Raw genomic sequence first — 114,317 nt, 5'->3', positions numbered from 1 at the left:
TTGATCATGACGAAGTCCTCCTCCGAGAACACGCCGTCGTCCATGGGGAAGAACTCCTTCCAGCGGACGCTCGTCGAGAAGAGGTCGAGGACGTTGAATCCGCGCCAGCGCGGGATGGGGGTGGGCATGGTGCTCCTTCGCATCGTGGTGGTGAGGTTCGGGGAGTGGTCGGTCGGGGTCAGTGGTCGAGGCCGTAGCGCAGCAGCGCCTGGCTGTAGCCGCCGTCGACGAGCAGCCGGGTGCCGGTCACGTAGCGGGAGGCCTCGGAGGCGAGGAAGAGGAGGGCGCCCACGAGGTCCTCGACCTCGCCGACGCGGCCGAGCGGGATCCAGGACTCGAAGCGCTCGCGCCCCATCTCCTCGATCACCTCGCGGTTGATGTCGGTCTCGATGGCGCCGGGCGCGATCGAGTTCACGCGGATGCCCTCGGGTGCGAGCTCGAGCGCCATCGTGCGGGTCGCGGCCTCGAGCCCCGCCTTCGAGGCGACGTAGGCGACGTTGCCCGCGTAGGGGACGTCGTCGTGGATGCTCGTGATCGAGACGACGGAGCGCCCGCGCCCGGCGCGCAGCAGCGGGAGCAGCGCGCGCGTGAGGAGCAGGGGCGCCGCGAGGTTCACCTCGAGCGTCCGCGAGAGCGCCGCGGCGTCGAGCTCGGCGAGCCGGGCGGGCAGCTCGACGCCCGCGTTGTTGACGAGCAGGTCGAGCCGGTCCGTCCGCCCCGCGACCGCCCGCGCGAGCTCCTCGACGCCCTCCGGCGTCGCGAGGTCGGCGACGAGCAGCCCCTCGGCCGCGGCGTGGGCGGGCGAGCCGTGCCGGAGCACGGTGACGCCCGCCGCCTCGAGCGCGTCGGCGAGGCCCGCGCCGATGCCGCGACTGCTGCCGGTGACGAGCGCGGTCGTCCCGGCGAGGTCGGGGAAGACGGGGGCGCTCACAGCACCCCGTAGGTGCGGAGCGCCTCGGTCGAGCTCATGCCCGCCTCGATGGCCTGGCGCACGGTGTTCTCGGTGCTCGCCTTCGCCAGCGCCCGCTCGATCACCTCGTCCTCGACTGCCGCTGGGATCACGATGACTCCGTCCAGGTCGCCGAAGATGAGGTCCCCCGGCTCGATCTCGACGTCGCCGATCCGGATGCGGCAGCGGTAGTCGAGCACCGATGCCCGCACCGCGGCGTCCTGGGCGTAGCCTCCCCGGCTGAACACCGGGAAGTCCTGCTCGAGCACACGCGGGGTATCCCGATGGTAGCCGTCGACGACGGCGCCGACCGCCCCCCGCTGGCGTGCCGTCGCGGTGAGGATCTCGCCCCACGCCGAGCACGGGACGGTCGCGTTCTGGGCGATGTAGACCTCCCCCGGCTCGAGCTGGTCGAGGGCCTCGGTGAGGCGCCCGAAGGGCACCCGCTGGGGGCCGACGACGTCGGCGACGAGCACGGGCATGGCCCGCCCGACGACGCGCGAGGTCTCGCGGATCCCGCGGATCTCGGGCGGCAGGAACTGCCGGCGGTAGCCGAGCTCGTCGAGGATGTCGCCGACGACGGGCGTGTAGAGCTGCTCGCGGATCGCGTCCATGCGCGACCGGCCCTCCCCGGTCATCGGGTGACCACCAGGACGCCGGCGGGCGGCACGGTCACGACGACGACGCCGTCCTCGACCTCGGCCGTCGCCTCGCGCAGGCGCAGCGTGTCGGGGTGGTCGAGGTCGTTCTGGCTCCACACGTCGGGGCCGTCGATCCAGCGCAGGCGCACCGGGCCGTCCTCCAGACCCTCGACCCGGACGCGCTGCGCCGCCTCCGGTTCGGCGTTGACGATGAAGACCGAGGCGGTGTCGCCGTCGCGGGCTGCGGCGGCCGTGATGACCTGGGCGGTCCGGCCGTTCTTGACCATGGGGCTGAGGAACAGGCTCTCCTGGAGACCCTCGAAGGCGGGAACCGCCATCTCCGGGCCCGAGACCGAGGTCGGCACGGTCGTGCCGCGCCCGTGGCGCTCGTAGAGCTGCGCGACGAGGTACGACACGGTCACGAAGAGCCGGTCGTCGCTCGTCTGGATGGGCGCGAGGCAGTTGACGAGGTGGCTGAGGATCGCGATCGGGATGCGATCCGCGTGCTCGAGCATCGCGTTGTAGACGCCCGCGAAGAAGGCCGCGTTGCCGAGCGGGTGGTTCGTCGAGAGGTGGTCGTCGAAGACGACCATGCGGTTCCACTCGTCGAAGGAGAGGTCGATGCGGTGCTCGGTCCCGGCGACCTCGTCGACCATGGCGGTCGTCGCGGTGAAGATCTCGTCGAGCAGCTGCGGCGAGGTGGTGAGCTGCCGGAGGTCGTCGAGGCTCTCGAGCGGCCGCTCGATCATGCCGGGGAAGTACCAGTGCACCGAGAGCAGGTCGATGTGCGCGGCCGCCTCCCGCAGCACGGCCTCGTTCCAGGCGCGCGCCGTGTGCCGGACCATGCCGCCCGCCTCCTCGTCGAAGAGGACCCCGCCGGAGGGGTGGACGGGGAGGCCGACGCCGACGAGCTTGATCGTCGGGTCGACGGCGCGCATCGCGGTCGCGAACTCGACGATGCGACGACCGTAGACATCCGGCTCGGAGTGCCCGAACTCGTGCGTGCCCCAGGTCTCGTTGCCGATCGACCACCAGGTCACGGGGCGCGGCGAGTGCCGGTCGATGTTCGTGTAGCGCACCCAGTCGGCGGCCTCCTCGGGGGTCCCGGTGCCGATGTTGACGACGAGGAACGGCTCCGCGTCGACGTCGAGGCAGTACTGGAGGAACTCGTCGGTGCCGAGCAGGTTCGGCTCGGGCGGGCCGATGAGCTGCGCGACGCCCTCGGGCGTGGAGGCGAAGGAGGAGCTGGTGCCGAAGCCGCCGATGCGCTGCGTGACGGTCGTCCAGAAGTTCTCCTCGACGAGCTTCCGCTCCGACTTCGGGCCGACGCCGTCGCGCCAGTGGTAGGTGTCGGAGAAGCAGCCGCCGGGGTAGCGGAGGGCGCGCACGCCCATGGCGGTCACGGCCGCCTTCGTGTCCGAGCGCGGGATGTCGCGGTCCTGATCCCAGATGCCGGGGGCGACGGTGCGGCCGAAGTGCTCGATCATCGCGCCGTAGATCATGGGCGAGATCGGCGAGCCGGTCCCGCCGCCGACCGTGACGGTGGCGGTGACGTCGTCGTGCGCTGCCATGCTGTTCCTCTTTCTCGTGATCGTGTGCTGCTCAGGCCCGGTCGGCGGCGAGGGCGGCACGGCGCCGCTCCCGTCGCTCGGCCTGGATGACGGGGTCGGGGTAGGGGGAGGCGTCCGCGAGGCGCTGGGTGTACGGCTCCCGCGGCCTCGCGGCCACCTCCTCGCTGTCGCCGACCTCGACGAGCGCGCCGTGCTGGATGACGGCGGTGCGGTCCGCGATGTGGCGGACGACGTCGAGGTCGTGCGAGATGAAGAGGTAGGCGACGCCGGTGCGCTGCTGCAGCTCGGCGAAGAGGTCGAGGACGCTCGACTGGGTCGAGAGGTCGAGCGCGCTGACCGCCTCGTCGCAGATGATGAGCCGCGGCGAGCGGGAGAGCGCGCGCGCGATCGCGACGCGCTGGCGCTGCCCGCCCGAGAACTCGCGTGCGCGCCGCCGGCCGGCGTCCTGCGGGAGGTGGACGGCATCCAGCAGTCCCCGCACACGCGAGAGCGCGTCGGCCCGCGTGACGCCCGGTTCGATGAGGAGCGGCTCGACGAGGATGTCCTCGACCGCCATCGCCGGGTTGAGCGAGCTGTACGGGTCCTGGAACACGACCTGGATGTCGGAGCTCAGGGTCCGGCGCGCGGTGCGGCCGGCGTGCGCGATGCTGCCGCCGTCCCAGCGGATGTCGCCCGCCGTGACGGGCGCGAGCCCCAGGATGGCGCGCCCGATGGTCGACTTGCCGGAACCCGACTCGCCGACGAGGCCGAGGGTCTCGCCCTGCCGGATCTCGAAGGAGACGTCCTTGACGGCGGTGAAGGCACGGCGGCCCGGATACGTGATCTCGAGGTCCACCGCCTCCAGGAGCACGGGCGCGCCCGAGAGGTCCTTCGGCGCCCGGGCCGCGAGGTGGGCGGGCGCCGCCGCGAGGAGCGCCGTCGTGTAGGCGTCCTCGGGCTCGGCGAAGACGCGCGCCGCGCTCGCGGACTCGAGCACCCGGCCGCCGCGCATGACGACCACGTCGTCGCAGATGTCGGCGACGACGCCGAAGTCGTGGGTGACGATGACGAGCGCGAGCTCGCGCTCGGCGATGAGCGAGCGGAGGAGGTCGAGGACCTCCGCCTGCACGGTCACGTCGAGGGCCGTGGTCGGCTCGTCGGCGATGATGAGCTTCGGGTCGCAGGAGACGGCGCCGGCGATGAGGACGCGCTGCGCCATGCCGCCCGAGATCTGGTGCGGGTAGCTGGCGAGCGTGCGGTCCGGGTCGACGATCCCGACGCGGACGAGCAGCTCGCGTGCCCGCGTGCGCGCCTCGGCCTTCGAGATGCCGAGGTGGCGCCGCATGGGCTCGATGAGCTGGCTGCCGATCGTGAAGCTCGGGTCGAGGTTCGACATCGGCTCCTGCGGGATGTAGCCGATCTCGCTGCCGCGGAGCTTCGCGACCTCGGCGGGCTGCAGCTGCACGAGGTCGCGCCCGGCGTAGCTCGCCGAGCCGCTCGTGACGGCGCCGCCCGCGGCGAGGAGCCCGAGCACGCCGAGCACCGACTGCGTCTTGCCGGAGCCGGACTCCCCGACGAGGCCGAGGACGCGTCCCGGCGCAACCGCGAAGCTCACGCCGTCGACGACGCGACGGTCCTCGCCGTCGATGCGGTACTCGATCACGAGGTCGCGCACGTCGAGCAGGGCGCCGCTCGCGATCGGCGAGGCGGGCGCCGTCGCGACCTCGGCGGTGCGGCGCACGGCGCGGCGCGGCCGCCGCGTCGGCACCGCGCCGTCGCTGATGAGGTCGCGGCCGACCGAGGCGAGCAGGATGAGGCAGAGCACCGTGAGGGTGATGAGGATCGCGGGCGGCCAGATGAGGAACGGCGCGTTGTAGATGTCCTTGAAGGCCTCGCCGAGGGAGGCGCCCCAGCTCGCGGCGCCGGTCTCCCCGATCCCGATGAAGCCGAGCCCGGCCTGCACGATGAGCGCGACGCCGAAGATGAAGCCGGTCTGGATGAGCGCGACCGGCAGCACGACGCCGAGGATGTGGCGGCCCATGATCGAGAGGTCGCGGATGCCGGAGACCTTCGCCGCGTCGATGTAGAGCTCGCGCCGCACGTCGAGCACGGCCGCCCGCACCGGCCGGAACATGGCCGGCACCATGAGCACGCCGAACACGGTCATGACGGCGACCGGGTTCGAGCCGATCAGCACGGAGATCGCGAGGAGCGCGACGATCGCGGGCAGCGACTGGATGAGGTTCGAGAGCCAGGTCGCCGCGGAATCGAGGAGCCCGCCGTAGTAGCCGGCCGCGAGCCCGAGCGGCACGCCGAGCAGGAAGGTCACGGCCGTGCCGGTGAGTCCGGCGAGGAGCGTCGTCTGCCCGCCCCAGAGGAGGCGGCTGAGCACGTCGCGGCCCGAGGAGTCGGTGCCGAGCGGGTGCCCGTCGCCGGGCGGCTGCCGGACGGCGCCGACATCCGCGAAGCCGGGCGCGGGGAGGCCGAGGAGCGGCGCGATCGCGACGGCGACGACGATCGCGAGGAGCACGACGGCGGGGATGAGCATGCCGGGCGTGCGGAGCAGGCGCCGCAGCGGCGAGCGGCGGGGCCGGGCGGCCGCCGCGGTCGCGATGGAGACGGTGTCGGTCACGAGCGCACCTTCGGGTTCAGCCACGCGTAGGCGAGGTCCATGAGCAGGTTCACGACGACGACCGCGATCACGACCGTGATGACGGCGCCCTGGATGACGGGCTGGTCGCCGCGGGTCGCCGCGCCGACGGTGAGGGCGCCGATGCCGGGCAGCGCGAACATGTACTCGATCACGACCGCGCCGCTGAGCAGCCCGATGAACTGGAGCGAGAGCACCGTGAGCGCGACGGGCGCGGAGTTGCGGAGCACGTGCTTGAGGTAGATGGAGCCGGCGCCGAGCCCGCGTCCGCGGAGGGTGCGGACGTAGTCGAGCTGGAGCGTCTCGATCGCGGCATTGCGCGTCTGCTGGGCGACGGCGGCGGTCGCGGCGACCGCGAGCGCGATGACCGGCAGCACCATCGACCTCCCCCAGGCGGCCGGGTCGTCGTCGAAGTCGACCCAGCCGGTCGCCGGGAGGAGCCGCAGGTTCAGCGCGAGCACCGTGAGGAGCACGATCGCGACGATGAAGTTCGGGATCGCGAAGCCGAGGACCGCGAAGGGCTGGATCAGGCTGTCGACGACCCCGCGGCGGGAGGCGGCCCAGAGGCCGAGCGAGATCCCGAGGACGCCGGCGACGAGCACGGCGGCGATCGTGATCGAGAGGGTCACGGGGAGGCGGTCGGCGATGGAGCCCGCGACCGCCTGGTTCGTGAACCAGGAGGCGCCGAGGTCGCCCGTGACGGCCTTCGTGACCCAGCTCCAGAATGCGGGGAGCACATCCTGATCGAGGCCGAGCTCGATGCGCTTCTGCGCGACCTGCTCCTCGGAGGCGCTGACGCCGAGGATCGCGCGGGCGGGGTCGCCGGGGGTGATCCAGGTGAGCGCGAAGGAGATGAAGGACACGAGCGCGATGAGCACGGCCGCGGCGCCGACGCGCTTGAGCAGGAATGCGAGCATGAGGTCTCCCGGGTGGGAGGAGGGGCGTCGCCGCCCCTCCTCCGCGTCGGCCGGTCTAGCTGCCGGCCGGCTTGTAGTTGTAGATGGACGGGACCGACTGCTGCGGCTGCGGCGTCACCTCGACGTCGGGGCCGTGGAAGGCGAGGTTGTTGACCACGTAGAACGGGGCGAACCAGGCCTCGTCGACGACGTGGGCGGAGAGCTCCCGGTAGAGCGGCTCCTGCTCCTCGACGCTCGCGACGGCGATCCGCGACATGAGGTCCGCGATCTCCGGGTCGGCGGCGTGGAGCGGGTTCCACGCGCCCTCCTCGCTGAGGAGCAGCGTCGCATCCAGCCAGTTCTGTGAGGAGCCCCAGCTGAAGACGTAGGCCGGGAACTCGCCGCCGAGGTAGGGGTCGAGGCCCGCGGCGGGGGTCTGCGGCGAGAACTCGACCGTGATGCCGACATCGCCGAGCTGCTGCTGCACGATCGGATAGACCTCGGGCAGGAAGGTGTCGGTCGAGGGCATCCGCAGGGTGAAGCCGTCGGCGTAGCCGGCCTCCGCGAGCAGCTCCTTCGCCTTCTCGGGGTCGAAGGGGTAGGCGTCGTTGAGCGCGTCGTCGTACGCCGGGGTGCCCGGGTAGAACATCTGCGTCGAGGAGCTGCCCTCGCCGAAGACGACGGTCTCGAGGATCGCGTCGCCGTCGATCGCGTAGTTGATCGCCTGACGGACGCGCGCATCGCCGAGCGCCTCCGTCGTCGTCCCCTCGCGGTCGATGATGAAGAGGCCCTGCCAGTCGCCGGGGGCGCTGATGACCTCGAGGCCGGCGCCCTCCGCCTCCGCCTTCTGCGGCGCGAAGCCGAGCGCGGAGTCCACCTGGCCGGTCTTCACCGCGTTGAGGCGGGCGGTCGCGTCGGTGAGGACGCGGACGTCGATCTCGTCGAAGGGGAAGGAGTCCGGGTCGTAGTAGTTCTCGTTCCGGGTGAAGACGTAGACGTCGCCGCGGCGGGTGGCGTCCTCGTCGAGCACGTAGGGGCCGGTGCCGGCGGGCACGGAGGCGAGGGCGTCGTCGGCGACCTCGGGGTTCGTGATCATGCCGGCCGGGAGCGTCAGGTTGTGGGTGAGCGCCGGGTCGGGCGTCGAGAGGTTCACGACGAGCGTCGTGTCGTCGACCGCGTCGTAGGAGTCGACGGCCGCGAGGGCGCTGGAGCGGGGTCCGTTGGCGGCGGCGAAGCGCTCGAGGGAGGCGGCGGCGATCTCGGCGGTGAGCGGCGTCCCGTCGGAGAACTCGACGCCCTCGCGGAGCTTCAGCTCGAGCGTGGTGTTCGTCTCGTCGATGTACTCCCACGACTCGGCGAGCATCGGCTGGAGCTCGCCCTGGTCGTCGAGCCGGATCAGGGTGTCGTAGGCCGGCTGCAGGTACTGCATGTAGTGGCCGACGTCGGACTGGGCGGGGTCGAACGACGCGACGTCGACGAGCGCGCCGATCGCGAGCTTCCCGTCGCCGGCGGGGGCCTCGCTCCCGCCGCCGGTGCATCCCGTCATGACCATGACGAGGGCAGCGGAGACGGCGATCCCGCCGGTGAGCTTCCTCAGGTACACAGCATCCTCCTTGAAGTTGTGCGCGACGGGCGACCCGTCACCAGTCATCATGTAAGAGAGGTTGCTATCTGTCAAGATGGAAACCTGGGAGGTACTAGCGCAGAACCGGATCCCCGCCGCGCGCCGCCGCCGCGAGCTCGGCGCGACGCGGCGAGCCCTCCCAGTCCCCGGGATGCGTGCACGCCGCCGCGCCGCACGCGACCGCCGTGCGGAGCCGATCGGCGGCCGCGGCGCCGGCCAGCCGCTCCGCGAGGTAGCCGGCCACGAAGGCATCCCCCGCGCCGACCGTGTCGACGACCGTCACCGGCACCGCGGGCAGCTCCAGCCGCTCGCCGTCGATGCGCGCGAGGCACCCCCGGTCGCCGAGCTTGAGCACGACCTCCCGCGGCCCGAGCTCCGCGAGGCCTGCGAGCAGGCCCTCCTCGTCGGCCGCCTCCGGCACGAGCAGCCGCGCCTCGTCGTCGCCCGCGAAGAGCACCGTCGCCCGCCGCGCGAGCTCGAGGTAGAGCTCGGCGGCCGGCCGGTGCCGCGGCAGCGTCGCCCGGTGGTTGACGTCGAAGGAGACCGGGACCCCGGCCTCGACCGCGAGCTCCACGGCGAGCGCGACCGCGGCCTCCGCCGAGGGCGAGAGCGACGGCGTGATCCCGGTCACGTGGAGGAGGCCGGCGCGCTCGATCGACTCGCGCGGCACGTCCTCGGGCGCGAGACGGCTGCCCGCCATGCCGCGGCGGTAGTAGCGCACCCGCGCGGGCCCGCGCGGCGGGGTCTCCTTGATGAGGAGCGCCGAGGGCGCCTCCGGGTCGATCGCGGCGTGCACCCGCACCCCCTCCGCCCGCAGCTCCCGGAGGATGCGGCGGCCCACGTCGTCGTCGCCGACGCGGCCGATCCAGACCGCCTGGGCGCCGAGCCGGCTCGCGCCGATCGCGACGTTCGACTCCGCGCCCGCGACCCCGAGGCGCAGCGTCGCGGCGAGCTCGACCGCGTCGGGCGGGAGGGCGCGCAGCAGCCCCAGCGACTCGCCCAGGGTGACGAGCTCAGCCACGGCCGGCCGCGTGATCCAGCGCGGCGACGGTCGCCGCCGCGCGCTCGCGCACGACGCGCGCGAGATCCCCGACCTCGCCGCCGGGGACGAGCCAGCTGCCGCCGACGGCGAACACCGCGGGATGCGCGAGGTAGCCGGGCGCGGACGCGGGCGTCACGCCGCCGCTCGGCATGAGGGCCATGTCGGGGAACGGCCCGTGGAGCGCCTCGAGCAGCCGGAGGCCGCCGAGCACCTCGACCGGGAAGACCTTGACCTGCCGGACGCCGAGCGACCGCGCCCGCTGCAGCTCGCTCGCGGTCGCGATGCCGGGCAGGGAAAGCAGACCGCGCTCCAGCGACGCCTCGACCACCGCCTCGTCGAGGCCGGGACTCACCGCGAAGGACGCCCCCGCATCCGCGACCTCCCGCGCCTCGTGCGCATCGAGCACGGTGCCCGCCCCGACCTCGAGCTCGCCGCGCGCCGCGAGGCGGCGGATCGCGGGGAGGCCGTGCGGCGTCCGGAGGGTGACCTCGATCGCACGGATGCCGCCCTCCGCGAGCCCCGCGGAGATCGCGTCGACGTGGGCGGGGTCGCGGACCGTGACCACCGGCACGATCCGCGACCGCGTGAGCCGGTCGGCCGTCGAGTCGCTCACGAGCTTCGAAGCTCGAGGCGGCGGCCGACCGGCAGCACCCGGAACGGCAGCGCACGGGACTCCGCCGCCGCGACGAAGGCGTCGAGGGCACCCGCGTCGACGTTCTGCTGGAACATGTCGTAGTGCATCGGCAGCGTGAGCCGGGCGCCTGCGTCGTCCGCGGTCTCCACCGCCTCCGCCGCCGACATGTTGCCCGCGAAGCCCATCGCCTTCCGGGCGTCGTCGCGGCCGTTGATCGGCGCCGCGAGGAGGTCGACGGGGTCGGCGGCGAGCGCCGCCGTCACGCGCCGGTGCGCGCGGGCGTCGCCGAGGTGGCCGACCCGGAGGCGGCCGTCGCCCACGATGAAGCCGAGATACGGGTGGCCGTCCTCGCCGGCGTCGAACTCGTCGTGCGGCACCGCGAAGGCCTCCACCCGGAGACCCGCGACCTCCGCGACCCAGCCGTCGTCGGCGAGCACGATGCGGCCCGCCCAGCCGAGCTCCTCGAGGAGCGCCTGACAGGCGCGCGGCGCGACGACGACGGCGCGCGGGTTCTCGCGGGCGAGCGTGCGCATGGTCGGCGGGTCGAGGTGGTCCAGGTGCTCGTGACTGCAGATCACGACGTCGAGGGCGTCGAGGTCGACGGGGTCGACCGGGCTCCGGGTCATGCGGCGATGGTCGAAGGGCTCCCCCAGCACGGCCTCGCCGTGGTTGCCGAGGTAGAGGTCGATCGCGACCGCCGCCGCCGGGAAGCGCACCACGATGCCGGACTGGCCGAGCCGCCAGAGCGCCGCCGTGCCGGGCTCCGGCCGCGCATCCCGGATCTCGGCCGCGAGCGCGGCGCCCTGGAGCTCGGGCTCGATGAGCGCGCTCATGCGCCCAGCTCCGCCTCGAGGCGCACGCGGACGTCCCGCGAGGAGGCCGCGACATCCAGCCGCGCCGTGCCGCTCGCGAGCACCCAGCGCTGCGCCTCGACCGACCAGGTCGAGAGGTGCTTCGCGGGGATCCCGATCACGGCCTCGCCCGTCTCGCCGGGCTCGAGCTCGAGCTTCGCCCAGCCGACGAGACGGCGCGGGGCCGCGGCCTCGGCGGGCAGCTCGGCGTAGACCTGCACGATCTCGCGGCCCCTCCGCTCACCCCGGTTCGACACGGGGACGGTCACCGCGAGGCCGCCGTCCGGACGCGGGACCGCCGTCGCATCCCCGTACTCGAAGGTCGTGTACGAGAGGCCGTGCCCGAAGGGGAAGGCGACGTCCGTGCCGTGCGCCTCGAACCACTTGTAGCCGAGCAGCAGCTCCTCGTCGTACTCGGCGTCGAAGTAGGCGCCCTGCTGCTCGGTGAGGATGTTGACGAGCGTGAGCTGCGCCGGCCCCTCGCGACCCGGCAGCGGCGGCATCGGGAACACCTCGGGATGCGGGAGGTCGGCCTCCGACACCGGGAAGGTCGCGGGCGTCTTGCCGGAGGGGTTCACGGCGCCGGTGAGGATCGCGGCGAGCGCCTCGCCGCCGCGGTGGCCCGGATACCAGGCGGCGAGGACCGCCGACACCTCGGACGACCACGGCGTGAGGACCACGCCGCCCGTCTCGAGCACGACGATCGTCGGGGTGCCGGTCGCGGCGACGGCCGAGACGAGCGCGTCCTGGCCGTCGGGGAGGTGGAGGTCGGGGACGTCGAAGTGCTCCATCGTGAGCTGGCTCGCGACGACGATCGCGAGGTCGGAGCGGGCGGCGAGGTCGGCCGCGGCCACGGCCTCCCCGCCGCCGTCGAAGCGCACCTCCGCCTGCGGCAGGGCGGCCCGCAGGGCCTCGAGGGGCGAGCTCGGGAGCCAGTACTGCGGCAGATCGGCGCCCTCCTCTGCCGGGACCGGGTTGCCGCCGACGGGGCGCACCGCCGCCGAGCCGCCGCCGGAGGGGACCGCGACATCCGCGTGCGAGCCGATGACGGCGATCGAGCCGGCGAAGCCCGGCGCGATCGGGAGGACGCCGTCGTTCTGCAGGAGGACGGTGCCCTCCTCCGCGATGCGCTGCGCCGTCTCGAGCCCCGCCGCCGTCTCCTTCGCGGGCGCCGGGCGCGTGTCGTCGAGCACGCCGACGATCGCGAGCGTGCGGAGGATCCGGTGGTTCATGTCGTCGAGGCGCTCGTGGGGCACCTCGCCCGACTCGACGGCGGCCTTGAGCGCCGCGCCGTACCAGTGGGCGTGGGGGAACTCCTGGTCGAGCCCCGCCAGCGCGCTCTCGACCGTGCTGTGGGCGGCGCCCCAGTCGGACATGACCCAGCCGCGGAATCCCCAGTCGCCCTTGAGCACCTGCGAGAGCAGGTACGGGTTCTCGGAGGCGTACACGCCGTTGAGCTTGTTGTAGGAGGTCATGACGGCGCCCGGCGCGGGCACCTCGCCGTCGTCGGCGAGCGCCACCTCGAAGGCGAGCAGCTCGCCCTCGCGGAGCGCGCGCTCGCTCACGACCGAGTTCACGACGAAGCGCCCCGTCTCCTGGAAGTTCGCGGCGTAGTGCTTGACGGAGGCGACGACGCCCTCGTCCTGCGTGCCGAGCAGCTCCTCCCGCGTGATCGTGCCGGAGAGGATCGGGTCCTCGCCGTGGTACTCGAACACGCGACCCGAGCGGGGCTCGATCGTGAGGTTGCAGGCGGCGCCGAGCATGACGTTGATGCCCTGCGCCCGCGCCTCGTGGCCGATACGGCGGCCGAACTCGCGGATGAGCGGCGGGTTCCAGGTCGAGGTCTGCGACATCGAGGAGGGGAAGGAGACGCTCTCGCCGCCCTCGCGCGGCACGAGGCTCGTGACGCCGACGCCCGCGCCCGCGAGCTGCAGCGCGGGGATGCCCAGGCGCGGGATGCCGGGGACGAAGCCGTCCGAGCCGACCGCGCCGGGTGGCGGGGTCATCTCGTCGGTGAGCCCGAAGAGCCCCTCGCCGCCGACCTCGGCACCCTCCTGCACCGGCATCCCGAGGAATCCGGTGACGAGCTGGATCTTCTCGTCGAGGGTCATGGCGGCGACGAGCTCCGCGGCGCGGGCGTCGGGATCCGTGGGGGACATGCGTGCTCCTTCTGCTGCTCTGCTTCGAGGGGACGTGGTCGTGGTGCGGGGGCCGCCCGGGTCCGGCCGGCTCGGCGGGTCAGGCGCCGAAGACGCGGGTGCCGGGCTTCGCCCAGCGCTCGACGACCTCCATGACGGGCTCGACGCCGATGCCCGGCCGGTCGGTCATGCGGATCTGCCCGCGCTCGATGAGCGGCGCGTCGACGAGCTCGGCGAAGTACGGCACGTCCTGCGCGTGGTACTCGAGCGCGAGGAAGTTCGGCCAGGTCGCCGAGACCTGCGCGGCGAAGGCGGTGCCGATGGGGCCCGCGATGTTGTGCGGCGCGATCGAGAGCCCGCGGTCGGCGGCGGCCGCCGCGATGCGGCGCGCCTCGGCGACGCCGCCGACCTTGCCGAGGTCGGGGGTCACGACCGCGAGCGTGCCGGTCGAGATGACCGGCTCGAAGGCGCGGAAGCCGATGAGGTTCTCGCCGCCGCCGAGCGGGGCGCGGGTCGCCTGCGCGAGCGAGATGAGCCCGGCGACGTTCTCGGGCGGCAGCGGGTCCTCGAGCCACATGATCGGGAGGTGGTCGACGGCGCCCGCGAGCCGCGCGGCGGAGGCCATGTCGTAGCGCCAGTGCAGGTCGAAGGCGAGCTCGACCCCGGGGCCGGCGCCCTCGGCGATGGCGTCGGCCATGTCGCGGGCGAGGGATTCGGCGCCCACCGGCATGGTGCGCGAGCCCGGGCGGGTGGGGACGAGGCCGGGCACGTCGAGGTCGAACTTGAGCGCGTCGAAGCCGGCCGCGACCGCGCTGCGGGCGCGGCGCGCGAGGAGCTCGAGGTCGATCGGCTCGGTCTCGGCGCCGAGGTCGAAGAGGCTCTTGCCGATCGCGCCGCCCGCGACCTGCTCGTCGTGCTCCTCCCACGGGACGGGCCGGATGTCGAGCATCGGCCCGAGGCTCATGAGGCCCGCACCGCCGTGGCAGTCGGCGTAGACGCGGACCGACTTGTGGAAGGTGCCGCCGAGGAGGCGCCAGAGCGGCACCCCGAGCTCGCGGGCGTTGAGATCCCAGAGCGCGCCGTCGATGCCGGAGAGCGCGTTGTGGACGATGCCGCCGACGGAGCCGGCGCCGGAGGCGGCCGCCCGGAGCCGGGCGCCGATGACCTCCACGTCCGCCGCGTCGTCCCCGACGATGAGCCGCCCCATCGCGTCGATGATCTCGGGGAGCCCGGGGGCGAAGAAGGACTCCCCCCAGCCGACGGCGCCGCTCTCGCTCTCGATGCGGACGATCGTCCAGTCGAAGTTGGCGGCCACGACGGCCGTGCTCACGGAGCGAATCCTGGACATCCGGGTCCCATCCTGTCGGCGTCGTCGGTCGACGCGTCGCGGCTAACCTATAAGAGAAGTGTCGAAGTAGTCAAATTGATGACAAGTTCATTTCCGGACTGGTAGCGTGGATCGACCGGAAGGGGGACGTCATGCCGTCGCTTCGACGCAATTCGCTCGCAGAGCAGGCCACCGAGGCGATCATCGACCTCATCGAGGACAAGCAGCTCCGCGACGGCGACGCCCTCCCCGCCACCGCCGAGCTCGCCGAGATGCTCGACGTCAGCGTGCCCGTCATCCGCGAGGCCATCGCCGGCCTCGCCGCCATCGGCCTCCTCAAGCGCCAGCAGGGCCGCGAGTCGACGGTGTCGATCCCCGACTCCTCGCACATGTCGCGGCTGCTCAAGCTCCGAGCCGCGGGGACCGAGGTCGAGGACGAGCGCCTCCAGGAGTTCCGCGAGATCGTCGAGGTCGGCAACGCGAGCCTCGCCGCCGGCCACCGCTCCGACGCCGACCTCGAGGCGCTCGACGAGGCGATGCAGCAGCTGCGCTCCGTCCGCACCACCGAGGAGCTGCACGCCGCCGATGTCGCCTTCCATGCCGCGGTCGCCCGTGCGACCGCGAACGACCTCTGCGAGCTCACCCTCGAAGCGCTCGAACCGCTCCTCTGGCGCCTGCGCCGCCGCGTCTGGGGCGGGTGGGTCGCCGCGGGCGGCGGACTCGACACCATCGTCGAGGCGCACTCGACGATCCTCGAGGCCATCCGCTCGGGCGACGCCTCCGGCGCCGCGCGCGCCATGACCGACCACCTCGCGCAGGCCCGCACCGGCCTCGAGACCGCGCTCGACGCGGGCGCGGAGCGCGACGAGCTGACCGCCTGACGCCGCGATCGGCGATCCCGTCCACTCCGGATCGCCCGGCGGCGCGAGATCAGGATCCGATGCGGCTCGCGCCCCGCGGAGCCGGCGGCCTCAGCCCTTCGTCGCCCCCGCCGTGAGGCCCGAGACGACGTAGCGCTGCAGGAAGAGGAACAGCACCACGACCGGGATCGCAGCGAGCACCGCGCCCGCCGCGAACTCGCCCCACGGGGCGTTCCGCTCGTCCGAGCCCCAGTTGTAGAGGCCGATCGCGAGGGTGAACTGCTCGGATCGCTGCAGCACGACCCGCGCGATCACGAAGTCGCTGTACGTGCCGATGAAGGACAGCAGCCCGACGACGGTGAGGATGGGCGCCACGAGCCGCATGATGATGCGGAAGAAGATCTGCGCGTGGGTCGCGCCGTCGATGCGGGCCGCCTCGTCGAGCTCGCGCGGGATGGTGTTGAAGTAGCCGTACATGAGGAAGGTGTTGACGCCGAGCGCGCCGCCGAGGTAGACGCAGACGAGCCCCAGGTGCGAGTTGAGCCCGAGGAACGGGTACACCTCGGTGATCGCGAGCAGCACGAGGAAGATGGCGACGAAGGCGAGCATCTGCGGGAACATCTGCAGCAGGAGCAGGGTCGTGAGCCCCGCCCGCCGGCGCGTGAAGCGGAAGCGCGAGAAGGCGTAGGCGGCCGCCGCGCCCATGAGCACCGTGCCGACGGCGGTGAGCGACGAGACCAGGAGCGAGTTCCGCATCCAGAGCAGGAAAGGCGTGGAGCCGAGCTCGAGGTAGTTCTCGGCCGAGAGGACGCGGAACAGCTCGTGCGAGCCGGTCAGCGTGCCCGCCGGGTTGACGGAGGCGGAGAGCGCATAGAGCAGCGGGAACACGCAGACGACGATCGTCACGACGCCGACGACGTGGCGCCAGCCGAGCTCGGTCCACCAGCGCAGGCCGCGGAGGCGCGTGTCGGTCCCCATCTCAGATCTCCTCGAGTCGGCGGGCGCGGCGGAAGCCGAGCCACGAGATGACGCCCACCATCACGAAGATGAGCAGCGAGAGGGCGCTCGCGACGCCGTACTGCTTGCTCCCGCTCTCGAAGGCCACCGAGTACACCATCGAGATGAGGACGTCGGTATGGCCGACGACGTACGGGGTGCCGACGAAGTTCGGACCGCCGCCGGTGAGCATGTAGATGAGCGCGAAGTTGTTGAAGTTGAACGCGAAGGAGGAGATCAGCAGCGGCGTCACCGTCACCATCACGAACGGCAGCGTCACGTTCCGGAAGATCTGCCAGCGGCCCGCGCCGTCGATGCGCGCCGCATCCACGAGGTCCGCCGGCACCGCCTGCAGCGCCCCCGTGCAGATGAGGAACATGTAGGGGAAGCCGAGCCACAGGTTGACGAGGATGACCGACGCCTTCGCGAGCACCGGGTCGGTGAGCCAGGGGATGTCGGCCCCGCCGAAGAGGACGACGTTGATGTACCCGAAGCGATCGTTGAGCATGCCCGCCCATACCAGCGCCGAGAGGAAGCCCGGGAACGCGTACGGGAGGATGAAGAGCGAGCGGTAGATCCGCCGACCGCGCAGCCGCTGATCGTTGAAGGTCACCGCGAGGAAGATGCCGAGCGCGAAGGTCGTGACGACCGAGAGGAACGCGAAGGCGAAGGTCCAGAGGAAGATCTGGACGAAGGGCCCCGCCATCCGGGCGTCCGCGACCATCGCGCCGAAGTTGTCGAAGCCGACCCCGACCCGCCAGCCCGGGCTCAGCGCCTCGCCGTCCTCCGAGACGAAGTTGCCGCGCTCGCTCGGCGTGTACACGGTGCCGTCGGCGGTGTCGACGAAGGCGTCCGCCTCGGCGTCGTACTGCAGCGCCGGCACGGCGACGAAGGCGGTCGAGGCGTCCTGCGTGCGGAGCGAGCCGTCGGCGGGGTCGTCGGAGAGCGCGACGCGGAGCGCCGTCACCTCCGCCTGGCGGGAGGCGATGTCGACGAAGCGCAGCGTCTCCCAGCCGGGCACGGCCTCCACCTGCTCGCCCGCGACGGTCGCGTCGGGCGCCGGCGCGAGCGGCTGGTCCGGTGCGCCGAGCTGGGCCTCGCCGTCGACGACGACCGCGAAGCCGAGCCGCTCGCCCTGCGCGACGACCGTGAGCGGGTAGGACGCGGAGCCCTCGACCCGCACCTCGTTCTGCATCGAGATCTGCTCGATCGCATCCGACTTCGTCGAGTTGTGGCCGTCGCCGTAGTTCGTGAAGGCGACGTAGCCCGTGTAGCCGATCGCGAAGATCTGGTACGCGAAAAGGAAGATCACGCCCGGCACGAGGTACTTCGCGGCGACCGCGCGGCGCGAGAAGTAGGCCCAGTTCACGACCGCGAGGATCGCGACGAGGAAGACCAGGATGCCCCACTGCTCGGTCGCGAGCGAGGTGAGGACGCCGTACAGGCCGAGCGCGTCCGCGAGGCCGACGACGACGAGCTTCACGAGGAAGCCGACGCCGAGGCCGCGGCGTCCGCCGGTCACGGCGGGGGCGGTGGAGGTGGTGAGCGCCATCGGGGTCCTCGGTGGTGGGTGCGGGGTGGGTGGAGCGCGGGCGGTGCCGGGTGGTGCCGCTCCCGCCCGCCGGTCGTCCGGCGGGCGGGAGCGGGTCGATCAGCCGGCGTCGATCGCGCCCTGGATGTTGTCGACCAGGGCGTCCCAGCCCTCGATCGGGTCGACCTGGCCGTCGATGATCTGCGCCTCGGCCGCGCCCCAGAAGCCCCAGACGGCGCTCATCTCGGGGATCGCGGGCATGGGCGCGCCCTCCGCGCCGGCCTCCGTGAACCCGGCGATGACGGGATCGTCGACCTTGTCGGCGGAGGCGACGAGCGCGGGGCTGCGCTTGCTCGTCTCGTAGAGGAGATCCTGCGCCGCCTCGGTCGAGAGGTAGTTGACCGCGAAGTCGTTCGCGAGCACCGGGTTCTCGGACTTCGCCGAGATGAAGATCGCCGAGACGCCGACGAAGGGCTGCGCGGCCTCGCCGCCCGCGCTCGGCACCGGGAGGACGGTGAAGTCGATCCCGGCCTCCTGCATGCCCGGGATGCCCCAGGGTCCGGTGATGATGTACGGCGACTTGCCGTCGCCGAAGGCCTGCCCGGCGACCGCGCCGTCCACGGCGATGTCGAGCACGCCCTCCTCGCCGAGCTTCGCGAGGTACTCGGCCCAGGCGTGGCCCGCCTCGCCGCCCATCGCGAGCTCGGAGGTGTACGAGCCGTCCGCGTTCTGCTCGAAGACCTGCGCCCCGAAGGAGCTCTGCAGGGGGTACATGTGGTACGGATCCGACTGCTCGCCCTGCTGGATGAGCACCGGGAACTCGGTGCCGGCCGAGCGGCCCTCCTCGATGAGCTCGTCGAAGGTCGTCGCCTTCGTGTCGGAGAGGAGGTCGTCATTGCGCACGAGCGCGACGTTCTCGAGCGCGAGCGGGACCCCGTAGAACTGGCCGTCGTAGGCGACCGCCTGGGCCGCCGCGGGCAGGAACTCCTCCGCCTTGTCGGCGAACTCGATCGGCGCCACGACGCCGTTCTTCACCCACTCGCCGAGGCCGTCGTGCGCCGAGATGATGAGGTCGGGGCCTTCGCCGGTCGGGACCTGCGCGACGAAGTCGGGGCCGATGTCCTCGACCGCCTTCTCGACGAGCTCGACCTCGACGCCGGACTCCTCCTGGTACGCCTCGACGAGCGGCTGCATCTCGACGAAGCGGTTCGGGTCGACCCAGAGGGTCAGCTTCTCGTCGCCGCCCGCCGGCCCCTCCTGGGGTCCGGCCGCGCACGCCGCGAGTGTGAGGGAGGCGCCGATGGCGCCCAGCATCAGGATGCTCCGTCGCATCTTCATGGTCCTATCCTTCCGTGCTGTGTGGTTCTCGGTGCGGTCCGGGTCCGGACCGGGTTGGATGCGCGCGCTCACAGGGCGAGCCACGCGGTGGAGTCGGGGGGCAGGGTCGAGTCCTCGAGCGGGGTGCTCGCGAGCAGGATCCGATGGTGCGCCGGCAGGTCGACGGCCCGGGCGCCGAGGTTGGTGACGCTGAGGGTGCCGTCGCCGCGGACGAAGGCGATGACGTCGTCGCCGAGCTCGAGCCAGTGGAGCTCGCCGCCGCGGAGGTCCGCGCGCTCCCGCCGGATGCGGAGCGCGGCCCGGTAGAGGGCGAGCATCGAGTCGGGGTCGGCGGATTGCGCCGCGACCGTGAGCGGCGCCCAGTCGGCGGGCTGCGGCAGCCAGGTGCGCGCCGCCTCGCCCGGACCGAAGCCGTAGGGCGGCGCGTCGCCCGACCAGGGCAGCGGCACCCGGCATCCGTCGCGGCCGGGGTCGACCCCGTCGGAGCGGAAGTGCATCGGGTCCTGCAGCACCTCGACCGGCAGCTCGACCTCGGGGAGCCCCAGCTCGTCGCCCTGGTAGATGTAGAGCGCGCCGGGGAGGGCGGCGACGAGGAGGGCGGCTGCGCGGGCCCGGCGGGTGCCGAGCTCCAGGTCGACCGGGGTGCCGAAGCGCTTCCGCGCGAAGGCGAAGCCGGAGTCCTCACGCCCGTAGCGGGTGACCGGCCGCGTGATGTCGTGGTTGGAGAGCACCCAGGTCGCGGGGGCGCCGACCGGCGCGTGCTCGCGAAGCGTCCGCTCGATCGAGCCGCGCATCGCATCCCGATCCCACGGCTGGGTCATGAAGTCGAAGTTGAACGCGGAGTGCATCTCGTCGGGGCGCAGGTAGGCGGCGAAGCGCTTCGGGTCGTCGAGCCAGACCTCGCCGACGAGCACGCGCGGCTCCGCGTAGGAGTCGGCGACCTCGCGCCACGAGCGGTAGATGTCGTGGAGCTCGTCGCGGTCCATGTGCGGGTGCTGCCCGGGTGCCGGGGATGCCGTGAGCGGCGGCAGGGCCGGGTCCTTCACGAGGAACGCCGCCGAGTCGATGCGGATGCCGGCGACACCCCGGTCGAACCAGAAGCGGAGGATGTCCTCGTGCTCGCGGCGCACCTCCGGGTGGTCCCAGTTGAGGTCCGGCTGCTCCGGGCTGAACAGGTGGAGGTACCACTCGCCGCGCGTCCCGTCGGCCTCGACGACGCGCGTCCAGGTGCCGCCCGCGAAGCTCGAGATCCAGTCGGTCGGCGGCTCGGCGCCGTCGGGTCCGCCGCCGGGGCGGAACCAGAAGCGCTCGCGCTCCGGCGATCCCGGGCCGGCGGAGAGCGCCGCCTGGAACCAGGCGTGCCGATCCGAGACGTGATTCGGGACGACGTCGACGATGGTGCGGATGCCGAGCTCGCGGGCCTCGGCGATGAGCTGCTCGGCCTCGCCGAGCGTGCCGAAGGCGGGGTCGATCGCGCGGTAGTCGGCGACGTCGTAGCCGCCGTCGGCGAACGGCGAGGCGTACCAGGGCGTGAACCAGATGGCGTCCACGCCCAGCTCGGCGAGGTGGCCGAGCCGGCCCCGCACCCCGGCGAGGTCGCCCGTGCCGTCGCCGTCGCCGTCAGCGAAGCTGCGCGGGTAGATCTGATAGATCACGGCGTCCCGCCACCACGGCTCGGCGAGCCGCTGCGCCGACGCCGCGGTGCGGTCGCCGTCGAGCTGCGCGGTCATCGGCAGCTCACCCCGTCGAGCACGAAGCCGCTCGGGGCGGCGACGCGGTCGGCGTTCGCGGTGCCGGCGATCGCGAAGACGCGCGTCTTCCCGGGCCGGATCGCGGGGCCGCCGAGCGAGGCCTCGACGCGGGCGCCGTTCTGCGCGACATCGGCGAGGACGGCACGGCGCACCGCCTCCCCGCTGCCCGCGTGCCAGGCGAGGGACCGGGCCTCGAGCGCGCTCGAGCCCGTGTTGCGGATGGTCACGAGCGTCGTGAAGCGCCCCCGGACGACGGGCGTCGCGGCGACCTTCACGGTGCAGCCCGCGGTCGCCGCCTCGAGCAGGCCGGTGTTGCCGCCTCCGTCGACGAAGGTGCCCCAGAGGTGGTTCCGGCCGTCGGCCGGCTCGGTGACGCCCGCGGCCGTCACCCGGGTGAAGCGGTGCTCGCCGCCGACGCGCGCGGCCACCGCGTAGGAGCCGGTGCCCTCGATGCGCGTGTCGCTCACGCGGAGGTCGTCCACCCGATGGCTGCCGCTGACGAGGAGCCCCTCGTAGGCGGAGTCGATGATGCGGGTGCGGGTGATGACCACCGGGGTCGTGATGTGGCTGGTGTCGGCGAAGACCCAGATCCCGCCGAAGGAGGTGCTCCAGTTCGGCTCCCAGCCGCCGCTGCGGTGGATGTCGTTGTCGGCGACGACGGTCGTGCCGCTGAACGGCACCGGGTTGAACCGCGTGCTCACCGCGATCCCGGCAGGCGCCGTCAGCGTGTCGGCGATGATCGACCGCTCGATGCGGTTCGCGTCGCCGCCGTAGATGGCGGCCCCGTTGCCGAGCAGCGGCGACTGCACGGTGCTGCGCGAGAAGACGCCGCGCGTGACCGCGCCGCCGACCGACCACATGGCCATGGCGTCGTCGCCCGTGTTCCGCACGCTCGCGTGCTCGACGCGCGCGTCGGCGACCCGGCCGTGGAGGTGGATGCCGTCGGCATAGGCGTCGCGCACGCGCGCCCCGACCACGAGCAGTCCGTCGGTGCCGGCATCCACCCAGACGCCGGTCTTCGTGTGGGCGACCCAGACGTCCTGCACGAGCGAGCCCTGGCCGAAGTTCCCCTCGATCCCGGAGTCGAAGCGCGCGTCGTCGCGGTACCGCACATCCCCGTCGATCATGAGGTCGGCGATCGTGACGCCCGTGCCCATGGCGTAGAGGCCGCCCTTCGCGTCGCGGCCCGCGAGGGTCGAGTACCAGGGACCCGCGCCGCGGATGGCGACCTCGGAGAGCCGGATGGTGCGCGACACGACGAAGCGGCCCGCGGGGATCCAGACGCCGGTACCGGCCTCCTGCGCCTCGTCGACGGCGGCCTGGATCGCGTCGGCGTCGTCCCGCGCGTCGCCCGCGACCGCGCCGTGGGCGCGGATGTCGATGTAGCCGGCCGGCTTGACGCGGGCCGGGGCGCGCCGCTCGGTCTCGATGAGATCGACCGTGATGGGCACGTCGCGCGAGGCGGCCGTCTTCACGAGGCGCAGCTCGGTGCCCGCGGGGACCTTCGCGAAGCTCGCCCGGCTCTCGTCGAAGAAGCGCTGCGCGCCGCCGTCGGCGGGGTCGTTGCCGTACGGGTAGGCGCCGTAGACCCAGGCGTGCGTGCTCGACACGGCGACGTCGGCGAGCTTCCGCGTGCCGGCGTAGAGCCCGAGCGCGGCGGTCCGTCCGGCGCCGTCGGCGGTGTCGGGGATGGAGGCGCGGAGCGCGAGCGCGTCGGCGGGCGCATCGAGCTTCCAGCTGATCGACTCCCCCGTCGACTCGAGGGCGACCGCCTGGCGGCCGGAGGCCTCGGCCGCGAGCTCGCGGAAGGCGCGGCTGGGGGCGAGGATGCGCCCGGTCGTCACGCCGTGCTCCGCCTCGTAGACCCTGGTGCCCAGGCTCGCCCCCCGGGCGGCCGGCGCGCTGCCGCGCTGCAGGCGGATGCCGTCGATCGCGAGCTCGCCGGCGAGGGCGTCGCCGCGTCGGCGGAGCTCGAAGGTGCCGAGGCCCTGGCGCGGCGAGACGGCGATGGCGATGTCGCGCCAGCCGCGACTCCGCGGCAGCGTGACGGTGCCGAGCGGGAGTCCGTCGGCGCCCGCGACGAGCGTCGCCGCCTGCGCGCTCCGGTACCGGATGGTGAGGAGCTGGCGGCGCGCGTCCGTGGCGAACGTGGTGAGGACGAGGCGGGCGCGCTCCGCGCGGAGGTCGACCGCGCGCTCGCCCGTGATGGCGCCGTTCGCGGCGAGGCCGCCCTCGGCCTGGTAGGCGCGGCCGCCGCGCGGTGCGGTCGTCGTCCGCAGCTTCGCCGAGACGGCATCCCAGCGGGTGTCGGCGCCCGCGCCGGGCACGTCGTCCGGGTCGGTCGCGCCGCCGCCGGGCGCCGTCAGGTCGCCGACCTCGGTGAGCGCGATCGCGTCGAGGTTGACGTTGCCGGTGTCGTCGTCGTCGAAGCGGTACAGGATCTCCTGCTCGCCCGCCTCGAGCTCGACGACCTCCTGGTGCACGAACCACCGGCTCCATCCCGCGCCGACGGCGGACGGCAGGGTGATCTGCCGGTCCTCGCCGCCCGCGACCTGGGAGAGCGTCATGTCGGCGCCGAGGCCGTTCGCGTAGCGGAGGTTGAGCCCGTACTCGCCGGCCTCCGGGACCTCGACGCGGAACGCGACCTGCGCCTCCCCCCGGTGGTCGAGGACGAATCCGTCGACGAAGCCGGAGCCCGAGTAGCCGAGGTGGTTCGCGTTCACGCCCGCGCCGCCGGTGAGGACGGCGTCCTCGGCCTCGTACTCGAGGGCGGCGGCCGCGGCGGCCGCCGGGGAGGCGACCGCGAGCGAGCCGGCGACGAGGGCGGCGAGGCTCGCCGCGGCGACCGCGAGGCGGGTGCGCGACGATGCGGGTGCGGGCATGGGGTCTCCTTCGACCGAAGCTATATCGCTAAACTTGGTGGAACGCTAGACCCGATCCCGGCCCGCGTCAAGCGGGGCCTAGGATGAAGCCGGAAGGTGGCCTCGTGACCGTCAGACTCAGCGACATCGCGGACGCAGCCGGCGTCAGCGTGATGACGGTGTCGAACGTCATGAACGGCAAGCGCGCCCGCGTCTCCGAGAGCACGATCGCCCGCGTGCAGGAGATCGCCGACCGCCTCGGCTACGTCCCCAACATCCAGGCCCGCAGCCTCAAGGCCTCCCGCTCGCACATCGTCGCCGCGCTCGTCCCCGTGCGCGAGGAGTCGAGCCTCCTCTTCAGCCCGCACACCGTCGCCGTCATCGGCGGCATCGAGCAGCACCTCCGGCACCGCGGGTACCACGTGCTCCTCCGCGGGATCGAGCAGGAGGGCGACATCGCCCAGGCCATCCGCGGCTGGTCGCTCGACGGCGCCGTGCTCGTCGAGTTCGCCGATTCGGAGATCGACCGGATCGCGGTCGACGGCATCCCCCTCGTCGCGCTCGACAGCTACTCGGCCAACCCGCGCACGATCGGCGTGCGCACCGACGACCACCGCGGCGGCTGGCTCGCCGGAGCCGCGCTGACCGGCGCAGGCCACCGCCGGCTGCTCTTCGCCGGCCCGCCGTACGAGGGGATGGGGGTCGTCGGGCAGCGCTTCGAGGGCTTCCGGTCGGCGGTCGTCGCGGCCGGCCTCGACGCCGACTCGATCGCGGTCGAGCGCGTGCTCACGAGCTTCGAGGACGGGCGCGAGCTCGGACTGCGGCTGCGCGAGGACCACCCCGAGGCGACCGCCGTCTTCGCGACGGCGGACGTGCTCGCGATCGGGATCATGGCGGGGCTCGCGGAGCGCGGCGTGCGGGTCCCGGAGGAGCTATCGATCATCGGCTTCGACGATCTCGAGATCAGCGGCTACACGCGGCCCGCGCTCACGACGATCGCGCAGGACCTCCGCGCGAAGGTCGCGGAGGCCGCCCGGATCGTGCTCGAGGAGATCGAGGGGGGCGAGGGCCCGCGCTCGCCCGTCACGCTCGGCGTCGAGCTCGTCGAGCGCGGGACCGTCGCGCCTCCGCGCCGCGCCTGACCCGCATCGCGAGGGCATGTCCGGGAATCCGCTCTTCCGCTCAGAGGGCCGCGCCGCTACGGTGTAGCGTTAAACCGTCGCGCGACCATCCCGGCCGCATCCCGAGCGCGGGAGAGATCGGAGTCGATGATGACTGTCCAGTCCAGGATGAGCCGGCGCGCACTCGCGCTGCTCGTCGCCACCGGGGTGATGAGCTCCGCGCTCCTCGCCCTCGGCGCCTCCCCCGCCCATGCGGCGACCACCCGCTACGAAGCCGAGCAGGCGAGCCGCAGCGGCGGCGCCGTCGTCTCGACCGAGCACGGCGGCTACAGCGGCACCGGCTTCGTCGGCGGCTACACCGACGGCAACAAGGGCGCGGCCACCACGAGCTTCGCGGTCTCGACGACCGCGAGCGGCACGCACGCGCTCGGCCTGCGCTACGCCAACGGCACGGGCAGCGCGAAGACGCTCACCCTGGTCGTCGACGGCGCCGCGCAGCAGATCGATCTCGGCGCCACCTCCGGGTGGAGCTCCTGGGCGACCCGGACCGTGAGCGTGAGCCTCACGGCCGGCAGCCACACGATCGCCTACCGCTTCGGCACGGCCGACTCCGGCAACGTCAACCTCGACGCGCTGGATGTGACGACGCCGAGCGGCAGCGGGACCGGCACGGGCGCGGACTACGCCGCGGGCCCGGTCTTCGAGGCCGAGAGCGCGACCCTCACGGGCGGCACCGCCGTCTCGACCGAGCACGCTGGCTTCAGCGGCACCGGCTTCGTCGGCGGCTACACCGACGGAAGCAAGGGCACCGCGACCACGACCTTCAAGGTGCGGGTGGCCGCGGCGGGGTCGAAGACCCTCGCGTTCCGCTACGCGAACGGGACGGGCAGCGCGAAGACGCTCACCCTGCTCGTCGACGGCGCGGCGCAGGGCCAGCTGAGCCTGCCCGCCACCGCGAGCTGGGGCACCTGGAGCACCGCCACCGCGACCGCGACCCTGAGCGCCGGCGACCGCGATGTCGCCCTCCGCTTCGGCGCGGCCGACAGCGGCAACGTGAACCTCGACCGCCTCGAGGTCTCCGCCGACACCCCGCCCCAGCCCGCCGGCCCCGGCGAGGCCGAGCTCGCCTACCGTTCCGGCGGCGCGACGACCGCCACCGCCGTCGCCGGCTTCACCGGCTCCGGCTACGTGCAGGGGCTGACCCAGCCGGGCGCCCGCGTCATCCGCACGCTCGCGATGCCCGCGGCATCCACCGCGACCGTCACGATCCGCTTCCAGGCGGCGAGCGCCCGCACGCTCGACCTCCTCGTCAACGCCCGACGCGCCGCGACGGTGACCCTCCCCGCCGGCAGCGGCTGGCGCACCGTCACCGCGAGCGTGCCCGTCCGGGCCGGCGTCAACACGGTCGGGCTCCGCGCCGCGACCGCGGGCGCCGACGTGCAGCTCGACAGCATCGCGGTCGCCGGGGAGGGCTCGCTCGCCGCGCGCGGCGCGACGACCCCCTACCGCCAGTACGAGGCGGAGGGCGGCACCACGAACGGGACCGTGCTCGCGGCCTCCCGCGTCTACCGCACCGTGCAGGCGGAATCGAGCGGACGACGTGCCGTGCGCCTGGATGCGGCGGGCGAGCAGGTGAGCATCACGCTCGCCGCGCCCGCGAGCGGCCTCGTCATCCGCCACTCGCTGCCCGACAGCGCCGACGGCACCGGCCGGACCGCCCCCATCGCGATCTACGCCGGCAGCACGAAGCTGACCGACCTGACGCTCTCCTCGAAGCACGCCTGGGTCTACGGCGGATACCCCTTCGACAACACCGTGAGCGGGGGGCTCGCCCACCGCTTCTACGACGAGGCGCGCGTCGTGATCCCGGCCCAGCCGAGCGGGACCGTGATCCGGCTCCAGATCGATCAGGCCGTCGTGCCGTACATCGACATCGACCTCGTCGAGGCGGAGGCCGTCCCGCCGGCGCTGACGGCGCCCGCGGGCGCCGTGTCGATCGCCTCGCACGGCGCGACGCCGGGCGGCGGCGACGACACCGCCGCGATCACCGCGGCCGTCGCCGCGGCGAAGTCGGCGGGGGCGCCCGTCTGGGTCCCGGCCGGCACCTTCCAGGTGAGCACCGCGATCCAGCTCTCGGGCGTCACGGTGCTCGGCGCGGGGCCGTGGCACTCGACGATCCTCGGCACGGGGAACGCCGGCGGCTTCTACGCGACGGGCGGCGGCGTCACGATCGCCGACCTCGCCATCCAGGGGAGCGCCACGCAGCGCGAGGACTCCGCCGGGCAGGCCGCGATCGAGGGCGACTTCGCGAGCGAGACGCTCATCCAGAACATCTGGATCCAGCACACCAAGGTCGGCCTCTGGGTCCGCCCGGGCTCGAAGGACGTGCTCGCGGTGGGGCTGCGGGTGCGCGACACCTACGCGGACGGCGTGAACTTCCGCGACGGCGTGCGCAACTCGCAGGTCGTGCAGTCGACCTTCCGGAACACCGGCGACGACGGCCTCGCGATGTGGTCGGACGGGAGCCCCGTGCAGGACAGCGTCTTCGCCTTCAACACGGTGCAGGCGCCCGCGCTCTCGAACGGCCTCGCGGTCTACGGCGGGGGCGGCGGCAACCGCGTCGAGGACAACCTCGTCGCGGACACCGTCGAGGCGGCGGCCGGCATCGCGGTCAGCACCCGCTTCGGCGTCCCCTTCACGGGCACGACGACGGTGCAGCGCAACACGCTCACGCGCACCGGCAGCATGGAGACCAACTGGAACACCCGGCTGCCCGGCCTCTGGATCTACGCCGACGTGCACGCGATCGACGCGCCCGTCGTGATCCGGGACAACGCGATCGCCGACAGCACCTACGCCGGCGTGCTCCTGTCGTGGCAGAAGTCGATCCAGCAGGTCTCGTTCCGGGATGTCGCGATCACCGGGTCCGGCACCTACGGGATCGAGATCCACGCGAGCGGGAGCGCCTCGTTCACGAACACGAGCGTCTCGGGCTCCGGGACGGGCGGGCTGCTGAACGACGGCGGCTTCACCGTGAACCGGGTGAGCGGGAACTCCGGGTTCTAGCCGGAGCATGCCACGACGCGGGAGGTCGGGGTCGATGGGGCCCCGGCCTCCTCGCGTGCGAGGCAGACCGTGCGGGCCGGATCACGCGGTCCGGAGATCAGGAGCGGGCAGACGGCTCTGAACCGCCTGCCCGCTCGGTCGTCCGCCGTGACCGCCCGACATTCGGGCCCGACTCGATGCGGTGCCTAGGCGTGCGGTCTCAGAGTGGCGACGCGACCTGATGGATCCAGGCTCTCCCGGCGGCCGGGGCCGCGCAAGCCGAGGCGACCGCCTCCCAGCCAGCCGCAAGGAGCGCGCCGTTCAGTGCGGGTTCAGCGCCGACGCGCCACACTGGCGGCATGCGGGTCCTGGTGGTCGACGACGAGGTGCGCCTCGCCGACGGCATCCGACGCGGGCTCGAGGCGGAGGGCTTCGCGGTCGACGTCGCCTCGAACGGCGTCGACGGGCTGTGGTTCGCCCGCGAGCACGAGTACGACGCGATCGTGCTCGACCTCATGATGCCCGGCATGAGCGGCTACGCGGTCTGCCGGGAGCTGCGCGCGGAGGGGGACTGGACGCCGATCCTCATGCTCACGGCGAAGGACGGCGAGTGGGATGAGGTCGAGGGCCTCGACACCGGCGCCGACGACTACCTCGTGAAGCCGGCGCGCTTCGCCGTGCTCGTCGCCCGCATCCGCGCGCTCGTCCGGCGGGGCGGCCGCGAGCGGCCGACCGTCCTCGAGCTCGGCGACCTGCGCCTCGACCCCGCGACGCGGGAGGTGACCCGGGGCGGCACCCCGGTCACCCTGACCGCGCGCGAGTTCGCGGTGCTCGACCTGCTCATGCGCAGCGACGGCGCCGTCATCTCGAAGCGCGAGATCCTCGCCGGGGTCTGGGATCACGCCTTCGAGGGCGACGCGAACATCGTCGAGGTCTACATCGGGCGGCTGCGCGACAAGGTGGACCGCCCCTTCGGCCGCGCCACCATCGCCACCGTCCGCGGTGCCGGCTACCGGCTGGTGCGGGATGGCTGAGCCGCGGTCCGCGCCGGCGCCGCGTCGACCGCGGACGCTCCGCGCACGGGTGACCGCCGCAGCGGCCCTCGTCGTGCTCGTCATGGTGGCCGCGGGCGCGCTCCTGTTCCAGGCGCTGCTCGACGCCTCCCTCGCGGACGCGGAGCACTCGGCCGCGCAGGACACGGCGGAGGCGTTCGCGGAGCGAGGCGAGGGCGCAGCCCTCGACGACGACGCGATCGCGCAGCTGCAGCGCGGGGGCGCGGTCCTCGATCAGACGGCCGAGGCCGCGGAGCTGGGGCTGGTGCTCCCGGCACAGGACGGCGCCCGCATCCTGCTCGACGACGAGCCGCACGTGCTCGCCGTGGAGGAGACGGAGGCGGGGGTCGCCGTCGCCGCGCGCTCGCTCGAGTCCGCGGCGGAGGCGACCGGCGCGACCGCGCTGCTGCTGCTCGGCGCCGTGCCCCTCGTGACGGCCCTCGTCGCCGCGATCGTCTGGGTGGTGGCGGGCCGCGCGCTGCGTCCCGTCGAGCGGCTGCGCCGGGAGGTGGAGGCGGTGCGCGCCGAGGACCCGACGCAGCGGGTCGCCGCCCCGCGGGGCGCCGGCGAGCTGGACGCGCTCGCCGCGACGATGAACGAGCTGCTCGACCGGATCGAGACCTCGCAGCGCGCCCAGCGCCAGTTCGTCGCCGACGCCTCGCACGAGCTGCGCTCGCCCATCGCGAGCCTCCGCCAGCACGCGGAGGTCGCGAGCGCCTACCCGCGGACGACCGACCTCGCGGAGCTCGCCGGGCTCGTCGACCTCGAGTCCTCCCGACTCGCCGCGCTCGTCGACGACCTCCTGCTCCTCGCCCGCTCCGGCGAGCCGGCGGCCATGCGGCGCGAGCCGCTCGACCTCGACGATCTCGTCCTCGACGAGGGGGCGCGCCTGCGCGCGCTCGGCGGGATCGAGGTGACGGCCGACGCGTCGCCGACCCGTCTGCACGGCGACCCCGGGCTGCTCGCCCGCGCGCTCCGCAACCTCGGCGACAACGCGCGCCGGCACGCCCGCGCACGGATCGCGCTCTCGCTCGAGCGCGAGGGGGACGCCGTGCTGGTCCGGGTCGACGACGACGGCGCCGGGATCGCGCCGGACGACCGCGAGCGGATCTTCGAGCGCTTCGTCCGGCTGGATGCGGCGCGCGCCCGCGAGGACGGCGGCGCGGGCCTCGGGCTCGCGATCGTGGCGGAGGCGGCCGCCCGGCACGGCGGGTCCGTCACGGCGTCCTCGTCCCCGCTGGGCGGGGCGCGGCTGGAGCTCCGGCTGCCGCTCGCCTGAACGGGCTGTCAGCTCGGTTCAGTTCCGCGTCAGCGGCCGCGCGGCACGCTCGGAGCATGAAGGACGACAGCACCCCCAGCACCCCGACCACGCCCACCACCGCGACCGGCGCCGACCCGGACGTCGCGACCGACGCGCACCGCGCGCCCGCCACGACGGCGCCCGCCGCGACGGCCGGGCGCCCGCGCCGCCGGGTCGGCCTCATCGCCGGCATCGCGGCCGCCGGCCTCGGCGTCATCGCCCTGACGGCGGGCATCACCCTCGCGGTCGCCGACGAGTGGGGCGACGACGATGACGACGTCCGCGCCTCGCAGGTCGAGGACCGCGCGGATGCCGCCGGCGCCGAGCCGGTCGATCCGGCTCAGCCCGCGGAGGCCTCCGACGACGCCACCGCGACCGCGGACGAGTTCGACGCGGCCCTCGAGGCGGCGCTCGCGGCCGCCGACGGCACCGGCGTCGAGAGCATCGAGGCGGAGCGCGACGGCTTCTCGGTCGACGTGGTCCGCGCCGACGGCAGCGAGGTCGAGGTGCGTGTGCCGGCGACCGGCGACGCCGTCCTCGGCGAGGAGGACCGCGCCGAGGCCGCGACCCCGCTCGACGCGGCCGCCCTCCGTGCCGCCATCGAGGCCGCGACCGCCGACGGCGGCGAGGCGCACTCGGTGAGCGTCTCGGACGAGCCCGGCGCGGCCGTCGAGGTGACGGTCATCGCGGACGGCATCGAGCGCGAGCTGCTCCTCGATGCGGCATCCGCGGTCATCGGCACCGAGCGCTGAGCGCGCGCCGCAGCACCTCGCCGACGATCGGACCCGGCCATGCCGGGTCCGATCGTCGGTCTCCGCCCGTCTCGCTCATCCGGACTCGCGGACCACGAGGCGGGGCTCGAGCATCACCTGCTGAGGCGGGCGGCCTCCCTCGATGAGGATGCTCATCATCAGATCGATCGCCGCAGCGCCGGACTCCTCGAAGGGCTGCCGGACGGTCGTGAGGCCGAGGACCTCGGCCGCGGGGCCGTCGTCATAGCCGACCAGGGCGATCGGGCGCCCCTGCTGACGAGCCGTCTCGCGCATCCGCGACCTGATGGCGGTGGCGAAGCCGTCGTGGTGGGCGACGACCGCCGTCGCCGAGGGGTGCGCGGCGATCGCGGCCGCGACGACCTCGGCCGGGTCGGCCGACTCGACGCAGACCGCGTCGACGACCTCGATCGACTCCTCGAGGCCCGCGACGCGGAGCATCGCCGGAGACAGGTAGTCGCCGGACATCTGCGGCTCGTGCAGGTAGATCGCCCGGCGGTGGCCGTGGTCGCGGAGGTGCCGCCCGATCGCCCGACCCCCGGCGAGGTCGTCGATGAGCACCGTCGGCGGGCCCGACACGCTCGGGGGGACCCGCCGCGCGTCGACGAGGACGACCGGGAGCCCCGCCTGGCGGCTCGTCCGGAGCGCCCCGCCCGAGAGCGGCGCGCCCATCACGATGAGGCCGTCGATGCCGTGGCGCATGGGCAGTGTGTCGAGGAGCGGCGTCGACGTCCGGGCGGCGGACTCGATGTCGAGGGTGATCAGCTCGATGGCGGTGTCGCGACAGCGCTCGAGCATGCCCGCGAGCCGCCGGAGGTAGCTGGGGTAGCTCGTGAACGGCGCCGCGACCGCGAGTCGCGTGCCGGAGCGCGCCCGCGGCGTGGAGGCGACGACCCGGTAGCCGAGATCGCGCGCGGCCGACATCACCCGCTCCCGCGTCGCCGCCCGGACCCGGTGGGGCGCGTTGATCGCGAGGGACACGGTCGAGATGCTGACCCCCGCCCTCGCCGCCACCTCGTAGATGGTGACGCCGTGCCCGGATCGGGTCACGTCCTGCCTCCTCGCGCCGGTGCATCGAAGTGCTTCGATCGTCGCATGATATCGCCGGTCGGACCCGGCACGGATGAGAGGACCATCGATGGCGATGCTCGAGCAGGTGCCCCTGGACCCCGCGATCACCCGATGGATCGCGCGCTACGGCGAGGTGGCGTCGGCGACCGCCGGCTTCGGGGATCCGGACCTCGCGAGACACCGCACGGCGGCTCGGGAGGTCTCCGATGCGGTCGCGGCGGAGTTCACGAGCCCGGTGCCCGACGGCGTTGCGATCGAGGACCTCGAGCTGGACGGCCCGCACGGGGCGTCCCGGGTCCGTCGCTATCGCCCCGATCACGCCCCGGTGCTCGCGCCGACGCAGCTCTGGCTGCACGGCGGCGGCTTCTTCGCCGGGTCGATCCACGAGACCCTGAACGACCGGATCTGCGCCGCACTGGCGCTTCGGAGCGGCGTCCAGATCCTCTCGCTGGACTACCGTCTCGCGCCGGAGCACCCCTACCCCGCCGCGGTCGAGGACGCGATCTCGGCGGCCATGACGATCGCGGCGGATCCGGGCGCGCTCGGCGTCGACCGCCGCCGACTCGGCATCGGGGGCAACTCCGCCGGCGCCGCGATCGCGGCGAGCGCGGCCCTGCGTCTCCGGGACTCCGGCGAGGTCACGCTGATCCATCTCGACGCCGAGGTCATCCCGGCCTCGCTGCCGCCGGTCGGCGACTCGGGCCGGGAGTACGCCACCGGATTCGGGCTCGACGGGCTCGACGAGCTGCGCGAGCGCTACTTCGGTCCCGCCGGCCCGGCGGACGCGTACGGCATGGCACTCGAGGTGCCGGACCTCGCCGGTCTGCCGCCGACGCTGCTCATGCTCGCGGAGCACGACCCGCTGCGGGATGCCGGCCTGCTCCTCGCCGATCGGCTGGCTGCCGCAGGGGTCCCCGTCATCGTCCATGTCGGGGACGGCCACCTGCACGCCTCGCTCGGGCTGACGGCGCAGTTCGCCGGCGCACGCGCATGGAACCACCGCCACGCGGCCGAGCTCGCCGCCGCCTACGGCACCGATGTCGAGAAGGGACAGGACGGATGAGACTCTTCACGCGACGGCAGGGCGACGGACCGAGGACGGCCGCGCTCGTCCACGGAGCCTCCGAGAGCTCCACCTCCTGGCGGGCCTTCGCCGACATCCTCGTCGAGCAGCACGACTTCTCGGTCATCCTCGTCGACCAGCGCGGACACGGTCGCAGCCCGCGCGCGGAGCGCTACACGCTCGAGCTGTTCACGCGGGACCTCGTCGACACGCTGCCGACGGGACTCGACCTGCTCGTCGGCCAGTCGCTCGGAGGCCGGGTCGCCGCGGAGGCCGTGCCGGAGCTCATGCCGAAGCGCTTCGTCGGCATCGACCCGGGCTTCGCCGTCTCGTGGCGATTCGGTCTGGCCATGCGCGTCATGAACCGGATCCGGCCGCTGATGAGCCGCGACGCGATCCGGAGGTCCGGCATCCGCCGCACCGGCGCCGAGACGATCGATGCGCAGATGGCGAACTGGGACGCCTGGGATTCCAGCATGGTGCCCTACCTCGCCACCACCGGGCGCCGCGTCGAGTACCCGCCGCAGCCGCCGCGGGTCCCGTCCACCCTGGTCCTCGCCGAGCGGAGCGTCGTCGTCTCGGCCGAGCGCGCCCGCGAGTTCGCCCGACTCGGCTGGGACGTGCGGACCCTCGCCGACGCACCGCACGACATGCACATCCAGATGCCCGCACAGCTCGCCGCCCTGCTCGACGACATCCTGGCTCGCGGATAGCCGCGCCGGGTCGGCTCCGCGGCCGATCGAGGGGCGGATGCGCGCGCCCGGCCTCCCGGACCTGCCGCGGTCCGGCCCTCGGTCAGGTGCCGCTTCGCGCGACGTCCCGCCGGCGGACGCGCCGGCTCGATCGCGCGCCCAGCGCGGCACCGGCGAGCAGCAGCGCCAGCGCCCAGACGAGCGGTGCCGTCGGGTCGTCACCCGTCGCGGGGAGCTCACCCGGGTCGCCGTCCTCTGATGCCGGAGCGGGTGTCAGCGGGGTGGCGGCCTCGACCGCGAACGCGGTCCGGGCGGTGCTCGCGAGGTGGTTGCGGTCGCCGGAATAGCGGACCGTCACCTCGTACTCGCCCGCCCCGAGATCGGCGGGGGTGTCGCAGCGGTCCGCCGCGGAGATGTCGTCGACGGTACAGAGGACGAGGGCGCCGGAGGAGAACGAGACGGATCCGGTCGCGGCACCGGGGAGCCCGGCGAGGGTCAGCGTGTTGGGCTCGCCCGCGGCGACGACGCGGGCCCGAGCCGAGGCCTCGATCGCCGTCGCGACCTGCTCGACGTCGAAGGCACTGGTGCTGGTCGCCGCGGCGTGGTCGGCATCGCCCGAATAGGTCGCGAGCACGAGGTAGCGCCCGGCGTCGAGCGAGGCGGCCGTGCGGCACTCGTCGGCGTCGCGGACGTCCGCGATCGTGCACAGCACGGTCGAGCCCGAGGTGAACACGACCGAGCCGGTCGCCGCGGACGGCAGCCCGGAATACCGGAGGACGATCCCGGAGCCGTAGGCCGCGGCGGGCGCGGCCGGCGCCGCGTCGAAGTCCGCGAGCTCCGCCCGCGTCACCTCGAAGCCGGTCGCCGCCGTCGCGGCACGGTGATTCGCATCCCCGCTGTACGCCGCGGTCACCGTGTAGGTCCCCGCGCCGAGGTCGGCGGGCGTCGAGCAGGTCGCCGACGCCGTCACATCGGCGATGCGGCAGAGCGTCGCGCCGTCGGCGGTGAAGACGACCGAGCCCGTGGCCGCCGACGGCAGGCCGTCGACGCCCAGCACCACGCTGGATCCGAACTCCACGGACGCCGCCGACGCCTCCGCGTCGAAGTCCGGCACCGTCGCACGCGTCACCTCGAAGCCGGTCGACGCCGTCGAGGAGCCGTAGCTCGCGTCGCCGCCGTAGGTCGCCGTCACCGCGTACGTCCCCGCGCCGAGGCTCGCCGCGGTCGAGCAGCTCGACGCCGCCGTCACATCGTCGATGCGGCAGAGCGTCGCGACCCCGGCCGTGAAGACGACCGAGCCGGTCGCCGACGACGGGAGGCCGCTGATCTCGAGCATGTTCGGGGTGCCGAAGGGCACGGTCGCGGCGCGCACCCGGGCGTCCAGCCGCGTGCTGGCGGGGACGACGCGGAAGCTCGAGCCGACCGTCCGGCTGTTGTGGTTCTGATCGCCGCTGTAGCTGATCGTGAACGGGTACGTGCCGACAGCGAGATCCGTCGGCGTCTGGCAGAAGGAGCCGGTGGTGATGTCGGGGATCGTGCAGAGGGTCCTGCCGGAGGTCGCGATGGCGACCGAGCCGGTCGCGGCGGACGGGAAGCCGAAGACGGAGATCGTGTTGGCGGTGCCGTACGGCACGCTCGACGCGTGGCCGGCCGAGAAGGGCGCCGACGCGCGGGAGACCGAGAAGGCGGTGACGGCGGTGGCGGACTCGTACACGTCGTCCCCGGAGTACGTCGCGGTGACGGGATAGCTGCCGATCGGCAGCGTGGCCGGTGTCGCGCAGGCGCTGGCGGGGAGGACCGCCCGGCAGAGCGGCGTCGAGCCGGAGACGAAGTCGACCGCGCCGGTGGCCGCGGCCGGAAGCCCGGTGACCCGGACGGTGTTGGCGGTGCCGTAGCTCACCTGCGGCGAGGCGGCGCTCGCGGTCATCGCGACCGGCGTCGTCCCGTCCGCCGCGGCTCGGGCCGCCGACGCACCCATGAGGCCGGTGAAGGAGGAGGCCAGGAGCGCGAGCACCGCGACGGACGTGGCCGCGAGCCGCAGCAGGTCTCCGCTCCGCGCGTCGCGCGACGCCGTCGAACCCATCAATGCACTCGCCTCTCCGCGCCGACCGCCGGCTGTCCACTCTGGCGCCGAGGATCGTGCGGGAGTGCCGCTCGCGACTCTATCCGGCGCGCCCCCCGGCCGACACCACCCCGGACGGGGGACGCCGCGTGTCAGGCTCCGGACGCGGCCGCCGCATCGGGCCGGGTGCGGAACCAGAGGCTCAGCTCCCGCGCCGCGCGCATCACGACGGAGGGATGCTGCCGGTCGTCGAGGTCGACGAAGGTGTCGCGGAAGCCCGGCGGCGGCGGCTCGGTCGGCGTCTGCATGGGCTGGAAGCCCATCGACCAGTTGTCGAAGTCGCGGCCGGCGATCGGCCCGTCGATGAGGACGCGGACGTCGCTGTGCCGCTCGTCATCCCGGATGCGGTCGAGCAGCTCGAGCACGGCCCGACGCGGCCCCTCGAGCACCTGCACGAAGCGGCCCCCGCGGTAGAGCAGCATCCCGGTGATCCGCCGCTCCGCGTTGGCCGCGCGGCTGGTGCGCAGGAGGGCGTCGAGCGCGCCGTCGTCGAAGGGCTCGCGCGATCGGCTCGTGTACAGCGCCGTGTAGAGGTCCTCGTCATCGGCCACGCGATCCGCCCCCCTCCGGATCCTGGGATCCCGTCGTCTCGAGGGCGGCCATCGCGGCGTGGAGGTCGGCGAAGTCGTCGATGACGCGAGACCGCGAGTCGACCGCCCGGTATCGGCCCTCGGGCGTCACGTCGATGTGCCCGATGAAGTCGCCGCGTCGGCTGCCGACGAAGAACCCCCGGTCGACCCGCGACCAGACCGCGTCGCGCTGCCGGGCCTCGTCGCCGTGCAGGATCGTCAAGATTCCGCGCTCCTTCCGGATTCCGAATCTAGCCCCATCCGCCCGGTCCGCGGCCGTGCGCTCCCTGAATGCGGGGTGGGGATCGGGCGCACCCCCTCCGGCGCGGCGGTTCACTCGGAGTCGACGAGAGGATCCCGCCATGAGCGACCGCATCGACCCCGCCCGCGACGACCGCGACCCCGCGACCGGGCCCGACGACTCGACCCGCGCCGAGCGCCTCCAGGAGGAGCGCCTCCACGACGAGCGGCTCCAGGAGGAGCGCCTCCGCGAGGAGCGGCTCCAGGAGGAGCGCCTCCAGGAGGAGCGCCTCCGCGCCGAGGACCGGACCGACGCCGCGCCGGCCGAGGGCGGCGCCCATCGCGACCCCGCGGCGCCCCCGCCCTCCGGGCTCTCCGCCCGCGAGGAGGTCGCCGCCCGCGAGAAGGAGGAGTTTGGCGGGATGCGCTTCGGCCTCGCCTTCTTCGGCTGGCTCGCCGCGACCGGCATGGCCGTCATCCTCACCGCGCTCGTCGCGGGTGCCGGGGCGGCACTCGGGCTGGGCGCCGGGGTGGATGCGGGCGACGCGGTCGACTCGTCCAGCGAGGCCGGCACGATCGGCATCGCGGGCGCGATCGCGGTGCTCGTGATCCTGCTGATCGCGTACTACTGCGGCGGCTACGTCGCCGGCCGCATGGCCCGCTTCAGCGGCGCCAAGCAGGGCGTCGCGGTGTGGCTGTGGGCGATCGTGACCGCGATCGTCGCGGCCGTCGTGGGCGCCGTCGCCGGCGCCCAGTGGAACATCCTCGCGAACATCGACAGCTTCCCGCGCCTCCCGTTCGGCGAGGGCGAGCTGACCACCTTCGGCATCATCACCGCGATCCTCACCATCGTCGTGAGTCTGGTCGGCGCCGTCCTCGGCGGGCTCGCGGGGATGCGGTTCCACCGGCGCGTGGACCGCGTCGGCCTCGGCCGCTAGGCCGCCGCTCCGCACGACACGGCTGCGCCCCCGTCCGGCTCTCGGACGGGGGCGCCGTCGTGCCGCTCACGCGCCGGCGGGCAGCGCGATCACCTTGCCGTGCACGGCTCCGACCGCCGCGCGCGCGTGCACGGCGGGCAGCTCGGCGAGCGGGACCCGCTCCGCGATCTCGACCCGGAGCTCGCCCGCGTCGACGAGCGCAACGAGCTCCGCGAGCTGCGCGCGGTCGCTGCGGACGTAGACGACGACCCCGCGGACGCCGCGGGCCTCGTCGCCGGGGGCCGGCATCCACGCGGTCGTGCTCACGAGGACGCCGCCGTCGCGGACGAGCGCGACGAGCCCCTCGAGCTCGGCCGGGTCGAGGGGGGCGAGGTTGAGGAGGACGTTGACCGGCTCGTCGACCGCCTCGAGCGGCGAGGCGTCGGCGTGATCGATGATCTGGTGCGCGCCCGAGGCCTCGATGGAGGCGCGGCTGCGGGGACTCGCCGTCGCGATGACGTGCGCGCCGGCGCGCGCGGCGAGCTGCACGGCGTAGCCGCCCACCGGCCCGCCCGCGCCCATGATGAGCACGCGCTGCCCGGACACCAGGCCCGCCTCGTCGAAGAGCGCCTGCCGGGCGGTGAGCGCGACGGAGGGGAGGCCCGCGGCATCGGCGAGCGGGAGCCCGGTCGGGGCGGCGGTCAGCGTCTCGGCGGGGGCGATGGCGTACTCGGCCGCCGCGCCGTCCTCCGTCATCGGCAGGAATCCGATCACGGCATCCCCGACGGCGAGGGAGTCCACGCCCTCGCCGAGCGCGTCGACGGTGCCCGAGACGTCGTAGGAGGGGATGTGGGGCAGCGTGACCGGGATGGGGAGGCGGCCGGCGCGGATGCCGGCGTCGGCCGGGTTGAACGCGGCGCCGGCGACGCGGATGCGCACCTGGCCCGCGGCGGGCTCGGGTCGCGCGACGTCCTCGAGGCGGAGCACGTCGGCGTCGCCGACCTGGTGGAAGCGGATGGCCTGCATGATGATCTCCTTCGTTGATGCTTCGAATCTGAAGCAATACCGCGACGATAGCAGTGTTCCGAATTCGAAGCAACAGTAGGATGTCGCTATGACGCAGGAGCCCGCCGCCCTCGACCCCGCGCAGCTCGGCGCCTACTTCGCGCTCATCGAGGTGAGCAGCCTCCTCCGGCACCAGGTCGAGCAGCAGCTGCGGGAGGCCGGCGAGCTCAGCTACGTGCAGTTCCAGCTCCTCGCGCGGCTCGGCGATGCCCCCGCCGGCAGCCACCGCATGACCGACCTCGCCGACGGCGTCGTCTACAGCCGCAGCGGCCTCACCTATCAGGCGCAGCTCCTCGAGCAGCGCGGACTCGTCACGCGCGCCCCGTCGCGCGACGACGAGCGCAGCACGACCGTCGCCATCACGGAGGCGGGCCGCGGCGTCCTCGCCGCCGTGTTCCCGGGCCACATCGCCCTCCTGCAGACCCTGCTCTTCCAGCCCATCGGCGACGACGACACGGCGGCGCTCGGCGACGTGCTGGGGCGGATCCGCGACCACATGCGCGCGACCCCGCCGCGCTCGGCCGCCCCACGGCGGCGCCGGAAGAGCTGAGCGGGATCAGCGCCCCGCGGGCGCCCCGTCGCGCTCCGCCCCGAGCACGAGCCCGCGCGCGAGCCGGCGCGCCGCGGCGGCATCGTGGCCGGGCTCGCGCAGGCGCATCGCGAGACTGCCGGTGAGCAGCAGGAGGAGGTCGTCGGCGAGCGCGTCCGCGCCGTCGCCGGCGAGGGGACGCGCGAGCCCCCGCAGGCGGGCTCGCAGTGCGCGGGTGTCCTCCTCGACCGCGGCGGCGAGCCCGGCGGGCGGCTCGGGGTACTCCGCGGCGGAGCCGAGGAAGGCGCACCAGCGCGCGCCGTGCTCGCCGGCGCGGAACTCGTCGAGGGCGTCGAACACCGCGAGGAGGCGATCGACGTCGGATCCGGCACGGGCGATCGCCGCATCCCAGACCGCGATCCACTCGCGCTGCCGCCGCTCGAGGGCGGCGGCGAGCAGGGCCTCCTTGCTCGCGAACCCCCGGTACAGGGTCGCGGACGAGACGCCCGCGAGCCCGAGGACGGCGTCGATCGAGGTCGACGCGATCCCCTGCCGGAAGAAGAGCGCCTCGGCGGCGTCGAGGATCCTCGTCTCGGTGCTCGCGCGCAGGGTCATGCCTGCACCCTAGACTGAGAAAGTGAAACGTACGTTTTTGTTTTGGGGATCGTCCTCGACCGCCATGGTCGCCGCGAGCACGCTCCTCATCGCCGCGACCTACGGGCTCGTCCGCCTCGCCTCCGGCCTCCACGCCCCCGAGATGCGGGCCGAGCTCGGCCTCGACGCCTCCGCCGTCGGCCTCGTCGCGGGCGGCGGCTCGCTCGTCTACTGCCTCGGGGCCGCGACGGGCGCCCGGCTCGCGCCGCGGCATCCCCGCATCGTCGTGGCCGGCGCAGGACTCACCGCTGCGACTGGCGCGGCCGGCATGGCGGCGGCCGCCGGATCGGACGCACTCGCGGCGGCCGCGATCCTGAGCTCTGCGGGGGCCGGCCTCGCCTCGCCCGCCGTCGTGCGGCTCCTCCAGCAGCGGGATGCCGGCCCGGCGGCGCAGGCGATCGCGAACTCCGGCACGGGGCCGGGCCTCGTCGCGGCGGGAGCCCTCGCGCTCGTGCTCCTGCCCGACTGGCGGGCCGCCTGGTGGGTCTCGGCCGCCGTCGCCGTCCTCGCGGCGGCGCTGCTCCTCGCGGCCGACGCGGTGCTCGTGCCCGTGCCGCGGGGCGGTGGCGGCTCGGCGCGGACCGCGCGCACCGGACCTCCCCTGGGGCACGTCCATCTGCCGCTTCTCATGGGGGCGGTCCTGCTCGGCGCCGGCTCCGCCGCCGTCTGGACCTTCGGGCGCAGCCTGCTCCTCGGAGCCGGCGCAGACCCCGGCGGCGCCGCCGGCGCGTGGATCGCGATCGGCGTCGGCGGCGGCCTCGTGCTCGCCACCAGCCGCGCCCTCGCGCGGCATCCGGCGCGGCGGAGCTGGATGCTCGCGAGCGGCCTCGCCGCCGCCGCGAGCCTCGCCCTCGCCCTCGCACCCGCCGCCCTCCCCGTCGCCATCGCGGCGTGCGCGGTCTTCGGATGGGGCTACACGACCGCGACCGGCGCGCTGATCGCCTGGACCGCCGAGCTGGATCCCGCCCGCGCCGCCGGCGGGACCGCGCTGCTCTTCATCCTGCTCGTCGCCGGTCAGGCCGCGGGCGCCGCGGTCCTCGGCCTCGTCATCGAGGAGCAGGGCCTCGCCATCGCCGTCGCCGCGGGTGCCGCCGCCATCGCCGTCGGCGCGGCGATCGGGCTCGGGGGCGCCGGTGCCCGGACCCGGTCGGCCGTCGGCGCGATGTCGCCCGCCGACTGACCCGGCGCGCTCACGCGGGATCGCGCCCGAGCTCGGTCTGGATGCGGCGGATGGTCGCGCCGAGCGAGCCGCGGGCGAGCAGCCCGGGGCCGAGCGGGCCGGCCGCATCCTCGCCGAGGGCCGGGAGCGAGCGCAGCGCGGCGCGGACCTCGGGGCTCATGCGCGCGAGCTGCCAGTCGATCTCGGGCGCGGGCTCGCGGCCCGAGAGCTCGACGGCGCGAGCGGCATAGGCGGCCGCGCCGAGCGCGTGCGCGCCCATGTGGGCGACGCCGGCCGCCTGCGCCGCCGCGCGCGCCGCCGCGGCCGCCGCGCGATCCTCGACCGAGTGCGCGGCGCGACCGGCCTCGAGGCGGCGCCGGATCTCGCCCGCCGCGTCGAGCTCGCCGCGAGAGAACGCGCGGGCGCGCGCGATCGCATCCGCGGGCCGCGCATCGCCCGAGCCCTGCGCCTCGAAGACCGGCAGGACGCGCTCGGCGCAGTCGGCCGCCCAGGCGGCGACGAGACGGCGGTCGGACTCGCTCAGCGACTGCGGGGAGAGCATGCCGCCATCATCTCGCGCGCCGCGGACCGCGACTCGGAGAATCGCCTCCGGAAGCGTGTGCGGGACGCGCTCGGGCCCGGACCTCCGCATCCGCGCACGCGGTACGGCGCGGCTGAGCGGCCGGCCCGCTCGCGGCGGCTCGGCGGGGATCAGCTCCCGCCGAGCTCGCCCGATGCGATCGCGTCGGCGTAGCGGCGCAGGTCCGGCCCCGGCTCGAAGTCGATGAAGCGGTCCTTGAGCCGGGAGGTCAGCTCCTGGAAGATCTCGTCGGAGTCGCCCCCGCCGTGCGAGGCGGCGACCGCCTCCACCGCCTCGCGGAGCACGCGATCGGCGTCCTCCAGGATCTTCGCGCGGGCGGGCTCGTTCCAGGCGACCTCGGTGATGTCCATGCGGCGACGCTAGGCGCGATCCGACCGCGGGGGGCCGGCAGTCGGCGGGCGTCCAGGAACCGCGCCGCCCGCCCTCAGACCGGTCAGGCCCGCCCCTTCGTGATGAGGTGCCAGTAGACGCGCGGCAGCACGTGCCGATCCAGGATCCAGGTGAGGGTCCGCTCGCGGGCGAGCCCCCGCCACCCCGGCACGGTCGGCCGCTGCCGCAGCTCGCGATCGAACTCGGCGAAGACCACGCTGCGGCGCGAGACCGTGAAGGGCGCCACCGAGTACCCGTAATAGCGGGATGCGGGGCGGCGCCCGGCGAGCACCGCCGCCAGGTTCTCGGCGAGCGCCTTCGTCTGCTTGCGCAGGGCGCCGCCCGAGCGCGAGGCGCCCGTCTCGGCGGCGTCGCCGAGCGCCCAGATCTCGGGATGCCGTCGGTGGCGCAGCAGCTCGGGATCGACGTCGGCGAAGCCGGCGGCGTCGCCGAGCCCCGACTCGGCGATCCACTCGGGCGCGCGCTGCGGCGGCACGGCGTTGAGCACATCGAACCCGATCCGCTCCTCGACGCCGTCGCGCCCGCGGACGACCGCGACGCGCGCCTCGCCCTCGACCGCGACGAGCTCGGCGCCGAAGCGGACCTCGATCCCGTACTCGTCGATCTTCCGGCTGAGCTCCTCGTCGATCATGGGGATTCCGAAGGGCGTCGGCGTCGGGACGACGAGCACCACGCGGATGTCGTCGAGCACCCCCAGGCGCCGCCAGTGGTCGCAGGCGAGGTACATGGGCTTCTGCGAGGCGCCCGCGCAGCTCGCGGGGCCCGCGGGCTCGGTGAAGACGACCGTGCCCCGGTGGAGATCGCGGAGCAGGCGGGAGGTCTTCGCGGCCAGCGGCAACTCGTAATGGGAGGAGACGGCCGGCGTCTCGATCGCCTCCGCGAGGCCCGGGATCAGATCCCAGCGGCGCCGCATCCCGGGCGCGAGGACGAGCTGTCCGTAGCCGACGCGCGCCCCCGACTCGAGCTCGACCTCCCGCGCGCCGGGATCGACGGCGACGACCGCGTCCCGGATCCAGCGCACCCCGCGGGGCAGCGCGTCCTCCTGCGGTCGGCTCGCCCGGCTCGCGCGCGCCGTCCCGCCGGCGACGTGCGAGAACAGCGGCTGATAGAGGTGCCGGGGGCGCGGCTCGATGATCGCGACATCCTCGACGCCGGCCCGGCGGAGGCGCCCGGCGGTCGACGAGCCGCCGTTGCCGCCGCCGACGACGAGCACGGCGTGGTGGTCATGCGCTGCTGCCTGCATGTCCGCCACGGTAGGCGCGGCCTCGGACCCCGGGCGCGCCGCGGCGGCGACTCCCAGCTCCCGCGGACGTCGCGAGGGCCGGGCGCGGGACGCCGTCGCGGCGGCGCGGGTTCAGGACCGCGGCCGGCTCCGGGCGGCCGCACGCCCGCCGTCGCGGCCCGGATCGCCCCCATCGGCCGCGGGATCCTGAATCCGCGCCACTCCCGAGCGACCCCGCGTCGCGCGAGACGGGGTGCGGGAGGACTGGATCCTGCTCTGACAGCCGGGCGGCATCGGGCTGCTCGGCAGCTGAGCCCGGCGCGGATTCAGGAGCGACGACGGACCGCACCGGGAGGGCTCCCGCCGCGCGCACGCGGCTCCGGGCCGACGAGCATCGGCGCACCGCCGGATCCTGAATCCACGCCATGCTGCGACGCCCGGCACTGCCGCCCGCGCTCACCTGAGCGCGCCGTGTAGGTTCGAGCCGGGGGCCGACTGCGGCCCTCCGCGAGGAGGTCCGGCGTGGCAGATCGGACGACGCTGGGCGACGTCGCCGCGGCGGCGGGCGTCAGCATGAAGACGGTCTCGCGCGTCATGAACGACTTCCCCAGCATCTCGGAGCGCACCCGCAAGAAGGTGCTCGACGCGATCGCCGAGCTCGACTACGTGCCCGACAGCATGGCGCGCTCGCTGCGCGGCGCACGGGATCGGGCCGTCGCGGTCATCATCGACTCGCTCGACGACCCGTTCTTCGCGGAGGCCGCCCAGGCGGTCGAGGCCGAGATGGCCGCCCACGGCTACCTCGTCATGGTCGCGAGCAGCCATCGCGACCCGGAGGTCGAGGCGCGCGTCGTGGAGCAGATGCGGCGCCGCCGGGTCGCGGGCCTCATCTTCAGCCCCGCCGGACGCGATGCGCCGTGGGCGCAGGACTCGGCGGTCCCCGTCGTCGCGATCGACCGCGACGTGCCGGAGGAGGTCATGGAGACCGTCAAGGTCGACGACCGCTTCGGCGCCCGCATCGCGATCGAGCACTTCGCGGCGCGAGGCCACCGCCGCATCGCGTACATCGGCGACCCGACGCTCATCCAGCCGGCCCGCGACCGCATCGACGGCTACCACGACGCGCTCCGTGCCGCGGGGGTCGAGCCCGACGACGAGCGGCTGCTGCGCGCGACGCTCACCCCGCTCGACGCCGCGCGGGCGACCCGCGAGCTGCTCGCCCTCGACGACCCGCCGACCGCGATCTTCAGCGCCTCGCGCCTCACGACGCTCGGCGTCATCGCGGCCCTCCATTCCGCCGACCGGACGGATGTCGCCATGATCGGCTTCGGCGACTTCGCGATGTCGGATGCGCTCGTGCCGGCGATCACGGTGATCGACCACCGGGCGGAGGCGATCGGCCGGCGCGCCGCCGCATCCCTGCTCGCGCTCTTCGGCGACGTGCCCGCGCCGGGGCCGGCGCTCGTGCCGCTCGAGCTCATCGAGCGCGGCTCGGGCGAGCTGCCGCCGGGGCGCCGCCTCAGCTCGGCGAGCTGAAGCGGAGTCCGGGCCCGAGGCCGAGCGCGGCGAGCACCCGCTCGAGCGCGTCCTCCTCGCCGACGTTGCCCGGCACGACGATGTAGAGCATCTCCCGGCCGTCGCGGACGCGCATCCGCCAGGCCGAGATCCCGGGGAGGATCTGCCCGAGCACCCGGGCGTCGCGGGCGCCCATCCCGGCGCGGGCGACCTCGGCCGAGGTGATGCCGCCCTTCGCGACGACCGCGTCCACGTGCGGGAGGATGCCGGCGACGGCCCCGGTGAGGGCGCGCATGACGCGCTCGCCGTGGTCGAGCGTGCCGTGCTCGGCGGCGCGGGCGCGCTCGGAGGCGACGATCGCGACGCCGCCGGCGCGCACGCGCTCGAGGGCCGGCTCCACGACCTCGGCGCCCGCGGCGGCGGGGTCGCGCAGCGCGGCCGCCGTGCGGACCGCGAGCGGCGGGCCGAGCGAGGGCTCGAGGCGTGCGAGCTGCGCGGTCGCGCCGCCGGTGTGCGAGCCGCAGACGAGGAGGACGCGGGCGGGCCGGTCCTCGGGCCCGAGCACGAGGTGCCCGTCGCTCGCGACCCCGGCGAGCTCGGCCGCGAGCGGCGAGGCCGAGCGCACGACGATCGCCGCCCCGGCCGCCTCGGCCTCCCGGACCGCCTGGGCGATCCGCCGGATGTCGTCGTCGTCCTCCGCGTCGGGCACGACGACGGAACCGGGGGCCGCATCGAGCAGGGCCCCCGCGAGCCGCCCGCCGCGCACCTCGCCGATCGCGACCGGCACCGGCGGACGCGCCGACTTCTCGCGCACGTAGTCGGCGAGCCGCGACGCCCGGAACGGGAAGACCGGGTCGCGCGCGTACTCGGTCTCGCCCGCCGGCACCTCGCGTCCGCCCTGCCGGACGAGGTGGATGCCGTCGCGGGTCGTGCGCCCGCCGTCCGGGAAGGCGGGCACGAAGAGCATGATCGCGCCGGGCTCCGCATCGAGCAGCACCTCGGTCTCGGCGAAGACGTGGCCGCGGAGCGTCGAGTCGCCGCGGAGCACGAAGCGGACCGGCTCCCCGAGGCGCGCGGCGGCCGTCATCCCCTCCTCGCGGATGCGGGCGACGAGCGCGACGGCGGCCGCCTCGTCGAGGGCGCGGCTGTTGGTCTGGACGTAGACGGCGGACGCCTCGTGGAGGGCCGCCTCCAGGAGCTCGGCACCGTGCTCGAGGAGCACGCGCACGCCGCTCGCGGACTGCGTGCCGGTGGGGTCGTCGTCGAGGACGATGGTCTTCACGGGCGCGCCCCGCCGTCCGGGGCCGCCGCGGCCTCCCGCGAGAGCCCGCCGAGCGCGTAGAACGACGCGATGTGGTCGCGGACCGCGTCCGAGGCCCCCGCCGAGTCGCGCTGCCGGATCAGCTCGAGGATCCGCCGATGCTCGGCGCGCACCGTCTTCGCGGTCTCGCGCCAGTCGTCGAGGCGCGCGTAGGCGTCGATCATCTGCCGGTTGATCGCGATCCGCAGCGACTGCATGAGGTGCGCGGAGAGCGCGTTCGTGGAGGCCTCCGCGATGAGGACGTGGAAGGCGGCGTCGAGCCGGTTGAACTCGCCCGCCGAGATCTCGGGGTCGTCCATCTCGTCGAGGATCGCGGCGAGCGCCGCATGGTCCTCGGGGGTCGCCCTCCTGGCGGCCTCGTGGCAGCTCCAGGTCTCGAGGGCGACGCGGGTGTCGAGCACGTCGTGGGGGCTGAACTGCCCGAGCGCGAGCTGCAGCTTCAGCAGGTTCACGAAGGCGGGGCCGGGCTCCCCCGCGAGGACGGAGCCGCCCTCTCCGCCGCGCCGGATCTCGACGATCCCGAGCGCCTCGAAGACGCGCAGCGACTCGCGGAGCGAGGGCCGGCTGACGCCGAGCATCGCCGAGAGGTCGCGCTCGTTGGGGAGGTGGTCGCCCGCGGCGAGCTCGCCGTCGAGGATGCGCTGCTCGATCTGCGCCATCACCTGCTCGTGGGCGCGGACCTTGCGGACCGGGGTCCAGCCCTGCGTCGGATCGGTCACGCTCGTCCTCCTCGCTCGTCTCGGCTCGCGGTGCGGCGCGCGCGGCGCCGGAGTGCGGTCCGGGCGGCGGCGATGGCTCGCCGCCGCCCGGACCGCAGAGCCCCTACTTCAGGAACTCGTCGATGTTGTCGGCGTCGGCGACCTTGACCTCGAGGTTCTGGATCTTCTCGACGTCCTCGCCGGCCGCGAGCGCGACCGCGGTGTCGATCGCCGTCTCGCCCATGAGGATCGGGTCCTGAACGACCGTCGCCGAGAGCTCGCCCGCCTTGATCGACTCGAGCGCGTCGGCGATGCCGTCGAAGGAGATGACGGTCACGTCGGCGAGCTTGCCGGCCTGCTGCAGGGCCTCCACCGCGCCGAGCGCGGCGAGGTCGTTGCGGCCGAAGACCGCGTCGAGGCCCGGGTTCGCCTGCAGGATGTTCTGCGTGACGGTATAGCCCTTCTCGCGGTCCCAGTCGGCGGGCTGGCTGGCGACCTCCTCGATCCCGGGGAAGGCCTCGAGCGCCTGGTTGCAGCCCTTGTCGCGGTCGAGCTCGGGCGAGGTGCCCGAGATCCCCTCGAGGACCGCGAGCTTCCCCTCGCCGCCCTCGAGGTGCTCGCCGAGCCACTCGCAGATGAGCTCGCCGCCGAGGACGTTGTCGCTCGCGATGTGCGAGGCGACCTCGCCGCCGGCCGAGCTGCGGTCGACCGTGATGACGGGGATGTCGCGCGAGTTGGCGAGCTCGACGATCGGCGTCGCGGACTCCGGCTCCACGGGGTTGAGGACGATGACGTCCGCGCCCTTCGTGATGAGGTCCTGGACGTCGTTGAGCTGCTTCTGCGTGTCGTTCTGCGCGTCGGCGACGAGCGTCTTGAGACCCTCCTCGTCGGCGTAGGCGACGGCGCCGTCCTTGACGGTGCCGAAGAACGGGTTCTCGAGGGTGGACATCGAGATGCCGACGGTGACGGCATCCGGGTCGCCGCCGTTGCCGGCGGCGTTGCAGCCGGCGAGGGCGACGGCGCTGAGGGCGATGGCGCCCACGGCGATCAGCTTCTTCATGGAGAGCTCCTTTGCTTCCTGTGTTCGGGATGGTGCGGGAGGTGGTGCCTGAGATGGTGCGATGGGAGGGGTGGACGGATGGTCGAGCGGGTCAGGGCCGCCGTCGCCGGGCGCGTCGGCCGAGCGTGTCGACCATGACGGCGCCCGCGATGACGGCGCCGATGACGACCTGCTGCCAGAACGAGGAGACGTCCAGGAGGTTGAGGCCGTTGCGGAGGACGCCGATGATGAGCGCCCCGATGAGCGTGCCGATCACGGTGCCGACGCCGCCCGAGAGGCTCGTGCCGCCGATGACGACCGCCGCGATGACGTCGAGCTCGAGGCCCGAGCCCGCCGTCGGCTGCGCCGAGTTGAGGCGCGAGGTGAGGACGAGGCCGCCGAGCCCGGCGAGGGCGCCCGCGATCGTGTAGACGCGGATCTTGAGGAGCCCGACGTTGACGCCGGAGAGCCGCGCGACCTCCTCGCTGCCGCCGACCGCGTAGATCGAGCGCCCGGCGGGGCGGAAGCGCAGGTAGAAGGAGCCGGCCGCGTAGAGCACCGCGACGAGGATGACGACGCCGGGGATGACCCCGAAGAGGTCGAAGGTGCCGATCTCGCGGAACCAGTCGGGGAAGCCGGAGACCGGCTGCCCGTTGCTGAGCACGAGCGTGATGCCGCGCGCCACCGAGAGCATGGCGAGCGTCGCCACGAAGGGCGGCACCTTGCCGAGCACGATGAGGAGGCCGTTCACGAGCCCGGCGGCGGCGCCGACGAGCAGCGAGAGCACGAGCGAGAGCTCCATCGGCAGCCCGAGCTGCCCGAAGGCGACACCCGCGACCATGCCGCTCAGCGCCGCGACGGAGCCGACCGAGAGGTCGATGCCGCCCGAGACGATCACCATGGTCGCGCCGAGCGCGATGATCGCGAGCACCGTGATCTGCTGGAACACGTTGAAGAGGTTGTTGACCTCGAGGAAGAAGGGCGAGAGGAGGCTCAGCAGCACGACGAGGACGACGAGGCTGATGAGCGGCCCGATCGCGCCGAAGCGGCGGGCGGAGCCGATGACCTTCCCGACGGCGCCGCCGCGGGGCGCGTCGTCCGAGGTGGACGGGGTCGCGGTCTGCGGGGCGCTCACGAGGCCACCGCCAGCTGCATGGCCCGCTCCTGCGTGGCCTCCGCTCGGTCGAGGACGCCCGTGACCTTTCCACGGGACAGGACGAGTACGCGGTGAGACAATCCCAACACCTCCGGGAGCTCGGATGAGATGACGATGACGCTCGCGCCGCGGTGGGCGAGCTCGGTGATCAGCTGGTAGACGGACTCCTTGGCGCCGACGTCGATGCCTCGCGTCGGCTCGTCGAAGATCACGACCGCCGGCTCCGTGAGGAGCCACTTGGCGATGACGACCTTCTGCTGGTTGCCGCCGGAGAGCGTCCCGACCGGCTGGTGGGGGCGCCCCTTGAGGCCGAGGGCCTCGGTCATGCGCTGCACGATGCCGGCGATCCGCCGTGGGAGGAGGAGCCCGCCCGTGGTGGCCTTCGGCATGGATGCGGCGATCACGTTCTCGGCGACCGTCTGCCCGAGGAGGAGCCCCTCGTGCTTGCGGTCCTCGGGGACGAGCGCGATGCCCGCCCGCATGGCGTCCTTGGGGGAGCGGATGACGACCTCGCGGCCGCGCAGGCGGATCGTCCCCGAGTCGGCCGGCTCCGCGCCGAACAGCGCGCGGGCGACCTCGGTGCGTCCGGCCCCGACGAGGCCCGCGATCCCGAGGATCTCGCCCTCGTGGAGGTCGAGATCCACGCCCTGGAAGGCGCCGCGGCGGCTGAGCCCGCGGACCTCGAGGACGGTCTCGCCGGTGTGCGGGTCGGGATCGGGGAAGACGCGGTCGATGGGCCGGTCGACCATGGCCTCGACGAGGCGGTCGGGGTGGATGTCGGCCGTGTCCCACTCCTGCACCTTGCGGCTGTCGCGCATGACGACGATGCGGCTGCCGATGCGGGCGATCTCCTCGAGCCGGTGCGAGATGAAGACGAAGCCGACGCCCTCCGCGCGGAGCTGGTCGACGACCTGGAAGAGCTGCTCCGAGTCCTCGTAGCCGAGGGCCGCGGTGGGCTCGTCGAGCAGGAGGTACTTCGCCTCGAGCGCGAGCGCCTTCGCGATCTCGACCTTCTGCAGCGCGGCGACCGAGAGGCCGCCGACGAGCCGGTCGGGGTCGAGGTCGCTGCCGAGGCGGGCGAGGTTGCGCTTCGCGACCTCGCGCATGTGCCGCAGGTCGATCCGCCCGCCGCGCGTGGGCTGGCGGCCGAGGAACACGTTCTCGGCGATCGAGAGGTTCGGGACGAGGTTCGTCTCCTGGTGGATGAGGCCGACGCCCGCGTTGATCGCGGCGGCGGGGGTGGCGGGTGCGTAGTCCTCGCCGTCGAGGGTCATGGTGCCCTCGTCGGGGCGGACGACGCCCGCGAGCATCTTCGCCACCGTCGACTTGCCGGCGCCGTTCTCGCCGAGGAGGCAGAGCACCTCGCCCGGCCGGACGGTCAGGTCGACGCCGCGCACGACGGTCGTCGAGGCGAAGGACTTCACGAGTCCGGTCGCGACGAGCTCGCCCATCACGCACCTCCCCAGCTCGCGTAGACGGTCTTGCGGCGCGAGTACAGCTCGAAGCCGTGCGTGCCGTCGTCGCCGCCGAGCCCGCTCTCGCCCCAGCCGGCGTGGAATCCGACGACCTCCTCGGGTCCCCCGCGGTTGACGAAGACCTCGCCGCTCTCGAGCGCCGCCGTCATCCGCATGACGCGGCCGTAGTCGTTCGTGTAGAGGTAGGAGCTCAGGCCGAACTCGGTGTCGTTGGCCATGCGCACGGCCTCCGCCTCGTCGGCGAAGGCGACGATCGGCGTGACCGGCCCGAAGACCTCCTCGCGGAGGACGGGGGAGTCGGCGGCGACCTCGGTGAGGAGCGTCGGCGCGTACCAGTGGCCGCGCTCGTAGCCGGCGCCCGTGAGCCGGGAGCCGCCCGTCACGAGCTTCGCGCCGGCGGCGACCGCGGCGTCCACGATCCGCTCCACGTTCGCGAGCTCGGGCGCCGAGACCTTGGGGCCGACCTCGGTCGCCTCGGCGCTCGGGTCGCCGACGACGAGCGCCTCGAGGGCGGCCGTGTAGCGCTCCACGAACTCGCCGTGGATCGAGGCCTCGACGTAGGTGCGCTCGTTGCAGACGCAGGCCTGGCCGTTGTTCATCATGCGCGTCGCGACCGCCGACGCGACGGCCTGCTCGAGGTCGGCGTCGGCGAAGACGATGAAGGGGGCCTTGCCGCCGAGCTCGAGGGAGGCCGGGATGATGCGCTCGGCCGCGCCGTGCAGGATCGAGCGGCCGGCGCGCACGCTGCCCGTCATCGTCACGAGGCCGACGCCCGGCGTCCGCACGATGGCGGCGCCGATCACGGAGCCGGGCCCTGGGAGCACCGAGAGGATGCCCTCGGGCACGCCCGCCTCGATCGCGAGCTCCGCGATCGCGAGCGCCGAGAGCGGCGTCAGCTCGGCCGGCTTCAGCACGATCGCGTTGCCCGCGGCGAGGGCGGGTGCGAGCTTGCGGGTCGTGAGGGCGAGCGGGAAGTTCCAGGGGATGATCGCCCCGACGACGCCGATCGGCTCGCGGCGCACGAGGACCTCCGCGTCGCGGCGGGCGGCCGGCATGATCTCGCCGCCCTGCGAGGTCGCGAGGCCCGCGAAGTAGCGGCAGAAGTTCGCCGCCCCGCCGACCTCGCCGCGCGCCTCGCGGATCGGCTTGCCGACCTCCGAGACGACGATGCGGGCGAGCCGCTCGCCGTCGCGCTCGATGAGCTCGGCGAGGCGGAGGAGGACCGCCGCCCGCTCGACGGCGGGGGTGGCGCCCCAGGCGCGCTGCGCGCGCGTCGCCTCGCGGACGGCGGACTCCACATCCGCCTCCGTCGCGACCGCGACGCGGCCCGCGAGCCCCTCGTCGGCCGGGTTCTCGACGTCGACGGTCGCGCCGCCGGCGCCCTCGGTCCACCGCCCCGCGAGGAGCAGGGGCGAGGTGGTGATCTGCTCAGACATCGATGCGCACCTTCCTGTGGTCGAGTCCCGGCGCCTCGGCGTTCGAGGGCGTCGTGCGCTGGTCGCGGATGGCGGCGCCGTGCTCGGCGATGTAGGCCGCGACGCGCACCGCGAGCGCGCCGATCGTGGGGGTCGGGTTGACGGCGGCGCCGGTCGTGAGCGAGGAGCCGTCGACGATGAAGAGGTTCGGCACCTCCCAGGTCTGGTTCCACTTGTTCGTCGTGGAGTCCTCGGGGGTGTTGCCCATGCGCGCGGTGCCCATGAGGTGCCAGCCGGGGTTGACGTCCTGGTGTCCCGTCGAGCGCACCCGCGAGGCCCCGGCGGCCTTCGCGACCTCCTCGAGCCGCTCGACCCCGTAGTTCGTGAGGTCGATGTCGTTCTGGTGCGGCGTGAAGTCGACCGTCAGGCCGGGGAGGCCGGAGGAGTCGGTCGTCGAGTGGTCGAGGGTGACCCGGTTGCCGTAGACGGGCAGGTCCTCCGCGAGCACGTAGACGAGCAGCTGGTTGCCGAAGTCCTCGTCGAAGCGGCGGCGGTGCCCGGGGCCCCAGCCGATCGGCTCGCGGGTGTGCGAGCCGGTCGCGGTGAAGGCGGCGCCGTAGGAGCGGCCGACCTGCATCGTGAAGCCGTTGACGAAGCTGCGCGTCGGGTCGGTGTCGTAGAACTCCTGCGAGTAGAAGGGCGCCCCGAAGGAGGCCTTGTAGCCCTCGATCGGCTCGTCGAACCAGACGTCGCAGTTCGCGTAGCTGTGGTGCATGAGGTGCCGGCCGACGAGGTCGTTGCCGTTCGCGAGGCCGTTCTCGAAGCCCTTCTGCTCCGACATGAAGAGGATGCGGGGCGTGCCGAGGCCGCTCGCGGAGAGGACGACGATGTCGGCGGTGACGCGGTGGCGCTCCCCCGTGCGGCGGTCGATGTAGACGGCCCCCGTGGTGCGGCCGTCGCGGACCTCGATCTTCTCCACGCGGGCGCGGGTGCGCAGGTCGACCCCGTTCGCGAGCGCCTGCGGCCAGTAGGCGACGTGGACGCCGCCGAGCGAGCCGCGCGGGCAGCCGTTGAGGCACTGCCCGCATTCGTTGCAGGCGAGGCGCCCGGGCCGGTCGCGCGTGATGATGGCGTTGTCGCTCGGCCACCAGTGCCAGCCGAGCTCGTCGAAGCCCTTCGAGAGTCGGAGGCCGAGCTTGCCGGGGCGCGTCGTCTCGTCCCGCGGGGCGCCGGGCCGCGGCGGGTAGGCGGGGTCGCCGGGCACGCCCGAGATCCCCATCTCGGCGTCGTTGATGTCGTAGAAGGGGGCGAGCTCCTCGTAGGAGATCGGCCAGTCGATCGTGCCCTCGACGCCGTGCTCGGTGCCCTTGCGGAAGTCGACCGGCTTGTAGCGCGGCCAGTGCCCGCCGTAGCAGACGGTGCTGCCGCCGACCGTGTTGAAGAGGTACGGGCGGATGTGGCCGGAGACCGGGTAGTCCTCGTCCAGCTGACGGTCGTTCGGGTTGTACGACCAGCCGCGGAGCTTCTCGAGCTCCCAGCTGTCGAGCTCGTGCGCGTAGTCCACCGCGCCGTCGAGCCAGTCGCCCTGCTCGAGGCAGACGACCTTGATGCCCTGGTCCGAGAGCCGCTTCGCGACGGCGCCGCCGCCCATCCCGGATCCGATCACGAGGACATCGGTGTGCGTCGTGCTCATACGTGCTCCTTGGCCTGCGGGGCGCGCAGGATCGAATCGGTGGGGAAGTAGGCGCCGCGCGTGACGAGCGGGCGGTCGCCCCAGGTCTCGAGCACGTCGCGGTAGCCGCTCGGCTGGCTGCCGCCGAGGTAGTCGCCGCCGTAGCGGGTGCGCCGGCGGATCTGCGCGACGACCTCCGAGCTGCCGTAGTAGACGTAGTAGACGAGGTCGCGGAGGCGGACGAAGAGCGCGGGCTCGGACGCCTCGAGCGCCTGGAGGGCGGCGACGCGCTCCTCGAGGGCGGCGCCCACGAGGGGCGCGGCGACGCGGCCCATGAGCTCGGCGAACTCCTCGCGCCCGAAGTGCGGGTAGAGCGAGACGGGCGCCCCCGCGGGGACGAGGTAGCGGGCGAGCAGGTCGGCGACGCCGAGCCCGGCGGCGTCCGGCCACTCCTCCTCCGGCGGCACGAGGGTGTCGACGAGCGCCTCGATCCGCTCGCGGAGCTCGGGCTCGAGCTCGGGGGCGTCGGTGTAGCCGCCGTGCATCATGCGGCTGCCCGAGCGGGCGGCCCGGATGCGGTCGGCGTTCGCGTCGCGGGCCTCGGCCGGGCCCGCCGTGTTCTCGGTGTCGGTCATGTCGGGTGCCTCAGGCGTTCTCGTGCTCGGCGCGGAACTCGGCCTCGAGCTCGCGGCGGATGCGGGTGGCGAACTGGGTCTCGTCGACCTCGACGTCGTCCCACGAGACCGTGCGGTCCTTGGGGACGTCGCGGATGAGCTTCGCGCCGTGCGCGAGGCCGAGCGGGAGGGCGTTGCCCGCGAGCGAGGTGGCCGCGGGGGCGAGCTTGCCGAAGACGGTGTAGCCGCCCTCGCCGTCGAGGGTCTCGCCGGCCTTGAGGTCCTTCTTCGCGGTCGTCACGACATCCCCCCGGAAGCCGGTCGGGGATCCGGTGGCCTCGCCGCGGAGGACGGCGGAGGCGATCGAGATCGGCAGCTCGAGGCCGATCATGTGGTACGGCCGGTAGAGGGAGCCGTAGCGGCCGGAGTCGTCGGTCTTCACGCCGTACTCCGCGAAGCAGGCGGCCGCGTAGTCGGTCGTCGCCTCGAAGGTGACGTAGACGCCCCAGCGGAGGTCGCGCTCGACCTCGCTGCCGTCCCGGTTGAGGCTCGAGATGAGCTCGACCGTGCCGCGGCGGGAGAGCGTGCCGCCCTTCTCGCGCTCCTTGAGCATCTGCGGCAGCTCGTCGACCCCGACGGGGGTGAACTGCAGGCCCTCGTCCTGCGGGATGAGGCCGGTGCCGTTCGCGACGGCCGCCATCTCGATCGCCGACTTCGTGCCGTCGAGGAAGGAGTTGAACATCTTCGGGTTGAAGTCGCCGGTCGCGAGCTGCTCGGCGGTGAAGCCGTAGTAGTCCCAGACGGTGTCGGGCGTGGAGTAGTTGTACTCCGGGAGGTACTTGGTGCCCTTGCCCGCCGCGACGACGTCGAAGCCGACCGTGCGGCACCAGTCGACGAGCTCGGAGATGAGCGCCGGCTGGTCGCCGTAGGCCATGGAGTAGACGACGCCCGCGGCCTGGGCGCGGCGCTGGAGGAGCGGCCCGACCATGCAGTCGGCCTCGACGTTGACCATGACGACGTGCTTGCCGTGGTCGATCGCGGTGACGGCGTGGTACGTGCCCACGATCGGGTTGCCGGTGATCTCGAGGACGACCTCGATCGCCGGGTGCGCGATGAGGGCGTCGGCGGAGTCCGTGACCGCCGTGCCGCCCGTCTTCGCGGCCTCGTCGAGGGTGGCCGCGGCGTAGCGCTCGGCGGGCCACCCGGTGCGGTCGAGGGAGCCCTTCGCCTTCTGCACGTCGATGTCGGCGACGCCGACCACGTGGATGCCGGCCGAGCCGACGGCCTGCGTGAGGAACATCGATGCGAACTTGCCGGCGCCGATCACGCCGACCCGGATCGGACCGGACCGCGCCGTGCGCGCCTGCAGGAGCGAGAAGAGATTCATCGCGGAGCTACCCCTATGTAGACCCGGCCCGCCCTCGTTGGTCAGACCGTCTGCCTGGAAGAGTTACATACCCCCGACCAGAATGTCAACGATGGACAATTTTGTCGGCGTGTCGTCGAATCATCGTCATCTCGAGTCGCTCGCGCGCGGATGCGCGCGGCCGGGCGGCGCGGATTCAGGAGCCGGTGCTCGGCCGGCCAGCGGTCGTCCGGGATCCGGGCGGGCCGCCCCGGGCGCCTCGGCACGGTCCTGATTCCGCGCCGGATGCGGAGCCGACCCCCAGGTGCCGCGGCGCGGGGCGCGGCGCGGATTCAGGACCGACGGCGCAGGCCAGCCACGCGCCCTCGGACGTTCCGGGGCGCGACGCACCAGGCCGCACCGCCGATCCTGAATCCGCGCCGGGCGAGAGCTCAGCTCCGCAGCAGCGCGCGCGACGGGCGTCGGATCAGACGACGCCGCGGAGCCGGTGCCCGATCGCGATCGACGAGCCGGAGACCGCGTTGCGGGGCGAGAGGAGGAAGGCCGCGAGGTCGGCGATCTGCGCGGGGCTCGACTCGCCGCCGAGGCCGCGCGCCACCTCGGCCGCCGGCGACTCGGCGACCGTGCCGGGGTTCACGGTGTTGACGAGCACACCCGAGCCGGCCGTCGCATCCGCGAGGTTCTTCGCGATCGTGTCGAGCGCCGAGTTCCGCACCGAGGCGACGATGCTGCCGGTGACGCCCGCGAGCTGCCCGCTGACGCCGAGGATGCGGCCGAAGCCCGCCTCCCGCATGATCGGGATGACCGCGTTCGCCACGCGGAGGAACACGAGCGACTTCGCGGCGACCGCCTCGGCGACCGCGTCCGGATCGCCGCTGCGCGCGGGATCGAGCGTCTGCGCCGCGGGGGCCGCGGTGACGACGAGGCCGTCGAGGCGCCCGTGCTCGGCGAGGACGGCGGCGACGCCGTCCTCGACCGAGGCGTCGTCGGCGGCGTCGAGGCGGATGCCGCCCTCGCCCCCGCGGGACGCGCTCACCGCCGTCGCGCCCTCCGCGCGGAGCCGGTCGACGACCGCCGACCCGATGAAGCCGTTCCCGCCGACGACGAGCACGACGCGATCCTGCAGCTGGAGATCCATGTCGCTCACGCTAGCCGCCCCCGGACGCACGAGGCGGCGGCGCGGGTGCGCCGCCGCCGTGCGCCGCCCGGATCACGAGGGCGGCGGGACGTCACTTGGCGAGGAAGCCTCCGTCCACCACGAGGGAGGTGCCGGTGACGTAGCTCGCCTCGTCGCTCGCGAGGAAGAGGGTGGCGTAGGCGGTCTCGGCCGGCACGCCGGGGCGGCCGAGCACCGTGCCGTCGATGAGCGCCTTGTTGATGTCGTCCGCCTGGTGCTCGTTCATGGGCGACAGGATGTAGCCCGGGTGGAGCGAGTTGCAGCGGACGCCGTCGAGGCCGTGCGCGGCGGCGACGTTCTTGCTCACGTTGAGGATCGCGCCCTTCGCGGCCTGGTAGGCGTAGGAGCTCGGCACGCCGGCCATGCCCCAGATCGACGAGACGTTGACGATCGAGCCCGCCTGCTGGGCGATCATGTGCGGCAGCACCGTCTTCATGCCGAGGAAGATGCTCTTGAGGTCGATGTCGAGGACCCGGTCGTAGAGCTCCTCGCTCGTGTCGAGGATCGGCGAGTAGTCGACGATGGCGGCGTTGTTGACGAGGATGTCGATCCGGCCGTGCTCGGCGACGATGCGGTCGACGAGGGCCGACCACTCGTCCGCCTTCGTGATGTCCATGATCGCGAACTCGACGGGGCTGCCCTCGGCATCCGCCGCCTCGAGCACGTCGGCCGAGTAGACCGTCGCGCCCTCCTTCGCGAACAGCTCGGCCATGGCGCGGCCCTGCCCTCGCGACGCTCCGGTGATGAGGGCGATCTTTCCTTCGACTCGTCCCATGGATGGGCCTCCCGTCTCTCTGGTGGTGATGGTCGTGCTGGTCGTGCTCGTCGTGCGGCGAGGTGCGGCGCCGCGGCCGTCAGGCCTTCGCGTACCTTCGCGCGAGCGTCGAGAGCCCGACCGCGAGCACGAGGATCGCGCCCTTGAAGATGGGCTGCACGAAGGTGGGGGCGCCGAAGATGCTGAGGCCGTTGAAGCCGACGGCGATGATGAGCACGCCGATGAGGGTGCCGAGGATGTGGAACTCGCCGTCGCGGAGCGTCGCCGAGCCGAGGAAGACCGCGGCGAAGGCGTCGAGCAGGTAGCCGTCGGCGGCGGCGAGGGTGCCGGAGCCGAGCAGCGAGGAGAGCAGCATCCCGGTGAGGGCGGCGCAGATGCCGGCGGTCGAGAAGGCGAAGATCTTCACCCGGTCGACGCGGATGCCGGAGAGGCGCGCGGCCTCGATGTTGCCGCCGACGGCCTGCATCTTCTGGCCGAGGTCGGTCTTGTTGAGGATGATCCAGAGGATCGCGAGCACGACGAACATGATGATGATCGGGTTCGGGATGCCGAGGATCGGCCGGCCGAGCGCGATCGAGGTGAACTCGACGGGCACCCCGGCGGCGATCGGGAAGGAGCTGTAGGCGAAGCCGACGCCGACGAGCGCCGTGCCGATGCCGAGCGTCGCGATGACGGCGTTGATCCTCACCTTCGTGACGAGCAGCCCGTTGACGGCTCCGATGCCGCCGCCGACCGCGAGCACGAGCAGCAGCGCGAGGAGCAGCGGCACCCCGTCGCGCGCGATGAAGCCGACGACGATGAGGCCCGCGAAGCTCGCGACGTAGCCGATGCTGAGGTCGAACTCCCCGACGACGAGCGTCATGGTGAGACCGGCGGCGATGATCGCGGTGAGCGAGGCCTGGCTGAGGATGTTGATGAAGTTCGGCACCGTGAGGAAGGTCGTCGGCGCCTGGATCGTGAAGCCGATCAGCATGAGCAGCAGGCCGACGAGGGTGCCGTAGCGCGAGAGCAGCACGAGCGCGACGCGGCGCCGGTCGCGACGGCGGTCGACGTCGGCGGCGGCCGTGCCGGGGTCGGTGGTGAGGGTCATGTCAGGTCTCCTGTCGTCGTCGAGGCCTCGGCGTAGCTGAGCTCGATGATGTTCTGCTCGGTGATGTCGTCGCCGATGAGCTCCCCCGTGACGCGGCCCTCGGCGAGGACGACGACGCGGTCGCAGAGCGCGGCGAGCTCCTCGACGTCGGAGGAGATCACGACGGTGCCGATCCCGCGATCGGCGAGGTCGCGCGCGGCCTGGTGGATCTCGTGTCGGGCGCCGACGTCGACGCCGCGGGAGGGCTCGTCGAGGAAGAGGACCTTCACCTGCGGGGTCAGCCAGCGCCCGATGAGGGCCTTCTGCTGGTTGCCGCCGGAGAGGCTCCCGATGGTCTGGCCGGGCCCGTTCGTCTTGATCTGCAGCTGCTCGATGAGCTCGAGCGCGCGCGCCCGGCTGCGCCGGCTGCTGAGGAAGGGGAGGCCGGGGACGCTGCGCAGGGAGCGCAGCACGGCGATGTTCATGTTGTACTCGACGGGCTTCTCGAGGAGCAGCCCCTCGGAGCGGCGCTCCTCGGGCACGAGGGCGAGGCCCTGGTCGACCGCGTCCGCGACGTCCTTGATGCGGATCGGGCGGCCCTCCATCTCGAAGCGGCCCGCCTCGAGCCGGTCGGCGCCGAAGGCGAGGCGCGCGACCTCGGTGCGCCCGGCGCCGACGAGCCCCCCGAGGCCGAGGACCTCGCCGCGGTGCACCTCGAAGCTCACGTCCTTGACGGCCTTGCCGCGGGCGACGGAGCGGGCGGCGAAGACGGGGACGCCGCTGCGGTCGATCTCGACCCGCTCCCCCTCCCGGTGGACGACGGGGACCTCGCGGCCGACGATCGCGCGGATCAGCCCGCGCTTGTCGAGGTCGCCGCGCACGGCGCGATCGGTGACGCGTCCGTCGCGGAAGACGGTGATGCGGTCCGAGAGGTCGAGGACCTCGTCGAGCCGGTGGGAGACGTAGAGGATCGCGACCCCGTCGCGCGCGAGGTCGCGGACGACGCGGAACAGGTTCTCGCTCTCGTGATCCGAGAGCGAGGCGGTCGGCTCGTCCATCGCGATCATGCGCACCTCGCGCACGAGCGCCTTGCTGATCATGACGAGCCACCGCTCGGCGACGCTGAGCTCGTCGACGCGGCGGTCGAGCGAGAACTCGACGCCGATGCGCTCGGCGGCCTCCCGGGCGGTGCGCCGCGAGGCGCGCCAGTCGATCATGCCCAGGCGCGTCGCCTTGGGGGCGCCGAGGAGGATGTTCTGGATGGCGCTGAAGTGCGGCACCAGGTTGAGCTCCTGGTGGATGAACGCGAGGCCCGCCTTCTCCGCATCCCGCGGGCTCGCGAGCCGCTGCTCCACCCCCTCGATCTCGATCGTGCCGTGATCGGGCGACACGATGCCGGCGAGGGAGCGGATGAGCGTGGACTTGCCGGCGCCGTTCGCGCCGACGAGGCCGTGCACCTCCCCGCGGTGGATGTCGAGATCCACCGCGGAGAGGGCGTGCGCACCGCCGAACTGCTTGCTCAGGTCCCGGATCTGCAGCCAGGCGCTGTTCGGGTCGTGCATCGGGATGGGGTTCCTTCCGTGGTGCCGGGACGGCGGATCAGCTGAGCGCGTCCGGGTGCTCGGCGAGGAAGTCGTCGATCGTGTCGGCGTCGACGAGGACCCCGGGGACGTCGATCGTCTTCTGCTCCCAGGCGTCGCCCGCCTCGATCGACTCGGCGGCCGCCGTGAAGAGCTCGACGCCCTCCGTGTGGCCGTCCTGCCAGATGATCTGGGTCATGGTGCCGTCCTGGACCGCCTGGAGCGCGTTCGGGGCCCCGTTGATCGAGTAGACCTTCACGTCGGTGCGACCGGCCTGCTTGAGTGCGGCGATCGCGCCCATGCCGGGCTCGTCCCACGCGCCCCAGATCGCGAGCGGTCCGCTGCCCTCGGCGTGCCGGGCGAGCCAGGCCGACGTGAACGCGGTGCCGTCCTCGACCTGGCCGGGGATCGCGACCTCGTTGCTCGTGACGTCGATGCCGCTCGTCGCGCCCATCGCCTCCTCGAAGGCCATGCCGCGATAGAGGCACAGGACGCCCGTGTGGTAGGTCAACGCGAGCACCTCGCCCTCGTCGCCGAAGTCCTCGAGCATGGCGTTCACGGAGTCCTCGCCGACCTTGAGCGCGCTCGAGGTCGCGACGATGCCGTCGACGAGCTCGCCGCCCCAGCTCACGACGGGGATCTCGGCGGCCTTCGCGGAGGCGAGGCCGGCCCCGATGGAGCTGGAGGCGAAGGCGGAGACGAGGATCGCGTCGACCTTCTGGGTGGTGGAGAACGCGGTCATGGCCGCGTTCGCCTTGTCGGGGCTGCCCTGGGTGTCGGTGACGACGACCTTCCAGCCGGCCGCCTCCGCCTCCTCGGTGGCGCCCTCGATCACGGCGGCGTTGAGGGCGTCGGTCGCGACGAGCGCGACGATGCCGAGGGTCTTCTGCCCGCCCTCGTCGCCCGAGCCGCCGGTGGCGGCGGGGGCGCACGAGACGAGGGCGAGCGCGGCGACCGATGCGGTCGCGAGCAGCGCGAGTGCCTTCTTCATCGAATTCACTTCCTCTTCTCCGGGTGGCTACTGGACGGCGTCGGGGTGCTCGGCGATGAAGTCGTCGACGTTCGACGCGTCGACGACGACGCCGTCGATCTTGAGGACCTCGGGCTCCCACGAGTCGCCGGCCTCGATCGCCTCGATCAGGGTCTCCATGAGCGCGGCGCCCTCGTCCTCCGAGGGCTGCCAGACGACCGAGGTGACCTCGCCCGACTGGACGTCGAGGATGCCGGGCGCGCTGCCGTTGGTGCTGAAGGTCTTCACGTCCGTGCGGCCGGCCTGCTTGAGGGCGGCGGTGATGCCCTCCATGGGCTCGTCCCAGCAGGTCCAGATGCCGTAGTTGCCCTGCCCCTCCGGGTGGTTGGTGAGCCAGGCGGCGGTGAAGTTCGTCGCCGACTGCTGCTGGCCGGGCACGACGACCTCGTTGTAGGTGATGTCGAGCTCGGTCTCGGCGACGGCCGCGTCGAACTCGTTCTGGTGGTCGAGGCAGAGCTTCCCGGGGTGGAAGGTGAGGGCGAGCAGGTCGCCCTCGTCGCCCATCTCCTCGACGAGCGCGTCGGCGGAGGCCTTGCCGACCGCCTCGTTGCTCGTGGTGGCGACGATGCCGTCGGCCTCGCCGCCGCCCCACGAGATGACGGGGACGCCGGCGGCCTTCGCCGCCTGGAGCCCCTGGCCGATCGCGGTGGAGGCGAAGACGAGGACGAGGATGCCGTCGACGCCCTGGTTCGCGTAGGACGACATGGTGGCGTTGGCCTCGTCGGCGCTGCCCTGCGTGTCGGTCACCTTGACGGTCCAGCCGTTCTCCTCGGCGACGGTGGTCGCGCCGCGGATGGCCTGCTGGTTGATGGCGTTGTTGCCGATGTAGGCGACGATGCCGAGGGTCTTCTCCCCGTCGTCGCCGGTGGTCTCGCCGGGGGTCGCTCCGGAGGAGCATGCGGCGAGGGCGACCGCCGCGACCAGCGCGACGGCACCTCCCAGGATTCGCTTCATTGCCTCACACCTCATCGTGCTCGGGGGCTGTGTCCGCCGGCCGGGTCAGCCGGGGAATGTACGATCGTCGTACAATTGCGAGCATTGTATGACCGGCAGACGATGGACTGTCAAGCACTTTTCTCGGCCGGATCCGGACGCTTGCGCAATTTTGTATGACGGTCATATAGTCAGCCTCGCCGGGCCCGCCGCCGCATCCGGACTCCCGATCGGACGGACCGCCGGCACCCGTGCTGTCCCGAACGATCGAGGAGGATCCGTGGCTGAAACGCAGGGCTCGACGAGCCCCATCACCGTCTGGCAGGTCAAGTACGGCGAGCGCGTCGTGCGCCGCAGCGACGTCCTGCACGACTACGCCCAGTACGGCCTCCCGGACGGCGATCTCGACATGGACTACAACTTCTGGGTGCTCCGCGCCGGGGAGACGACGATCCTCGTCGACACCGGCTACGACATCCCGGCGCGCGACTGGCTCGGCGAGATCAGCGTGACGCCGCCGCCCGTCGGCCTCGAGCTCGCCGGGGTCGACCCGGCCGAGGTCGACATGGTCATCACCTCGCACTTCCACTACGACCACATCGGCGAGCTGCACCTCTTCGAGAACGCGCAGATCGTCTCCGGCCGCGCCGAGTACGACTACTGGTTCGGCAAGTGGCAGGCCGGCCAGCTCGAGGGCGAGTTCACCACGGCCGAGAATCTGGAGCCCGTCAAGCGGGCCGAAGAGGAGGGCCGGCTCCGGCTCATCGACGAGGAGACCGAGGTCTTCCCCGGGATCACCGTCTACCCGATCGGCGGCCACTGCCCCGGCGAGCTGCTCACGCGCATCGACACGGCCGACGGCGGCCTCATCCTCGCCGTCGACGCGGCGCACTTCTACGAGCAGATCGAGCACGAGTGGCCCTTCTTCGCCCACACGGACCTCGAGGAGATGAAGCAGGGCCTCGCCTTCATCAACCGCCTCGCCGCCGAGACCGGCGCGACCGTGATCCCGGGACACGACGCGCGCGTCCGCGATCGCTATCCCGCGGCCCCCGGGCGCGCGGCCGATGTCGCGAACGTACTCGGGTGACCGGGAACGTCGACGGGACCGCGGATCGGGCGAGCGCGCCTACTCTTGTTGCCATGCTCAGCAACTCGCTCTCCGCCTCCTGGTCGACCGAGCCCGTCGGCCGGGTCGCGGCGCCGCTCCGCGAGCAGGTCATCGCCGCGCTGCGGCAGGCGATCCTCGACTTCCAGCTGACCCCGGGCCAGCGGCTCGTCGAGCGCGAGCTCATCGAGTCGCTCGGCGTCTCGCGCACGACGGTGCGCGAGGCGATCCGCGAGCTCGCCTCCGAGGGGCTCGTGACGGTGGTGCCGCAGCGCGGCGCGATCGTGAGCGCCCCCTCGCTCGACGACGCGATCGATCTCTACGAGGTCCGCGCCTCGCTCGAGTCGCTCGTCGTCCAGCGCTTCGTCGAGCGCGCCTCGCAGGATCAGGTCCGGCGGCTGGGGGAGACGGTCGACGAGTTCGAGCGGGTCGCGCACGCGAGCACCGAGGTGCGCGAGGTGCTCGCCTCGAAGAACCAGTTCTACGTCGTGCTCATCGAGGGCGCCGCGAGCGGCGCCCTGCAGCAGCTGCTCGAGGGGATCCAGGCCCGCGTGCAGGTGCTCCGGGCGACCTCGCTGGCGGAGAGCGGCCGCTCGGTCGAGGTCGTCGGCGAGCTGCGCGCGATCGTCGCGGCGATCGCCGAGCGGGACGCGCCGCGGGCCTCCGCGCTCACCGCCGAGCACATCCGCACGGCGGCGCGCACGGCCCTCGCGAGCCTGCAGGCCGTCCCGGCCCCGCAGGACTAGGCGCCCGATGCCGTCGACCCGACCGCCCCGCGGTCGGGTGGTCGCTCGACGCCGCCGATCGACTACGATTGAATGACTGTCATACAATCCAACGGACGAGGAGGTCCCGGATCATGAGCACAGCCCCCCGCGATCGCGAGGCGCCCGCCGCCCGCGGCCGGTACCGCGTCACGATCGTCAAGTACGGCGAGCGCGCCACGACGAAGTCCGACGTGTACCTCAACCACCACATCTACGGGCAGCCGGACGACCCGATCGGCATGGACTACTTCGTCTGGGTCATCCAGGACGGCGAGCGCACGATCCTCGTCGACACCGGCTTCTCCCGGCACGGCGGCGAGGTCCGCCGGCGCACCTTCGTGATCGACCCCGCCGAGGCGTACCGCGCCCTCGACATCGACCCGGCCTCCGCGCCCGTCGTCGTCGTCACGCACGCCCACTACGACCACATCGGCAACCTCGGGCTCTTCCCCGACTCCCCCGTCGTCATCGCGCAGGCCGAGCTCGACTTCTGGCTCGGCCCGCTCGCGGGACGCACGCAGTTCCACCACTCCGTCGAGGACGAGGAGCTCGCCGAGCTCCGCGCCGCCCACGAGGCCGGGCGGATCTCCACCTTCCGCGGGTCCGTCGAGGTCGCGCCCGGCGTCATCGTGATGGAGGTCGGCGGCCACACGCCCGGCCAGAGCATCGTGCTCGTCGAGACCTCCGAGGGCCCCGTGCTCCTCGCCTCCGACTCGCTGCACTACTACGAGGAGCTCGAGGCGGACATGCCCTTCGCCTTCGTCGCCGACCTCCCCGCCATGTACCGCGGCTTCGACACGGTGCAGCAGCTCATCGACGAAGGACGCGCCCGCCACCTCGTCGCCGGCCACGACCCCGCGACCCTCGCGCGGTTCACCCCAGTCGAGACCGGCCCGCTGGCCGGGATCGCCGCCACCATCGGCACCGCCGAGTGAAGGAGCACGAGATGCAGAGCAGCGGGACCGGCCAGGGCCGCTTCGCCGGACAGGTCGCCGTCGTCACGGGGGCGGGATCCGGGCTCGGCCGCGCCTCCGCCGAGCGACTGGCCGCCGACGGCGCGCGCGTCGTCGCGGTCGACATCGACCTCGACAAGGCGACCGCGACGGCCGAGGCGCTCCCGGGCGAGGCGCTCGCCGTCCGCGCCGACATCGCCTCCGAGGAGGACGTCGCCGGCTACATGCGGGCCGCGGTCGAGCGCTTCGGCCGGGTCGACCTCCACCACCTCAACGCGGGCATCTTCGGCAGCTTCGCCGAGCTCACCGAGCTCGAGGTCGACGACTTCGAGCGGGTCATGGCGGTGAACGTCCGCGGCCAGTTCCTCGGCCTGCGGGCCGCATTCCGCGCCTACCGCGAGCAGGGCACCCGCGGCGCGATCGCCGTCACCGCCTCGATCGCCGGGCACACGGGCGCCGCCGACCTCCTGCCCTACCAGACCTCCAAGCACGCGGTCGTGGGCCTCGTCCACGCGGCGGCCGTCTACGGCGGGCCGCTCGGCATCCGCGTCAACGGCGTCGCGCCGGGCATCGTCCCGACCGAGCTGTTCGCCGCGGCCGCGACGACGACCGGCGGGAAGAACGACATGGAGCAGCGCGCCTCCACGACGCCCCTGCGCCGCGCCGGTCGCGCCGAGGAGATCGCGGGCGCCGTCGCCTTCGTGCTCAGCGAGGACGCCGCCTACATGACGGGCGAGATCCTCGCCGTCGACGGCGGCGCCTCCATCGTCAACACCGTCCGCCCCTCGGGCGGCGCGGGCGCCTGGGATGCCGCGGCCGTCGACGCGCAGATGTACTCGGAGGGGTGGACCCGATGAGCGGCGCCGCGACCCGGGTCGGCTTCATCGGCCTCGGCAACATGGGCGGCCGGATGACCGCGTGCCTCGTGCGCGGCGGGGTCGAGGTGCTCGGCTTCGACGCCCGCGCCGGCGCCGCCGAGGAGCTCGGGGCCGTCGCCGCCGCCGACGCGCGGGAGGTGGTGGCCGGGAGCGACGTCGTCATGCTCTCGCTGCCCGACAGCCGCGTCGTCGAGTCGGTGCTCTACGGCGATCCGGCCGTGCTCGAGGCCGTCCTCGAGGGGCAGATCGTCATCGACCTGTCGACCTCCTCGCCCGCCTCGACCCGGCGCATCGCCGCCGACCTCGCGGCCCGCGGCGCGCGCTACCTCGACGCCGGCATCTCGGGCGGCGCCGCCGCCGCGGAGAAGGGCGCCCTGACGCTCATGGTGGGCGGCGAGGCCGAGGCGCTCGACGAGGTGCGCCCGCAGCTTGAGCACATCGCCGCGAAGGTCTTCCACTGCGGACCGAGCGGCGCGGGGCACACCGTGAAGCTGCTCAACAACTTCCTCAACGCGGTCACGCTCTCCGCGACCGCCGAGGTCATGGTCGCCGCGCGCAAGGCGGAGCTCGACCTCGAGACCGTGCTCGACGTCATCAACGCGAGCTCGGGGGTGAGCTTCGCGAGCCTCAACCGCTTCCCGCACATCATCCAGGGCGACTACCTCGAGGGCGGGCTGACGAACACCCTCATGCTCAAGGACGTCGCGCTGTACCTCGACCTCGTCGCCGAGCTCGGCGTCGCGAGCCTCAACGCCCCCGGCCCCGTCGCCGCCTTCGGGCTCGCGCGCTCCCTCGGCTACGCCGACCGGATCAGCAACACCGTCGTCGATGCGATCGGCGACGTCTCGGGCGGGGTCCGCCTGCACGACGCGAGCGGACAGGAGACCGCATGATCATCATCCCCCCGCACCGGCAGGCCGGGATCGCCGGGAAGCCGGGCTCCCAGTTCTCGGGCGACGCCTACCCCTACCTGACGATGCCCGCCACTGACGGCGTCACCATCAACACGGTCGACTTCACGCCGGGTGCGCGCACCCACTGGCACCGGCACGAGCAGGGTCAGATCATCCAGGTGCTCGCGGGCCGCGGCCGCATCCAGTCGGAGGGCGGACCCGTCGAGGTGCTCCGCGCCGGCGACGTGGTCTGGGTGCCCGGCGGCGAGCGCCACTGGCACGGCGCGGCCGCCGACAGCTTCCTCGTCCACACCGCGATCTCGCTCGGCGTGACGAGCTGGGAGCAGCCGGTCGCCGACGAGGAGTACGCGGCCCCCGCGGCCGGAGAGGACGAGGCGTCATGACCAGCGAGGGAACCCACGCCGAGAGCTACGATCGCGGGATCGCGATCCGCAAGGAGGTCCTCGGCGAGGACCACGTGCAGCGCTCGCTCGACCAGGTGAGCGAGTTCGCCCGCCCCATCCAGGAGCTCGTGACCGAGTACTGCTGGGGCGAGGTGTGGTCGCGCGACGGCATCGACCGCCGCACCCGCTCGATGCTCAACCTCGGCATGCTCACGGCGCTCAACCGCTCGCACGAGCTCGGGGTGCACGTGCGCGGCGCGCTGCGCAACGGCGTGACGGTCGCCGAGATCCAGGAGGTGCTCCTCCAGGCGGCGATCTACGTCGGCGTCCCGGCGGCGCTCGAGTCCTTCCGCGTCGCGGAGCGCGTCATCGAGGAGGAGGGGCGGGATGCCTGAGTCGCCGGTCCGGATCGGCTTCATCGGCCTCGGCCGCATGGGCACGCCCATGGCGGGCCGGCTCATCGCGGGCGGCCACGAGGTTCTCGGCTTCGATCTCGCCGAGGCGGCGCGCGAGCAGCTCGCCCGCGCCGGCGGACAGCCGGTCGGCACCGCGGCGGAGGCGGCGGCCGCCGAGCTCGTGATCCTCATGCTCCCCGACTCGGGCGTCGTCGAGGCGGTCCTCGGGGATGCGGCGGTCGCGACCGCGCTCGCGGCCGGCTCCGTCGTGATCGACATGAGCTCCTCGGAGCCGCTCCGGACCCGCGCGCTCGCCGAGGAGCTCGGCGCGCGCGGGATCGCGCTCGTCGACGCGCCCGTCTCGGGCGGCGTCCGCGGCGCCGAGGAGGGCCGGCTGACGATCATGGTGGGCGGCGAGGACGAGGTGGTCGCCCGCGTCGAGCCGGTGCTCGCGCTGCTCGGCCGCGTCGTCCGCGCGGGCGGGATCGGCGCCGGACACGCCGTCAAGGCGCTCAACAACCTCATGTCGGCGACCCACCTCTGGGCGACGAGCGAGGCCATGATCGCCGGGCAGCGCTTCGGGCTCGACCCCGAGGTGGTGCTCTCGATCGTCAACGGCTCGAGCGGCCGCAGCGGCTCGACCGACAACAAGTGGCCGAACTTCATCCTGCCGGGCAGCTACGACTCGGGCTTCGGGCTGCGCCTGATGCTCAAGGACATGCGGATCGCGACCCGGCTCGCCGAGGCCGTCGGCGTGACGCCGGCGCTCGGCCTCCAGGCGGTCGAGCACTGGGCCGCCGCGGCCGAGGAGCTCGACCCCGCCGCCGACCACACCGAGATCGCCCGCTGGATCGACCAGCGGGACTCCAGCCACTGAAGCAAGGAGAGACCATGTCACTGACGACGCGCCAGCAGCAGGTGAAGGACGAGTTCATCCGCATCCGCGGCACCTGGGGGGACGTCTGGGAGAGCATCCTGCTCCTCGACCCCGACTTCCTCGAGGCCTACCTCCACTTCTCGGCGGTGCCGTGGCGCGACGGCCACAACCATCTCGACGACAAGACGAAGGAGCTCATCTTCATCGCCGTCGACGCCGCCGCGACCCACCTGTACGCCCCCGGTGTGCGCCAGCACATCAAGGCCGCGTTCGACAAGGGCGCGACCCCGCAGGAGATCATGGAGGTCATCGAGCTCACCTCGACGCTCGGCATCCACGCCATGAACATCGGCGTGCCGATCCTCGTGCAGGTGCTCGTCGAGAAGGGCCTGCGCACCGGCCCCGCGCCGCTCGACGCGAACCAGGAGCGCATCAAGGCGGAGTTCACCGAGAACCGCGGCTACTGGCACGCGTTCTGGGACGAGATGCTCGAGCTCGACCCCGACCTCTTCGAGACCTACACGGCCTTCTCCTCCGTCCCCTGGAAGTCCGGCACGCTCTCGCCGAAGGTGAAGGAGCTCGTCTACATCGCCTTCGACACGGCCGCGACGCACCTCTACGTGCCGGGCCTCAAGCTCCACATCGAGAACGCGGTCGGCTACGGCGCGACCCCGCAGGAGATCCTCGAGGTCATGGAGATCGCGAGCGTCATCGGCATCCACGCCGCGACGACCGCGGTGCCGATCCTCGTCGAGGAGGCGGAGGCCGCCGGCATTCCGCTCGACAAGTGACGGCCGCGACGACCGTCGGCACGGCCCCCTCGCCCCTCGACGAGCGGGCCGTGCTCGACGCGGTCCCCGGTCGGCTGCTGATCGACGGCGAGTGGGTCGACGGCGAGCGCGGCGCGATCGAGGTCGCCGACCCCTCGACGGGCCTCGTCATCGCGACGATCGCCGACGGCTCCCCGGCCGACGGCATCCGCGCCCTGGACGCCGCCTCGCGCGCACAGGCCGGCTGGGCCGCGACCGCGCCCCGCGTCCGCGGCGAGATCCTGCGGCGCGCGTGGGAGCTGCTGCAGGAGCGTCGCGAGCAGTTCGCGCTGCTCATGACGCTCGAGATGGGGAAGCCGCTCGCCGAGGCCAGGACCGAGGTCGACTACGGGGGCGAGTTCCTGCGCTGGTTCGGCGAGGAGGCGGTCCGCGTCGCGGGGCGGTACGGGCCGGCACCCGAGGGCACGGGACGGATGATCGTCACCCAGCGCCCCGTCGGCCCCGCCTACCTCGTCACGCCCTGGAACTTCCCGCTCGCGATGGCGACGAGGAAGATCGCGCCCGCGCTCGCGGCGGGCTGCACCGCGGTCGTGAAGCCCGCGACGCTGACCCCGCTCACGACGCTCGCCTTCGCCCAGCTGCTGCTCGACGCGGGGCTTCCGCGCGGCGTCGTCAACGTCGTGACGAGCTCGGCGAGCGGCGAGCTGTCGGACGCGATCATGCACGACCCGCGCCTGCGCAAGGTGTCGTTCACGGGCTCGACGCCGGTCGGCGTGCAGCTGCTCAAGACGGCGGCCGAGCAGGTCCTGCGGACCTCGATGGAGCTCGGCGGCAACGCGCCCTTCCTCGTCTTCGAGGACGCCGACCTCGACACGGCGGTCGAGGGCGCGATGCTCGCGAAGTTCCGCAACATCGGCCAGGCCTGCACGGCCGCGAACCGCTTCCTCGTGCACGAGTCGGTCGCGGACGAGTTCGTGGCGCGGGTGACGGCCCGCGTGGCCGCCCTCCGCGTCGGCCGCGGCACCTCGCCCGAGGTGCAGATCGGGCCGCTCGTCGACCGACGCGCGGTCGAGACGACCTCGCGGCTCGTCGAGGAGGCCGTCGCGGCGGGCGCCGTCGTCCGGACCGGCGGGCACGCGATCGCCGGCGACGGCAGCTTCTTCGAGCCGACCGTGCTCGACGGCGTCTCGGCCGACATGTCGGTCTCGCGCGAGGAGATCTTCGCGCCGGTGCTCGCCGTCCAGCGCTTCGCGACGGAGCCGGAGGCGGTCGAGCTCGCGAACGCGACCGAGTACGGCCTCGTCGCCTACGCCTTCACGGCGGATGCGGCGCGCGGCCAGCGGCTCATCGACGCGATCGACACCGGCATGATGGGCCTCAACGTCGGCGTCGTCTCGAACGCCGCGGGGCCCTTCGGCGGCGTGAAGCAGTCCGGCCTCGGCCGCGAGGGCGGGCTCGAGGGCATCCACGAGTACCTCGAGACGAAGTACACGCTGACGCCGATGGGGTGAGCGCTCCCTGCCGCCGCCCGCCAGACGGCGACGCGACGTGGCGCCCGTGAGGGGTCCCATATGACCGCTTCAGGCCTCCCGAACCGGTCATATGGGACCCCTCACGGCCAGCTCGAAGGCGCCGTCCCAGCGGGCGGCCGCGCGGGCACGTCAGGATGGTCTCCGTCCCCCCACGAAGGAGAACCACCGTGCTCACCGTCAGCGCCTACGCGGCCCCGTCCGCGACCGAGCCCCTCGTCCCCACGACCATCGAGCGCCGGGATGTCGGCCCGAAGGACGTGCTCATCGCGATCCGCTACGCCGGCATCTGCCACTCCGACATCCACACGGTCCGCGGCGAATGGGGCGACATCGCCTACCCGCAGGTCGTCGGCCACGAGATCGTCGGCGAGGTGACGGAGGTCGGCGCCGAGGTCTCGAAGTTCGAGGTCGGCCAGCGCGTCGGCGTCGGCTGCATGGTCGGCTCCTGCCGCGAGTGCGAGAACTGCCGGGCCGGGATGGAGAACTACTGCCTGAAGGGCAACATCCAGACCTACACGGGCGTCGACGTCGACGGCTCGATCACGCAGGGCGGCTACTCGACGCACATCGTCGTCGACGAGGACTTCGTGCTCCGGGTGCCGGAGGCGATCCCCTACGAGGCGGCCGCGCCCCTGCTCTGCGCCGGCATCACCACCTACTCGCCCCTCGCCCACTGGAAGGCCGGCCCCGGCAAGCGCGTCGCGGTCGTCGGCATGGGCGGCCTCGGCCACATGGCCGTGAAGATCGCGGCTGCGATGGGCGCCGAGGTCACGGTGCTCTCGCGCACCCTCGCGAAGCACGAGGATGCCGTCGCGTTCGGCGCGGACGCCCACTACGCGACGAGCGAGGACGCCACCTTCGACGAGCTCGCGAACCGCTTCGACCTCATCGTCAACACGGTCAGCGCCCCGCTCGACATGAACCGCTACCTCTCGCTCCTCCGCCTCGACGGCGTGCTCGTCGCGGTCGGCGCGCCGCCGGAGCCGCTGCCCGTCACCGCGTTCACGCTCTTCGCGACCCGCCGCTCCTTCGCGGGCTCGACCATCGGATCCATCGCCGAGACCCAGGAGATGCTGGACTTCTGCGCCGAGCACGGCATCGCCTCCACGGTGGAGGTCATCCCGGCCGAGCAGATCAACGAGGCCTACGAGCGCGTGCTCGCGGGCGACGTGCGCTACCGCTACGTGATCGACACGGCGACGCTGCCCGCCGTCTGAGCGTGAGCGCCGACGATCCCGCCTTCGCGGCGCTGCGCGAGGAGATCGCGCAGCACCCGTCGAACGCGTGGGCGTCGGCGCTCGGCTGGCGCCCGCTCGTGTTCGGCTCGGCCGCATCCCGCGTGCTCATCGTCAGCCAGGCGCCGGGTCGCCTCGCGCAGGCGAGCGGGATCGCGTTCGACGACCCGAGCGGGCGCCTCCTGCGCACCTGGCTCGGCACGAGCGAGGCCGAGTTCTACGACACCCGCAATCTCGCGATCATGCCGATGGACTTCTACTTCCCCGGCCCCTCGCCGAGCGGCAGCGGCGACCTCCCGCCCCGCCGCGGCGTCGCCGAGCTCTGGCACCCGCGGGTGCGGGAGCTCATGCCCGAGGTGCGGCTCACGATCCTCATCGGCGCGCACGCGCAGCGGCACTACCTGGGCCCCGGGGGCAGCCTCACCGAGCGCGTGCGCGCGGCCGGGGACCACCTCCCGCTGTTCCCGATCGTGCACCCCTCGCCGCTCGCGCGCGGCTGGCGCTCGCGCAATCCCTGGTTCCAGGAGGAGACGGTGCCGCGGCTCCGCGGGCTCGTGGCTGCGGCGCTCGAGCGGGGCACCTGAGCGCCGCGGCGGTCAGGCGGTCCGGATCGAGAAGCGCCTGATCCGCCTCCTCGCCTCGAGCGGCGGCGGCGCGGATGACCTGCGCCGGTATCGATGGCCGACACGGCGCGTCGGGACCGCGGTGAGTTATGCACAGGGCCTCGTGGCGCGCGGTCCGGTCGGTCGAGCTGAGGCATACTCGCCTCGGTGGACCTCTCGGTCTACCACGTGAGGGAGAGGTAGCGAGGATGAAGGCAAGGGTCAGGGCGGCTGCGGTGAGCGCAGTCGTGGTCGCGCTGGCAGTGACCGCGGGACCGGTCGCGGCCGCCGACGGCGAGCTGGAAACCAGACAGTCTGCGGAGGGTCGCACAGAGGCACTCATGGCGCAGAGGGAGCATCTCGCGCAGCTGTCGCTAGTGCAGAGTCGCGCGGAGATCAAGGCGATCTCGAGCGGCCCGGCCCCGTCGATGACCCTCGTCGACCCGGACACCGGTGAGCAGCTCGCTGCGATGCGCCTCGAGCCGAAGGTATCACCGCAGGCGATCTCGACGCGGATCATCGGCTGCCAGACCACCGATGCGTGCATCACCCGCACCGACGCGGTCCGAATCGGCTTCTACGGCACTGGAACCTAGGCGGTCCGGATCTCCTCGGAGGCGGCATCCAGCCGGAAGCCGAGCCGGGGCGCCGAGTCGGGCGCCGGGCTCGCGATCGAGATGCCCGTGTGGCTCACCTCGATCGGGTCGAGGTCGTGCACCCAGTCCGTCGGGAACAGCGCGACGATCCGCGACCGGGAGACGCGGATCGACACCGAAGTGTCGCGGGTGATCCGGCGGTGCTCGAAGTCGACGCAGAAGGCGGAGGTCGCGGGCGGCATGATCTCGGCGCCGAGCTGGATGGGGCCGCCGCCGTTGCGCGGCAGCCAGAGCGTCAGCAGCAGCGGGGTCGTGCGCACGGTCAGCGGGGCGCTGAGATTCCAGGTGACGACGAGCGAGGACGCGCCGATCGCGGCGGTCGCGCTCGAGACCGGGGGATGCGACGACTCGTCGACGAGCGCGATCGCCGGCACGTGGGCGGCGGCGCTCATCGCGCGTCGGCGTCGTCCGCGTCGCCCTCCGGCGTCACAGCGTCGGCCGGCAGCTCGCTGTCCTCGTAGCTCCCGGGCGGGTCCGCGACGGGGTCCGTGTGCGGGTCCGGCTGGCCGGGGATCTCGCTGTCCTCGTACTCGCCCTCGGTGCCGTGCTCGCTGATGCGCTCGATCATGGTCGGCTCCTCACGTGTGTCCTGCGGCCACGGTACGTCCGCGCAGCGCCTCGCCCCGGGGCGCTCAGGCAAACACCATGCGGCGCGGAGGCATCACCCGGCGAGTGCCCGCGCCAGCCATCCGAGAATCTCGCCGGCCGGCGCGCGTCGGGCGCTCCGCCAGCCCTCCCCTGCCCAGAGGTGGAGGGTCTGCGCGTCGCCCGCCGCGCCCGCCGCCGCCCGCAGGGCACGCGTGAGGTGGTGCACGGCGGGGTAGGCGTGCGGGGCGGTGCCGCCGTGCTCCTCGGCGAAGCGGTTCCGCAGCGCCCGCGCGGGGCGGCCGGTGAAGGCGCGCGTCACGACGGTCTCGGTGAACGCCGGATCCTCGAGCGCGGCGCGGTGGGTCGGCGAGGTGCCGGCCTCCTCGGCGAGCAGCAGCAGCGTGCCGACCGCGACCGCCTCGGCGCCCGCCTCGAGGATCGCGGCCACCGCATCCGGTCCGTCGACGCCGCCGCCCGCGACGAGGGGGAGGTCGACGGCGGCGCGGATGCGGCGCACGAGCTCCGGCGTGGAGCCCGGCTCGGGCGCGCGGCGGGGGTCGAGCGAGGCGCGGTGGCCGCCCGCCGCCGGGCCCTGCACGACGAGCCCGTCGACCCCGGCCTCCCGGGCTGCGATCGCCTCCTCCGGGCTCGTGACGGAGGCGAGCACGCGCGTGCCGACGGCCTGCAGCCGCGCGACATCCTCCGGTGCGGGCAGCCCGAAGGTGAGCGAGACGAGCGGCACCGGCTCCGCGAGGAGCAGCGCGAGCTTCTCTCCCCAGCCGTCGTCGTCGAGCACGGGCTCGGCTTGCAGCTCGATCCCGTACCGTGCGGCCTCGGGGGCGAGCTCGCGCGCGTAGGCGGCGAAGCCCTCCCGGTCGAGGGAGGCGGCGTCCGGGTCCGGCACGAAGAGGTTGACGCCGAAGGCCCGCCCGCTCGCGCGGAGCGCCCGGAGGTCCCCGGCGAGCGCCGCCGCCGCCGTGTAGCCGCCCGCGAGGACGGGGAAGGCGCCCGCCTCCGCGACGGCGAGCGCCAACGGCACGCCCATCGGCCCACCCGCCATGGGCGCGGCGACGATCGGGAGCGGCGTGTCGATGAGGGGGCGCGCGGCGGTCACGCCCTCGACGCTAGCCCGCGGCGGCGGCGCGCGCCGCGTCCGTCTTGTCCTGGAGGAAGGCGCACAGCCGCGCCAGCATCGCGAGGTCGGCGGCGAGCTGCGCGACGCCCACGACGTCGAGGTCGATGTCGTACTCGCGCGCCTCGAAGGTGACGATCCACTGCGGGGTCTCGCGCATGACCGGCTGGATGTAGGTGACGGTGTCGGCGCGGCGGAGCGTCACCATGACGAGCCCGGTCTCGGCGGCCATCGTCGGGTCCTGCTCGAGCACCTCGACCGAGGTGTCCATGTCGTTCCCGAGGGCGCGGAACTCCTCGATCCAGCGCTCGACGGTCGGCTTGTCGCGGTACGGCATGTCGTCCTGCCCGGGGATCGAGAGAGATGGTTCGAGAAGTCATTATGCACAGCGCGGCATGCAGCCGCTACCCGTTCGGCGGCGGTGACGTTCGTCCACCGGGTCGGCGCGGCTCAGAGCCGAGGGTCGACGGGGTCGGACTCCATCGCGAGCACCGCGAAGACCGCCTGGTGGACCCGCCACAGCGGCTCGCCGCGCGCGACCCGCTCGAGCGCCTCGAGGCCGAGCGCGTACTCCCGCAGCGCCAGCGAGCGCTTGAGCCCGAGACTGCGGTCGCGCAGCCTCGAGAGGTTCGCCTCCGCGGTGTAGTCGGGGCCGTAGATGATCCGCAGGTACTCGCGTCCCCGGACCTTGATCCCGGGCAGCGCGAGTCCCTTCGCGGTGCGCACGAGGCCTGCGGCAGGCTTCACGACGATGCCCTCCCCGCCCGCGGCCGTGAGCTCCTCCCACCACGCCATGGCCGAGGCCGTCGCCTCGTCGTCCCTCGCGTCGAGCCAGCGGCGCTCGGTCCGGCGGATGCGGACGGGATCCGCCTCGACGAGCCGGTCGAGGTGCTCGAGGTGCCAGGCGTGCGGGAGCTCGGCGTGGCTGCGCCCCTCGCTCGCGAGCAGCTGGAACGGCGCGAGCTGGATCCCCTCGAGGCCGTCGACCGGCGCCGAGTACCGGCGGTACGCGTCGCGGTAGGCGATGGCCGACGCCGCGCGCTCGCGGGTCCGCTCCAGCAGCGCGCCGACCTCGACCCCGGCGTCTCGCGCCGACTCGAGTGCGGCGATCGCGGCGGGCAGCGCGCCCGTCGCCGCGGCGCCGGTCGAGGCGTACAGGTCGCGGATGAGCTCCTCGGCCTTGAGCGACCACGGCAGCAGCTCGGCGTCGAGCAGCAGCCAGCTCGTCTCGAGGGCCGTGAAGAGCCCGGCGCGCTCGGCCGCGTCGCCGAGCTCCGCGAGGAGGCGGTCACCCCGCTCGTCATCGAAGAAGGGCCGTCCCGTCCTCGTGTGGATGACGCCGCGCCACCCCGCCGGCGCGTCGAATCGCGCCGGGTCGCGGGCGAGCAGCACGACCGCGCGGGAGCCCATGTGCTTCTCCTGGAGCACGAGCTCGTCGACGCCCGCCGCGCGGTACGCCGCGAAGGCCTCGTCGGGGTGCTCGAGCAGGCCGGGACGCTTGGAGGTCGCGGGCGGGCTCATGGTGGGCGGCAGGTAGAGGAGGTGGCGGGGGTCGACCGACCAGCGCGACATGACCTCGAGGGCGCCGGCCGCCTGCTCCTCGCGCACGCCGACCCGGCCGTGCGTCGAGGTCTCGACGATGTGCTTGCCGGTGACGTCGTCGATCCGCAGCACCCCCGGCTCGCGCGCCTCGGCCGCGGGCTCGGGCGGGGCGAGCGGTCGGACCGGCTCGTACCAGACGCGCTCCGCCGGGACGGCGACGACCTCGCGCTCCGGATAGCGCACCGCCGACAGCGCGCCGCCGAAGACGGCGCCCGTGTCCACGCACGCCGTGCCGTTGATCCAGACGACCTCGGGCACGGGCGTGTGCCCGTAGAGCACCATCGCGTCGCCCCGGTAGTCCTCGGCCCACGGCAGACGCACGGGGAGGCCGTACTCGTCGGACTCGCCGGTGGTGTCGCCGTAGAGGGCGAAGGCGCGCACCCGGCCGGACGCGCGCCCGTGGTACTTCTCGATGAGCCCGGCGTGCGCGACCACGAGCCGGCCGTCGTCGAGGACGAGGTGCGACACGAGGCCGCGGCAGAAGGCCAGCACCTCCTGGCGGAACTCCTCGGTCTCGCCCGCGAGCTGTGCGAGGGTCTCGGCGAGTCCGTGCGCGGTCGAGGGGTTCTTCCCCGAGAGCGCGCGGACGAGCTTCTCCTCGTGGTTGCCGGGCACGGCGAGCGCGTTGCCCGCCGCGACCATCCCCATCGCGAGCCGCAGCACACCGGGTGCATCGGGCCCGCGGTCGACGAGGTCGCCGAGGAAGATCGCCCGCCGTCCCTCGGGATGCGCGGCGTCGACGGGTCGCCCCTCCTCGTCCCGACGCAGGACGTAGCCGAGCTGCTCGAGCAGCGCCTCGAGCTCGCCGCGGCAGCCGTGGACGTCGCCGATGGCGTCGAAGGGCCCGTGCTCGTCGCGGCGGTCCGTGAGGAGCGGCTCGCGGACGATCACGGCATCCGCGATCGCCTCCTCGCCGTCGAGCACGTGGATGCGGCGGAAGCCCTCGCGACCGAGCCCCTTGAGCGATCGGCGCAGCTGGTCGTGCTGCCGCCGTACGACGGCGGCGCCGAAGTCGCGCCCCGGCCGGGCGGCGTTCCGCTCGACCGCCACGCGCTCGGGCACGTCGAGCACGATCGCGACCGGCAGCATGTCGTGCTCGCGCGCGAGCTCGACGAAGGCCCGGCGGGAGGCCGGCTGGACGTTGGTCGCGTCGACGACCGTGAGGCGGTTCTGCTCGAGGCGCTTCGCCGCGACGTAGCGGAGCGCATCGAAGGCGGCCGCGGTCGCCGACTGATCGTTCTCGTCGTCGGCGACGAGCCCGCGGAAGGTGTCGCTCGAGAGCGTCTCGTAGGGTCCGAAGTGCTCGACCGCGAAGGTCGACTTGCCGGAGCCGCTGACGCCGATCAGGAGGACGAGGCAGTGCTCGGGGATGGACAGGTTCATGCGTCCTCCCGGACGAACAGCGCGAGCTGCGTCGGCGCGCCCCGCTCGGCGTCCTCGTCGCCGACCGGGCGGTGCTCGACGCGGTAGCCGTGCGTCGTCGCGACGCCCTGCGCCCACGCCGCGAACTCGGCCCTCGACCACTCGAAGCGGTGATCGGGATGCCGGAGCGCCCCGGCGGGCAGCGAGGGGTAGAGCGGGTTGTAGTCGGCGTTCGGGGTCGTCACGATGACGGCCGCGGGACGCGCGGCGCCCCAGATCGACTGCTCGACGGCGGGGAGCCGACCCGCGTCGATGTGCTCGACGACCTCCATGAGCACGATCGCGTCCAGCCCGGCGATCCGGTCGTCCTGGTAGGTCGCGCTCGACTGCAGGAGCCGTACCCGCTCGCGCACGCGGTCCGGGGCACGGCGCAGATCGAGTCGCCGCTCGGCGCGCTCGAGCGATCGGGACGACACGTCAGTGCCGATGATCTCCGTGACGCCGGGCTCGGCGAGCAGGCGGGCGAGCAGGGCGCCCTCGCCGCAGCCGACATCCGCGACGCGATGCGCCCGGACGTCGCGGAGCGCCTGCAGCACCGCATCCGCGCGGAGGCCGGCCAGCGGCAGGGCCGGGGCGGCCTCGACCTCGTCGTCGGCGGCCCCGTCGACGGCCCCGTCGCCGTCGGGCGCGCCCATCCGCGCGGCGGCATCCGCGACGATCCGCCGCTCGTGCCGGAGGTACCGGCGGGTGATGAGGTCGCGCGCAGGGTGATCGGGCAGCCAGCCCTCGCCGGCGCGCACGAGCTTGCCGACCTCGTCCTCGCCGACCCAGTAGTGCTTCGCGTCGTCGAGGACCGGCAGCAGGACGTAGAGCTGCTGCAGGGCCGTCGCGAGCCGGATGTCGCCGCGCAGCCGGAGTCGGACGTAGCGCGAGGCGCCCCAGTCGGGGCGCTCCGGGTCGAGCGGGATCGGCTGCGCGTCGACGCTCCAGCCGAGCGGCTCGAAGAGCTCGCGCACGAGCTCCGCGCCGCCGCGCGCCGGGAGCGCCTCGACGACCACCTCGAGCGGAAGCGGCGACGCCGCCAGCTCGGGGAAGGTGTCGCTGCGGCCCGTCATGGCGGTGCGGAAGACCTTGCCGAGGGCGACCGCCATCATGCTGCTCGACGCGTAGGGGCGGTCGTTGACGTAGTGCGCGAGCGCGAAGGCGTCGCCCGCGAAGCGGCGGCTGCGCGACAGCTCGACGGGGTCGAGCTCGAGCAGGAGCGCGGCCGTCGTCCGCTCCGGCGTCGATGCCGGGTAGAAGACGTGCGCCGAGCCCACCGAGACGTCGAAGCTCTGGAGGCGGCCCGGGTGCTTGAAGAGGAGATAGCCGAGCGCGGTCGAGTCGTGCTCCGCGCCGGAAGGCGCGGCATAGCTCAGCGTGATGAGCACGTGCACCCCCGGGTCGTCGACGAATTCTCGGACAGTATCGCAGGACGGGCGACGCAGCCGCGGCACGGCGGCCGACGCGGAGCGCGCCGACCACCGTGCCGCGGACGGCTCAGAACAGGATGACCCGGTCGAGATCGAACCAGGCGTTGCTGCTTCCCGCCGACGACGTCCCGGAGACGGTGATCGTCACCGTGTGGCTTCCATAGGGGAGCCCGCTGACCCGCCTGACGGAGGTGTCCGTGGCGTAGGCGGCCTGGTAGGTGTCGACGGAGACGGGTGCGCCGCCATCGATCGCGATGGTCGCGCGGCCGCCGCCACCGGATCGGTTCGCGCGGATGTCGATGCCGGTGCCGACCCAGGTGAGCGTCGCGGTGCTGCCGGCCGTGTTGGAGTAGTGGGTGGTGCCGGCGAATCGGCCGTCGTTCTGCCCGGAGGAGGCGGACCATCCTGCGGAGTAGGCGAAGGTGTTCTGCGCCGTGCCCGTGGTGGCGTCATCGACCGTGGCCTGGCTTCCGCTCACGACGATGAACCGGTCGAGGTCGACCCAGGTGTTCGTGCTCGCGGAGGTCTTGGTGCCGAGGGCGGTGACGACCACGGTGTGGGAGCCGGTGCCGAGGATGCCGCTGTCGAAGACGAGGCGTCCGGTGCGGTACTTGGCGGAGTAGGTGTCGATCGTCACCGCGGCGCCGCCGTCGATCGAGACCGATGCCCGGCCTCCGCCTCCGGAGAGGTTGGCGAAGAGCTGGACTCGCTTGCCGGAGAAGGTCATGGTCGCGGTGGCGCCGGCGGTGTTGGCGTAGTGGGTCGTGCCGCCGAAGCGTCCGTCGGCGGTGGACGCGGAGGTGTACCAGCTGCCCTGGTAGGCGATCTTGTGGGCCGCGGTTCCGGTGGCGCCGTCGTCGATCGATCCCCACGCGCCGCCGCCCTGCAGGGTCTGCCAGGTCGTCATCGACGACTTGACCTTCTGGTTGTCGTGGTCGACGAGGCCGAAGGGCTCGCGCTGGCAGATGTGGGTCGGGGTGGCGTAGACGTCGTCGTCGCTGATCTCGTAGAGCTGAGCCCCCTGGACCGCGGAGCTGGTGAGGACGGTGTTGATCTTGGCGGAGGCGCCGGGGACGTTGGAGCCGCCCTCGAGGCTCCCGAACTCGGTCAGCCAGATCGGGATCGATCCGTAGCCGCGGGAGGTCAGGTACGACCGCTGCGTGTTGGCGGCCGCGAGGGCGTTCGCGCCGGTGTCGTAGCTGTGGATGGAGAGGATGTCGAAATAGCCGCCGGCGCCGGCGTCGAGCGCCTGTCCCAGCCAGCCGGTCTGGTTGCCGTAGGCGAGGCCGTTGAAGAGGACCTTGATGGACGGGTCGGCGGCCTTGATGGCGGTGTAGCCGGGCTGGAGCCAGGAGGTGACGTACTGCGGGACGGTCCCGAAGTAGTAGCGGGGGACGTCGAACTCGTTGCCGATCTCGATGTACTCCAGCCCCCCGGGGTTGGTGGCCTGGACGTGGGTGATGAGGTCCGTCATGAAGTCGCCGAAGGACCCGGCGATCGGCGGCGCACCCGTGTAGAGGTTCTCGGTGATGGCGCACGGCGCCCCCGGCGTCGCCGAGCCGCTCTGTGCGGCCCACTGGGGCGTGTACATGGCCTCGATGTGCAGCTTGAGGCCGGCGTTCTTGACCGCGGCGACGATCGCGTCGACACGGTTCCAGTCGTAGGCCTCGTCGGTGGGCTCGATGAGGTGCCAGGGGAACTCGACGCGGACGATGTCGGTGCCGGCGGCCTTCATCCACGCGAGCTGCGCGTTCATGGTGGCGATGCCGTTGCCGGGGTCGAACCAGCCGTCGCGATTCGCCGCGAACGAGCCGAGCCAGGGACGTGCGGAGGGGGCGGCGTTGATGCCGGAGGTCGCCATCGCCGGCGGCGCCGCCTGTGCGGCTGCCGGCATGGCGATGGAGATGGCGCTGAGCGCGAGCGTGGCCGCGCTGAGCAGCGCGATCCGCCTGGAGAGGCGGTGGGGTGTCGTCATCGACAGTGCTCCTTCTATCTCAGGCGGTGTCGGCGATTCCGGCAACCGCACGGTCTGCGGTCTTGCTGTAGAGCTGTTCGCGTCCGTAGAAGCCGCTGTTGTAGTAGAGGCGCACGGAGTCGCGGAGGACGAGGATGTGCTGGCGCCACAGGTTGGTGCCCTCTCCCCGCTCGATCGCGTCGTCGGGGATGTCGGACACCCACTCGATCGGCTGCTCGTCGAGCTCCCACCCGCTGGTGGGGATCTCCGCATCGGTGTGCGCGAAGCCGCCGAGCGAGGGGGCGGGCTCCTCCGAGGTGAGCCTGCCGCTGCCATCGGGTGGCGTCGGCGAGGCGTTGAGCACGGCCACCCAGCGGTGCTCGGTCCCGGGGAAGATCTGGATCCCGCCGAGCCAGCCGGCCGCCCAGTGCTCCGGATCCGGCGACGGGGTCAGCATGACGCCCTGCTTGACGGCCTCCGTGTCGCCCCGGCCCTGTGTCGCCACGCCGATGCTCGAGCCGAGCGGCGAGTGCACGTGCTGCTGCGGCCGTGCCGGGTACCCCATGTAGTAGTAGACGAAGGTGTCGAGCTCGGGGAACCAGTACCCGCTGACGGCGTCGACGTGCTCCGCGTCGAAGGCGTCGCCCTGTCCGCGCGGGATGAGCTCGCGCTCCTCGAGCGTCCACGGCCCTGCGAGCGAGGTCGCGTGGGCGCGCTGGACGCGCTTCTCGCGCGCTCTGCCGTCGTGACTGACGGTGAGCAGCCAGTATCGGCCGTCGACGCGGGCGGCGTGGTTCGGGCGGTGGGCGTCCATGACGATGAACGGCTTGTGGGTGCCGCCGGGCAGCAGCTCGGGATTCGCGAACTCGATCGGGGTCGTCTCGCCCCATTCCTCGGCCGCGTTCTGGTCTCCGACGGCGAGGGCGGTCGCATGCCCGGGCGGGTCGAAGAACAGGAACATCCGCCATGCGGCGTGATCCGGATCCCAGACGATGCAGGGGTCGCCGACGACCTCGGAGCCGTCGCCGTGCGGAGCGCGTGCCATGACGAGACCGTCGCGCTTCCAGCCGTGGTGGAGAGAGAGCATGGGGTGTGAGCCTTTCGGGTGGGTTCTCGACGCGGTGGGTCAGCCGCGGACGGCGCCGCCGGTGACGCCGTTCATGAGGTTGTTCTGGAATCGGAGGAAGACGAGCACCAGGGGCAGCACGATGAGCACGGCACCGGCGAGGAGCGTCTCGATGCGGATGATGTTCGCGTTGTCGCCGCTTCCGAGCGCCGGCAGGAGGACCATGAAGGTCTGGACGGCGGGATCGCTGGTCATGATCCTCGGCCAGAGGTAGTCGCTCCATTTCGCGACGAAGGTGAGGACCGCGATCGCGCCCAGCACGGGTGCGGACATCGGCAGCCCGATCCGCCAGAAGGATCGCCAGTGCCCGGCGCCGTCGACGCGAGCGGCTTCGAAGACCTCACCGGGCAGTCCCTCCATGAACTGCCGGGCCATGAACATGCTGATGACGCTGGCGGTGCCGGGGACGATCTGCACCTGGTAGCTGTTGAGCCAGTCGATCTGGGCGAACATCGCGTACATGGTGGGGATGTTGACCTCGATCGGGACGAGCATCGAGGCGATGAGCACGCCGAAGAGCACGCGCTTGCCGCGGAAGTCGTACCGGGCGAACGCGTACCCGGCCATCGAGCTGATGAGGACGGTGAGCGCCGTGTACGGCACGGTCACGATGACGCTGTTCAGCAGCGCCCGCCAGACGATGGCGCCGGTGCGCCCGGTGAGCAGGTCGACGAAGTTGTCGACCGTCGGGGCGGTCGGGATCCCCGCGGGGTTCGCGGTGATCTGGCCGCCATCCTTGAAGCTCCCGAAGAGCATCACGAGGAACGGGTACACCGCGATGAAGCATGCGGCGACGAGGAACAGGTTGAGGACGATGCGCTGGCTTCTCATGAGCGGTCTCCGCTCCGCAGCACCCGGAACTGGATGATCGAGATCGCGCCGATCGCGGCGAAGATGATCCAGCCGGCCGCGGACGCGAGACCGAACTGGCCGCCGCTGACGTTCGACACGACCTGGTTCATGATGGGCGCTCCGGTCGGCGGGGCGACGGCGGATGCCCCGGTGCCGAGCAGGAGGTTCGGCTCGGCGAAGAGCTGGATCGAGCCGATCGTGTCGATCACGATCGCGAACAGGAAGATCGGCCGCATGAGCGGGATGATCATGTACCGCACTCGCGCGGCGGGCCCAGCGCCGTCCACCTCGGCCGCCTCCAGCACGTCGTCCGAGATCGACGTGAGCGCGGCGAGGAAGATCACGAAGTACCAGCCGAGCGAGCGCCACACGAGCAGCGCCGCGACCGACCATCTCGCCGTGGCCGGGTCGCTGAGCCAGCCGACCTCCAGGCCGAAGATGTCGTTCACGACACCCTCTCGGCTCAGGATGACCCGCCAGACGATCGCCGCGGCGACCGGCGCCATGATCTGGGGGATGAAGAGCAGCGGCTTGTAGATGCGGCCGAGCGCGGCGAGCCTGGAGCGCACCATCAGCGCGAGCAGGAATGCGAGGCCCATCATCGGCACGAGCGGGACGAGCCAGTAGAAGAGCGTGTTCTGCACCTGCTGCCAGAACGTCGGCGACGAGAACAGGGCCGAGTAGTTGTCGAGGCCGATGAACCGGAGCTCGCCGTATCCGCGGTACCGGAACAGGCTGAGCCCGAGCGAGACGACCGATGGGATGGCGAAGAACGCCAGGAACGAGACGAAGAACGGTGCGAGGAAGAGGTAGGGGGCGATGAGGGCGCGTGGCCGCCGTCGGGGACGGGATGTCGGGGCACCGAGCGCGAAGGCGCTCGGTGCCCCGGTCGCGGTAGTCATGAAGCGGTGCGGTCCTTCTCAGTCGCTGTACGGGCAGCCGACCTGCGACTCGATCTGCTGCTGAGCGGTCTGCAGGAAGCTGCTCGGGTCGCGGTCGTCGGCGGCGAGGTAGTTCACGAGCTGCTCCTGCACGATGCCGGCCTCGGTGAGGCTGGCCGGGTCGTACGGGAACACCGAGTAGTTCTCGCTCGAGGCCTCGTAGGCGGTCGCGAGGCTGTCGCCGAAGTACTCGTTCGGCGTGGACTTCGCGTTCTCGACGACGGCGGCGACCGCCGACGGGAACGAGCCGCCGCGGGCGTCGACGTAGGCCTGCGCGCCCTCGTCGTCGATCAGGGTGCCGGCGAGCAGTCTGGCCGCGGCATCCTTGTTCGGGGCGTCGGCGGGGATCACGAAGATCGAGCCGGCGGCCTCGCTGCCGCCGTCGGCGCCGCCGATCTCGGGCCAGGTGGTGACGCCCCACTTGCCGGCGAGGTCGGGGGCGTACTCCTCGAGGAAGCTGGGGAACCAGCTCGCGAGGAGCGTCGACGCGATCGTGCCGTCGGCGAGCCCGCTCTGCCACTCGGGAGAGAAGTCGTCGATGTTCGGCTCGACCACGCCGGACTCCCGCAGCTCCTTCAGCGCGGTGAAGCCGTCACGGACGCCGGGGTCGCTCTCGACCACGATCGCGCACTCCGGCTCCTTCTCGCTGAAGCGGGCTCCGTTGCCGCTGAGGATCTCGCCGAGGTTGTACGCGGCGGGGTTCGGGCCGAGGTTCCACATGTAGCTCTCGGGAGCGACCAACTGCAGCTTCTCGCCCGCCGCGATGAAGTCGTCCTGCGTCCTCACCTCGGCGACGTCGATGCCGGCCTCCTGGAACAGGTCGGTGCGGTAGAACCACAGCTTCGTCTTCACCTCGTAGGGGACGGCGAGCAGCTGGTCGTCGTACTGCATGAGCTCCTGGCCGGCGTTGGTGATGCCGTCGAGCTGGTCGCCGACGTACGGCTCCAGATCGGCGAGCACACCGGCTTCCGCGAACTCCGCGAGCGAGGAGTAGTTGAGCTGCACGATGTCGGGGATGTCCTGGCCCGACGAGAGGGCGAGTCGGAACTTCTCCAGCGAATCGGCGTCGTCCTGGCCGCCCGAGACGACCTTGAGGTCGATCTCCTCGTCCGGGAAGGTGTCGTTGTAGGTCTCGCCCTGCAGCTCGGCGAACTTCGTGTCGCCCCAGGTCAGCAGCGTGACCGGGCCGCCGGCGTCGCCATCGCCGGAGCCGGACGAGGGTGCGCACCCGGCGAGCGGCAGTGCGACGAGCGTGACGCCCAGCGCGACGGCGCCGAGACGCCTCGCGGCGGGGGAGATGTGATCGGACTTCAAGGTGGCCTCTCTTCATCGAGTCGGGTGGCACAGCATGGTGATCAGATACGCCAATCGATTGGCAAGCTCGAATATAGGTCGCCACGCGGCGTGGGCGCAAGGCCGGATCGCACTATTGTGGTGACACCCGACCCCGACGACAATCGATTGGCCGACCGTGAGCAACCCGGCACCGAATCCGACCCGCCGCGCCACCATGGACGACGTCGCCACGCGCGCCGGGGTCAGCGTGACGACGGTGTCGCGGATGCTGAGCGGCCGGCGGCCGGTCGCGGTCGAGACGCGCGAGCGGATCGAGTCGGTGATCGCCGAGCTCGGCTTCCGCCCGAACACGGCCGCACGGGCGCTCAGGATGCGGCGCTCGCATGACATCGCGCTCATCCTCGACAACATCACGCACGAGGCGAATCCGATGATCGCGCGCGGCGCCGGCCGCGTCCTCCGCAGCTTCGGCTACAACCTGATCATCTACGAGACCGATCTCGACCAGGCTGCGACCCGGGCCGTCGTCGACTCCGTGATCGACCGCGGCACCGATGGTGCGATCGTGCTGATCGGCACCGCACCCCGGGCGGCGTTCTCCGCGTTGATCGATCACGGGCTCCCGGTGATCGCCACGCGGAGACCCGATGCCGAGTGGGGCGTCGAGGAGACGGTGTGGACCGACGAGGAGGCCGGGCTCGCCCTCGCCGCGAGTCATGTCCACGCGAGCACCTCCGGCGCCGTCGCCTACATCGGCGGACCCGAGGGCGACGTGAACTCGGAGCCGCGGCGCCGCGCGTTCCTGCAGGCGGCGCAGGAGGCCGGCCGGCCCGCCGCACCCGCGCTGCTCGAGCTCTCGCCGTGGTCGTTCGACGGCGGCGCCGCCGCGTGCGAGCGGCTGCTCGCCACGGGCGCCCGGTTCGGCGGGCTCGTGTGCGCGAACGACCTGATCGCGGCCGGAGCCGTGCAGTCGCTCCGCCGGCACGGCCTGCACGTCCCGTCGGACGTGGTCGTGACCGGCTTCGACAACATCGAGGCCGCCGCGCTCCTCGATCCCGCCCTGACGACGGTGGACCCCTTCGAGATCCGCCTGGGCGAGCTCGCGGCCACGGCGATGCTCGCACGACTCGAGGACGGGCGGCGTGACGACTTCGAACGGCGCATCCTGCCCGCGCTCGTGGTCAGGGCCTCCGCGCCGGGCCACTGACCCCATCCCGGATCGCGAGGCTCTTGACCGGCTCGCGACGATGCCCCTACGGTGAGCGCAATCGATTGGCATCGCCGATCACCGATTCTCAAGGGAGCGAATCTTGCGACACCGGAAATCAGGGCTCGTGCTCGCGGGGCTCGTCGCGCTGGCAGGGCTCGGCATCACGCCGGGCGTCCTCCCCGCGGCAGCCGTCACCCCCACCATCAGCGTCGACGACAACACCACCGGCACCGGCACCAACCAGTTCGACTACACCGGCGCCTGGAGCCTCAGCACCGAGGCCGGCTACTTCGGCGACACCCACCACTACAGCAACTCGACGAGCGCGAAGGCGACCGTCCGGTTCACCGGCACGCAGATCGCGCTCCACGGCGGCACGGGATCCGGCGCCGGGATCGCGAACGTCTCGGTCGACGGCGGACCCGCCTACGAGGTGGACTTCTACAGCGGCACCACCGCCAAGGACGTGCAGCTCTGGGTCAGCCCGAGCCTCGGCGCCGGGGCGCACACCCTCGTCATCACGCCGGCCGGGATCAAGAACGACGCCGCGTCCTCGACCTTCGTCGTCCCGGACCGCGTCGTGATCTACGACTCCGCCGACACCGTCGACGACCGCGTCCTCGGCAGCGGCCAGAAGCAGTTCCAGTACACCGGCACCTGGGGCACCAACGGCAATCCCGGCTACTGGTCGAACACCCACTCCTACAGCAACGCCACCGGCGCCACCGCGACCTTCCGGTTCACGGGGGCGGCCGTCCACCTCTACGGAGGCGTCGGCCCCAGCGCCGGCATCGGCGCCGTCTCGATCGACGGCGGACCGGAGACCCTGGTCGACTTCTACGCCGCCTCGGCCGGCGGGAACAAGCTCCTCTGGAAGAGCTCGCCGCTCGCCGCCGGCTCGCACACCATGGTGCTGCGGGTGACGGGCACGAAGAACGCGGCGTCGTCGGGCACGTACGTGGTGCCGGACCGCGCGGACATCATGACCGAGGTCGTCGCGCTCGCCCTGCCCACCACCACCACGGCGACCTCGACCGGGTGGGCGAAGTTCTCCCGCAACCCCGTGCTCGGCAAGAACTACGGCACCGCCTTCGACATCTCCGTGCTGCGTGAGAACGGCATCTACCGGATGTGGTTCTCGTGGCGCCCCCAGCAGAGCATCGGCTACGTGGAGAGCGTCGACGGCGTGAACTGGACGGCGCCGATCAAGGTGCTGCAGCCCACCACCACGTACTGGGAGGGCAACCTCAACCGCCCCAACGTCATCCGGACCCCCGACGGCACCTACCGCATGTGGTACACGGGGCAGACCAACGACAACTCGTGGATCGGCTACGCGACCAGCCCCGACGGCCTCACCTGGACCCGTCAGAGCGCCGACCCGGTCCTGTCCCCCACCACGACCTGGGAGCACACCTCGGTGATGAACCCCAGCGTCATCTACGACACCGCCACCTCCACGTACAAGATGTGGTACTCCGGCGGCGAGCAGTACGAGCCCAACGCGATCGGCTACGCCACGAGCTCGAACGGCCTCACCTGGAGCAAGAACACCGGCAATCCGATCTTCGAGAAGAACCCCGCGAAGACCTGGGAGCAGGATCGCGTGGCCGGCGTGCAGGTGCTCAAGCAGGACGACGGCTACTACTACATGTTCTACATCGGGTACGCCGACATCGACACCGCCGCCATCGGCATCGCGCGCTCGACGAACGGCATCACCGGCTGGACCCGCATGCCCACCAACCCGATCATCCAGCGCGAGCCCGGATGGGAGTGCAACGCGGTCTACAAGCCGTACGCCGTGTGGGAGGCCGAGGCGAACCGGTGGAAGCTCTGGTACAACGGCCGCTGCGCGCCGGAGCAGGTCGGCCTCGCGGTCCACCCCGGGCTGAGCCTCGGGTTCTGACGCGACGTCGATGACCTAGGACGGGCGCCTCGCCTCCCGGATCCGCTCCGGAGGCGAGGCGCCCTGACGAAAGGAGACCGACATGAGACGCCTCCGAGTCGTATCGACGATGGCGACCCTCGCGATCATCGCTCTCGCGCTCTCGCTCACGACCGCGTCGCCGCCCGCCGCCGACGCGGCCGCACCATCGCCGTCGACCAACGCGAGCCTCCAGTACGTGCTGGTCGAGGCGACCGGCGGCACCGGCTACCGGTTCAAGCAGTACAGCTCGTTCGCGTCGATACCCGGGACGACCCCGGTCGAGCAGTCGGCGACGAGCAGCCGTCAGATCCGAGCGATCGCCTCGGACGGCAACCGCTGGTTCGCCATCCTCCGGTCCTCCACGCAGAACTGCTTCGCCACCTTCACCTCCTACGCGAACCTCGTCGAGTCTCGGCCCCACGTCCTCCGCTGCGTCGACAGTCCGATCGACGGGTATCGAGGAGTGGCGTGGGACGGCCGGTTCTTCTCGACCGTCTACCACGACAACGGCATCACCTACTGGCAGACGTATCTGACATGGGGAGACGTCGTGACCAACACCCCCTACAGCACGCAGGCCAGCACCCGGAACACCGACGGCTACAGGTCGATCGGGTACGACCCGACCTCTCAGGTCTACTTCTCGCTGTGGGGGAGCGGAACGGCGATGTGGTTCCTGCAGTACGCCACCTTCGACGACATGATCACCGTCACGAGCACCAGCGAGAGCTACTCGATCCCCGGGAACCCGCCCTACGTCGGACTCGCCGTCGGGCCGGTCAACCCCGTCCTCGACGTCTACGTCGTCGCCGGTCAATCCAACGCCGTCGGATACGGCACCGACGGCGCCCAGCTGCCCGCGAGCAGCGCGGACGCGCAGATCCGGTTCTTCTACCGGCAGGGCGACGGCGACGACCAGTACGTCTCCACATCCGGCACCGTCACGACACTCGGCGTCCAGACCGCGAACTTCAATCGCGGCAGCCCTCCGGCCACCAGTTTCGGACTCGAGATGGGAATCGGGAGAACCCTCTACGCACAGGGGCGACGAGACATCGCCATCGTCAAGGTCGGGTACGGCAACACCGATCTCGCGAGCCAATGGAACCCGGCCAACGCGAATGGCCTGTTCACGGTCCTGCGAGACCAGCTCTCAGCGGCGACCTCGCAGTGGAACCAGCAGGGGTACCGCACCCGCATCGCCGGCTTCTTCTGGATGCAGGGCGATGCCGACGCCCTCAACCAGTCCATGGCCGCGAACTACGGGACGAACCTCACCAACTTCAAGGCCGCGGTCCGCAGTGTCGCCGCCGACCGCGACCTGCCCTTCATCGTCGGGCGGATCCGCGCCGGATCCAATCTGCCGTACGCGGGCGCCGTGCGAACCGCGCAGAGTGCGCTGCGCGCAGGCGACCCGCTCACCGTCGCGGTGATCGACACGGACGCCATCCCGGTCGCGAGCGACAACCTCCACTACAACTCCACGGGCGAGATCGCGCTCGGCAACCAGATGGGCTCTGCGTTCACCACGCTCAGCGGGTGGTGATCGTGTCCGATGTGTATGCATACCGCACACTGAACGTCGCAGATCTGGCCCGAAAGCGGCCTTCGGCGTATCGTTTGCATACATGACGGTCTCCGAGCGGCGCGCGAGCGATCGCGCGCTCGCGCTCCTCCGCGGGGAGATCATCGCCGGGCGGCTCGCGCCGGGCGCCGTGCTCGCCGAGATCGAGCTCGCCGACCGGCTGCGGATGTCGCGCACCCCCGTCCGCACCGCCCTCGCCGGGCTGACCGCCGAGGGGCTCGCCGTCGCCGTCGGCCCGCGGCGCCTCGAGGTCGCGCCGCTGCGCCGGGAGGACGTCGCCGCCGCGTACGAGCTGCGCGGCGCGCTCGAGCCCGCCGCCGCATCCCTCGCCGCCCGCCGCGGCGACCCCGCCGTCTTCGAGGCGCTCGCCGCCCGCCTCGCCGCCATCCGGGTCGACCCGGCCGGATCCGAGCAGCAGGACACCTACGAGCTCGCCGCCGAGCTCGACCGCGAGATCGACCGCGCCATCGCGAGCCCCCGGCTCCAGGCCGCCCTCGACTCCGCCCGGCACCACGCCGCCAGGATCCGGCGCGCCGCCCGCGATCACCCGGCCCGCCTCGCGGCCGCCGCCGACGAGCACCGCACGATCGCCGACGCCATCTCGCGCGGCGACGCGCAGCTCGCCGCGGACGCCGTCCGCATCCACCTGCACCACAGCCTCGAGCACGCGCTCGCGACGCTCCCCCACGACGACCCCGAGCCCCGGAGGACCCCATGAGGAACCACCCCGTCCGCACCTACCGCAGCGAGGAGCCGCTCCCGCGCGAGGAGCAGCTCGCCTGGAAGCTCGCCGAGCTCGCCGTCGACCCCGTCGAGGTCGAGGCCGAGGTGCTCGACATGATCGTCAACCGGGTCATCGACAACGCCGCGGTCGCCGCCGCATCCCTCCGGCGGGCGCCCGTCGTCTCGGCGCGCGGACAGGCGGCCTCCCACCCCGTCTCGACGGGCGGCGCGGGCGCGACCGTCGTCGGGCTCGGCACGGGCGCCGACGAGCGCACCAGCCCCGAGTGGGCGGCGTGGGCGAACGGGGTCGCGGTGCGCGAGCTCGACTTCCACGACACCTTCCTCGCCGCCGAGTACTCGCACCCCGGCGACAACATCCCCGCGATCCTCGCCGTCGCCCAGCACGCGGGCCGAGACGGCGGCGCCCTCGTGCGCGGCATCGCGACCGGCTACGAGATCCAGGTCGACCTCGTGCGGGCGATCTCCCTGCACCGCCACAAGATCGACCACGTCGCGCACCTCGGCCCGAGCGCCGCCGCCGGCATCGGCACCCTCCTCGGCCTCGACGCCGCCGTGATCTTCCAGGCGATCGGGCAGGCGCTCCACACGACGACCGCGACCCGCCAGTCGCGCAAGGGCGAGATCTCCACCTGGAAGGCCCACGCGCCCGCCTTCGCCGGGAAGATGGCCGTCGAGGCGGTGGATCGCGCCATGCGCGGGCAGACCAGCCCCACCCCGATCTACGAGGGCGAGGACGGGGTCATCGCGTGGCTCCTCGACGGGCCGGAAGGCCGCTACGAGGTGCCGCTGCCGGAGCGCGGCGAGCCCAAGCGCGGCATCCTCGACACCTACACGAAGGAGCACTCGGCCGAGTACCAGGCGCAGGCCTGGATCGACCTCGCCCGCCGGCTCGGCCGGGAGCGGCCCGAGCTCCGCGACCCCGCCGCCGTCCGGTCGATCGTGCTGCACACGAGCCACCACACGCACACGGTGATCGGCTCGGGCGCGAACGACCCGCAGAAGTACGACCCGGCGGCCTCCCGCGAGACGCTCGACCACTCGATCCCGTACATCTTCGCCGTCGCCCTCCAGGACGGCGCCTGGCACCACGCCGACTCCTACGCGCCCGAGCGCGCCGCCCGCCCCGACACCGTCGAGCTGTGGCGGAGGATCGCCACGGCCGAGGACGCCGAGTGGACCCGCCGCTACCACTCGACCGACCCGGCCGAGAAGGCCTTCGGCGGCCGCGTCGAGATCGAGCTCGCCGACGGCGGCCGCGTCGTCGACGAGATCGCCGTCGCCGACGCCCACCCGCTCGGCGCCCGGCCCTTCGCCCGCGCCGACTACGTCCGCAAGTTCGAGCAGCTCGCCGACGGCGTCCTCGCGGCGCCCGAGATCGCGCGCTTCCTCGACACCGCCCAGCGCCTCCCCGAGCTGACCGCCGAGGAGCTCGCCGGCCTGACCATCACCGCCGAGGGGCTCCCCACCCCGCCGAAGGGACTCTTCTGATGCTGCACGCCCAGCGCACCCCCGCCGAGAAGCGCCGCGCCTTCCGCGAGGCGCTCGCCGGCCCCCGCATCGTCCGCATGCCGGGCGCCTTCACGCCGCTCTCCGCGAGCCTCATCGAAGAGAAGGGCTTCGAGGGCGTCTACATCTCGGGCGCCGTCATGGCCGCCGAGCTGGGGCTGCCGGATGTCGGGCTCACGACCCTCACGGAGGTCGCGCAGCGCGCGGGGCAGATCTCGCGCGTGACCGAGCTGCCGACCCTCGTCGACGCCGACACCGGCTTCGGCGAGCCGCTCAACGTCGCCCGCACGGTGCAGGTGCTCGAGGACGCGGGCGTCGCCGCCCTCCACCTCGAGGACCAGGTCAACCCGAAGCGCTGCGGCCACCTCGACGGCAAGCAGGTCGTCGACGAGTCGACCGCCCTCAAGCGGATCGCCGCCGCCGCCGCCGCGCGCCGCGACCCGGACCTCGTCATCATGGCCCGCACCGACATCCGCGGCGTCGAGGGCATGGCCGCCGCCGTCGACCGGGCGAAGAGGCTCGTGGACGCCGGCGCGGATGCGGTCTTCCCCGAGGCGATGGCGTCGCTCGAGGAGTTCGCCGCGATCCGGGCGGCCGTCGACGTGCCGATCCTGGCGAACATGACCGAGTTCGGCAAGAGCGAGCTCTTCACGGTGCAGCAGCTCGAGGACGTCGGGGTCGACCTCGTGATCTTCCCCGTCTCCCTGCTCCGGGTCGCCTTCGGCGCGATCGAGCGCGCCCTCGACGTGCTCGATGCTGAGGGCTCGCTGAACTCCGAGGTGCCGGGGATGCAGACGCGGTCCAGACTGTACGAGCTGGTGGACTACGCCGGCACCGCCGCGTTCGACGAGGGCGTCTACACCTTCGACCTGTCGACGAACCGGAGCTCCTGACCGCAGACCGCGGCGGGACCCAGCGAGAGGATGCGCATGGCCGAGCACGAGATCAGGAAGGGCCTCGTCGGGGTCGTCGCCGACACGACGGGCGTCTCGAAGGTCGACCCCGAGACGAACTCCCTGCTCTACCGCGGCTACCCCGTGCAGGAGCTCGCCGCGACGCAGTCGGTCGAGGCGGTCGCGCACCTGCTCTGGCACGGCGAGCTGCCGAGCGACGCCGAGCTCGCCGAGCTCCGCCGCGTCGAGCGCGCGCACCGTGCCCTCGACGACCGCGTGCGCGCCGCGATCGACCTCGTCCCGCTCGACGCGCATCCCATGGACGACGTCCGCACGGCCGTCAGCGTCATCGGCGCGATCGGCACCGCGGGCAGCCAGAACGTCATGGATGCGGTCGGCAGTCCCGAGGAGAACCTCGCGCGGAGCCTCGAGCTCTTCGCCGCGCTCCCCGCGATCGTCGCGTACGGGCAGCGCCGCCGCCGCGGCCTCGAGCCCGTCGCCGCACGCGAGGATCTCGACTACGCCGCCCACTTCCTCTGGCTGACCTTCGAGGAGGAGCCGGACCCGATCGTCGTCGACGCCTTCAGCCGCTCGATGGTGCTCTACGCCGAGCACTCCTTCAACGCCTCCACCTTCACGGGCCGCGTCATCGCGAGCACGCTGAGCGACCTCTACTCGGCGGTCGTCGGCGCGATCGGCGCGCTCAAGGGGCCGCTCCACGGCGGCGCGAACGAGGCCGTGCTGCACGTCCTCGAGGAGATCGGGGACGCCTCCCGGGTCGAGTCCTGGCTGGATGACGCGCTCGCCGAGAAGCGCAAGATCATGGGCTTCGGCCACCGCGTCTACAAGCGCGGCGACTCGCGCGTGCCGACCATGAAGGCCGCGCTCGACTCGCTCGTCGAGCACTACGACCGGCCGGATGTCGCGGAGCTGACCGAGGCGCTCGAGACCGCCTTCGTCGAGCGCAAGGGCATCTACCCGAACCTCGACTACCCCTCGGGCCCCGCGTACCGCCTCATGGGCTTCGACACCGCGACCTTCACGCCGCTCTTCGTCGCGGCGCGCATCGTCGGCTGGACGGCGCACATCATGGAGCAGCAGGCCTCCAACGCGCTCATCCGACCGCTCTCCGCCTACGACGGCCCCGCCGAGCGGCACATCGAGGGCTACGTCCCGGATGCAGCCGAGCGGGAGGCGGCGGAGCGCCCCGAGGAGGCGGCGGGCGCGTGACCTCGATCCTCGAGGGGATCGAGCGCTTCGACCTGACCGCGCGGGCGACCGGCCGGCGCTACCGGGTGAGCGTCTCCGCGCCCGAGGCGCCGCCGGCCTCCCTGCCGCTCGTGGTCGTGCTCGACGCCGACCTCGCCTTCGGGACGGCGGCCGAGACGGCCGCGGTGCTCGCCTCGATCGGCGAGGCCCGTCCGGCGGTCGTCGTCGGCGTCGGTCACGGGGTGCCGCCGGCCGAGCTGTGGTCGCGCCGCGCGGTCGACCTCACGCCCGGCGGCTCGATCCCCGAGTCGATGCAGGCCGTGCTCGGCACCGACTCGGGCGGCGGCGAGCAGCTGCTCGACTGGATCCTCGACGAGCTCGCGCCGGAGATCGCGCGACGGCACCCGTCCGCCTCCGACGAGGTCGCGCTCATCGGCCACTCGCTCGGCGGGCTGCTGGCGGCACACGCGCTACTCACGCGGCCCGGCCGTCTCGCGGCGGTCGCGGCGCTGAGCCCCGCGCTCTGGTGGGACGGTTTCGCGGTGCTCTCGCACCTCGCGGCGCTCCCCGAGCGGCTGGCCGGCCTCGGCCGCATCCCCCGCGCGCTCGTCGCCGTCGGCGGGCTCGAGCAGACCCCGCCCGAGTCGCTGCCCGAGGGATGGGAGCATCTGCTCGAACGATACCGCGCCGAGATCGCGCGGACCCGGGTCGTGGACGCCGCGGGCGAGCTGGCGGCGTCGCTCGCCGAGGCGGGGATCGAGTCGCGCTTCGACCTGCTCGAGGGCGAGACGCACGGGACCTCGATCGCACCCGCGGTCGCGCGGGCGGTCGGCTTCGTGCTCGCGCCGCGACACTGAGCGCGCGGGCGGCGCGGATTCAGGAGCCGGCCCGCGGGTCGGCGGCGTGCCGGCGGCGCGGGCCGCGCGGGCGCGGGCGGCCCGTGGGCGCCCGGCGATCCGGGTCCTGATCCCGCGCCGGGTCGGCAGCTCGCCCTCGGACGACTCGAGCCGGGCTCAGCCGCCGGCGCGGCGCGGGGCGCGCGTCGGGACGCCGGGCAGCGACTCCCCGAGGTGGCGGAGGCCGGAGATGAACTCGGCGAGCTCGACGGCCGGCATGCCGGCGAGCGCGAGCCGCTCGGCCTCCACGAGGTCGCGCATCGCCGCCTCCGCGAGCGCCGCCCCCTCCGGGAGGAGCCGGACGAGGCGGCTGCGCCCGTCCTCCGGATTCGCCTCGCGCACGATGAGGGCCCGCTCGAGCAGGTGCTCGAGCCGGTTCGAGATCGCGGCCGAGCCGACCATGGTGCGCTGGCCGAGCTCCGTGGGCGTGAGGATGTGGGGCGCCGGCTCCCGGCGGAGCGCCGCGAGGACGTCGAACTCCCAGATCGAGAGGCCCGAGCGGCCGAACACCTCGGCACGGAGCTCGGTGAGCCCGCGGGCGGCGCGGCGCAGGCGCGACATGACGTCGAGGGGACCGAGGTCGAGATCGGGCAGGATCTCGGCCCATCGGTCGATGAGGAGATCGACCTCGTCGTCGCGGTACGCCGGCACGGGCCCACGGTATCGCGCCGCGGGCCGGCCGCCGCGCCGCCACAGGGAGGCGGTGCCGATCTGCGGACATCCGAGCCGGGGCGGCACCCCGCGGCGCCGGTCTGCGCAGAGGTCCGCAGTTCGGCCGACGCCGCCGCCGGGGCGGAGCACGGGGATGCCGACCGCGCCGCCCCGGCGTAGCATCGGCGGGGTGAGCCGGAGTCGTCGGAGGTCCCGCACGTCGATCGGCGGTGCCGGCTCGACCGGGTCCGTCGGCTCGATCGGCAGCATCGGGTCCATCGGCTCGATCGGGTCCATAGGCTCCATCGGGTCGATCGGCTCCATCGGCTCGATCGGGTCCGCCGGCTCGATCGGGTCCGTCGGCTCGATCGGCTCGATCGGCTCGATCGGAAGCATCGGCTCCATCGCGGCGATCGGCTCCATCGCGGCGATCGGCTCCATCGCGGCGATCGGCGCCATCGGCTCGATCGGCGTGCTCGCGCTGCGCGCCCGCAGCCGGGTCGTGTCGCGCCGCTAGACCGCCCGGGCCGTCGTCCCGTCCGGCGGCGTCGCCGCGACGAGCCGGCGCAGGATCCCCTCGATGCCGGGCACCGCATCCCGCACGGCCACCTCGCTGCGCAGGTACGTCATCCGCCGCCCGTCCGGGTACTCGCCCTCGAGCAGCGGGTCCTCGACGTCCGGCACCGCCGGGTGGTGCCAGACGAGGTGGAGATGGTCGTCGGGGCGGAGCATGAAGGTGACGAGGGGCACGCCCCGGATCGCGTAGCTGGGGGCGTTCCACTTCCACAGCTCGACGATGCCCGGGTCGACGCCGCGGATCGCGGGCCGCAGCACCTCGATCCAGTCGCGGAGCGGGTGGGCGCGCGCCGCGAGCTGCGTGTCGACGTCGAGCGGGGTCCTCGCCATGCCGCGACGGTAGCGCGCCGGCGGCGCCGGCGCGAGCGGCGCGAGCCGCCTACCCTGGTGACATGCCCTCCGAGAGCTCCGACCGCATCCTCATGTACGGCGCCGACTGGTGCCGAGACTGCATCCGCTCGAAGCGGCTGCTGGACGGCCTCGGCGTCGACTACGAGTACGTCGACATCGAGCGCGTCGAGGACGGCGCCGACCGCGCCCGGGCGGTCAGCGGCCGCACGAACATCCCCGTCGTGGTGTTCCCCGACGGCTCGCACCAGGTCGAGCCGAGCGACCCGGAGCTGCGCGGGAAGCTCGAGGCCCTCGGCGTCGTCGCCTGAGCGGTCTAGCATCGGCCCAGGGCGCGCACCCCGCGCGCGGGAGGCGACGATGGCACCCGAGTACAAGTTCACGACGTTCCACCCCGGCAACGGCGAAGCCGATCAGCAGGCGCAGGCGATCACCGATCAGCTGAACCGCTGGTCGGGGATGGGATGGCGCGTGCAGCAGGTGATCCGGCCGGGCGTCGTGGGGGCGGTCAGCTTCCTGCTCGTGCGCGACGGCGAGCCCGCCGAGGACTGAGCCGAGTCCCTCGCGGATGTCGGCGGCACGCGCGAGACTTGCCGCATGTGCGGACGCTTCGCGAACGACGCCGAGACGAACGAGATGATCGAGCAGTTCGTGCTCGAGGGCAACGACTACCGCGACTGGCAGATCAGCTACTCGATCGCGCCGACCGACACGGTGCCGATCGTCCGCGAGCGCGCCGACCGCGCGAGCGGCGAGATCTACCGCGGCCTCGAGCCGGCCGTCTGGGATTTCCGCCCGGCCTTCATCACGGAGCCGAAGCGCCCCAACTTCAACGCCCGCCTCGAGACGGTCGCGACGAACGGGATGTGGAGGTCGGCCTTCGCGGGCTCCCGCTGCATCGTCCCGATGCGCGGCTACTACGAGTGGACGGGCGAGAAGGGCGACAAGCAGCCGCACTACCTCCACCGCCCCGACGGCGCGCTGCTCGCCGCCGCGGGCATCTGCACCGCCCGCAAGGTCGAGGGCGCGTGGGAGGTCTCGACCGCGATCATCACCCGCGAGGGCGTCGACGCCTCGGGCGAGGTGCACGACCGGATGCCGGCCTTCCTCACCGAGGAGGTCTACGGCGACTGGCTCGAGCCGGTCAAGCTGGATGCGGGCCGCAGCGAGCAGACGCTGGCGATGCTCGAGCGCGTCTCGGCGGAGGTCGCCGCGACCATGATCGCCGACGAGGTCGACCGCCGGCTCAACAGCTCGCGTGCGGTCGACCCGGCGGATGCCTCGCTCATCGCGCCGCTCGCCTGAGCCCGCGCTCCTGAGCCCGCGCGCCCGAGCCCACGCCGCTCCCGGACCGCGGTGCCGGGGCGTAGCGTGGCCGCGTGGACGGCGCACTCCCCTGGCTCGACGCGCAGGGCTTCGAGCTCGCCCGCCAGGTGCTGCAGCGCGGCACGGCGGGCGTCTTCGCGATCGCCTACCTGTCGACGCTGCTCCAGTTCCCGGCACTGCTCGGCGAGCGCGGACTCCTGCCGGCGCCCGCCTTCATCGCGCGGAACCGCGATCGCCTGCGGCCGACGCTGTTCCGCTGGGGCTACAGCGATCGCCGCCTGCGAGCCCTCTGCCTGGCCGGCATCGCCGTCTCGCTGCTGCTCGTCGCCGGCATCCCCCAGCAGGGTCCGCCGTGGGCGCCGATGCTCGCCTTCCTCCTGCTGTGGATCGGGTACCTCTCGATCGTGCACATCGGGCAGGCCTTCTACGGCTTCGGCTGGGAGATGCTGCTCTGCGAGGCCGGTTTCGTCGTCGCCTTCCTCGGCTCGGACGCGGTCGCGCCGCCGCTGCCGGTGCTCGTCATCTGCTGGTGGCTCGTCCTCCGCCTCGAGCTCGGGGCGGGGCTCATCAAGCTGCGCGGCGGCCGGGAGTGGCGCGACCTCACGGCGCTCATGTACCACCACGAGACCCAGCCGATGCCGAACCCGCTGAGCCGCCGCATCCACCTGCTCCCGGCCTGGTTCCACCGCGGCGAGGTCGTCGCGAACCACATCGTGCAGCTCGCTGCGCCGGTGCTGATCTTCGCCCCGCAGCCGGTCGGCGCCATCGGTGCGGCGGCGATCATCCTCACGCAGGGCTGGCTGCTCGTCAGCGGCAACTTCTCCTGGCTCAACGCGCTGACGATCGTGCTCGCCGCCTCCGCGCTCGGCGACGGCGCGGTGCGCCTGATCCTGCCGGGGCTGCCGGCGCCCGAATACGCGCCGACGCCGCTCTGGTTCGCGGTCGTCGCGGGGCTGGTGGCGCTCGGGCTCGCGCTGCTCTCCATCCCGGCGGCGCGCAACCTGCTCTCGCGCCGCCAGCTCATGAACGCGAGCTTCAACCGCTGGCAGCTCGGGAACGCCTACGGCGCCTTCGGCACGGTCACGAAGGTGCGTCAGGAGGTCGTGATCGAGGGCACGACCGCCGAGCGGCCGGAGGAGGAGGACTGGATGCCGTACGGCTTCCGCGGCAAGCCCGGCGACGTCCGGCGGGTGCCTCGGCAGGTCGCGCCGTACCATCTGCGGCTCGACTGGCTCATGTGGTTCCTCGCGCTCGGCGCCCCCGGCGAGCACTGGTTCCGCCCCCTCCTCCGGCGCCTGCTCGAGGCCGACCGCGCGACCCTCCGGCTCCTCGCGCACGACCCCTTCGGCGGGCGCCCGCCCCGCCTCGTCCGCGCCCGGGTCTTCCGCTACCGCTTCGCGACGCACGCCGAGCACCGCGAGCACGGGGTCGTGTGGATGCGGGAGGCGCGCTGGACGCTCGTCGACCCGGTCTCGCTCGATCCGGGCGACTAGCCTGGAGCCATGATCGACGCGACCGTCGTCGGCGCCGGCCCCAACGGGCTCGTCGCGGCCGTGACGCTCGCGCACGCGGGGCTGCGGGTGCGGCTCGTCGAGCGCGGCGAGCGGGTCGGCGGGGGGATGTCCTCCGCCGAGCTGACGCTGCCGGGCTACCTCCACGACGTGTGCTCGGCGGTGCACCCGGGTGCGCTCGCCTCCTCGTTCTTCCGGTCGTGGGGGCTCACCGAGCGGGTGCCGTTCCGCATCCCCGAGGTCTCCTACGCGCATCCGCTCGACGGGAGGCCGGCCGCGCTCGCCTATCGCGACCTCGATCGCACGGTCGCCGAGCTCGAGGAGGACGGCCCCGCCTGGAACCGCATGATGCGCCCCCTCGTCGACCGCTTCGCGGGGGTGCAGGATTTCACCGGCAACCAGCTGCTGCGGGTGCCGCGCGACCCGATCGCGGCCGTCCGGTACGGGCTCCGCAGCCTCGTGCACGGGCCCGCGCCCGCGCTCGCCGGCTTCCGCGGCCAGGCCGGTCCGGCGCTCTTCGCGGGCGCCGCGGCCCACACGGTCGCGCCGCTCCACTCGCTCGCGAGCGGCGGCGCCGGCCTCATGCTCGCCGCCTTCGGCCACACCGTCGGCTGGGGGCTCCCGGTCGGCGGCTCGCAGGCGATCGCCGACGCGCTCGCCGCCGACCTCGTGGCGCACGGCGGCGAGATCGTGCTCGGGCAGCATGTCGGCTCGCCCGCCGACCTCGAGCCGAGCGCGGCGACACTGCTCGACACGAGCCCGGCGCACCTCGCCCGCTTCGGCGAGGACCTCCTCCCCGGCGGCTACCGTCGCGCGCTCGAGCGCTGGCCGCGCGGCGACGGCGTCGCGAAGGTCGACTTCGCGACGAGCGGGCCGATCCCGTGGTCGGACCCCCGGGTGGCGACGGCGCCGACCGTGCACCTCGGCGGCACGCGCGCCGAGATCGCGGCGGGCGAGCGCGACGTCGCCCGCGGCCGGGTGCCCGAGCGGCCCTACGTGCTGCTCGTGCAGCCGAGCTTCGAGGACCCCTCGCGCGCGCCCGCCGGGCACCACACGGTGTGGGCGTACATCCACGTGCCGGCCGGCTCCGAGGTGGACGCGACCGAGCTCGTCACGCAGCAGATCGAGCGCTTCGCCCCCGGGTTCCGGGATCTCGTCGTCGCCTCCGCCTCGCGGAGCGCCGCCGAGCTCGAGGAGGAGAACCCGAACGACCCGGGCGGGGAGATCATGGGCGGACGGATGTCGATCTGGCGCCTCGTGCGGAGGCCGGTGCTCTCGACCGTGCCGTGGCGGACGCCCGCACCGGGGCTCTTCCTCGCCTCCGCCTCCACGCCGCCGGGGCCCTCGACCCACGGCATGAACGGCTGGTTCGCGGCCCGCACCGCCCTGCGCGACGTGTTCGACATCCACGACGCCCCCTTCGCCTGAGCCCGCTTTCCCCCGGGCGGGCCGTCGTGGGCGCCGAGCGGAGCTAGAGTCGGCCGGCCGGCACCGAGAAGGTGTCGCAGGCGCCCGGGCCCTCGGTGCGACCCGTCTCGAACCAGGCCTGGCGCTGCTCGCTCGCGCCGTGCGTCCACGCCTCGGGGTTCACCTGCCCGCTCGTCGACTCCTGGATGCGGTCGTCGCCGACCGCCGCGGCGGCGCTCAGCGCGTCGGCGATCTGCTGATCCGTGACCGGCTCGAGGAAGGTCCTGCCCGCGTCGTCCTCGATCGTCTCGGCGGCGCCCACCCACGCGCCCGCGTAGCAGTCGGCCTGCAGCTCGAGCCTGACCCCGTCTGACGCCGGGCCGGTCGACTGGCGGTCGAGGCCCTCCATCGCGCCGGACAGGTTCTGCACGTGGTGGCCCCACTCGTGGGCGACGACATAGAGCTGGGCGAGGGTCCCGTCGTTGGCGCCGAAGCGGGTCTCGAGCTCGTCGAAGAAGCCGGTGTCGATGTAGACGCTCGCGTCGGGCGGGCAGTAGAAGGGGCCCACCGCGCTCGAGGCGTTCCCGCATCCCGTGCTGACGCTGCCGGAGAAGAGGACGATCTGGCTGCCCTCGTAGCCGCGGAGCTCCCCCTCCCAGTAGGTGTCGAGGGATGCGGCGGCGCCCTTCATCCGGCAGTCGATCTGCTCGTTCGCATCGGACCCGGTGTCGCACTGCTCGAGCGTGTCGACCGGACCTTGCTGGGTGCCGCCGCCGCCCGTCAGCGGGCCGACGAGGCCCGAGACGTCGACACCCGTGAGCTGGCTGATGACCGCGACCGCGATGACGAGCAGGATGCCGCCGCCGCCCGCGATCCCGGCGGTGCGGCCGCGACGACTCACGCGCCCCTTGCTGATGTCGGAGTCGTCGTTGAAGGTCATGGCGACAACCTAGTGCGCCACCGCGCCCGCCCCTAGAGCCGTTCGCGCCAGAAGACCCGTTTCACACGTTCCGCGATGGTCTGCGCCGGGGGCTCGTTGTAGACCGGCGCCATGTCCTGGCCCGACATCGCCTGGATGCGGCGCATGACCTCGTCGGTGAGCTCGCGGCGGACGCGGCCGGAGCGCGCCTCCCCGAAGGCCGAGGCGTCGATGGGCTCGCCGAACTCGACCGTCACCTTCGCCCTGTGCAGGCGGCTCGAGCCGACCGGCTGGAGCTGCTCGGTGCCGGTGAGCGCGACCGGCACGATCGGCACGCCCGCCGTGAGGGCGAGGTAGGCGACACCCGTGCGGCCCTTGTAGAGGCGGCCGTCGAGCGAGCGGGTGCCCTCGGGGTAGATCGCGAAGGCGTCGCCGGCCTCCAGGATGCCGAGGCCCGCGTCGAGCGCGTCCTGCGCGGCCTGCCCGGCGCCCCGCTCGACGGGCACGGCCCCGACGCCGGTGAAGAACCAGCGATTGAGGGCGCCCCGGAGGCCGCGGCCGGTGAAGTAGTCGGATTTCGCGAGGAAGGAGACGGAGCGCGGCGCGACGAGCGTGATGACGACGCTGTCGATGAAGGAGCGGTGGTTGGAGGCGAGGATGACGGCACCGCGGCGGGGCACGTTCCGTCGGCCGATCACCTTCGGCCGGAAGGCGACGCGGGCGGTCGGCGAGAGGATCGCGCGGGCCAGGGTCTTCAGCACGCGACCAGTCTGTCACTCCGGCATGCCGGCAGCGGCATGTGCTGCCACGACCGCGAGCACATCCGCCCCGTACTGCTCGAGCTTCTTCTCGCCGATGCCGGAGATGCCGCCGAGCTCCTCGATCGAGGCGGGGGTCACGAGCGAGATGCCGCGCAGCGTCGCGTCGCCGAAGACGATGTAGGCGGGGACGCCCAGCTCGCGCGCGACGCCGGCGCGCCACTCGCGGAGGCGCTCGAAGAGCGGCAGGGCCTCGCTCGGCAGCTCGGCCGCGGCCTTCGACTTCGCGCGCTTCACGACGCGCTCGGGCTCGCGGCGGAGCCGCACCTCGCGCTCGCCGGCGAGGACCGCCGGGGCCTCCTGCGTGATCCCGAGCACCCCGTACTCGCCCTGCACCGCGAGGATGCCCTGCGCGAGCAGCTGGCGGACGACGCCGCGCCACTCCTGCTCGGAGAGCTCCTCGCCGATGCCGTAGGTCTTGAGCTCGTCGTGCCGGTTCTGGCGGATGCGGTCGTTGTCGCGCCCGAGCAGGATGTCGATCAGGTGGCCGGCGCCGAAGCGCTGGTTCCGCTCCCGGTCGAGCCGCACGATCGTGGAGAGCAGCTTCTGCGCGGGGACCGTGCCATCCCACGCCTCCGGCGGCGCGAGGCAGGTGTCGCAGTTGCCGCAGGCGATGGAGGGCTGGCCGAAGTAGCCGAGCAGCTGCACCCGGCGGCACTCGACCGTCTCGCAGAGCGCGAGCATGGCGTCGAGGTGGGAGCTCAGCCGGCGCCGGTGGGCGAGGTCGCCCTCCGACTCGTCGATCATGCGGCGCTGCTGCACGACGTCCTGGAGGCCGTAGGCGAGCCAGGCGGTCGAGGGGAGGCCGTCGCGGCCCGCGCGCCCCGTCTCCTGGTAGTAGCCCTCGACGCTCTTCGGCAGGTCGAGGTGGGCGACGAAGCGGACGTCCGGCTTGTCGATGCCCATGCCGAAGGCGATCGTGGCGACCATGACGATGCCCTCCTCGCGGAGGAAGCGCGCCTGGTTGCGGCGGCGGATGCCGGCGTCGAGACCCGCGTGATACGGCAGCGCCGGGATGCCCTCGGCGACGAGCGCGTCGGCCGTCTTCTCGACCGACTTCCGCGAGAGGCAGTAGACGATGCCGGCATCGCCCGGGTGCTCCGTCCGCACGAGTCGCAGCAGCTGCTGCAGCGGCTGCGCCTTCGACTCGATGCGGTACTGGATGTTGGGGCGGTCGAAGCTGGAGACGAACCACTCGGCATCCCCCAGCTCGAGCCGCTGGGCGATCTCGTGGCGCGTCGCCTCCGTCGCGGTCGCGGTGAGCGCGATGCGCGGCACCGCGGGCCAGCGCTCGTGGAGGACCGAGAGCGCCAGATAGTCGGGCCGGAAGTCGTGCCCCCACTGCGAGACGCAGTGGGCCTCGTCGATCGCGAAGACGGAGACGTCGACGCGGTCGAGGAGCGAGAGCGTCGACTCGAGCTTGAGCCGCTCGGGGGCGAGGTAGAGGATGTCGATCTCACCGGCCTGGAGCTCCTGCTCGACGAGCCGGCGCTCATCCGGATCCTGGGTCGAGTTGAGGAAGGCGGCCCGCACGCCCACGGCGGAGAGCGCATCCACCTGATCCTGCATGAGGGCGATGAGGGGCGAGACGACGACGCCGGTGCCCCGCCGCACGAGTGCGGGGATCTGATAGCAGAGCGACTTGCCGCCGCCCGTCGGCATGAGCACGAGCGCGTCGCCGCCGCCGACGACGCGGTCGATGATCGACGACTGCTGCCCTCGGAACTCCTCGTAGCCGAAGACGCGGCGGAGGACGTCGAGCGGGGCCTCGGGTGCGGCGGTCGTCATGCGCTCAACTGTACGGATCGCCGCCGACGCGCACGGGCCGGCATCCCCACGGTGTGGACGGCATCCGGTCCTCGCGCCTGGTGACGACGCCCCTCCCGCGCCACGATCACCTCGCAAGAGACACGTCTACGGCGAAGGGGACGGCCCCGTAGGACCGTCCCCCGCGCGATAGACGTGTCTATCGCGGCCGGAACCCAGCTAGAGGGCGAGCAGGATCGAGGGCCAGGAGACGGACTGCTCGAAGCCCTCGCCCTCGAAGGTGGCGGTGAGGAGGTGGATGCCGCGCGTGAGCTTCGCGAGCTTCGCCGTGGCCTTCCCCGCGTCGCCCTCGTCGAGCTGGATCGTCTCGACGACCTTCGCGCCGTCGCGGATCACGAGCTCGCCCACGGGGGCCGAGCCGTCGTCCGCCGTGACCCGGACGCGGTAGTCGACCGTCCCGTCGAAGGTGATGAACTTCGACGCGGAGGCCGAGGTCCAGGTGGAGACCGGCTCGACCGGCTCGACCGGGCCGCCGTCCTGCTCCGCGACCGTGATCGCGTAGGGCACCGCGGTGCCTTCCGGGCCGCCGATCGTCAGCAGCAGCTCGCCCGCCGCCGCATCCTCGGGCACCGTGAAGCTCACGGTCGCCGCACCCTGCTCGTCGTAGGCGTCGGTGATCGCGAAGGCGATGGGCGCGGAGCCCAGCACCTCCTCGCCCGCCGAGACGGTCGCCTCGCCCGAGGTCGGGCCGCCCTTCGAGAAGAGCAGCGAGCTGAGGTCGAGCGAGACCTCCTCGCCCGGCGCGTAGCCCGCCTCGTCGGCGGGGGCGGATGCCGTCACGCCGAGCGAGCGGTTGCCGAGGTCGGGCGAGACGGGGCTGTTGGCCGAGAAGTAGTCCACGAAGGCCTGGAGGTCGATCCGGCCGGAGTCGGCGCGATTCGTCCCCTCGGCGAAGGTGAAGAACTGGTCGCCGCCGCCGCCGAGGAAGGAGTTCGTGACGACCTTGATCGTCTGCTCCGCCGTGACCCGCTCCCCGTCGAGGTAGACGGCGGTGATCCGCTCGCCCGCCGCCGCATCCGGGTCGTAGGTGTAGGTGAGTCCCTCGGAGAGCCCGAGCTTGAGGAACGGCCGCGACAGGCCCGCGGGCTGCCACTGCTCCTCGAGCACCTGCTCGAGCTGCGCGCCCGTCAGGTCGAGGGTCACGAGCGTGTTCGCGAAGGGCTGCACGACGGCGGCCTCGCGGTAGGTGACGTTGCCGTCCGGGTCGTTCGGCCCGGTCGAGGCGTAGTTCAGATCCGCGCGGATGCCGCCCGGGTTCATGATCGCGACCTGCGTCCCGAGGTCCTGCGTCTGCTCGAGCTGCACGTCGGCGATGAGGTTGCCGAGGGTCGACTCGGCCCCGCGGTTCTCGCCGCCCGCCGCCTGCTGGCCGCGGGTGATGTCGCCCGTGATGGAGCCGAGCGAGACGGCGCCCTCGACCTCTGCGACCGCGACGGCATCCGCCACGATCTCGGCGATCGCCGGGTCCGGCTCGGCCGCGCCGACGAGCGGCGCGATCTCGGCGCCGATCTCGAGCAGCTCGCCCGAGTCGGGGTCGACGGTCATCGAGAGGAGCCCGTAGGCCTCGCCGTACTGGCCCGACTGGATGACCGGCATGGTGCGGTCGCTGCCGGGGACGGGGATCTCGTGCACGTACTGCTGGTGCGTGTGCGCCGAGACGATCGCGTCGACCTCGCCCGCGAGCCCGTTCACGATCTCGCCGAAGGGGGTGTCGCCGGTCGCCGACTCGATGGTCGCGTCGCCCGCGCCCTCGTGGACCAGGAGCACGAGCACGTCCGCCTCGCCGTTCGCCTCCTCGCCGTCGCGGAGGTCCTCCGCGACGCGGGAGACCTCGTCGACGATCGAGCGGAACTCGAGCGTCGCGATGCCGTCGGGCGAGACGAGGCCCGGCATGTCCTCCGTGATGGCGCCGATGAAGCCGACGCGCACGCCGTCCCGCTCCTCGATCGCGTACTCGTCGAAGGCCGGCTCGCCGGTCTCGCGGTCGTAGACGTTGGCGCCGAGGTAGGGGAAGTCGGACTCGGGGATGAGGCGGTCGTCGACGTCATCGCGGCCCTGGTCGAACTCGTGGTTGCCGAGCGCGGTGGCGTCGAGGCCGATCGCGTTGAGCGCGTCGATCGTCGGCTGGTCCTGCTGGATGAAGGAGGTGAAGGTCGAGGCCCCGACGCTGTCGCCCGCGGAGACGACGAGCGTGTTCGGGTTCGCCGCGCGCAGGTCGCGCGCGAGCCCGCCGAGCACGGCGGCACCCGCCGCGGGCGGCGCCGCCTCGATGCGGCCGTGGAAGTCGTTGAAGCTCAGGATGTCGATGTCGACCGGCTGCGCGGGCGCGTCCTCGGCCGAGACGCCGACGAGGATCGGGTCGTGGTCGCTCGAGCGGTACGGGGTGCCCGCCTCGGCGGCGCCGAACCCGTAGCCGCGATCGCTCCACTCGGCGGCGTTGATGCCCCAGACGCCGACGCCGGCGACCTGCTCCGCGAGCTCGGGGGTCGCGATCGCGTGGTCGAGGGAGCCGAGCTGCCCGTCGAAGCTGTAGGTGTGCTGGCCCTCCGCCTTCGCCGGCACGAGGTCGACGAGCCCGGCGCCGGTGAGCGCCTGGATCGGGTCCTCCTGGCCGTAGGCGTTGAAGTCGCCGAGGAGGAGGACGTGCGGGCCCTTCTCGTCGTCGGCCCGGATGTCCTCGACGAGGCCGGCCACGGCCTCCGCCTGCTCGACGCGCTCCGCGTTGAAGAAGCCCTGGCCGTCGGCGGGCTGCGTGCCCGAGCCGCTCTTCGACTTGAAGTGGTTCGCGACGACGGTCACGTTCGTCCCGCGCGCGACCTCGAAGGTCTGGGCGATCGGCTCGCGCGCGATGTCCCAGACGTCCTCGTCGATCTGCGTGAAGCTGTCGCCGACGGGCGTGACCGCGGCGGGCTTGTAGATGATCGCGTTCGTGATGAAGTCGGTGATCGCGGCGTCGTCGAGCTCGGCCGGGGTGGGCACGAAGTCCCAGGCCCCCTCGCCGGCCTCGGCGTTGAGCCCCGCGACGAGGTCGGCGAGCGCCTCGTCGAGCTCCTCGCCGAGCTTCACCGAGTTCTCGATCTCCTGGAGCGCGACGACGTCGGCATCCAGCCCGTTCACGGCGCGCACGATCTTCGACTTCTGGATCGCGAAGGCCTCCGCGTCGGCCGCGCCGCGCGCGTCGCCGCCGAAGGTCGTGAAGTAGTTGAACACGTTGAAGGCCGCGAACTGCACGTCGCCGCCGACCTCGGGCGCCGCCTCGGGCCGCGGGTTCGCGGGCTCGAAGGAGGGCTTGTACGCGGGCTTCGAGGCGTCGTTCAGCGCGATCTGCGGCTGGAGCCGCCAGTCGTCGAAGCCGTAGCCGAGCACCATGGGCTTCTTCGAGGGCACGAAGACGTCGCCGTTCCGGACCACCGTCTCCTTCGTCAGGTACGGCTGCGTGCCCGGGTGGGCGCCGTTCGTGACCTGGATGCTGTAGCCGTCGTCGACGAGGAGGCGCTTGGCCTTGTTCTCGGCGGCGATCGCGGCGGCCTCGGGGCCGGCATCGACCTGATCGGTCGCCTGGACGAGCTCGCCGCCGGCGCTGAGCCAGAGGGAGCCGAAGTTGTAGGCCTGGTGGGTCGAGCCGAGCACGTAGGTGCCGCTCGGCTTCACGAGCATGCCCTCGTAGGACTCGCGCGCGTCGCCGAGGACGGTGTCGGGGAGGCTTGTGACCTTGGGGAGCTTGTAGCCCGAGTCGACGACCTCGACGCTGCCGGCGGCGGTCGCGGTCACCTGCGTCTGGCCCTGGTACTCGCCCGCGCGGCCGGTGACGGTGGCCTTGTCGCCGATCTTCACGCCGGGGAAGGCGCCCGAGCCGGTGAAGACGAAGAGGCCGTCGGAAGCGCCCGTGCGCGCCGTCTTGCCGCCGCCGGAGCCCTGCGTCTGGAGGAAGAAGCCGTTGTAGCCGCTCGGCGCCGGGTACACGGCGGTGACGATGCCCTGCACCGTGACCGTCTGGCCGTTCAGGGGCGTCGTCGCCCCGGGGCCCTGGACCTGGGCGATGGTGTGGGTGACGGTCGCCGCGCTCGCCGCGGGAACGGCCAGCGGGGCGACGGCGAGGGCGCAGGCGGCGGCGACCGCGAGCGCGACCCGGCGGAAGCCGCCTCGCCTCGTGGACGCCGCAGCGGCGGGAGTGGGCTCGGACAACTCGGTTCCTCCGTTTGCGGGGGTCTGACGGGGTGCTCGGGTTCTGCCCCCGGATGGGGGGCATGGCTCACCTTAGATCGGGAGCGGATTCTGCGGTAGTGCTCAGCTCGTTTCGTCGTCCAGCGTTCACCGAGCCGCCGACACCGGCAGAATGGCTCGGTGATCGCTGTCGTCGTGGGGCTCGCGAGCGCCCTCGTCTACGGCGCCGGTGACTTCGTGGGCGGCATCGCATCCCGACGCATCCTGCCCGTGCGGGTGGTCGCGCTGTCGGCGGCGACGGGCATCGTGCTCCTCGTGCCGCTCGCGCTGCTGATCCCGGCCCGCTGGTCCGAGGAGGCGATCGTCTGGGGCGCGCTGAGCGGCGTCGCGAACGCGGGCGGACTGCTCCTCCTCTATGCGGCGCTCGCGATCGGGCCGATGAGCGTGCTCTCGCCGATCACGGCGGTGCTCGCCGCGATCGTGCCGGTGGGGGTGAGCCTCGTGCTCGGCGACGCACTCTCGCCGCTCGCGGCGGGCGCGATCGGGATGGCGCTCGTCGCGGTCGTGCTCGTGAGCCTCGTTCGCGGGCCGGAGGGCGACCGGGTGGGCGCGGCGCCGGGTGCCGCGGGGGAGGCCGGGCCGGCTCGCGCGGCCCGCGTCAGCCCCCGGGGCCTCGCCTACGCGATCGGCTCGGGCGTGCTCATCGGCGTCATCATCGTGCTCCTCGACCAGGCACCGCACGACTCCGGCGTCGTGCCGCTGCTCCTCAACCGCTCGGCGAGCTGCCTCGTGATCTCGACGATCGTCGTCGTGCTCGCGCTCGTCGCGCGCCGCCGTGGCGTGCCGCTCTCCGCCGGCTGGCGGGCCGGCATCCTCGTCGCCCCCATCTGCGGCGTGCTCGACGTCATCGCGAACTCGCTCATCCTCACCTCCCTGCGGCTCGGCGAGCTCGCCGTGACGAGCGTGCTCGCGGCCCTCTACCCGGTCGGCACGATCGCGCTCGCGGCCGTCGTGCTCCGCGAGCGGGTCTCGCCGGTGCAGTGGTGCGGGATCGGGCTCGCGATCATCGCGGCGGCGCTGCTCGCGGTGGCCTAGCCGGGCCCGTCGGCGGGTGCCGCCCGCGCGCGGTAAGGTGAGCCTTACCCGCGGACGGGATCGGGTGCGCCCGGTGCCGCCGCACCGCACGCCCGCCGACCCGAGGACCGCCATGCCCGCCGCGCCCGCACGACCGAGGACGAGGTCCTCCTCGCGGCTCCTCCTCGTGTGCGCCGCGCTCGGCGCCGCCGGCGCGCTGCTCGCGATCGGGCTGAGCTGGGCGAGCATCGTCGCCGCCCCCACCGCCCTCTTCTTCTACGCCGCGACGACCGGCGTCTACGCCATCTCGGCGCTCGTCGCGCAGCGGCTCCTGCAGGCGCCCGGCGCCGGCCTCCTCACCGCACTCGTCACGGGACTCGTGAGCGCGCCCTTCGCCTTCGGCGGCTTCGCCCACCTCCCCCTGTTCCTCGCCGTCGGCGCCGCGATCGAGATCCCCTTCGCGCTCACCCGCTGGCGGGTCTGGACGGGCTGGTGGTTCTGGATCGCGCACCCCCTCGGCCTCCTCGCCATGAGCGCGCTCGCCTTCGCCGCGCTCGACGCGGGCCGCGTCCACCTCTGGGTCTACCTCGTCATGTGGGCCATCGCGATCCTCACCGCCGCCGCCGTCACGGGCGCCGCGCAGTGGATCGCGTGGCAGCTCCGCCGGGCCGGGCTCGGCGCCGTCCGGAAGGGCCGCGCATGAGCACGTCCGCCGCTTCCGCGCGGGAGGAGCCGAGAGCGGCATGAGCACCCCGGCGCCCCTCCGACTCGAGGGCGTGCGCATCCGCCACGAGGACGGCGGCCCCGCGACGCCCGACGGCGTCGACCTCGTCGTCCGGCCGGGCGAGGCGGTGCTGCTGCTCGGCCCGAGCGGCTCGGGCAAGTCGACCCTCGCGCTCGCGCTCGACGGCCTCATCCCGCACGCCGTCCCGGCATCCCTCGAGGGGCGCATCCTCGTCGCGGGGCTCGACACGGCGGAGCACGAGGTCGGCGAGCTCGCGGCGCACGTCGCGATGGTGTTCCAGGACCCGGACGCGCAGATCGTCACCGGCACCCTCCTCGACGAGGTCTGCTTCGGGCCCGAGAACCTGCTCGTGCCGGCGGCGGAGGTGCTCGAGCGGGCGGAGCGCGCCCTGCGCACGGTCGGGCTGTGGGAGCGCCGACTCGAGAACCCCGACCGTCTCTCCGGGGGCGGACGCCAGCGCCTCGCGATCGCCTGCGCGCTCGCGCTCGAGGCGCCCGTCATCGTGCTCGACGAGCCCACCGCGAACCTGGACCCCGTCGGCATCGACGAGGTCTACACGGCACTGCGGGGCGTCGTCGCGGGCGGCGAGCGGGCGATCGTCCTCGTCGAGCACAACCTCGACGCGGCGATGGAGCTCATCGACCGGGTGCTCGTGCTGGATGCCGACGGCCGCTCCGTCCTGGACGGTCCGGCCGCGCTCCTGCGCACCGAGGCGGAGCGGCTGCTCGAGCTCGGGGTGTGGCTGCCGGTCGCGACCCTCGCGGCGCTCCGGCTGCGCGAGGCGGGTGTGCGGCTCGAGCCGCTGCCGCTGACGCCGGCGGAGCTCGCGGCGGGGCTGGATGCGGTACACGAGCTGCCGCCCCTGCCGCTCGTCGAGGCGCGCGCGACGGCGTCGCAGGCGCCTCGGCCGGCGGAGGTGGCGGTCGCCGGCCTCACGATCGAGCGGGGCGGCCGGCGCCTCCTCGACGGCATCGCCCTTGAGGTGCCGGCCGGCGAGCTGCTCGCGATCGTCGGCGAGAACGGCGCCGGCAAGACGACGCTGCTGCAGGCGATCGCCGGCGTCGTCCCGCCGCCGCGGGGCCGCATCCGGACCGCCGGGCTCGACCCGGCGCGCGCCGACCCGCGCGAGCTCGCCGCCCACGTCGGCTTCGTGTTCCAGAACCCGGAGCACCAGTTCATCCGCGCGACCGTCGCCGAGGAGCTCGCGCACGCGCTCGAGCTCCAGCGCCGCGACCCCGCCGAGATCGCCGAGCGCGTCGAGGGGATGCTGCGCCGCTTCGGCCTCGCCGCCCACCGCGAGCGGCACCCCTTCCTCCTCTCCGGCGGGCAGAAGCGCCGCCTCTCCGTCGGCACCGCGCTCATCGCCGGCGCCCGCGTGCTCGCCCTCGACGAGCCCACCTTCGGCCAGGACCGCGAGCGCGCCGCCGAGCTGCTCGACCTGCTCGACGAGCTCCGGGGCGAGGGCACCACGATCCTCGTCGTCACCCACGACATGCAGCTCGTCGCCGATCACGCGACCCGCATCGCGGCACTCCGCGCCGGCCGTGTCGTCGCCGAGGGGGATGCCGCGGCCGTCCTCGCGGGCGCCGCGCTCGAGGAGGCCGGCCTCCGCCATCCGCCCCTCGGCCGCGCCATGCGGGGCCTCGCGCGGCACGCGACGTGGCGGGGCATCTCGCGACTCGCGGAGCTGCCCGGGGCGCCCGGCGCGCCCGGCGCGCCCGGCGCCTCGGGAGCCCGCGGATGAGCGCGCTCGCCCGCGGCGGCGTCGACCCCTACGCGGAGCGCGTCGACCACGGCCCGCTCCGCTTCCTCCACCGCCTCAACCCGCTCGCGAAGGTCGCCGGCCCCCTGCCGCTCATGGTCGCCGTGATCTTCACCCGCGACCTCGGCGCGCCGCTCGGACTGCTGCTGCTCGCCCTCCTCCTGCTCCTCATCGGCGCGCACCTGCGGCCGCGCGCCGCCCTCGCCGTGCTGGGCGGCATCCCGCTCGCCGTCCTCGTGCTGAGCTTCAGCTTCGGGCTCTGGGCCGACCCCGTCGCGACGCCCGGCGGGCCCGCGCTGCTCACCGTCGGCTCCTACCAGCTGCGGCTCGGCGCCTGGCTGGTCGGCCTGGCGACCGCGCTGCGGCTGCTCGCGCTCGTCGCGCTCTCGCTCCTCGCCGGACTCACGACGACCGGCCCCGACCTGGTCCGCTCGATGGTGCAGCAGCTGCGGGTGCCCTACCGGATCGGCTACACGGCGCTCGCCGCCTTCCGCTTCGTGCCGCGCTTCGGACACGAGCTCGACGTCATCCGCCGCGCCCACCGCATCCGCGGCATGGCCGGCGGCCGCGGCCCGGTCGCGGGCCTGCGTCGCCGCATCGGCTACCTGGTGCCGCTGCTCGCCGGCGCGATCCGGCACGCGGAGCGCGTCGCCCTCGCCATGGATGCCCGCGCCTTCGGGGCGCACCCCTCCCGCACGGAGCGCCACCGCATCCCGTTCCGCCCCCGCGACGTCGTCTTCATCGTCCTCGTGTGGGTCGCGGGCGCCGCGGTCCTCGTCGTCTCGCCCGACCTCGTCCACCATCTCGCCCCCGCACTGGAGCTGCCATGAGCAACATCGCCGTCACCCACGCCCCCTCCGGCCTCGTCCGGGCGACCGTCCTGCGCACCGAGCGCGTGACCCCGAACATGGTGCGCGTCACGATCGGCGGCGACGATCTCGGGCGCTACGAGTACCAGGGCTTCGACCAGTGGTTCCGGCTCGCGCTGCCCGTCGACCAGTCGACGAGCTTCGAGGGGATGCCGCAGCGCTTCGGCATCGGCGGGTACCTCAAGTACCTGACGCTGCCGAAGACGAGCCGGCCGGCGATCCGCAACTACACGGTGCGGGCCTTCCGGCCGGCGTCGCGCGAGCTCGACATCGACTTCGTGTCGCACGGCGACGAGGGGATCGCGGGGCCGTGGGCGGCAGCGGTCGAGCCCGGCGCCGAGGTCGCCTTCATCGATCAGGGCTGCGGCTGGGCGCCGGTGCCGTCCGACTGGGTGCTGCTCGTGGCCGACGAGAGCGGCCTGCCCGCGGTGGCCGGCATCCTCCGCGACCTCCCCCGCGACGCGGTCGGGCACGCGATCATCGAGCTCTTCGACGAGGCGGATCGCCAGGATGTCGGGGCGCCGTCGGGCGTCGAGGTGCACTGGCTCGTGCGCGAGGCCGGGACCGACCCGGGCTCGGCCGCGCTGCGGGCGCTGGAGGCGCTCGAGTTCCCGGCGGGCTCGCCGTACGCCTTCGCGGTCGGCGAGCAGGCGCTCGCGGCGGGGGCGCGCCGGCACCTCGTGCAGGGCCGCGGCGTGCCGAAGCAGCACGTCACCTTCTCCGGCTACTGGAAGCGCGGCGTCGCCGCCCGCTGACCCCGGCGGGGTGGCGCCAGAGACATGTCTCCTGCGCGAGGGACCGCCGCATCCACCGGTCCGGGGCGCTGCAGACATGTCTCTTGCGCTCGGTGCGGCGGGATGCGGGATGCGGGATGCGGGATGCGGCTCAGTCGTCGG

At 73.2% G+C, this 114,317-nt stretch carries 103 protein-coding genes (2 of these 103 running past the window's edge); 44 read left to right on the top strand and 59 right to left on the bottom strand.

The annotated features are described in order from the left end of the window. The 12 genes from OF852_RS11430 to OF852_RS11375 all read right to left on the bottom strand — a co-directional run. Positions 1-128, bottom strand: partial view of a glycoside hydrolase family 5 protein gene (locus OF852_RS11430; RefSeq protein ID WP_271119287.1) — the 5' portion only. The gene continues 955 nt to the left of window position 1, outside the view; only the first 128 of its 1,083 coding nucleotides appear in the window; its start codon is at positions 126-128; the stop codon falls past the left edge of the window. A 50-nt stretch (positions 129-178) separates the two neighbouring features. Further along, entirely contained in the window at positions 179-931 is a 753-nt protein-coding gene (locus OF852_RS11425; RefSeq protein ID WP_271119286.1) for an SDR family NAD(P)-dependent oxidoreductase, read from the bottom strand. Next, positions 928-1,563 (bottom strand): RraA family protein, encoded by a 636-nt coding sequence (locus OF852_RS11420; protein WP_271119285.1) that lies wholly within the window; start codon positions 1,561-1,563, stop codon positions 928-930. The genes OF852_RS11425 and OF852_RS11420 overlap by 4 nt, the downstream gene beginning before the upstream one ends. 20 nt (positions 1,564-1,583) lie before the next feature. Next, entirely contained in the window at positions 1,584-3,161 is a 1,578-nt protein-coding gene (locus tag OF852_RS11415) for an alpha-L-arabinofuranosidase C-terminal domain-containing protein (RefSeq protein ID WP_271119284.1), read from the bottom strand. Positions 3,162-3,192: 31 nt separating this feature from the next. Continuing rightward, on the bottom strand, positions 3,193-5,796 hold the full coding sequence (locus tag OF852_RS11410) for an ABC transporter ATP-binding protein/permease (protein WP_271119283.1): 2,604 nt from the start codon (positions 5,794-5,796) through the stop codon (positions 3,193-3,195). Next, positions 5,769-6,707: an ABC transporter permease gene (locus OF852_RS11405; protein ID WP_271119282.1), complete on the bottom strand. Its 939-nt coding sequence runs from the start codon at positions 6,705-6,707 to the stop codon at positions 5,769-5,771. The genes OF852_RS11410 and OF852_RS11405 overlap by 28 nt, the downstream gene beginning before the upstream one ends. A gap of 55 nt (positions 6,708-6,762) precedes the next feature. Next, positions 6,763-8,289, bottom strand: coding sequence for an ABC transporter substrate-binding protein (locus OF852_RS11400; RefSeq protein WP_271119281.1), 1,527 nt, complete (start codon positions 8,287-8,289; stop codon positions 6,763-6,765). Between the two features lie 94 nt (positions 8,290-8,383). Next, complete coding sequence (locus tag OF852_RS11395; protein ID WP_271119280.1) at positions 8,384-9,331, bottom strand: sugar kinase; 948 nt, start codon at positions 9,329-9,331, stop codon at positions 8,384-8,386. Beyond that, positions 9,324-9,965: a bifunctional 4-hydroxy-2-oxoglutarate aldolase/2-dehydro-3-deoxy-phosphogluconate aldolase gene (locus OF852_RS11390; RefSeq protein WP_271119279.1), complete on the bottom strand. Its 642-nt coding sequence runs from the start codon at positions 9,963-9,965 to the stop codon at positions 9,324-9,326. The genes OF852_RS11395 and OF852_RS11390 overlap by 8 nt, the downstream gene beginning before the upstream one ends. Next, positions 9,962-10,819, bottom strand: coding sequence for an MBL fold metallo-hydrolase (locus OF852_RS11385; RefSeq protein ID WP_271119278.1), 858 nt, complete (start codon positions 10,817-10,819; stop codon positions 9,962-9,964). The genes OF852_RS11390 and OF852_RS11385 overlap by 4 nt, the downstream gene beginning before the upstream one ends. Then, positions 10,816-12,996 carry a glycoside hydrolase family 3 protein gene (locus OF852_RS11380; RefSeq protein ID WP_271119277.1) on the bottom strand — a complete coding sequence of 727 codons (2,181 nt, stop codon included), beginning with the start codon at positions 12,994-12,996 and terminating at the stop codon, positions 10,816-10,818. The genes OF852_RS11385 and OF852_RS11380 overlap by 4 nt, the downstream gene beginning before the upstream one ends. 79 nt (positions 12,997-13,075) lie before the next feature. Further along, positions 13,076-14,305 (bottom strand): mandelate racemase/muconate lactonizing enzyme family protein, encoded by a 1,230-nt coding sequence (locus OF852_RS11375; RefSeq protein ID WP_271119276.1) that lies wholly within the window; start codon positions 14,303-14,305, stop codon positions 13,076-13,078. 149 nt (positions 14,306-14,454) lie between these two features. On the opposite strand from OF852_RS11375, the gene OF852_RS11370 reads away from it, so the two are divergent. Next, positions 14,455-15,183 (top strand): FadR/GntR family transcriptional regulator, encoded by a 729-nt coding sequence (locus OF852_RS11370; protein ID WP_271119275.1) that lies wholly within the window; start codon positions 14,455-14,457, stop codon positions 15,181-15,183. A gap of 90 nt (positions 15,184-15,273) precedes the next feature. Here OF852_RS11370 and OF852_RS11365 read toward each other — a convergent pair whose 3' ends face one another. The 5 genes from OF852_RS11365 to OF852_RS11345 all read right to left on the bottom strand — a co-directional run bounded on the left by OF852_RS11365 (position 15,274) and on the right by OF852_RS11345 (position 23,660). Further along, positions 15,274-16,140 carry a sugar ABC transporter permease gene (locus tag OF852_RS11365; protein ID WP_271119274.1) on the bottom strand — a complete coding sequence of 289 codons (867 nt, stop codon included), beginning with the start codon at positions 16,138-16,140 and terminating at the stop codon, positions 15,274-15,276. A gap of 1 nt (position 16,141) precedes the next feature. After that, complete coding sequence (locus tag OF852_RS11360; RefSeq protein ID WP_271119273.1) at positions 16,142-17,710, bottom strand: ABC transporter permease subunit; 1,569 nt, start codon at positions 17,708-17,710, stop codon at positions 16,142-16,144. Between the two features lie 99 nt (positions 17,711-17,809). Next, positions 17,810-19,027, bottom strand: a complete 1,218-nt coding sequence (locus OF852_RS11355; protein ID WP_333781461.1) for a sugar ABC transporter substrate-binding protein — start codon at positions 19,025-19,027, stop codon at positions 17,810-17,812. Positions 19,028-19,095: 68 nt separating this feature from the next. Then, positions 19,096-20,757 carry a glycoside hydrolase family 13 protein gene (locus OF852_RS11350; RefSeq protein WP_271119272.1) on the bottom strand — a complete coding sequence of 554 codons (1,662 nt, stop codon included), beginning with the start codon at positions 20,755-20,757 and terminating at the stop codon, positions 19,096-19,098. Then, positions 20,754-23,660: a glycosyl hydrolase family 28-related protein gene (locus OF852_RS11345; protein WP_271119271.1), complete on the bottom strand. Its 2,907-nt coding sequence runs from the start codon at positions 23,658-23,660 to the stop codon at positions 20,754-20,756. Before OF852_RS11345 ends, OF852_RS11350 begins: the two co-directional genes overlap by 4 nt. 104 nt (positions 23,661-23,764) lie before the next feature. Here OF852_RS11345 and OF852_RS11340 point away from each other — a divergent pair, with 104 nt between their 5' ends. The 5 genes from OF852_RS11340 to OF852_RS11320 all read left to right on the top strand — a co-directional run bounded on the left by OF852_RS11340 (position 23,765) and on the right by OF852_RS11320 (position 30,909). After that, positions 23,765-24,781 (top strand): LacI family DNA-binding transcriptional regulator, encoded by a 1,017-nt coding sequence (locus OF852_RS11340; protein WP_271119270.1) that lies wholly within the window; start codon positions 23,765-23,767, stop codon positions 24,779-24,781. A gap of 129 nt (positions 24,782-24,910) precedes the next feature. Continuing rightward, positions 24,911-27,826 (top strand): CBM35 domain-containing protein, encoded by a 2,916-nt coding sequence (locus tag OF852_RS11335; protein WP_271119269.1) that lies wholly within the window; start codon positions 24,911-24,913, stop codon positions 27,824-27,826. 338 nt (positions 27,827-28,164) lie between these two features. Next, positions 28,165-28,839, top strand: a complete 675-nt coding sequence (locus OF852_RS11330) for a response regulator transcription factor (protein ID WP_271119268.1) — start codon at positions 28,165-28,167, stop codon at positions 28,837-28,839. Between the two features lie 49 nt (positions 28,840-28,888). After that, entirely contained in the window at positions 28,889-30,136 is a 1,248-nt protein-coding gene (locus tag OF852_RS11325; protein WP_271119267.1) for a sensor histidine kinase, read from the top strand. Positions 30,137-30,192: 56 nt separating this feature from the next. Continuing rightward, positions 30,193-30,909: a hypothetical protein gene (locus OF852_RS11320; RefSeq protein WP_271119266.1), complete on the top strand. Its 717-nt coding sequence runs from the start codon at positions 30,193-30,195 to the stop codon at positions 30,907-30,909. Positions 30,910-30,984: 75 nt separating this feature from the next. On the opposite strand, the gene OF852_RS11315 is transcribed toward OF852_RS11320, so the two are convergent. Next, on the bottom strand, positions 30,985-31,977 hold the full coding sequence (locus OF852_RS11315) for a LacI family DNA-binding transcriptional regulator (protein WP_271119265.1): 993 nt from the start codon (positions 31,975-31,977) through the stop codon (positions 30,985-30,987). A gap of 88 nt (positions 31,978-32,065) precedes the next feature. Here OF852_RS11315 and OF852_RS11310 point away from each other — a divergent pair, with 88 nt between their 5' ends. Both OF852_RS11310 and OF852_RS11305 read left to right on the top strand, forming a co-directional pair. Continuing rightward, complete coding sequence (locus tag OF852_RS11310; protein WP_271119264.1) at positions 32,066-33,061, top strand: alpha/beta hydrolase fold domain-containing protein; 996 nt, start codon at positions 32,066-32,068, stop codon at positions 33,059-33,061. Further along, positions 33,058-33,774, top strand: a complete 717-nt coding sequence (locus OF852_RS11305) for an alpha/beta fold hydrolase (protein WP_271119263.1) — start codon at positions 33,058-33,060, stop codon at positions 33,772-33,774. The genes OF852_RS11310 and OF852_RS11305 overlap by 4 nt, the downstream gene beginning before the upstream one ends. 82 nt (positions 33,775-33,856) lie before the next feature. Here OF852_RS11305 and OF852_RS11300 read toward each other — a convergent pair whose 3' ends face one another. The 3 genes from OF852_RS11300 to OF852_RS11290 all read right to left on the bottom strand — a co-directional run bounded on the left by OF852_RS11300 (position 33,857) and on the right by OF852_RS11290 (position 36,667). Beyond that, entirely contained in the window at positions 33,857-35,836 is a 1,980-nt protein-coding gene (locus OF852_RS11300; protein WP_271119262.1) for an Ig-like domain-containing protein, read from the bottom strand. 131 nt (positions 35,837-35,967) lie between these two features. Then, a complete protein-coding gene (locus OF852_RS11295) occupies positions 35,968-36,426 on the bottom strand; it encodes a BLUF domain-containing protein (protein WP_271119261.1) in 459 nt (152 codons plus the stop codon). Continuing rightward, positions 36,416-36,667, bottom strand: a complete 252-nt coding sequence (locus tag OF852_RS11290) for a hypothetical protein (RefSeq protein ID WP_271119260.1) — start codon at positions 36,665-36,667, stop codon at positions 36,416-36,418. Before OF852_RS11290 ends, OF852_RS11295 begins: the two co-directional genes overlap by 11 nt. Before the next feature lie 139 nt (positions 36,668-36,806). Here OF852_RS11290 and OF852_RS11285 point away from each other — a divergent pair, with 139 nt between their 5' ends. Next, on the top strand, positions 36,807-37,622 hold the full coding sequence (locus OF852_RS11285) for a hypothetical protein (RefSeq protein ID WP_271119259.1): 816 nt from the start codon (positions 36,807-36,809) through the stop codon (positions 37,620-37,622). Positions 37,623-37,688: 66 nt separating this feature from the next. On the opposite strand, the gene OF852_RS11280 is transcribed toward OF852_RS11285, so the two are convergent. Next, a complete protein-coding gene (locus tag OF852_RS11280; protein WP_271119258.1) occupies positions 37,689-38,627 on the bottom strand; it encodes an NADP-dependent oxidoreductase in 939 nt (312 codons plus the stop codon). An 88-nt stretch (positions 38,628-38,715) separates the two neighbouring features. Here OF852_RS11280 and OF852_RS11275 point away from each other — a divergent pair, with 88 nt between their 5' ends. Beyond that, complete coding sequence (locus tag OF852_RS11275; RefSeq protein WP_271119257.1) at positions 38,716-39,216, top strand: MarR family winged helix-turn-helix transcriptional regulator; 501 nt, start codon at positions 38,716-38,718, stop codon at positions 39,214-39,216. 6 nt (positions 39,217-39,222) lie between these two features. Here OF852_RS11275 and OF852_RS11270 read toward each other — a convergent pair whose 3' ends face one another. Continuing rightward, the gene (locus OF852_RS11270) at positions 39,223-39,810 is read right to left on the bottom strand and encodes a TetR/AcrR family transcriptional regulator (RefSeq protein ID WP_271119256.1); all 588 of its coding nucleotides are present in this window, start codon (positions 39,808-39,810) and stop codon (positions 39,223-39,225) included. Positions 39,811-39,874: 64 nt separating this feature from the next. Between OF852_RS11270 and OF852_RS11265 the strand changes: the two genes are divergently transcribed. After that, on the top strand, positions 39,875-41,029 hold the full coding sequence (locus OF852_RS11265; protein ID WP_271119255.1) for an MFS transporter: 1,155 nt from the start codon (positions 39,875-39,877) through the stop codon (positions 41,027-41,029). Positions 41,030-41,039: 10 nt separating this feature from the next. Here the strand turns inward: OF852_RS11265 and OF852_RS11260 are convergent, their stop codons facing one another. From OF852_RS11260 to OF852_RS11250, 3 genes are all read right to left on the bottom strand, one after another. Continuing rightward, positions 41,040-41,570: a putative immunity protein gene (locus OF852_RS11260; protein WP_271119254.1), complete on the bottom strand. Its 531-nt coding sequence runs from the start codon at positions 41,568-41,570 to the stop codon at positions 41,040-41,042. A gap of 149 nt (positions 41,571-41,719) precedes the next feature. Beyond that, positions 41,720-41,959 carry a hypothetical protein gene (locus tag OF852_RS11255; protein WP_271119253.1) on the bottom strand — a complete coding sequence of 80 codons (240 nt, stop codon included), beginning with the start codon at positions 41,957-41,959 and terminating at the stop codon, positions 41,720-41,722. 83 nt (positions 41,960-42,042) lie between these two features. Then, entirely contained in the window at positions 42,043-43,242 is a 1,200-nt protein-coding gene (locus OF852_RS11250; protein WP_271119252.1) for an NAD(P)/FAD-dependent oxidoreductase, read from the bottom strand. A 501-nt stretch (positions 43,243-43,743) separates the two neighbouring features. Here OF852_RS11250 and OF852_RS11245 point away from each other — a divergent pair. Continuing rightward, a complete protein-coding gene (locus tag OF852_RS11245) occupies positions 43,744-44,757 on the top strand; it encodes a LacI family DNA-binding transcriptional regulator (RefSeq protein ID WP_271119251.1) in 1,014 nt (337 codons plus the stop codon). Here the strand turns inward: OF852_RS11245 and OF852_RS11240 are convergent. From OF852_RS11240 to OF852_RS11170, 15 genes are all read right to left on the bottom strand, one after another. Then, positions 44,741-46,018 (bottom strand): four-carbon acid sugar kinase family protein, encoded by a 1,278-nt coding sequence (locus OF852_RS11240; RefSeq protein ID WP_271119250.1) that lies wholly within the window; start codon positions 46,016-46,018, stop codon positions 44,741-44,743. The genes OF852_RS11245 and OF852_RS11240 overlap by 17 nt on opposite strands. After that, positions 46,015-46,776 (bottom strand): FadR/GntR family transcriptional regulator, encoded by a 762-nt coding sequence (locus OF852_RS11235; protein WP_271119249.1) that lies wholly within the window; start codon positions 46,774-46,776, stop codon positions 46,015-46,017. Before OF852_RS11235 ends, OF852_RS11240 begins: the two co-directional genes overlap by 4 nt. 103 nt (positions 46,777-46,879) lie before the next feature. Then, the gene (locus OF852_RS11230; RefSeq protein WP_271119248.1) at positions 46,880-47,815 is read right to left on the bottom strand and encodes a substrate-binding domain-containing protein; all 936 of its coding nucleotides are present in this window, start codon (positions 47,813-47,815) and stop codon (positions 46,880-46,882) included. Between the two features lie 91 nt (positions 47,816-47,906). Further along, positions 47,907-48,929 (bottom strand): ABC transporter permease, encoded by a 1,023-nt coding sequence (locus OF852_RS11225; RefSeq protein WP_271119247.1) that lies wholly within the window; start codon positions 48,927-48,929, stop codon positions 47,907-47,909. Then, positions 48,926-50,401, bottom strand: coding sequence for a sugar ABC transporter ATP-binding protein (locus OF852_RS11220; protein ID WP_271119246.1), 1,476 nt, complete (start codon positions 50,399-50,401; stop codon positions 48,926-48,928). Before OF852_RS11220 ends, OF852_RS11225 begins: the two co-directional genes overlap by 4 nt. Beyond that, on the bottom strand, positions 50,401-51,861 hold the full coding sequence (locus tag OF852_RS11215) for an aldehyde dehydrogenase family protein (RefSeq protein ID WP_271119245.1): 1,461 nt from the start codon (positions 51,859-51,861) through the stop codon (positions 50,401-50,403). Before OF852_RS11215 ends, OF852_RS11220 begins: the two co-directional genes overlap by 1 nt. After that, positions 51,854-53,533 carry a GMC family oxidoreductase gene (locus OF852_RS11210; protein ID WP_271119244.1) on the bottom strand — a complete coding sequence of 560 codons (1,680 nt, stop codon included), beginning with the start codon at positions 53,531-53,533 and terminating at the stop codon, positions 51,854-51,856. The genes OF852_RS11215 and OF852_RS11210 overlap by 8 nt, the downstream gene beginning before the upstream one ends. Continuing rightward, positions 53,530-54,147, bottom strand: a complete 618-nt coding sequence (locus tag OF852_RS11205; RefSeq protein ID WP_271119243.1) for a hypothetical protein — start codon at positions 54,145-54,147, stop codon at positions 53,530-53,532. The genes OF852_RS11210 and OF852_RS11205 overlap by 4 nt, the downstream gene beginning before the upstream one ends. 10 nt (positions 54,148-54,157) lie before the next feature. Further along, the gene (locus OF852_RS11200) at positions 54,158-55,513 is read right to left on the bottom strand and encodes an NAD(P)H-dependent oxidoreductase (RefSeq protein ID WP_271119242.1); all 1,356 of its coding nucleotides are present in this window, start codon (positions 55,511-55,513) and stop codon (positions 54,158-54,160) included. A gap of 445 nt (positions 55,514-55,958) precedes the next feature. Then, positions 55,959-56,630 carry an SDR family NAD(P)-dependent oxidoreductase gene (locus OF852_RS11195; RefSeq protein ID WP_271119241.1) on the bottom strand — a complete coding sequence of 224 codons (672 nt, stop codon included), beginning with the start codon at positions 56,628-56,630 and terminating at the stop codon, positions 55,959-55,961. 91 nt (positions 56,631-56,721) lie between these two features. After that, positions 56,722-57,381 (bottom strand): SDR family NAD(P)-dependent oxidoreductase, encoded by a 660-nt coding sequence (locus tag OF852_RS11190; protein ID WP_271119240.1) that lies wholly within the window; start codon positions 57,379-57,381, stop codon positions 56,722-56,724. 142 nt (positions 57,382-57,523) lie between these two features. Beyond that, positions 57,524-58,534, bottom strand: a complete 1,011-nt coding sequence (locus tag OF852_RS11185; RefSeq protein WP_271119239.1) for an ABC transporter permease — start codon at positions 58,532-58,534, stop codon at positions 57,524-57,526. Further along, positions 58,531-60,075, bottom strand: coding sequence for a sugar ABC transporter ATP-binding protein (locus tag OF852_RS11180; RefSeq protein ID WP_271119238.1), 1,545 nt, complete (start codon positions 60,073-60,075; stop codon positions 58,531-58,533). Before OF852_RS11180 ends, OF852_RS11185 begins: the two co-directional genes overlap by 4 nt. Positions 60,076-60,112: 37 nt before the next feature. Then, a complete protein-coding gene (locus tag OF852_RS11175) occupies positions 60,113-61,084 on the bottom strand; it encodes a sugar ABC transporter substrate-binding protein (protein ID WP_271119237.1) in 972 nt (323 codons plus the stop codon). A 27-nt stretch (positions 61,085-61,111) separates the two neighbouring features. Next, a complete protein-coding gene (locus tag OF852_RS11170) occupies positions 61,112-62,077 on the bottom strand; it encodes a sugar ABC transporter substrate-binding protein (protein ID WP_271119236.1) in 966 nt (321 codons plus the stop codon). A 259-nt stretch (positions 62,078-62,336) separates the two neighbouring features. Between OF852_RS11170 and OF852_RS11165 the strand changes: the two genes are divergently transcribed. The 13 genes from OF852_RS11165 (at position 62,337) to OF852_RS11105 (ending at position 73,066) form a co-directional block, all read left to right on the top strand. Further along, positions 62,337-63,146 carry an N-acyl homoserine lactonase family protein gene (locus OF852_RS11165; protein WP_271119235.1) on the top strand — a complete coding sequence of 270 codons (810 nt, stop codon included), beginning with the start codon at positions 62,337-62,339 and terminating at the stop codon, positions 63,144-63,146. Between the two features lie 53 nt (positions 63,147-63,199). Next, positions 63,200-63,910 carry a GntR family transcriptional regulator gene (locus OF852_RS11160; RefSeq protein ID WP_271119234.1) on the top strand — a complete coding sequence of 237 codons (711 nt, stop codon included), beginning with the start codon at positions 63,200-63,202 and terminating at the stop codon, positions 63,908-63,910. Between the two features lie 113 nt (positions 63,911-64,023). Then, the gene (locus OF852_RS11155; RefSeq protein WP_271119233.1) at positions 64,024-64,866 is read left to right on the top strand and encodes an N-acyl homoserine lactonase family protein; all 843 of its coding nucleotides are present in this window, start codon (positions 64,024-64,026) and stop codon (positions 64,864-64,866) included. Between the two features lie 11 nt (positions 64,867-64,877). Next, entirely contained in the window at positions 64,878-65,741 is an 864-nt protein-coding gene (locus OF852_RS11150; RefSeq protein ID WP_271119232.1) for an SDR family NAD(P)-dependent oxidoreductase, read from the top strand. Continuing rightward, entirely contained in the window at positions 65,738-66,655 is a 918-nt protein-coding gene (locus OF852_RS11145) for an NAD(P)-dependent oxidoreductase (RefSeq protein WP_271119231.1), read from the top strand. The genes OF852_RS11150 and OF852_RS11145 overlap by 4 nt, the downstream gene beginning before the upstream one ends. Continuing rightward, on the top strand, positions 66,652-67,059 hold the full coding sequence (locus tag OF852_RS11140; RefSeq protein WP_271119230.1) for a cupin domain-containing protein: 408 nt from the start codon (positions 66,652-66,654) through the stop codon (positions 67,057-67,059). The genes OF852_RS11145 and OF852_RS11140 overlap by 4 nt, the downstream gene beginning before the upstream one ends. Further along, the gene (locus OF852_RS11135; protein ID WP_271119229.1) at positions 67,056-67,454 is read left to right on the top strand and encodes a carboxymuconolactone decarboxylase family protein; all 399 of its coding nucleotides are present in this window, start codon (positions 67,056-67,058) and stop codon (positions 67,452-67,454) included. The genes OF852_RS11140 and OF852_RS11135 overlap by 4 nt, the downstream gene beginning before the upstream one ends. Then, positions 67,447-68,331 (top strand): NAD(P)-dependent oxidoreductase, encoded by an 885-nt coding sequence (locus OF852_RS11130; RefSeq protein WP_271119228.1) that lies wholly within the window; start codon positions 67,447-67,449, stop codon positions 68,329-68,331. The genes OF852_RS11135 and OF852_RS11130 overlap by 8 nt, the downstream gene beginning before the upstream one ends. Positions 68,332-68,345: 14 nt before the next feature. Then, entirely contained in the window at positions 68,346-69,122 is a 777-nt protein-coding gene (locus OF852_RS11125) for a carboxymuconolactone decarboxylase family protein (RefSeq protein WP_271119227.1), read from the top strand. Continuing rightward, complete coding sequence (locus OF852_RS11120) at positions 69,119-70,612, top strand: NAD-dependent succinate-semialdehyde dehydrogenase (protein ID WP_271119226.1); 1,494 nt, start codon at positions 69,119-69,121, stop codon at positions 70,610-70,612. The genes OF852_RS11125 and OF852_RS11120 overlap by 4 nt, the downstream gene beginning before the upstream one ends. 188 nt (positions 70,613-70,800) lie before the next feature. After that, positions 70,801-71,850, top strand: coding sequence for an NAD(P)-dependent alcohol dehydrogenase (locus OF852_RS11115; protein ID WP_271119225.1), 1,050 nt, complete (start codon positions 70,801-70,803; stop codon positions 71,848-71,850). 2 nt (positions 71,851-71,852) lie between these two features. After that, positions 71,853-72,452, top strand: coding sequence for a uracil-DNA glycosylase family protein (locus OF852_RS11110; protein ID WP_271119224.1), 600 nt, complete (start codon positions 71,853-71,855; stop codon positions 72,450-72,452). Between the two features lie 254 nt (positions 72,453-72,706). Further along, positions 72,707-73,066, top strand: coding sequence for a hypothetical protein (locus OF852_RS11105; RefSeq protein WP_271119223.1), 360 nt, complete (start codon positions 72,707-72,709; stop codon positions 73,064-73,066). Here OF852_RS11105 and OF852_RS11100 read toward each other — a convergent pair. From OF852_RS11100 to OF852_RS11050, 11 genes are all read right to left on the bottom strand, one after another. Further along, positions 73,063-73,518, bottom strand: coding sequence for a hypothetical protein (locus OF852_RS11100; RefSeq protein ID WP_271119222.1), 456 nt, complete (start codon positions 73,516-73,518; stop codon positions 73,063-73,065). The genes OF852_RS11105 and OF852_RS11100 overlap by 4 nt on opposite strands. Next, positions 73,515-73,694 carry a hypothetical protein gene (locus OF852_RS11095; RefSeq protein ID WP_271119221.1) on the bottom strand — a complete coding sequence of 60 codons (180 nt, stop codon included), beginning with the start codon at positions 73,692-73,694 and terminating at the stop codon, positions 73,515-73,517. Before OF852_RS11095 ends, OF852_RS11100 begins: the two co-directional genes overlap by 4 nt. Before the next feature lie 93 nt (positions 73,695-73,787). Next, positions 73,788-74,828, bottom strand: coding sequence for a nitronate monooxygenase (locus OF852_RS11090; protein WP_333781460.1), 1,041 nt, complete (start codon positions 74,826-74,828; stop codon positions 73,788-73,790). A 10-nt stretch (positions 74,829-74,838) separates the two neighbouring features. Then, on the bottom strand, positions 74,839-75,183 hold the full coding sequence (locus tag OF852_RS11085) for a protein-L-isoaspartate carboxylmethyltransferase (protein ID WP_271119220.1): 345 nt from the start codon (positions 75,181-75,183) through the stop codon (positions 74,839-74,841). Between the two features lie 113 nt (positions 75,184-75,296). Next, entirely contained in the window at positions 75,297-77,831 is a 2,535-nt protein-coding gene (locus OF852_RS11080; RefSeq protein ID WP_271119219.1) for a polynucleotide kinase-phosphatase, read from the bottom strand. Further along, the gene (locus OF852_RS11075; RefSeq protein ID WP_271121166.1) at positions 77,828-79,240 is read right to left on the bottom strand and encodes a 3' terminal RNA ribose 2'-O-methyltransferase Hen1; all 1,413 of its coding nucleotides are present in this window, start codon (positions 79,238-79,240) and stop codon (positions 77,828-77,830) included. Before OF852_RS11075 ends, OF852_RS11080 begins: the two co-directional genes overlap by 4 nt. A 109-nt stretch (positions 79,241-79,349) precedes the next feature. Beyond that, entirely contained in the window at positions 79,350-81,257 is a 1,908-nt protein-coding gene (locus tag OF852_RS11070) for a beta-galactosidase (RefSeq protein ID WP_271119218.1), read from the bottom strand. 19 nt (positions 81,258-81,276) lie between these two features. Beyond that, the gene (locus tag OF852_RS11065; protein ID WP_271119217.1) at positions 81,277-82,323 is read right to left on the bottom strand and encodes a hypothetical protein; all 1,047 of its coding nucleotides are present in this window, start codon (positions 82,321-82,323) and stop codon (positions 81,277-81,279) included. A 39-nt stretch (positions 82,324-82,362) separates the two neighbouring features. Then, positions 82,363-83,193 carry a carbohydrate ABC transporter permease gene (locus OF852_RS11060; RefSeq protein ID WP_271119216.1) on the bottom strand — a complete coding sequence of 277 codons (831 nt, stop codon included), beginning with the start codon at positions 83,191-83,193 and terminating at the stop codon, positions 82,363-82,365. Continuing rightward, positions 83,190-84,116 (bottom strand): carbohydrate ABC transporter permease, encoded by a 927-nt coding sequence (locus OF852_RS11055; protein WP_271119215.1) that lies wholly within the window; start codon positions 84,114-84,116, stop codon positions 83,190-83,192. Before OF852_RS11055 ends, OF852_RS11060 begins: the two co-directional genes overlap by 4 nt. 18 nt (positions 84,117-84,134) lie before the next feature. After that, positions 84,135-85,469 carry an ABC transporter substrate-binding protein gene (locus OF852_RS11050; protein WP_271119214.1) on the bottom strand — a complete coding sequence of 445 codons (1,335 nt, stop codon included), beginning with the start codon at positions 85,467-85,469 and terminating at the stop codon, positions 84,135-84,137. Positions 85,470-85,626: 157 nt separating this feature from the next. Here OF852_RS11050 and OF852_RS11045 point away from each other — a divergent pair, with 157 nt between their 5' ends. From OF852_RS11045 to OF852_RS11010, 8 genes are all read left to right on the top strand, one after another. Further along, positions 85,627-86,658: a LacI family DNA-binding transcriptional regulator gene (locus OF852_RS11045; RefSeq protein ID WP_271119213.1), complete on the top strand. Its 1,032-nt coding sequence runs from the start codon at positions 85,627-85,629 to the stop codon at positions 86,656-86,658. 103 nt (positions 86,659-86,761) lie between these two features. Beyond that, positions 86,762-88,570: a hypothetical protein gene (locus tag OF852_RS11040; RefSeq protein WP_271119212.1), complete on the top strand. Its 1,809-nt coding sequence runs from the start codon at positions 86,762-86,764 to the stop codon at positions 88,568-88,570. A gap of 82 nt (positions 88,571-88,652) precedes the next feature. Further along, positions 88,653-90,137, top strand: a complete 1,485-nt coding sequence (locus tag OF852_RS11035) for a sialate O-acetylesterase (RefSeq protein WP_271119211.1) — start codon at positions 88,653-88,655, stop codon at positions 90,135-90,137. A gap of 82 nt (positions 90,138-90,219) precedes the next feature. Continuing rightward, positions 90,220-90,894, top strand: a complete 675-nt coding sequence (locus tag OF852_RS11030) for a GntR family transcriptional regulator (protein WP_271119210.1) — start codon at positions 90,220-90,222, stop codon at positions 90,892-90,894. Next, positions 90,891-92,408 carry an MmgE/PrpD family protein gene (locus OF852_RS11025; protein ID WP_271119209.1) on the top strand — a complete coding sequence of 506 codons (1,518 nt, stop codon included), beginning with the start codon at positions 90,891-90,893 and terminating at the stop codon, positions 92,406-92,408. The genes OF852_RS11030 and OF852_RS11025 overlap by 4 nt, the downstream gene beginning before the upstream one ends. Beyond that, complete coding sequence (gene prpB / locus OF852_RS11020; protein WP_271119208.1) at positions 92,408-93,319, top strand: methylisocitrate lyase; 912 nt, start codon at positions 92,408-92,410, stop codon at positions 93,317-93,319. Before OF852_RS11025 ends, prpB begins: the two co-directional genes overlap by 1 nt. Before the next feature lie 36 nt (positions 93,320-93,355). Next, positions 93,356-94,549 carry a bifunctional 2-methylcitrate synthase/citrate synthase gene (locus OF852_RS11015; RefSeq protein ID WP_271119207.1) on the top strand — a complete coding sequence of 398 codons (1,194 nt, stop codon included), beginning with the start codon at positions 93,356-93,358 and terminating at the stop codon, positions 94,547-94,549. Beyond that, the gene (locus OF852_RS11010) at positions 94,546-95,385 is read left to right on the top strand and encodes an alpha/beta hydrolase (protein ID WP_271119206.1); all 840 of its coding nucleotides are present in this window, start codon (positions 94,546-94,548) and stop codon (positions 95,383-95,385) included. The genes OF852_RS11015 and OF852_RS11010 overlap by 4 nt, the downstream gene beginning before the upstream one ends. A gap of 156 nt (positions 95,386-95,541) precedes the next feature. On the opposite strand, the gene OF852_RS11005 is transcribed toward OF852_RS11010, so the two are convergent. Beyond that, positions 95,542-96,075: a MarR family winged helix-turn-helix transcriptional regulator gene (locus OF852_RS11005; protein ID WP_271119205.1), complete on the bottom strand. Its 534-nt coding sequence runs from the start codon at positions 96,073-96,075 to the stop codon at positions 95,542-95,544. Between the two features lie 190 nt (positions 96,076-96,265). Between OF852_RS11005 and OF852_RS11000 the strand changes: the two genes are divergently transcribed. Beyond that, positions 96,266-96,592: a hypothetical protein gene (locus OF852_RS11000; protein ID WP_271119204.1), complete on the top strand. Its 327-nt coding sequence runs from the start codon at positions 96,266-96,268 to the stop codon at positions 96,590-96,592. Here OF852_RS11000 and OF852_RS10995 read toward each other — a convergent pair. After that, a complete protein-coding gene (locus OF852_RS10995) occupies positions 96,589-96,981 on the bottom strand; it encodes a DUF1801 domain-containing protein (protein ID WP_271119203.1) in 393 nt (130 codons plus the stop codon). The genes OF852_RS11000 and OF852_RS10995 overlap by 4 nt on opposite strands. 62 nt (positions 96,982-97,043) lie before the next feature. On the opposite strand from OF852_RS10995, the gene OF852_RS10990 reads away from it, so the two are divergent. From OF852_RS10990 to OF852_RS10970, 5 genes are all read left to right on the top strand, one after another. After that, entirely contained in the window at positions 97,044-97,310 is a 267-nt protein-coding gene (locus OF852_RS10990) for a glutaredoxin domain-containing protein (protein WP_271119202.1), read from the top strand. Positions 97,311-97,359: 49 nt separating this feature from the next. Further along, on the top strand, positions 97,360-97,551 hold the full coding sequence (locus OF852_RS10985; protein WP_271119201.1) for a hypothetical protein: 192 nt from the start codon (positions 97,360-97,362) through the stop codon (positions 97,549-97,551). 45 nt (positions 97,552-97,596) lie between these two features. Beyond that, the gene (locus OF852_RS10980; protein WP_271119200.1) at positions 97,597-98,304 is read left to right on the top strand and encodes an SOS response-associated peptidase; all 708 of its coding nucleotides are present in this window, start codon (positions 97,597-97,599) and stop codon (positions 98,302-98,304) included. Between the two features lie 74 nt (positions 98,305-98,378). Further along, positions 98,379-99,818 carry a lipase maturation factor family protein gene (locus OF852_RS10975; protein WP_271119199.1) on the top strand — a complete coding sequence of 480 codons (1,440 nt, stop codon included), beginning with the start codon at positions 98,379-98,381 and terminating at the stop codon, positions 99,816-99,818. A gap of 9 nt (positions 99,819-99,827) precedes the next feature. Continuing rightward, positions 99,828-101,264 (top strand): phytoene desaturase family protein, encoded by a 1,437-nt coding sequence (locus tag OF852_RS10970; RefSeq protein WP_271119198.1) that lies wholly within the window; start codon positions 99,828-99,830, stop codon positions 101,262-101,264. Positions 101,265-101,307: 43 nt separating this feature from the next. On the opposite strand, the gene ypfJ is transcribed toward OF852_RS10970, so the two are convergent. The 4 genes from ypfJ to OF852_RS10950 all read right to left on the bottom strand — a co-directional run bounded on the left by ypfJ (position 101,308) and on the right by OF852_RS10950 (position 108,992). Next, entirely contained in the window at positions 101,308-102,183 is an 876-nt protein-coding gene (ypfJ, locus tag OF852_RS10965; RefSeq protein ID WP_271119197.1) for a KPN_02809 family neutral zinc metallopeptidase, read from the bottom strand. A 32-nt stretch (positions 102,184-102,215) separates the two neighbouring features. Continuing rightward, entirely contained in the window at positions 102,216-102,923 is a 708-nt protein-coding gene (locus tag OF852_RS10960; RefSeq protein ID WP_271119196.1) for a lysophospholipid acyltransferase family protein, read from the bottom strand. Between the two features lie 12 nt (positions 102,924-102,935). After that, a complete protein-coding gene (gene recQ, locus OF852_RS10955) occupies positions 102,936-104,768 on the bottom strand; it encodes a DNA helicase RecQ (RefSeq protein WP_271119195.1) in 1,833 nt (610 codons plus the stop codon). A 198-nt stretch (positions 104,769-104,966) separates the two neighbouring features. Then, on the bottom strand, positions 104,967-108,992 hold the full coding sequence (locus OF852_RS10950; protein WP_271119194.1) for an ExeM/NucH family extracellular endonuclease: 4,026 nt from the start codon (positions 108,990-108,992) through the stop codon (positions 104,967-104,969). 159 nt (positions 108,993-109,151) lie between these two features. Between OF852_RS10950 and OF852_RS10945 the strand changes: the two genes are divergently transcribed. From OF852_RS10945 to OF852_RS10925, 5 genes are all read left to right on the top strand, one after another. Next, positions 109,152-110,066, top strand: coding sequence for an EamA family transporter (locus OF852_RS10945; RefSeq protein WP_271119193.1), 915 nt, complete (start codon positions 109,152-109,154; stop codon positions 110,064-110,066). Between the two features lie 112 nt (positions 110,067-110,178). Further along, complete coding sequence (locus OF852_RS10940) at positions 110,179-110,748, top strand: ECF transporter S component (RefSeq protein WP_271119192.1); 570 nt, start codon at positions 110,179-110,181, stop codon at positions 110,746-110,748. A 40-nt stretch (positions 110,749-110,788) separates the two neighbouring features. Next, positions 110,789-112,534 (top strand): ABC transporter ATP-binding protein, encoded by a 1,746-nt coding sequence (locus OF852_RS10935; protein ID WP_271119191.1) that lies wholly within the window; start codon positions 110,789-110,791, stop codon positions 112,532-112,534. Then, positions 112,531-113,382: an energy-coupling factor transporter transmembrane component T family protein gene (locus OF852_RS10930; RefSeq protein ID WP_271119190.1), complete on the top strand. Its 852-nt coding sequence runs from the start codon at positions 112,531-112,533 to the stop codon at positions 113,380-113,382. Before OF852_RS10935 ends, OF852_RS10930 begins: the two co-directional genes overlap by 4 nt. Next, a complete protein-coding gene (locus OF852_RS10925) occupies positions 113,379-114,176 on the top strand; it encodes a siderophore-interacting protein (RefSeq protein WP_271119189.1) in 798 nt (265 codons plus the stop codon). Before OF852_RS10930 ends, OF852_RS10925 begins: the two co-directional genes overlap by 4 nt. A gap of 130 nt (positions 114,177-114,306) precedes the next feature. On the opposite strand, the gene OF852_RS10920 is transcribed toward OF852_RS10925, so the two are convergent. Beyond that, positions 114,307-114,317, bottom strand: the 3' portion of a protein-coding gene (locus OF852_RS10920; protein ID WP_271119188.1) for a GNAT family acetyltransferase. Its footprint extends 412 nt past the window's final position; only the last 11 of its 423 coding nucleotides appear in the window; the start codon falls outside the window, past its right edge; its stop codon occupies positions 114,307-114,309.

Source organism: Homoserinibacter sp. YIM 151385, from assembly GCF_027912415.1.
Lineage (GTDB): Bacteria > Actinomycetota > Actinomycetes > Actinomycetales > Microbacteriaceae > Schumannella.
Note: the sequence above shows the minus strand (reverse complement) of the source record. Positions and strands in the feature narration are given on the sequence as shown.

Excerpts from the sequence above, each read along its gene's own strand:
- OF852_RS11140 (WP_271119230.1), top strand. The coding sequence starts at position 66,652 with ATGATCATCATCCCCCCGCACCGGCAGGCCGGGATCGCCGGGAAGCCG.
- OF852_RS11180 (WP_271119238.1), bottom strand. The coding sequence starts at position 60,075 with ATGCACGACCCGAACAGCGCCTGGCTGCAGATCCGGGACCTGAGCAAG.
- OF852_RS11255 (WP_271119253.1), bottom strand. The coding sequence starts at position 41,959 with ATGGACATCACCGAGGTCGCCTGGAACGAGCCCGCCCGCGCGAAGATC.
- OF852_RS11335 (WP_271119269.1), top strand. The coding sequence starts at position 24,911 with ATGACTGTCCAGTCCAGGATGAGCCGGCGCGCACTCGCGCTGCTCGTC.
- OF852_RS11260 (WP_271119254.1), bottom strand. The coding sequence starts at position 41,570 with ATGCTCTCCCCGCAGTCGCTGAGCGAGTCCGACCGCCGTCTCGTCGCC.
- OF852_RS11320 (WP_271119266.1), top strand. The coding sequence starts at position 30,193 with ATGAAGGACGACAGCACCCCCAGCACCCCGACCACGCCCACCACCGCG.
- OF852_RS11415 (WP_271119284.1), bottom strand. The coding sequence starts at position 3,161 with ATGGCAGCGCACGACGACGTCACCGCCACCGTCACGGTCGGCGGCGGG.
- OF852_RS11220 (WP_271119246.1), bottom strand. The coding sequence starts at position 50,401 with ATGGGCGAGCTCGTCGCGACCGGACTCGTGAAGTCCTTCGCCTCGACG.
- OF852_RS11365 (WP_271119274.1), bottom strand. The coding sequence starts at position 16,140 with ATGGGGACCGACACGCGCCTCCGCGGCCTGCGCTGGTGGACCGAGCTC.
- OF852_RS11070 (WP_271119218.1), bottom strand. The coding sequence starts at position 81,257 with ATGACGACACCCCACCGCCTCTCCAGGCGGATCGCGCTGCTCAGCGCG.
- OF852_RS11345 (WP_271119271.1), bottom strand. The coding sequence starts at position 23,660 with ATGCCCGCACCCGCATCGTCGCGCACCCGCCTCGCGGTCGCCGCGGCG.
- OF852_RS11145 (WP_271119231.1), top strand. The coding sequence starts at position 65,738 with ATGAGCGGCGCCGCGACCCGGGTCGGCTTCATCGGCCTCGGCAACATG.
- OF852_RS10980 (WP_271119200.1), top strand. The coding sequence starts at position 97,597 with ATGTGCGGACGCTTCGCGAACGACGCCGAGACGAACGAGATGATCGAG.
- OF852_RS11060 (WP_271119216.1), bottom strand. The coding sequence starts at position 83,193 with ATGAGAAGCCAGCGCATCGTCCTCAACCTGTTCCTCGTCGCCGCATGC.
- OF852_RS11195 (WP_271119241.1), bottom strand. The coding sequence starts at position 56,630 with ATGGATCTCCAGCTGCAGGATCGCGTCGTGCTCGTCGTCGGCGGGAAC.
- OF852_RS11305 (WP_271119263.1), top strand. The coding sequence starts at position 33,058 with ATGAGACTCTTCACGCGACGGCAGGGCGACGGACCGAGGACGGCCGCG.
- OF852_RS11135 (WP_271119229.1), top strand. The coding sequence starts at position 67,056 with ATGACCAGCGAGGGAACCCACGCCGAGAGCTACGATCGCGGGATCGCG.
- OF852_RS11035 (WP_271119211.1), top strand. The coding sequence starts at position 88,653 with ATGAGACGCCTCCGAGTCGTATCGACGATGGCGACCCTCGCGATCATC.
- OF852_RS10995 (WP_271119203.1), bottom strand. The coding sequence starts at position 96,981 with ATGGCGAGGACCCCGCTCGACGTCGACACGCAGCTCGCGGCGCGCGCC.
- OF852_RS10925 (WP_271119189.1), top strand. The coding sequence starts at position 113,379 with ATGAGCAACATCGCCGTCACCCACGCCCCCTCCGGCCTCGTCCGGGCG.
- OF852_RS11095 (WP_271119221.1), bottom strand. The coding sequence starts at position 73,694 with ATGATCGAGCGCATCAGCGAGCACGGCACCGAGGGCGAGTACGAGGAC.
- OF852_RS11355 (WP_333781461.1), bottom strand. The coding sequence starts at position 19,027 with ATGAAGATGCGACGGAGCATCCTGATGCTGGGCGCCATCGGCGCCTCC.
- OF852_RS11350 (WP_271119272.1), bottom strand. The coding sequence starts at position 20,757 with ATGACCGCGCAGCTCGACGGCGACCGCACCGCGGCGTCGGCGCAGCGG.
- OF852_RS11280 (WP_271119258.1), bottom strand. The coding sequence starts at position 38,627 with ATGCAGGCCATCCGCTTCCACCAGGTCGGCGACGCCGACGTGCTCCGC.
- OF852_RS11085 (WP_271119220.1), bottom strand. The coding sequence starts at position 75,183 with ATGCCGTACCGCGACAAGCCGACCGTCGAGCGCTGGATCGAGGAGTTC.
- OF852_RS10940 (WP_271119192.1), top strand. The coding sequence starts at position 110,179 with ATGCCCGCCGCGCCCGCACGACCGAGGACGAGGTCCTCCTCGCGGCTC.
- OF852_RS11125 (WP_271119227.1), top strand. The coding sequence starts at position 68,346 with ATGTCACTGACGACGCGCCAGCAGCAGGTGAAGGACGAGTTCATCCGC.
- OF852_RS11380 (WP_271119277.1), bottom strand. The coding sequence starts at position 12,996 with ATGTCCCCCACGGATCCCGACGCCCGCGCCGCGGAGCTCGTCGCCGCC.
- OF852_RS11170 (WP_271119236.1), bottom strand. The coding sequence starts at position 62,077 with ATGAAGCGAATCCTGGGAGGTGCCGTCGCGCTGGTCGCGGCGGTCGCC.
- OF852_RS11420 (WP_271119285.1), bottom strand. The coding sequence starts at position 1,563 with ATGGACGCGATCCGCGAGCAGCTCTACACGCCCGTCGTCGGCGACATC.
- OF852_RS11270 (WP_271119256.1), bottom strand. The coding sequence starts at position 39,810 with ATGACCCTGCGCGCGAGCACCGAGACGAGGATCCTCGACGCCGCCGAG.
- OF852_RS10990 (WP_271119202.1), top strand. The coding sequence starts at position 97,044 with ATGCCCTCCGAGAGCTCCGACCGCATCCTCATGTACGGCGCCGACTGG.
- OF852_RS11025 (WP_271119209.1), top strand. The coding sequence starts at position 90,891 with ATGAGGAACCACCCCGTCCGCACCTACCGCAGCGAGGAGCCGCTCCCG.
- OF852_RS11215 (WP_271119245.1), bottom strand. The coding sequence starts at position 51,861 with ATGTCTGAGCAGATCACCACCTCGCCCCTGCTCCTCGCGGGGCGGTGG.
- OF852_RS11190 (WP_271119240.1), bottom strand. The coding sequence starts at position 57,381 with ATGGCCGAGCTGTTCGCGAAGGAGGGCGCGACGGTCTACTCGGCCGAC.
- OF852_RS11230 (WP_271119248.1), bottom strand. The coding sequence starts at position 47,815 with ATGAAGAAGCTGATCGCCGTGGGCGCCATCGCCCTCAGCGCCGTCGCC.
- OF852_RS11100 (WP_271119222.1), bottom strand. The coding sequence starts at position 73,518 with ATGAGCGCCGCCGCCCACGTGCCGGCGATCGCGCTCGTCGACGAGTCG.
- OF852_RS11030 (WP_271119210.1), top strand. The coding sequence starts at position 90,220 with ATGACGGTCTCCGAGCGGCGCGCGAGCGATCGCGCGCTCGCGCTCCTC.
- OF852_RS11330 (WP_271119268.1), top strand. The coding sequence starts at position 28,165 with ATGCGGGTCCTGGTGGTCGACGACGAGGTGCGCCTCGCCGACGGCATC.
- OF852_RS11265 (WP_271119255.1), top strand. The coding sequence starts at position 39,875 with ATGGTCGCCGCGAGCACGCTCCTCATCGCCGCGACCTACGGGCTCGTC.
- OF852_RS10970 (WP_271119198.1), top strand. The coding sequence starts at position 99,828 with ATGATCGACGCGACCGTCGTCGGCGCCGGCCCCAACGGGCTCGTCGCG.
- OF852_RS11160 (WP_271119234.1), top strand. The coding sequence starts at position 63,200 with ATGCTCAGCAACTCGCTCTCCGCCTCCTGGTCGACCGAGCCCGTCGGC.
- OF852_RS11055 (WP_271119215.1), bottom strand. The coding sequence starts at position 84,116 with ATGACTACCGCGACCGGGGCACCGAGCGCCTTCGCGCTCGGTGCCCCG.
- OF852_RS11130 (WP_271119228.1), top strand. The coding sequence starts at position 67,447 with ATGCCTGAGTCGCCGGTCCGGATCGGCTTCATCGGCCTCGGCCGCATG.
- OF852_RS11200 (WP_271119242.1), bottom strand. The coding sequence starts at position 55,513 with ATGAATCTCTTCTCGCTCCTGCAGGCGCGCACGGCGCGGTCCGGTCCG.
- OF852_RS11275 (WP_271119257.1), top strand. The coding sequence starts at position 38,716 with ATGACGCAGGAGCCCGCCGCCCTCGACCCCGCGCAGCTCGGCGCCTAC.
- OF852_RS11370 (WP_271119275.1), top strand. The coding sequence starts at position 14,455 with ATGCCGTCGCTTCGACGCAATTCGCTCGCAGAGCAGGCCACCGAGGCG.
- OF852_RS11080 (WP_271119219.1), bottom strand. The coding sequence starts at position 77,831 with ATGAACCTGTCCATCCCCGAGCACTGCCTCGTCCTCCTGATCGGCGTC.
- OF852_RS11250 (WP_271119252.1), bottom strand. The coding sequence starts at position 43,242 with ATGCAGGCAGCAGCGCATGACCACCACGCCGTGCTCGTCGTCGGCGGC.
- OF852_RS10985 (WP_271119201.1), top strand. The coding sequence starts at position 97,360 with ATGGCACCCGAGTACAAGTTCACGACGTTCCACCCCGGCAACGGCGAA.
- OF852_RS11405 (WP_271119282.1), bottom strand. The coding sequence starts at position 6,707 with ATGCTCGCATTCCTGCTCAAGCGCGTCGGCGCCGCGGCCGTGCTCATC.
- OF852_RS11175 (WP_271119237.1), bottom strand. The coding sequence starts at position 61,084 with ATGAAGAAGGCACTCGCGCTGCTCGCGACCGCATCGGTCGCCGCGCTC.
- prpB (WP_271119208.1), top strand. The coding sequence starts at position 92,408 with ATGCTGCACGCCCAGCGCACCCCCGCCGAGAAGCGCCGCGCCTTCCGC.
- recQ (WP_271119195.1), bottom strand. The coding sequence starts at position 104,768 with ATGACGACCGCCGCACCCGAGGCCCCGCTCGACGTCCTCCGCCGCGTC.
- OF852_RS11210 (WP_271119244.1), bottom strand. The coding sequence starts at position 53,533 with ATGAGCACGACGCACACCGATGTCCTCGTGATCGGATCCGGGATGGGC.
- OF852_RS11155 (WP_271119233.1), top strand. The coding sequence starts at position 64,024 with ATGAGCACAGCCCCCCGCGATCGCGAGGCGCCCGCCGCCCGCGGCCGG.
- OF852_RS11065 (WP_271119217.1), bottom strand. The coding sequence starts at position 82,323 with ATGCTCTCTCTCCACCACGGCTGGAAGCGCGACGGTCTCGTCATGGCA.
- OF852_RS11360 (WP_271119273.1), bottom strand. The coding sequence starts at position 17,710 with ATGGCGCTCACCACCTCCACCGCCCCCGCCGTGACCGGCGGACGCCGC.
- OF852_RS11310 (WP_271119264.1), top strand. The coding sequence starts at position 32,066 with ATGGCGATGCTCGAGCAGGTGCCCCTGGACCCCGCGATCACCCGATGG.
- OF852_RS10930 (WP_271119190.1), top strand. The coding sequence starts at position 112,531 with ATGAGCGCGCTCGCCCGCGGCGGCGTCGACCCCTACGCGGAGCGCGTC.
- OF852_RS11300 (WP_271119262.1), bottom strand. The coding sequence starts at position 35,836 with ATGGGTTCGACGGCGTCGCGCGACGCGCGGAGCGGAGACCTGCTGCGG.
- ypfJ (WP_271119197.1), bottom strand. The coding sequence starts at position 102,183 with ATGACCTTCAACGACGACTCCGACATCAGCAAGGGGCGCGTGAGTCGT.
- OF852_RS11185 (WP_271119239.1), bottom strand. The coding sequence starts at position 58,534 with ATGACCCTCACCACCGACCCCGGCACGGCCGCCGCCGACGTCGACCGC.
- OF852_RS11015 (WP_271119207.1), top strand. The coding sequence starts at position 93,356 with ATGGCCGAGCACGAGATCAGGAAGGGCCTCGTCGGGGTCGTCGCCGAC.
- OF852_RS10935 (WP_271119191.1), top strand. The coding sequence starts at position 110,789 with ATGAGCACCCCGGCGCCCCTCCGACTCGAGGGCGTGCGCATCCGCCAC.
- OF852_RS11285 (WP_271119259.1), top strand. The coding sequence starts at position 36,807 with ATGAGCGACCGCATCGACCCCGCCCGCGACGACCGCGACCCCGCGACC.
- OF852_RS11150 (WP_271119232.1), top strand. The coding sequence starts at position 64,878 with ATGCAGAGCAGCGGGACCGGCCAGGGCCGCTTCGCCGGACAGGTCGCC.
- OF852_RS11205 (WP_271119243.1), bottom strand. The coding sequence starts at position 54,147 with ATGACCGACACCGAGAACACGGCGGGCCCGGCCGAGGCCCGCGACGCG.
- OF852_RS11385 (WP_271119278.1), bottom strand. The coding sequence starts at position 10,819 with ATGAGCGCGCTCATCGAGCCCGAGCTCCAGGGCGCCGCGCTCGCGGCC.